The organism is Janibacter sp. FSL W8-0316, from assembly GCF_038004165.1.
GTDB lineage: Bacteria > Actinomycetota > Actinomycetes > Actinomycetales > Dermatophilaceae > Janibacter > Janibacter indicus.
In genome coordinates this window covers 3,153,693-3,266,929 of sequence record NZ_JBBOQX010000001.1, presented here as the reverse complement: position 1 = coordinate 3,266,929, position 113,237 = coordinate 3,153,693, and the positions used below count along the sequence as shown (strand labels likewise).

At 71.8% G+C, this 113,237-nt stretch carries 103 protein-coding genes and 2 tRNA genes (2 of these 105 cut by a window edge); 39 read left to right on the top strand and 66 right to left on the bottom strand.

What is annotated here, in order from left to right; translation table 11 throughout:
* The 4 genes from NYE39_RS15985 to NYE39_RS15970 form a co-directional block, all read right to left on the bottom strand.
* Positions 1-336 carry the 5' portion of a hemerythrin domain-containing protein gene (locus NYE39_RS15985; protein WP_072624105.1) on the bottom strand. 219 nt of this gene lie to the left of the window's left edge, so the window shows 336 of its 555 coding nt (coding positions 1-336); its start codon is at positions 334-336; its stop codon lies beyond the left edge, outside the window.
* 49 nt (positions 337-385) lie between these two features.
* The gene (gene rsmD / locus NYE39_RS15980) at positions 386-961 is read right to left on the bottom strand and encodes a 16S rRNA (guanine(966)-N(2))-methyltransferase RsmD (RefSeq protein ID WP_072624104.1); all 576 of its coding nucleotides are present in this window, start codon (positions 959-961) and stop codon (positions 386-388) included.
* Between the two features lie 64 nt (positions 962-1,025).
* Positions 1,026-3,242, bottom strand: coding sequence for an ATP-dependent DNA helicase RecG (locus tag NYE39_RS15975; RefSeq protein WP_072624103.1), 2,217 nt, complete (start codon positions 3,240-3,242; stop codon positions 1,026-1,028).
* The gene (locus tag NYE39_RS15970) at positions 3,242-4,906 is read right to left on the bottom strand and encodes a DAK2 domain-containing protein (protein WP_226283046.1); all 1,665 of its coding nucleotides are present in this window, start codon (positions 4,904-4,906) and stop codon (positions 3,242-3,244) included. The genes NYE39_RS15975 and NYE39_RS15970 overlap by 1 nt, the downstream gene beginning before the upstream one ends.
* A gap of 191 nt (positions 4,907-5,097) precedes the next feature.
* On the opposite strand from NYE39_RS15970, the gene rpmB reads away from it, so the two are divergent.
* The gene (gene rpmB / locus NYE39_RS15965; protein ID WP_007927862.1) at positions 5,098-5,292 is read left to right on the top strand and encodes a 50S ribosomal protein L28; all 195 of its coding nucleotides are present in this window, start codon (positions 5,098-5,100) and stop codon (positions 5,290-5,292) included.
* Positions 5,293-5,380: 88 nt separating this feature from the next.
* On the opposite strand, the gene thiL is transcribed toward rpmB, so the two are convergent.
* Positions 5,381-6,388, bottom strand: a complete 1,008-nt coding sequence (gene thiL / locus NYE39_RS15960) for a thiamine-phosphate kinase (protein ID WP_072624102.1) — start codon at positions 6,386-6,388, stop codon at positions 5,381-5,383.
* A 55-nt stretch (positions 6,389-6,443) separates the two neighbouring features.
* On the opposite strand from thiL, the gene NYE39_RS15955 reads away from it, so the two are divergent.
* The gene (locus tag NYE39_RS15955) at positions 6,444-6,902 is read left to right on the top strand and encodes a DUF3515 family protein (RefSeq protein WP_072624101.1); all 459 of its coding nucleotides are present in this window, start codon (positions 6,444-6,446) and stop codon (positions 6,900-6,902) included.
* 112 nt (positions 6,903-7,014) lie between these two features.
* Here the strand turns inward: NYE39_RS15955 and NYE39_RS15950 are convergent, their stop codons facing one another.
* A complete protein-coding gene (locus NYE39_RS15950; protein ID WP_072624100.1) occupies positions 7,015-8,142 on the bottom strand; it encodes a D-alanine--D-alanine ligase family protein in 1,128 nt (375 codons plus the stop codon).
* Positions 8,143-8,173: 31 nt separating this feature from the next.
* On the opposite strand from NYE39_RS15950, the gene NYE39_RS15945 reads away from it, so the two are divergent.
* Complete coding sequence (locus NYE39_RS15945; protein ID WP_072624099.1) at positions 8,174-9,271, top strand: trans-sulfuration enzyme family protein; 1,098 nt, start codon at positions 8,174-8,176, stop codon at positions 9,269-9,271.
* Positions 9,272-9,284: 13 nt separating this feature from the next.
* On the opposite strand, the gene NYE39_RS15940 is transcribed toward NYE39_RS15945, so the two are convergent.
* Positions 9,285-10,280 carry an NAD(P)H-dependent glycerol-3-phosphate dehydrogenase gene (locus tag NYE39_RS15940; RefSeq protein ID WP_341013278.1) on the bottom strand — a complete coding sequence of 332 codons (996 nt, stop codon included), beginning with the start codon at positions 10,278-10,280 and terminating at the stop codon, positions 9,285-9,287.
* Positions 10,277-11,032 carry a lysophospholipid acyltransferase family protein gene (locus NYE39_RS15935; RefSeq protein WP_341013277.1) on the bottom strand — a complete coding sequence of 252 codons (756 nt, stop codon included), beginning with the start codon at positions 11,030-11,032 and terminating at the stop codon, positions 10,277-10,279. Before NYE39_RS15935 ends, NYE39_RS15940 begins: the two co-directional genes overlap by 4 nt.
* Positions 11,033-11,110: 78 nt before the next feature.
* On the opposite strand from NYE39_RS15935, the gene NYE39_RS15930 reads away from it, so the two are divergent.
* On the top strand, positions 11,111-11,320 hold the full coding sequence (locus NYE39_RS15930) for a hypothetical protein (protein WP_072624097.1): 210 nt from the start codon (positions 11,111-11,113) through the stop codon (positions 11,318-11,320).
* A gap of 79 nt (positions 11,321-11,399) precedes the next feature.
* Here NYE39_RS15930 and NYE39_RS15925 read toward each other — a convergent pair whose 3' ends face one another.
* From NYE39_RS15925 to leuC, 3 genes are all read right to left on the bottom strand, one after another.
* On the bottom strand, positions 11,400-12,209 hold the full coding sequence (locus NYE39_RS15925; protein ID WP_341013276.1) for an HU family DNA-binding protein: 810 nt from the start codon (positions 12,207-12,209) through the stop codon (positions 11,400-11,402).
* A gap of 316 nt (positions 12,210-12,525) precedes the next feature.
* Positions 12,526-13,119, bottom strand: a complete 594-nt coding sequence (leuD, locus tag NYE39_RS15920) for a 3-isopropylmalate dehydratase small subunit (RefSeq protein ID WP_084449442.1) — start codon at positions 13,117-13,119, stop codon at positions 12,526-12,528.
* A gap of 3 nt (positions 13,120-13,122) precedes the next feature.
* Positions 13,123-14,553 (bottom strand): 3-isopropylmalate dehydratase large subunit, encoded by a 1,431-nt coding sequence (gene leuC, locus NYE39_RS15915; RefSeq protein WP_192911691.1) that lies wholly within the window; start codon positions 14,551-14,553, stop codon positions 13,123-13,125.
* A 120-nt stretch (positions 14,554-14,673) separates the two neighbouring features.
* Here leuC and NYE39_RS15910 point away from each other — a divergent pair, with 120 nt between their 5' ends.
* Positions 14,674-15,423, top strand: coding sequence for an IclR family transcriptional regulator (locus NYE39_RS15910; protein WP_072624094.1), 750 nt, complete (start codon positions 14,674-14,676; stop codon positions 15,421-15,423).
* Positions 15,424-15,482: 59 nt separating this feature from the next.
* Positions 15,483-15,791, top strand: a complete 309-nt coding sequence (locus NYE39_RS15905; RefSeq protein WP_341013275.1) for a hypothetical protein — start codon at positions 15,483-15,485, stop codon at positions 15,789-15,791.
* Between the two features lie 124 nt (positions 15,792-15,915).
* Here NYE39_RS15905 and NYE39_RS15900 read toward each other — a convergent pair.
* The 6 genes from NYE39_RS15900 to NYE39_RS15875 form a co-directional block, all read right to left on the bottom strand.
* Positions 15,916-15,988, bottom strand: a tRNA-Glu gene (locus NYE39_RS15900).
* Between the two features lie 99 nt (positions 15,989-16,087).
* Positions 16,088-16,159: transfer RNA gene (locus NYE39_RS15895), tRNA-Gln, on the bottom strand.
* Positions 16,160-16,253: 94 nt separating this feature from the next.
* A complete protein-coding gene (gene gltX / locus NYE39_RS15890) occupies positions 16,254-17,798 on the bottom strand; it encodes a glutamate--tRNA ligase (protein ID WP_341013274.1) in 1,545 nt (514 codons plus the stop codon).
* A 43-nt stretch (positions 17,799-17,841) separates the two neighbouring features.
* The gene (locus tag NYE39_RS15885; RefSeq protein WP_341013273.1) at positions 17,842-19,104 is read right to left on the bottom strand and encodes a hypothetical protein; all 1,263 of its coding nucleotides are present in this window, start codon (positions 19,102-19,104) and stop codon (positions 17,842-17,844) included.
* Positions 19,105-19,199: 95 nt separating this feature from the next.
* Positions 19,200-19,535 carry a YnfA family protein gene (locus tag NYE39_RS15880; protein ID WP_341013272.1) on the bottom strand — a complete coding sequence of 112 codons (336 nt, stop codon included), beginning with the start codon at positions 19,533-19,535 and terminating at the stop codon, positions 19,200-19,202.
* A 10-nt stretch (positions 19,536-19,545) separates the two neighbouring features.
* Positions 19,546-20,322, bottom strand: coding sequence for a fumarylacetoacetate hydrolase family protein (locus NYE39_RS15875; protein ID WP_341013271.1), 777 nt, complete (start codon positions 20,320-20,322; stop codon positions 19,546-19,548).
* A gap of 34 nt (positions 20,323-20,356) precedes the next feature.
* On the opposite strand from NYE39_RS15875, the gene NYE39_RS15870 reads away from it, so the two are divergent.
* Together NYE39_RS15870 and NYE39_RS15865 are read left to right on the top strand one after the other, a co-directional pair.
* Entirely contained in the window at positions 20,357-21,223 is an 867-nt protein-coding gene (locus NYE39_RS15870; protein ID WP_341013270.1) for a 3-methyladenine DNA glycosylase, read from the top strand.
* Positions 21,224-21,248: 25 nt separating this feature from the next.
* Positions 21,249-22,061, top strand: coding sequence for a DUF1353 domain-containing protein (locus NYE39_RS15865; protein WP_192911687.1), 813 nt, complete (start codon positions 21,249-21,251; stop codon positions 22,059-22,061).
* A 60-nt stretch (positions 22,062-22,121) separates the two neighbouring features.
* Here NYE39_RS15865 and NYE39_RS15860 read toward each other — a convergent pair whose 3' ends face one another.
* A complete protein-coding gene (locus NYE39_RS15860; protein ID WP_192911686.1) occupies positions 22,122-23,270 on the bottom strand; it encodes a PucR family transcriptional regulator in 1,149 nt (382 codons plus the stop codon).
* 86 nt (positions 23,271-23,356) lie between these two features.
* On the opposite strand from NYE39_RS15860, the gene NYE39_RS15855 reads away from it, so the two are divergent.
* From NYE39_RS15855 to NYE39_RS15820, 8 genes are read left to right on the top strand one after another with little or no spacing between them, the layout of a single operon-like run.
* Positions 23,357-23,896 carry a hypothetical protein gene (locus NYE39_RS15855; RefSeq protein WP_192911685.1) on the top strand — a complete coding sequence of 180 codons (540 nt, stop codon included), beginning with the start codon at positions 23,357-23,359 and terminating at the stop codon, positions 23,894-23,896.
* A complete protein-coding gene (locus tag NYE39_RS15850) occupies positions 23,893-24,951 on the top strand; it encodes an acyl-CoA dehydrogenase (protein ID WP_341013269.1) in 1,059 nt (352 codons plus the stop codon). Before NYE39_RS15855 ends, NYE39_RS15850 begins: the two co-directional genes overlap by 4 nt.
* Entirely contained in the window at positions 24,948-26,309 is a 1,362-nt protein-coding gene (locus tag NYE39_RS15845; protein ID WP_341013268.1) for a bifunctional PIG-L family deacetylase/class I SAM-dependent methyltransferase, read from the top strand. Before NYE39_RS15850 ends, NYE39_RS15845 begins: the two co-directional genes overlap by 4 nt.
* Positions 26,306-27,004, top strand: coding sequence for a glycosyltransferase (locus NYE39_RS15840; RefSeq protein ID WP_341013267.1), 699 nt, complete (start codon positions 26,306-26,308; stop codon positions 27,002-27,004). Before NYE39_RS15845 ends, NYE39_RS15840 begins: the two co-directional genes overlap by 4 nt.
* Positions 27,004-28,086 carry a glycosyltransferase gene (locus NYE39_RS15835; protein WP_341013266.1) on the top strand — a complete coding sequence of 361 codons (1,083 nt, stop codon included), beginning with the start codon at positions 27,004-27,006 and terminating at the stop codon, positions 28,084-28,086. Before NYE39_RS15840 ends, NYE39_RS15835 begins: the two co-directional genes overlap by 1 nt.
* A complete protein-coding gene (locus NYE39_RS15830) occupies positions 28,083-29,126 on the top strand; it encodes a glycosyltransferase (protein WP_341013265.1) in 1,044 nt (347 codons plus the stop codon). The genes NYE39_RS15835 and NYE39_RS15830 overlap by 4 nt, the downstream gene beginning before the upstream one ends.
* A complete protein-coding gene (locus NYE39_RS15825; protein ID WP_341013264.1) occupies positions 29,119-29,964 on the top strand; it encodes a glycosyltransferase family 2 protein in 846 nt (281 codons plus the stop codon). Before NYE39_RS15830 ends, NYE39_RS15825 begins: the two co-directional genes overlap by 8 nt.
* Before the next feature lie 31 nt (positions 29,965-29,995).
* A complete protein-coding gene (locus NYE39_RS15820) occupies positions 29,996-30,673 on the top strand; it encodes a helix-turn-helix transcriptional regulator (RefSeq protein ID WP_341013263.1) in 678 nt (225 codons plus the stop codon).
* 286 nt (positions 30,674-30,959) lie between these two features.
* On the opposite strand, the gene NYE39_RS15815 is transcribed toward NYE39_RS15820, so the two are convergent.
* Entirely contained in the window at positions 30,960-32,141 is a 1,182-nt protein-coding gene (locus NYE39_RS15815; RefSeq protein ID WP_341013262.1) for a zinc-dependent alcohol dehydrogenase, read from the bottom strand.
* A gap of 24 nt (positions 32,142-32,165) precedes the next feature.
* A complete protein-coding gene (locus NYE39_RS15810; protein ID WP_341013261.1) occupies positions 32,166-34,271 on the bottom strand; it encodes a catalase in 2,106 nt (701 codons plus the stop codon).
* Positions 34,272-34,502: 231 nt separating this feature from the next.
* Here NYE39_RS15810 and NYE39_RS15805 point away from each other — a divergent pair, with 231 nt between their 5' ends.
* Entirely contained in the window at positions 34,503-37,922 is a 3,420-nt protein-coding gene (locus NYE39_RS15805; protein WP_341013260.1) for a proline dehydrogenase family protein, read from the top strand.
* Between the two features lie 108 nt (positions 37,923-38,030).
* On the opposite strand, the gene cimA is transcribed toward NYE39_RS15805, so the two are convergent.
* The 5 genes from cimA to ilvD all read right to left on the bottom strand — a co-directional run bounded on the left by cimA (position 38,031) and on the right by ilvD (position 44,930).
* On the bottom strand, positions 38,031-39,611 hold the full coding sequence (gene cimA, locus NYE39_RS15800) for a citramalate synthase (protein ID WP_341013259.1): 1,581 nt from the start codon (positions 39,609-39,611) through the stop codon (positions 38,031-38,033).
* Between the two features lie 329 nt (positions 39,612-39,940).
* Positions 39,941-40,741, bottom strand: coding sequence for an HAD family hydrolase (locus tag NYE39_RS15795; RefSeq protein ID WP_341013258.1), 801 nt, complete (start codon positions 40,739-40,741; stop codon positions 39,941-39,943).
* A gap of 17 nt (positions 40,742-40,758) precedes the next feature.
* Positions 40,759-41,859 (bottom strand): branched-chain amino acid aminotransferase, encoded by a 1,101-nt coding sequence (locus NYE39_RS15790; RefSeq protein ID WP_341013257.1) that lies wholly within the window; start codon positions 41,857-41,859, stop codon positions 40,759-40,761.
* Between the two features lie 63 nt (positions 41,860-41,922).
* On the bottom strand, positions 41,923-42,975 hold the full coding sequence (locus tag NYE39_RS15785; protein WP_341013256.1) for a 3-isopropylmalate dehydrogenase: 1,053 nt from the start codon (positions 42,973-42,975) through the stop codon (positions 41,923-41,925).
* A 110-nt stretch (positions 42,976-43,085) separates the two neighbouring features.
* Positions 43,086-44,930: a dihydroxy-acid dehydratase gene (gene ilvD / locus NYE39_RS15780; protein ID WP_072624072.1), complete on the bottom strand. Its 1,845-nt coding sequence runs from the start codon at positions 44,928-44,930 to the stop codon at positions 43,086-43,088.
* A gap of 415 nt (positions 44,931-45,345) precedes the next feature.
* Here ilvD and NYE39_RS15775 point away from each other — a divergent pair, with 415 nt between their 5' ends.
* Positions 45,346-48,891, top strand: coding sequence for an ABC transporter ATP-binding protein (locus tag NYE39_RS15775; RefSeq protein ID WP_341013255.1), 3,546 nt, complete (start codon positions 45,346-45,348; stop codon positions 48,889-48,891).
* Positions 48,892-49,224: 333 nt separating this feature from the next.
* Here the strand turns inward: NYE39_RS15775 and ilvC are convergent, their stop codons facing one another.
* From ilvC to NYE39_RS15755, 4 genes are all read right to left on the bottom strand, one after another.
* A complete protein-coding gene (gene ilvC, locus NYE39_RS15770) occupies positions 49,225-50,253 on the bottom strand; it encodes a ketol-acid reductoisomerase (RefSeq protein ID WP_072624070.1) in 1,029 nt (342 codons plus the stop codon).
* An 85-nt stretch (positions 50,254-50,338) separates the two neighbouring features.
* Positions 50,339-50,848 (bottom strand): acetolactate synthase small subunit, encoded by a 510-nt coding sequence (gene ilvN / locus NYE39_RS15765; RefSeq protein ID WP_341013254.1) that lies wholly within the window; start codon positions 50,846-50,848, stop codon positions 50,339-50,341.
* 12 nt (positions 50,849-50,860) lie between these two features.
* Positions 50,861-52,759 carry an acetolactate synthase large subunit gene (locus NYE39_RS15760; protein ID WP_084449425.1) on the bottom strand — a complete coding sequence of 633 codons (1,899 nt, stop codon included), beginning with the start codon at positions 52,757-52,759 and terminating at the stop codon, positions 50,861-50,863.
* Positions 52,760-52,989: 230 nt separating this feature from the next.
* Positions 52,990-53,373, bottom strand: a complete 384-nt coding sequence (locus NYE39_RS15755; RefSeq protein WP_084449424.1) for a hypothetical protein — start codon at positions 53,371-53,373, stop codon at positions 52,990-52,992.
* Positions 53,374-53,684: 311 nt separating this feature from the next.
* Here NYE39_RS15755 and NYE39_RS15750 point away from each other — a divergent pair, with 311 nt between their 5' ends.
* On the top strand, positions 53,685-54,269 hold the full coding sequence (locus tag NYE39_RS15750; protein ID WP_341013253.1) for a carboxymuconolactone decarboxylase family protein: 585 nt from the start codon (positions 53,685-53,687) through the stop codon (positions 54,267-54,269).
* Between the two features lie 4 nt (positions 54,270-54,273).
* Positions 54,274-55,146 carry an RNA polymerase sigma-70 factor gene (locus NYE39_RS15745; RefSeq protein ID WP_072624066.1) on the top strand — a complete coding sequence of 291 codons (873 nt, stop codon included), beginning with the start codon at positions 54,274-54,276 and terminating at the stop codon, positions 55,144-55,146.
* A 64-nt stretch (positions 55,147-55,210) separates the two neighbouring features.
* Here the strand turns inward: NYE39_RS15745 and NYE39_RS15740 are convergent, their stop codons facing one another.
* Together NYE39_RS15740 and NYE39_RS15735 are read right to left on the bottom strand one after the other, a co-directional pair.
* The gene (locus tag NYE39_RS15740; protein ID WP_072624065.1) at positions 55,211-55,660 is read right to left on the bottom strand and encodes a DUF4189 domain-containing protein; all 450 of its coding nucleotides are present in this window, start codon (positions 55,658-55,660) and stop codon (positions 55,211-55,213) included.
* A 93-nt stretch (positions 55,661-55,753) separates the two neighbouring features.
* Positions 55,754-56,275 carry a SixA phosphatase family protein gene (locus NYE39_RS15735; protein ID WP_072624064.1) on the bottom strand — a complete coding sequence of 174 codons (522 nt, stop codon included), beginning with the start codon at positions 56,273-56,275 and terminating at the stop codon, positions 55,754-55,756.
* A gap of 172 nt (positions 56,276-56,447) precedes the next feature.
* Between NYE39_RS15735 and NYE39_RS15730 the strand changes: the two genes are divergently transcribed.
* On the top strand, positions 56,448-56,714 hold the full coding sequence (locus NYE39_RS15730) for a hypothetical protein (RefSeq protein ID WP_072624063.1): 267 nt from the start codon (positions 56,448-56,450) through the stop codon (positions 56,712-56,714).
* 34 nt (positions 56,715-56,748) lie between these two features.
* Here the strand turns inward: NYE39_RS15730 and NYE39_RS15725 are convergent, their stop codons facing one another.
* On the bottom strand, positions 56,749-57,666 hold the full coding sequence (locus NYE39_RS15725; RefSeq protein WP_335589210.1) for a 2-hydroxyacid dehydrogenase: 918 nt from the start codon (positions 57,664-57,666) through the stop codon (positions 56,749-56,751).
* Between the two features lie 126 nt (positions 57,667-57,792).
* Here NYE39_RS15725 and NYE39_RS15720 point away from each other — a divergent pair, with 126 nt between their 5' ends.
* Positions 57,793-58,380, top strand: a complete 588-nt coding sequence (locus NYE39_RS15720; protein WP_084449421.1) for a hypothetical protein — start codon at positions 57,793-57,795, stop codon at positions 58,378-58,380.
* Positions 58,381-58,762: 382 nt separating this feature from the next.
* The gene (locus NYE39_RS15715) at positions 58,763-59,860 is read left to right on the top strand and encodes an IS30 family transposase (protein ID WP_445667087.1); all 1,098 of its coding nucleotides are present in this window, start codon (positions 58,763-58,765) and stop codon (positions 59,858-59,860) included.
* A gap of 82 nt (positions 59,861-59,942) precedes the next feature.
* On the opposite strand, the gene gatB is transcribed toward NYE39_RS15715, so the two are convergent.
* The 5 genes from gatB to NYE39_RS15690 form a co-directional block, all read right to left on the bottom strand.
* The gene (gene gatB, locus NYE39_RS15710) at positions 59,943-61,511 is read right to left on the bottom strand and encodes an Asp-tRNA(Asn)/Glu-tRNA(Gln) amidotransferase subunit GatB (RefSeq protein ID WP_084449420.1); all 1,569 of its coding nucleotides are present in this window, start codon (positions 61,509-61,511) and stop codon (positions 59,943-59,945) included.
* Between the two features lie 3 nt (positions 61,512-61,514).
* Complete coding sequence (gene gatA, locus NYE39_RS15705) at positions 61,515-63,029, bottom strand: Asp-tRNA(Asn)/Glu-tRNA(Gln) amidotransferase subunit GatA (protein ID WP_341013252.1); 1,515 nt, start codon at positions 63,027-63,029, stop codon at positions 61,515-61,517.
* Positions 63,030-63,045: 16 nt separating this feature from the next.
* Complete coding sequence (gene gatC / locus NYE39_RS15700; RefSeq protein ID WP_072624058.1) at positions 63,046-63,342, bottom strand: Asp-tRNA(Asn)/Glu-tRNA(Gln) amidotransferase subunit GatC; 297 nt, start codon at positions 63,340-63,342, stop codon at positions 63,046-63,048.
* 69 nt (positions 63,343-63,411) lie between these two features.
* A complete protein-coding gene (locus NYE39_RS15695) occupies positions 63,412-64,251 on the bottom strand; it encodes a carbon-nitrogen hydrolase family protein (RefSeq protein ID WP_226283030.1) in 840 nt (279 codons plus the stop codon).
* Positions 64,248-64,781 (bottom strand): type II toxin-antitoxin system RatA family toxin, encoded by a 534-nt coding sequence (locus NYE39_RS15690; protein ID WP_192911665.1) that lies wholly within the window; start codon positions 64,779-64,781, stop codon positions 64,248-64,250. Before NYE39_RS15690 ends, NYE39_RS15695 begins: the two co-directional genes overlap by 4 nt.
* 84 nt (positions 64,782-64,865) lie before the next feature.
* On the opposite strand from NYE39_RS15690, the gene NYE39_RS15685 reads away from it, so the two are divergent.
* The 3 genes from NYE39_RS15685 to tpx all read left to right on the top strand — a co-directional run bounded on the left by NYE39_RS15685 (position 64,866) and on the right by tpx (position 66,645).
* Positions 64,866-65,309, top strand: a complete 444-nt coding sequence (locus NYE39_RS15685) for an HIT family protein (RefSeq protein ID WP_341013251.1) — start codon at positions 64,866-64,868, stop codon at positions 65,307-65,309.
* Between the two features lie 268 nt (positions 65,310-65,577).
* Positions 65,578-66,096 carry a hypothetical protein gene (locus NYE39_RS15680; RefSeq protein WP_341013250.1) on the top strand — a complete coding sequence of 173 codons (519 nt, stop codon included), beginning with the start codon at positions 65,578-65,580 and terminating at the stop codon, positions 66,094-66,096.
* Positions 66,097-66,150: 54 nt separating this feature from the next.
* Entirely contained in the window at positions 66,151-66,645 is a 495-nt protein-coding gene (gene tpx / locus NYE39_RS15675; protein WP_341013249.1) for a thiol peroxidase, read from the top strand.
* Between the two features lie 52 nt (positions 66,646-66,697).
* On the opposite strand, the gene NYE39_RS15670 is transcribed toward tpx, so the two are convergent.
* From NYE39_RS15670 to ligA, 4 genes are all read right to left on the bottom strand, one after another.
* Positions 66,698-67,720: a class I SAM-dependent methyltransferase gene (locus tag NYE39_RS15670; protein ID WP_341013248.1), complete on the bottom strand. Its 1,023-nt coding sequence runs from the start codon at positions 67,718-67,720 to the stop codon at positions 66,698-66,700.
* Positions 67,720-69,531 (bottom strand): DEAD/DEAH box helicase, encoded by a 1,812-nt coding sequence (locus tag NYE39_RS15665; RefSeq protein WP_341013247.1) that lies wholly within the window; start codon positions 69,529-69,531, stop codon positions 67,720-67,722. Before NYE39_RS15665 ends, NYE39_RS15670 begins: the two co-directional genes overlap by 1 nt.
* Before the next feature lie 170 nt (positions 69,532-69,701).
* The gene (locus NYE39_RS15660; protein WP_084449411.1) at positions 69,702-70,175 is read right to left on the bottom strand and encodes a mycothiol transferase; all 474 of its coding nucleotides are present in this window, start codon (positions 70,173-70,175) and stop codon (positions 69,702-69,704) included.
* The gene (gene ligA / locus NYE39_RS15655; RefSeq protein ID WP_341013246.1) at positions 70,172-72,382 is read right to left on the bottom strand and encodes an NAD-dependent DNA ligase LigA; all 2,211 of its coding nucleotides are present in this window, start codon (positions 72,380-72,382) and stop codon (positions 70,172-70,174) included. Before ligA ends, NYE39_RS15660 begins: the two co-directional genes overlap by 4 nt.
* Positions 72,383-72,477: 95 nt before the next feature.
* Here ligA and NYE39_RS15650 point away from each other — a divergent pair, with 95 nt between their 5' ends.
* Complete coding sequence (locus NYE39_RS15650; protein WP_341013245.1) at positions 72,478-73,977, top strand: long-chain-fatty-acid--CoA ligase; 1,500 nt, start codon at positions 72,478-72,480, stop codon at positions 73,975-73,977.
* A 130-nt stretch (positions 73,978-74,107) separates the two neighbouring features.
* Here the strand turns inward: NYE39_RS15650 and NYE39_RS15645 are convergent, their stop codons facing one another.
* From NYE39_RS15645 to NYE39_RS15630, 4 genes are all read right to left on the bottom strand, one after another.
* Positions 74,108-75,085: a methionine synthase gene (locus NYE39_RS15645; protein WP_072624049.1), complete on the bottom strand. Its 978-nt coding sequence runs from the start codon at positions 75,083-75,085 to the stop codon at positions 74,108-74,110.
* Positions 75,082-76,197: a tRNA 2-thiouridine(34) synthase MnmA gene (mnmA, locus tag NYE39_RS15640; protein ID WP_072624048.1), complete on the bottom strand. Its 1,116-nt coding sequence runs from the start codon at positions 76,195-76,197 to the stop codon at positions 75,082-75,084. Before mnmA ends, NYE39_RS15645 begins: the two co-directional genes overlap by 4 nt.
* Positions 76,197-77,381, bottom strand: coding sequence for a cysteine desulfurase family protein (locus NYE39_RS15635; protein WP_072624047.1), 1,185 nt, complete (start codon positions 77,379-77,381; stop codon positions 76,197-76,199). Before NYE39_RS15635 ends, mnmA begins: the two co-directional genes overlap by 1 nt.
* Before the next feature lie 158 nt (positions 77,382-77,539).
* Positions 77,540-78,559: a hypothetical protein gene (locus NYE39_RS15630; RefSeq protein ID WP_072624046.1), complete on the bottom strand. Its 1,020-nt coding sequence runs from the start codon at positions 78,557-78,559 to the stop codon at positions 77,540-77,542.
* Positions 78,560-78,662: 103 nt separating this feature from the next.
* Here NYE39_RS15630 and NYE39_RS15625 point away from each other — a divergent pair, with 103 nt between their 5' ends.
* Complete coding sequence (locus NYE39_RS15625) at positions 78,663-79,223, top strand: TetR/AcrR family transcriptional regulator (protein ID WP_072624045.1); 561 nt, start codon at positions 78,663-78,665, stop codon at positions 79,221-79,223.
* A 13-nt stretch (positions 79,224-79,236) separates the two neighbouring features.
* Here the strand turns inward: NYE39_RS15625 and NYE39_RS15620 are convergent, their stop codons facing one another.
* From NYE39_RS15620 to NYE39_RS15610, 3 genes are all read right to left on the bottom strand, one after another.
* Complete coding sequence (locus NYE39_RS15620; protein ID WP_164513567.1) at positions 79,237-79,395, bottom strand: hypothetical protein; 159 nt, start codon at positions 79,393-79,395, stop codon at positions 79,237-79,239.
* Positions 79,396-79,550: 155 nt separating this feature from the next.
* Complete coding sequence (locus NYE39_RS15615; protein ID WP_072624044.1) at positions 79,551-80,495, bottom strand: cation diffusion facilitator family transporter; 945 nt, start codon at positions 80,493-80,495, stop codon at positions 79,551-79,553.
* The gene (locus NYE39_RS15610; RefSeq protein ID WP_072626132.1) at positions 80,495-80,848 is read right to left on the bottom strand and encodes an ArsR/SmtB family transcription factor; all 354 of its coding nucleotides are present in this window, start codon (positions 80,846-80,848) and stop codon (positions 80,495-80,497) included. Before NYE39_RS15610 ends, NYE39_RS15615 begins: the two co-directional genes overlap by 1 nt.
* Before the next feature lie 69 nt (positions 80,849-80,917).
* Between NYE39_RS15610 and cmtR the strand changes: the two genes are divergently transcribed.
* The 4 genes from cmtR to NYE39_RS15590 are packed head-to-tail and all read left to right on the top strand — an operon-like array spanning position 80,918 to position 84,485.
* On the top strand, positions 80,918-81,289 hold the full coding sequence (gene cmtR / locus NYE39_RS15605) for a Cd(II)/Pb(II)-sensing metalloregulatory transcriptional regulator CmtR (protein ID WP_072624043.1): 372 nt from the start codon (positions 80,918-80,920) through the stop codon (positions 81,287-81,289).
* Positions 81,282-83,267 carry a heavy metal translocating P-type ATPase gene (locus NYE39_RS15600; protein WP_083546021.1) on the top strand — a complete coding sequence of 662 codons (1,986 nt, stop codon included), beginning with the start codon at positions 81,282-81,284 and terminating at the stop codon, positions 83,265-83,267. Before cmtR ends, NYE39_RS15600 begins: the two co-directional genes overlap by 8 nt.
* The gene (locus NYE39_RS15595) at positions 83,264-83,899 is read left to right on the top strand and encodes a DsbA family protein (protein WP_072624042.1); all 636 of its coding nucleotides are present in this window, start codon (positions 83,264-83,266) and stop codon (positions 83,897-83,899) included. Before NYE39_RS15600 ends, NYE39_RS15595 begins: the two co-directional genes overlap by 4 nt.
* Positions 83,880-84,485, top strand: a complete 606-nt coding sequence (locus NYE39_RS15590; protein ID WP_072624041.1) for a vitamin K epoxide reductase family protein — start codon at positions 83,880-83,882, stop codon at positions 84,483-84,485. Before NYE39_RS15595 ends, NYE39_RS15590 begins: the two co-directional genes overlap by 20 nt.
* A gap of 61 nt (positions 84,486-84,546) precedes the next feature.
* Here the strand turns inward: NYE39_RS15590 and NYE39_RS15585 are convergent, their stop codons facing one another.
* From NYE39_RS15585 to NYE39_RS15550, 8 genes are all read right to left on the bottom strand, one after another.
* Positions 84,547-85,440 (bottom strand): hypothetical protein, encoded by an 894-nt coding sequence (locus NYE39_RS15585; RefSeq protein WP_125932787.1) that lies wholly within the window; start codon positions 85,438-85,440, stop codon positions 84,547-84,549.
* A gap of 193 nt (positions 85,441-85,633) precedes the next feature.
* Positions 85,634-86,575 carry an electron transfer flavoprotein subunit alpha/FixB family protein gene (locus tag NYE39_RS15580; RefSeq protein WP_072624039.1) on the bottom strand — a complete coding sequence of 314 codons (942 nt, stop codon included), beginning with the start codon at positions 86,573-86,575 and terminating at the stop codon, positions 85,634-85,636.
* A 31-nt stretch (positions 86,576-86,606) separates the two neighbouring features.
* Positions 86,607-87,386, bottom strand: a complete 780-nt coding sequence (locus NYE39_RS15575; protein WP_072624038.1) for an electron transfer flavoprotein subunit beta/FixA family protein — start codon at positions 87,384-87,386, stop codon at positions 86,607-86,609.
* Between the two features lie 165 nt (positions 87,387-87,551).
* Positions 87,552-87,890, bottom strand: a complete 339-nt coding sequence (locus tag NYE39_RS15570) for a hypothetical protein (RefSeq protein WP_341013244.1) — start codon at positions 87,888-87,890, stop codon at positions 87,552-87,554.
* A gap of 1 nt (position 87,891) precedes the next feature.
* Positions 87,892-88,533: an acyltransferase gene (locus NYE39_RS15565; RefSeq protein WP_341013243.1), complete on the bottom strand. Its 642-nt coding sequence runs from the start codon at positions 88,531-88,533 to the stop codon at positions 87,892-87,894.
* 13 nt (positions 88,534-88,546) lie between these two features.
* Positions 88,547-89,509: a class I SAM-dependent methyltransferase gene (locus tag NYE39_RS15560; RefSeq protein WP_072624035.1), complete on the bottom strand. Its 963-nt coding sequence runs from the start codon at positions 89,507-89,509 to the stop codon at positions 88,547-88,549.
* Positions 89,509-90,288, bottom strand: coding sequence for an enoyl-CoA hydratase/isomerase family protein (locus NYE39_RS15555; protein WP_072624034.1), 780 nt, complete (start codon positions 90,286-90,288; stop codon positions 89,509-89,511). The genes NYE39_RS15560 and NYE39_RS15555 overlap by 1 nt, the downstream gene beginning before the upstream one ends.
* The gene (locus NYE39_RS15550) at positions 90,285-90,794 is read right to left on the bottom strand and encodes a T3SS (YopN, CesT) and YbjN peptide-binding chaperone 1 (RefSeq protein WP_072624033.1); all 510 of its coding nucleotides are present in this window, start codon (positions 90,792-90,794) and stop codon (positions 90,285-90,287) included. The genes NYE39_RS15555 and NYE39_RS15550 overlap by 4 nt, the downstream gene beginning before the upstream one ends.
* Before the next feature lie 34 nt (positions 90,795-90,828).
* On the opposite strand from NYE39_RS15550, the gene glgX reads away from it, so the two are divergent.
* Positions 90,829-92,892 carry a glycogen debranching protein GlgX gene (gene glgX, locus NYE39_RS15545; RefSeq protein ID WP_341013242.1) on the top strand — a complete coding sequence of 688 codons (2,064 nt, stop codon included), beginning with the start codon at positions 90,829-90,831 and terminating at the stop codon, positions 92,890-92,892.
* 123 nt (positions 92,893-93,015) lie between these two features.
* Here glgX and glgP read toward each other — a convergent pair whose 3' ends face one another.
* Complete coding sequence (glgP, locus tag NYE39_RS15540) at positions 93,016-95,643, bottom strand: alpha-glucan family phosphorylase (RefSeq protein WP_341013241.1); 2,628 nt, start codon at positions 95,641-95,643, stop codon at positions 93,016-93,018.
* Between the two features lie 72 nt (positions 95,644-95,715).
* Between glgP and NYE39_RS15535 the strand changes: the two genes are divergently transcribed.
* The 3 genes from NYE39_RS15535 to glgB are packed head-to-tail and all read left to right on the top strand — an operon-like array spanning position 95,716 to position 101,371.
* Positions 95,716-97,761 carry an alpha-1,4-glucan--maltose-1-phosphate maltosyltransferase gene (locus tag NYE39_RS15535; protein WP_341013240.1) on the top strand — a complete coding sequence of 682 codons (2,046 nt, stop codon included), beginning with the start codon at positions 95,716-95,718 and terminating at the stop codon, positions 97,759-97,761.
* A complete protein-coding gene (locus NYE39_RS15530; RefSeq protein WP_341013239.1) occupies positions 97,761-99,173 on the top strand; it encodes a maltokinase N-terminal cap-like domain-containing protein in 1,413 nt (470 codons plus the stop codon). The genes NYE39_RS15535 and NYE39_RS15530 overlap by 1 nt, the downstream gene beginning before the upstream one ends.
* The gene (glgB, locus tag NYE39_RS15525; protein WP_341013238.1) at positions 99,170-101,371 is read left to right on the top strand and encodes a 1,4-alpha-glucan branching protein GlgB; all 2,202 of its coding nucleotides are present in this window, start codon (positions 99,170-99,172) and stop codon (positions 101,369-101,371) included. The genes NYE39_RS15530 and glgB overlap by 4 nt, the downstream gene beginning before the upstream one ends.
* Positions 101,372-101,381: 10 nt before the next feature.
* Here glgB and NYE39_RS15520 read toward each other — a convergent pair whose 3' ends face one another.
* The 6 genes from NYE39_RS15520 to NYE39_RS15495 form a co-directional block, all read right to left on the bottom strand.
* On the bottom strand, positions 101,382-101,876 hold the full coding sequence (locus NYE39_RS15520; RefSeq protein ID WP_072626129.1) for a C40 family peptidase: 495 nt from the start codon (positions 101,874-101,876) through the stop codon (positions 101,382-101,384).
* Positions 101,877-102,025: 149 nt separating this feature from the next.
* Positions 102,026-103,030 (bottom strand): co-chaperone YbbN, encoded by a 1,005-nt coding sequence (locus tag NYE39_RS15515; protein WP_072624028.1) that lies wholly within the window; start codon positions 103,028-103,030, stop codon positions 102,026-102,028.
* Between the two features lie 43 nt (positions 103,031-103,073).
* Positions 103,074-104,051, bottom strand: a complete 978-nt coding sequence (locus NYE39_RS15510; protein ID WP_341013237.1) for a hypothetical protein — start codon at positions 104,049-104,051, stop codon at positions 103,074-103,076.
* Positions 104,048-104,689: a hypothetical protein gene (locus NYE39_RS15505; RefSeq protein ID WP_341013236.1), complete on the bottom strand. Its 642-nt coding sequence runs from the start codon at positions 104,687-104,689 to the stop codon at positions 104,048-104,050. Before NYE39_RS15505 ends, NYE39_RS15510 begins: the two co-directional genes overlap by 4 nt.
* A gap of 89 nt (positions 104,690-104,778) precedes the next feature.
* The gene (locus NYE39_RS15500) at positions 104,779-105,090 is read right to left on the bottom strand and encodes a thiamine-binding protein (RefSeq protein ID WP_341013235.1); all 312 of its coding nucleotides are present in this window, start codon (positions 105,088-105,090) and stop codon (positions 104,779-104,781) included.
* Between the two features lie 12 nt (positions 105,091-105,102).
* A complete protein-coding gene (locus NYE39_RS15495) occupies positions 105,103-106,581 on the bottom strand; it encodes a serine/threonine-protein kinase (RefSeq protein WP_341013234.1) in 1,479 nt (492 codons plus the stop codon).
* Positions 106,582-106,684: 103 nt separating this feature from the next.
* Here NYE39_RS15495 and NYE39_RS15490 point away from each other — a divergent pair, with 103 nt between their 5' ends.
* The gene (locus NYE39_RS15490; RefSeq protein ID WP_341013233.1) at positions 106,685-107,236 is read left to right on the top strand and encodes a hypothetical protein; all 552 of its coding nucleotides are present in this window, start codon (positions 106,685-106,687) and stop codon (positions 107,234-107,236) included.
* A gap of 207 nt (positions 107,237-107,443) precedes the next feature.
* Here NYE39_RS15490 and meaB read toward each other — a convergent pair whose 3' ends face one another.
* Both meaB and NYE39_RS15480 read right to left on the bottom strand, forming a co-directional pair.
* Positions 107,444-108,412 (bottom strand): methylmalonyl Co-A mutase-associated GTPase MeaB, encoded by a 969-nt coding sequence (gene meaB / locus NYE39_RS15485; RefSeq protein ID WP_341013232.1) that lies wholly within the window; start codon positions 108,410-108,412, stop codon positions 107,444-107,446.
* A gap of 2 nt (positions 108,413-108,414) precedes the next feature.
* Positions 108,415-109,614 (bottom strand): acetyl-CoA C-acetyltransferase, encoded by a 1,200-nt coding sequence (locus NYE39_RS15480; RefSeq protein ID WP_072624021.1) that lies wholly within the window; start codon positions 109,612-109,614, stop codon positions 108,415-108,417.
* 462 nt (positions 109,615-110,076) lie between these two features.
* Here NYE39_RS15480 and mce point away from each other — a divergent pair, with 462 nt between their 5' ends.
* On the top strand, positions 110,077-110,508 hold the full coding sequence (mce, locus tag NYE39_RS15475) for a methylmalonyl-CoA epimerase (protein ID WP_072624019.1): 432 nt from the start codon (positions 110,077-110,079) through the stop codon (positions 110,506-110,508).
* A 372-nt stretch (positions 110,509-110,880) separates the two neighbouring features.
* On the opposite strand, the gene NYE39_RS15470 is transcribed toward mce, so the two are convergent.
* On the bottom strand, positions 110,881-112,236 hold the full coding sequence (locus NYE39_RS15470) for an IS256 family transposase (protein WP_445667061.1): 1,356 nt from the start codon (positions 112,234-112,236) through the stop codon (positions 110,881-110,883).
* Positions 112,237-112,522: 286 nt separating this feature from the next.
* Here NYE39_RS15470 and ccrA point away from each other — a divergent pair, with 286 nt between their 5' ends.
* On the top strand, positions 112,523-113,237 hold the 5' portion of the coding sequence (gene ccrA, locus NYE39_RS15465; RefSeq protein WP_226283261.1) for a crotonyl-CoA carboxylase/reductase. It continues 626 nt past the right edge of the window; the window shows 715 of its 1,341 coding nt (coding positions 1-715); it begins with the start codon at positions 112,523-112,525; its stop codon lies off the right edge, out of view.

Genomic DNA, 113,237 nt, shown 5'->3' with positions numbered 1-113,237 from the left:
GGCGACCGCCTCCACGGCGTCGTCGAACTTCTGGGTGTCGGTGCCCTTGGCCTGCAGCAGGTGGAGCAGCGCCTCGTTGGTCGCAGCGTGCTCCTTCTCCCCGTGGTGCTCCTCCTCGCCCTCGATGACATCGCGTCGGACGAGCTTGGGATAGACGACCTCCTCCTCGGCCTCGCTGTGCGCGATGAGCACCGCGGCGAATGCGCTGCGGGCCCCGTCGCGGTCGGCGCTGACATCACGCATGTCGCGCATGAGGTCCTCGAAGAGCCGGTGGTCGTCGGCGATGAGGTCGGTGATGTCCCCAGCGGCCGGGCGCGGGATCGTGTAGTCGCTCATGCCCCCATTCCTACCGGATGCACCGGGCCCGCGGCGGGATGCGGGGCGCTCAGATCTGGTAGTCGGGCGCGACCCGGGTCGCGAACCACAAGGTCGTCTCGCCGTAGGACTTCGACCCCTCGGCGACGATCCCGTCGGGCCAGGTCGGCTCCGGCGAGCGCGACGAGCGCTCGATGACGATGACCGGCTCCTGCGCGAGCCACTGGTGGGCGAGGAGCATCTCGAGGACCGCGCCGAGCGACTCCTCGGTGACGTCGTAGGGCGGGTCGGCGAGAACGAGGTCGTACATCAGCGAGGCCGGCCGGTCGAGCGCCTGCTCGACGGAGCAGGACTGCAGCCGCGCCCCGGCGACGCCGAGGTCGGAGATGTTGGCGCGGATCGTCGCGGACGCCCCGCGGTCGGACTCGACGAGCAGCACGCTCGCCGCACCGCGGCTGGCCGCCTCGAGGCCGAGGGCCCCGGAGCCGGCGTAGAGGTCCATGACATGGGCGCCGTCGATGACGCCGCGCGCCTCGAGCGAGGAGAAGAGCGCCTCGCGCACACGGTCGGTGGTGGGCCGGGTGCCGTCGCCCGCGGGCGTGCGCAGTCGCCGCCCGCCGGCCTCGCCGCTGATGATCCGAGTCACGCCCCCATGATGCGCCATCGCCGGCCGTGGGGACCAACCACCCCGCAAGGACGAAGGGGGTGACTCACCCCTTTTCGAGGTAGGCGGCCTGCTCCTCGTCGGCCCAGTCGTCGACCCGGGCACGCAGCTGCGGGTGGGCCGCGAGCTCGGGGTCGTCGGCGAGGAGTGCCTGGGCGTCCTCACGGGCCAGCTCGATGATCGCCTCGTCGCGCAGCACGGACAGGTGCTGCAGGTGGTTGCGTGCGCCGTGCTGGGCCCGGCCGAGCACGTCACCCTCCCGCCGCAGCTCGAGGTCGAGCCGCGCCAGCTCGAAGCCGTCGGAGCTGCGGGCGACCGCTGCGAGACGCTCCCCGGCCACGTCGCTCTCGGTGGCCGTCATGAGCAGGCACACGCCGGGGTCGCCCCCGCGACCGACGCGGCCACGCAGCTGGTGCAGCTGCGAGACGCCGAAGCGATCGGCGTCGAGGATGACCATCGTCGAGGCATTGGGCACGTCGACGCCGACCTCGATGACCGTCGTCGAGACGAGCACGTCGATGCCGCCGGAGCTGAAGGCGGCCATGACGGCGTCCTTGTCGTCCGGTGCCATCCGCCCGTGGAGCGCGGCCAGGGTCAGACCCTCGAGGGCGGGGTGGGCACGCAGCGTCTCGATGACCTCCTCGACGGCCGCGAGCGGTCGTTGGGGCGCCTCCGGCTCCTCGACCCGCTCGCCGTCGGCCTCGTCGTCGGCCGGCCCGTGCTCGTCGACGAGGTCGATGCCGTCGAGGTCGTCGGGACCGTCGCCGCCGATGCGGGGGCAGACGACGTAGGCCTGCCGGCCGGCGGCGACCTCCTCGGCGACGCGCTGCCACGTCCGGTCGACCCACCCGGGCTTCTGCGTCGGGACGACGTGCGTCGTGATCGGCTGCCGGCCCCGTGGCAGCTCGCGCAGCGTCGAGGTCTCCATGTCGCCGAAGACGGTCATCGCGACGGTGCGCGGGATCGGGGTCGCGGTCATGACGAGCACGTGGGGAGGCGTCCTCCCCTTCGCCCGCAGCGCGTCGCGCTGCTCGACGCCGAAGCGGTGCTGCTCGTCGACGACGACGAGCGCGAGGTCGGCGAAGGTCACCTTCTCCTCGAGCAGGGCGTGGGTGCCGATGACGATGCCGGCGTCGCCGGAGGCGATGTCGAGCATCGCCTGCTTGCGCCGGGCGGCCGACATCGAGCCGGTGAGCAGCGTGACCCGGGTGGCCTGCTCGGCGCCGCCGAGCATCCCGGCCTCGGCGAGGTCGCCGAGCATGGCGCGGATCGAGCCGGCGTGCTGCGCCGCGAGCACCTCGGTGGGCGCGAGCAGGGCCGCCTGCCCGCCGGAGTCGACCGCGGCGAGCATGGCGCGCAGGGCGACGACGGTCTTGCCGGAACCGACCTCGCCCTGCAGCAGCCGCTGCATCGGGGTCGGCCGGGCCATCTCGCCGAGGATCTCGGCGCTCACCTGCTGCTGGCCGGCGGTCAGCTCGAAGGGCAGGCGCGCGTCGAACTCGGCGAGCAGTCCGCCGTCGCGCGCCGAGCGGCCCCGGGTCGCCACCGCCGCGGCGGCGATCCGACGCTGCCCGAGCAGGCTCTGCAGGACGAGGGCCTCCTCGTAGCGCAGGTGGCGACGGGCCGCGTCGACCTCACCGTGGTCGCGTGGGGCGTGCAGGGCGCGAAGGGCGCCGGCCCGGTCGAGCAGGTCGCGCTTGCTCCGCAGGATCTCGGGGATCGTGTCGACGACCCCATCGAGCTGGCCGAGGACGAGCCGCACGCAGCGGGTGATGGTCCACGGATGGACGCCGGGTACGTGCCGGTAGATCGGGATGAGCCCGGTGTGGTCGGCGTCGCCGAGCTCGCCGAGGGCGGCCGCCTCCTCGAGCGTGGCGTAGCCGGGGTGGGCCAGCTGCGTCTGCCCGCGGAACTGCGAGACCGTCCCCGCGAAGAGCAGCTCGCGGCCGGCAACGAGCTTGTGCTCGTGACCGCGCGCGTCGAAGAAGGTCACCCTCATGTGCGAACGACCGTCGGTGATCGTCGCCTCGAGCATGCGCCCGCGGCGCTTGGCCATCTGCCGCGTGCTCGCCGACTCGACCCTCGCGACCGCCACGAGGAAGTCGCCGACCGCGGGGTGGCCGAGGTCGGCCTCGGCGGTGCGGTAGCGACGCGGCGCGAAGGCGAGCAGGTCGCCGACGGTCTCGATGTCGCGGTGCTTGGCCAGCTTGCTCGCCGCCTGGCCGCCGAGCAGGCCCTTGAGCCTGGTCTCCTCGGTCGCCACTACTCGGCCCCGAGCAGGAGCAGGTAGTGCGGCTGCCCCCCGTCGACGACCTGGACCTCGATGCCGTCACGGCGCTCCTCGATCCACCGCTCGAGCCGGCCGACGAGACCGTCGGGCGCGTCGGCACCGACGACGAGCGTCACCAGCTCGGTGCCGGGGGCGAGGATGCCGTCGAGCACCTCGTGGGCGACCTCGTCGACGTCGGACCCGACGATCGTGATGTCGCCGCTCACGATGCCGAGGACGTCGCCGACGGCACACATGCCGCCGCTCGTCAGCCCGGCCTTGACGGCGATCGTCAGCGCGCCGTGCCGGGTCGCCGCGGCGGCATGGGTCATCGCGAGGACGTTGTGGTGCGTGGGCAGCGTGGGGTCGTGCACGGCGACGGCGGCCAGCCCCTGCACGGCAGTGCCCGAGCCGATGACGTGCACCCGGCGCCCCTCCTGCTCGGCGGCATGGGCCGCGGCATCGGCGGCCAGGCGGGTGTCGCGGTCGTTGGGCAGGAGGATGACCTCGTTTGTGCCTGCCTCGCGCACCGCGGCGACGATCTCCCCCGCCGAGGCCCGTCGCCCCGGGCCCGAGGGCACCGTGACGGCGCCCGCGGCCTCGAGCACCCGGGCGATGCCGGGCCCCGCGGCGCACGCGACGATCGACACGCCCGCCCGCGGCGCCCGGTCGACGGTCTCGAGGAGGGTCACCGCGACGCGCTGCGGCGCGGCGTGCAGCAGGCCGGCCTCGAGCGCGGCGCCGATGTCGTCGGTGTGGACGTGGACGTTGGTGAGGTCCCACGCGGTCGAGACGACGACGCTGTCGCCGATCTCGTCCAGGCGCTGCCGCAGCCGTGCCACGTCGTCGTCGGCGACGTCGTGCAGGAGGTACATCACCTCGTAGGCCGGTCCCTCGTGCCGCCCCGGCTCGGTGACCGCCCCGGCACCGGAGGAGGACCAGTCGGGCCGCCGCTCGAGCGAGGGGTTGAGGGTGAAGTCGTCGACGGCGTACTGCGTGGGCGCACCCTGCTCGTGGACGACCTGGTCGAGCGCCTCGACGAAGAGCAGGTAGCCCGCTCCCCCGGCGTCGACGACCCCGGCGTCGCGCAGCACCTGCAGCTGCTCGGGGGTGCGGGCCAGTGCGGCGCGGGCCGCCTCGACCGCAGCGCGGGTCACCTCGCCGAGGGTGGCGCCACCGACGAGGGCTGCCTCGACCGCGTCGGCGGTGGCGTCGGCGACGGTGAGGATCGTGCCCTCCTGCGGGCGCACGACGCTCTCGCGGGCCCGTCGTGCCCCCTGGCGCACGGCCCGGCCGACGGCAGCCGCGTCGACCTCGTCGAGGCTCTCGGAGGAGACGACCTCGCTCACGCCGCGCACGAGCTGGCTGAGGATCACGCCGGAGTTGCCCCGGGCCGACATCAGCGCGGAGCGCGACATCACCGCGACCTCCACCGCGAGCGGCGCCTCGCCGACGACCCCGAGGGCCTCCTGCTCGCGCATCGCACCCGCGAGGGCCTCGTCGAGGGTGAGGTACATGTTGGTGCCGGTGTCGCCGTCGGGCACCGGGTAGACGTTGAGCGCGTCGATCTCGGTGCGGCGCGCCGCGAGGGCCGCGCGGGTCATGACCACCCACCGGCGGACGGAGTCGACGTCGAGGACCTCCAGCACGTCGGTCACGTTAGTGGAGACGTGCGCCAGGGCGGGGCCTGCGGCACGATGTGGCACGGACCGAGACGGCCCGGTGACGCCGTTTTGTCTCTGCGGTCCCACCTCGGCTACTCTGTACCGGTTGCCCGGTGACGGGTCCCCCCTTCGTGGTGGACAGCCCGGGCGCACCACTCACTGACTGACGAACACAGGAGATACCCGTGGCTGCCAACTGCGACGTCTGCGGCAAGGGACCGTCCTTCGGACACTCCATCTCGCACTCGCACCGCCGCACCAAGCGTCGCTGGAACCCGAACATCCAGCGCGTTCGGGCCAAGGTGGGCGACGCCGGGGTGACCCCGAAGCGTCTCAACGTCTGCACCTCGTGCCTCAAGGCCGGCAAGGTCAAGCGCTGACCCGAGCCTGACGACATCGCCGCCGCTCCCCCTCACGGGGACGGCGGCTTTTTCGTGCCCGAGGCCGATGCCGTCGGGACGAAGGGGGTCACCCCCGGAAGTGGTCCCACCCGGTGACCACGGGCACCGCCCCGTCGACGAGGACCGCCGGCGCCCCGGCCGTGCACCGACCGAGCAGGTGCCAGCCCGTCGGCACCTCGCCCGGCGCGAAGGTCGCCACGAGCGAGTGCTCCTCTCCCCCGGACAGCACCTGGCGCATCGCCTCGTCGGCGCCGAGCGCCTCGGTGAGCGGCCCGGCCGCGTGCTCCCGCAGAGCCTCGCCGTCCAGCTCGACACCCACCCCGCTCGCCCGGGCGATGCGACCCAGGTCGCGCACGAGCCCGTCGGACAGGTCGATCATCGAGGTCGCGCCGGCGTCGGCGGCGACCGGGCCCTGCTCCCACGGCGGTCGACCGGCGGTCCGGTGGGCCAGGCACAGGTCGTGCACGACACGGTGGGCCGACATCGCGTCAGGGGCGTCGTGGGTGCGCCCCCGATCGGCGAGGAGCAGTTGCAGCCCACCGCCGGAGCGGCCGAGCGTGCCGCAGACCGCGACGACATCGCCGGGGCGGGCACCGTCGCGACGGACCGCGGCGCGACCGCCGAGGTCGCCGACCGCGGTGATCGCCACCATGACCGTGCCCGGGCCGGCAGAGGACAGGTCACCGCCGAGGACCGGCGCCGAGGCCTCGCGCGCGGCCGCGGCGATGCCCTCGGCCAGACCGAGCGCCCAGTCGACCTCGGTGGCCGGGTCGGCGGCGAGCGCGACGAGCAGCCCCGTGGGCGTGGCACCCATCGCCGCGATGTCGGCGACGTTTTGCACGACGGCCTTGTGGCCGACCTCGTGCGGCGACGACCAGTCGTCACGCCAGTCGCGGCCCCGCACCATCGTGTCGGTCGTGAGGACTACCGAACCACCCGGCGCGGCCAGCACCGCGGCGTCGTCCCCCGGCCCGATGACCACGTCGGCGGTGCCTCCCTTCGCCCCCGCGTAGACCGGGAAGAGGCGGGCGAGGAGGTCCGCCTCGGACAGGTCGGACAGGCGGGTGGCGGGCATCGGTCACGCTCCATCGAGGCGAAGGGGGTCAGCACCGCACGGTAGCCTCCCGGCCGTGCCCACCACCCGCCGACCTCGTGCCCTCCTCGCGCTGGGCTGCACCGTGCCCCTGCTGCTCGCCGGGTGCGGCGGCGCGGTCGGGGTGGCCGTGCCCGACGCCGCCGACAGCCCGCCGTGCGTCGCCGCGGCGAAGCACTGGCCGTCCACGCTCAACGACCTCGAGGTCCGCGAGACCGACCCGGCCGACCCCGGCGTGCGGGCGTGGGGCGACCCGGCGATCGTCGCGCGGTGCGGGATGCCCGCCCTGGGACCGACGCAGGAGCAGTGCGTCGTCGTCGACGAGATCGGGTGGGTGGCCGAGGAGCTCGGCGACGGGACCCGTCTGACGACCTACGGGCACGACCCGGCGATCGAGGTCATCGTGCCCGACGAGCACGGCCCGGGGCCGCTGCTGCTGCCGGCCTTCAGCGACGCCGTCGAGGAGCTGCCGACCAACGGCCGCGAGTGCGCCTGAGCCACCTCCTCGCTCCGCATTGCCCTACGGCAATGCGGTCTCCCCGCACATTGCCCTACGGCAATGCGGCCTCCCCGCGCATTGCCCTACGGCAATGCGGGCCAAGGGAGGGTCAGCGCAGGCCGACGGGCCGCTCGAGGGCGAGCTGGATGAGCTCGTCGACGAGCTGCGGGTAGGCCACGCCGCTGGCGTCCCACATGCGCGGGTACATCGAGTGCGGCGTGAAGCCGGGCATCGTGTTGATCTCGTTGATGACGACCTCGCCGCCCTCGGTGACGAAGCAGTCGACACGGGCCAGACCCTCGCAGGCGAGCGACTCGAAGGCGGACGCGGCCAGGCGACGGACCTCGTCGGCCGCACCAGCAGGCAGGTCGGCGGGGCAGGAGAGGACGACCGAGGCCTCGTCGAGGTACTTGGCCTCGAAGTCGTAGAAGTCGTGCCCGTGCCCGGCCTCGACGACGATCTCGCCCGGCAGCGAGGTGCGCGGCGCGTCGAGCCCCCGCCCCTGGAGGACGGCGCACTCGATCTCGCGCCCGACGATGCCGGACTCGACGATGACCTTGAGGTCGTGCTCGCGGGCGGCCTCGATGGCCGCCTCGAGCCCCTCGGGGCGATCGACCTTGGACACGCCCATGGACGAGCCGGCACGACAGGGCTTGACGAAGACGGGGAAGGTCAGCGCGTTGACCGCGTCCATCGCGGCCGCCTTGTCCCGGCGCCACTGGGCGTCGGTGATGACCGTGTAGGGACCGACCGGCAGGCCGGCACCGGCGAAGACGACCTTCATGTAGTGCTTGTCCATGCCGGCCGCCGAGGCCAGGACCCCGGACCCGACGTAGCGGATGTCGGCGAGCTCGAGCATGCCCTGAAGAGTGCCGTCCTCGCCGTAGGGGCCGTGCAGCAGCGGGAAGACGACGTCGACCTCACCGAGCGCCTCGAGTGCCTGACCGGTGCGGTGCACCGTGAGGGTCGAGTCGCCGACGCGGGTCGGGAGGATGACGGCGGCGCCGGTGTCGGTGACCTCGGGGGTGTGGCCAGGCGTGAGCGCCAGCGCCTCGGGGTCGTCGCTCGCCAGGACCCAGGCGCCCTCGCGGGTGATGCCGACGGGCACGACGTCGTAGGCGTCACGGTCGATCGCGCGCAGCACGCCCGCGGCCGTGGCGCACGAGACGGCGTGCTCGGAGGAGCGCCCGCCGAAGACGACGGCGACGCGGGGCTTGCGGCTGGACTGGCTGCTCATCGGGGAGAGACTAACGCCTAGCCTCGCCACCATGGAGCACCATGACGCCGCGCAGCCCCTCTCCCCCCGCACCCGGGTCGTCGCCCTCGGCCGGCCCGAGCGGGTGCCGGGCGCGCCGCTCAACCCGCCCGTGACCTTCACCTCGACGTACATCCAGGACGGGCCGGTCAACTACGCGCGGGTCGACAACCCGACGTGGACCCCCTTCGAGGAGGCCGTCGGCGAGCTCGAAGGGGGCGACGCGCTCCTCTACTCCTCCGGCATGGCCGCGGTGCAGGCGGCGCTCTCGCTCGTCCCCGTGGGGGGCGTCGTCGTCGCACCGGCGGCTGCCTACAACGGCGTCGTGGTCACGCTCACCGAGGCGCAGCGCGACGGTCGGCTCGACGTGCGGTGGGTCGACGTCACCGATGACGCCGCGACGACCGCGGCCCTGCCCGGCGCGGACCTGCTGTGGCTGGAGTCGCCGTCCAACCCGCTGCTCGAGGTCGCCGACATCGCCGGTCTGACCGCGGCCGCGCACGAGGCGGGTGCTCTCGTCGTCGTCGACAACACCTTCGCCACGCCGCTGCTGCAGCGGCCGCTGGAGGACGGTGCCGACGTGGTCGTGCACTCGGCGACGAAGTACCTCTCCGGTCACTCCGACGTCATCCTCGGCCTGACGGTCACCCCCGACACCGACGCGGGACGGGAGCTGCACGCCCGGCTGGCCCGCCACCGCACCCTGGGTGGGGCGATCGCCGGACCGATGGAGGCGTGGCTCGCCCTGCGCGGGCTGCGCACGCTCTCCCTTCGTCTGGAGCGGGCGTGCGCCAATGCGGCCGACCTCGCCGAGCGCCTGGCCACCCACCCGCGGGTCTCGCGCGTGCGCTACCCCGGCTGGGGAGCGATCGTCTCGGTCGAGGTCGCCGGTGACGGCGACGACGCCGCCGCGGCCGAGGCCCTCGCGGCCGGCACCCGCATCTGGTCGCCCTCGACGAGCCTGGGCGGCGTCGAGTCCCAGCTCGAGCGCCGCCGCCGCCAGCCCGGCGAGCCCGAGGCCGTGCCCGTCGGCCTGGTGCGCCTGTCGGTCGGCGTCGAGGACGTCGACGACCTCTGGGCCGACCTGAAGCAGGCCCTCGACCGGATCTGAGGGGACCGGGGGGCTACTCGGTCTCGTGCTTGCGGGCGCGGGCGAGCAGGACCTCGACCATGTCGGCGGGGGCGAAGTCCTCGTGGACAACGCGGTTGACCATCTCGGTGATGGGCACGTCGACGCCGTGGGCGCGGGCGAGGTCGAGGATCGAGGCGCAGGACTTCACACCCTCGGCGGTCTGCTTGGTGACCTCGGTGACCTGGGCGACGGACAGGCCCTCGCCGAGCTTGACGCCGAAGGAGTGGTTGCGCGAGAGCGGCGACATGCACGTCGCGATGAGGTCACCGACGCCGGCCAGCCCGGCCATCGTGCGGGGGTCGGCGCCGAGGGCCATCGCCAGGCGGGTGGTCTCGGCCAGGCCCCGGGTGATGAGCGTGGCCTTGGTGTTGTCGCCGAAGCCGAGGCCGGCGGCCATGCCGACGGCGAGGGCGATGACGTTCTTGACCGCTCCCCCGAGCTCGGCACCGACGACGTCCTGGCTCGTGTAGGGGCGGAAGTAGCTCGTCGAGCAGGCCGCGGCGACCCGGTCGGCGGCGGAGACGTCGGGGCAGGCGACGACCGTGGCGGCGGGCTGGCGCTGGACGATCTCGCGGGCGAGGTTGGGCCCGCTCACGACCCCGATCCGCTCGGCCGGGACCCCGGCGACCTCGTGGATGACCTCGCTCATCCGCTTCGTCGTGCCGAGCTCGATGCCCTTCATCAGCGAGACGACGATCTTGTCGCCGAGGAGCGGCGCCCACTCGGTGAGGTTGGTGCGCAGCGACTGCGACGGCACCGACAGGATGACGATCTCGGCGCCCTCGGTGACCTCGGCCGGGTCCGTCGACGCGCTGATGCCACCCGGGAGTTGCACGCCCGGCAGGTAGTCGTCGTTGACCCCGCGGTTGAGCTGCTCGACGAGCTCGGGGCGTCGACCCCAGACCCGCACGTCGTTGCCGCCGTCGGCGAGGATCGAGGCGAAGGCGGTGCCCCAGCTGCCGGCTCCGAAGACTGCGATGTGGCTCACGACTGCTCTCCTGATAGGTAGTCGCCCGTGACGCGCAGGCCGTGGGCTTTCGGGTCGAAGCGCTCGGCGGGCGCACGCTCACCGCGCAGCACCTCGAGCTCGGTGGTGATCGCCGCCATGATGCGCGCCGTGGCAGCGGTGACCGTCGGGGCGTTCAGCGGTTGGTCACGCAGGTCGCCCAGGTCGACGGGCGGCCCGAAGCGCACCTGCATGAGTCGGCGGTGACGCGACAGCCGAGGCCGCTTGGCGTAGCGCGGCAACAGTTCCTGCGGGCCCCACTGCGCGACCGGGATCACCGGCGCGCCGGACTGCAGCGCCAGGCGCGCGGCACCCGTCTTGCCGCGCATGGGCCACAGGTCGGGGTCGCGGGTGAGCGACCCCTCGGGGTAGACGACGACGCATTCCCCCTCGTCGAGGGCGCGGACGGCATGAACGAGGGCGGCGCCGGCGGTGGAGGTCTCGCGGTCGACGCGCACCTGCTTGGCGTGGCGCAGCACCCAGCCGACGACCGGGGTGTCGAAGAGCGTGCTCTTGGCCAGGTAGACCGGGCTGTAGCCGCGGTTGTAGAGCACGTGCGCCCACGGGAAGGGGTCGACGTGCGAGATGTGGTTGGGGGTGATGAGGAAGCCGCCCTGCTCGGGCACGTGCTCCAGACCGCTCACCTCGTAGCGGGCCACGACGCGCATCGCGCCACGCAGCAGCCCGGCGGCCACGCGGTACATCACGGGCGTGTGCGTGCGGTGGACGACCATGTCACCTCTTCTTGCTGTGCGGCCTCGGTGCGATGCTCTCGCGGCGTGATCACCCTAGGCCACGGATACGCTCGGCATGTGCAAGCGACGGTCTTCTCCCACAGCCCCGACGACGGCACCGTCGTCGTCACCGACGAGGGCGTGCGCCTCGCGGCCACGCCCGAGGTCTTCGCCGCCAGCTCGCTGCGCTTCGTGCGCCCGGGCCAGCGCGTGAGCATCACGGTGTCGGAGGGAGTCGTCACGCGGCTGTGGATCGTCGGCATCGGCGACGGCGAGACGATCGGCTGACGCTGACCGCTCGGCGCGAGCAGCGCCGGCACGACGAGGGCCGACGACCGTGGTGGTCGCCGGCCCTCGTCGCACGTGGTCAGCTGTTGCTGCCGGAGGAGCTCGCCGTCGTCTTGGCTGCCGTGGTCTTCTTGGTCGCAGCCGTCTTCTTGGCGGGGGTCGTCTTCTTCGCCGCCGACGTCTTCTTCGCCGTGGTCTTCTTGGCGGGGGTCGACTTCTTCGCCGTGGACTTCTTCGCGGTCGTCGTCGTGGCCGGCGTCGAGGTCTTCGCCGCCGACGTCTTCTTCGCCGTGGTGGACTTCTTGGCGGTGGACTTCTTCGCGGGTGTGGCCTTCTTCGCCGTGGTGGACTTCTTGGCGGTGGACTTCTTCGCGGGTGTGGCCTTCTTCGCCGTGCTCTTCTTGGCGGTCGAGGCCTTCTTGGCCGGAGCCGACTTCTTCGCCGGCGTGGACTTCTTCGCCGTGCTCTTGGTGGTCGAGGCCTTCTTCGGCTTGCGTCCGGCGGAGAGGGCTCCCTCGGCGATCGACATCGCCGTGCCGCTCGCAGCCGCGGCCGCGCTCGTCACGGTGCCGGCGGCAGCACGAGCCGCGGCCGGCGCCGCCTTGGGCAGCGAACGCGGGTCGGCCACATAGCCCTTGAAGCTCGTGCCGGCCTTGAAGCGCGGGACGGAGGTCTTCTTGATCTTGACGACCTCACCCGTGCGGGGGTTGCGGCCGGTACGGGCAGCGCGCGCCGCCTTCTCGAAGGTGCCGAATCCGGTGATGGCGACGCGGCCCCCCTTGGCGACCTCACGGACGATCGTGTCGAGCACGACCTCCAGCGCTTCCTGGGCGGCCTTCCGGCTGCCGAGCCTCTCCTCGAGAGCCTTGACGAGTTCTGCCTTGTTCACGGTCACTCCCGTAGCGGTACGGCGCCGGTCGTCCCCCGGCTGGGAAGGCCGAGCCGTACACCCGACCTGTTCCGACGGTATTGGCGTCGGAAGCCCCAGTGGGTCATTTCGACGTCGCCTTTTCTTGCCGCACAAGCGCTTTCGACGTCGGCCCACCGCGCCGGGTGCGTGACCCTCCCTTCGTCGTGCGATGGGTTGACCTGCAGCACAACGGGATTGGATCAAGGTGTGACGTCACGACCGCAGCCGCACGAGGACGGCACGACGAAGGGGGTGCCGCGGCACCCCCTTCGTCATCGCGGCACCGACACGCCGGTCAGACAGGCGTCGTCGTCGGCTTCCAGCTCGGCCGGGTCGACTCGAAATCGGTGATGTCCTGCTCGTGACGCAGGGTGAGGCCGATGTCGTCGAGACCCTCGAGCAGGCGCCAGCGCGTGTAGTCGTCGACGTGGAAGGCACAGACGATGTCGCCGGCGGTGACGGTCCGCGCGGTGAGGTCGACGGTGATCTCGGCACCGGGGGTGTTCTCGAGGTACTTCCACAGCAGCTCGACGTCGTCCTGGCTCACCTGGGCGGCGAGCAGACCCTGCTTGCTCGAGTTGCCGCGGAAGATGTCGGCGAAGCGCGAGGAGATGACGACGCGGAAGCCGTAGTCCTTGAGCGCCCACACGGCGTGCTCTCGCGAGGAGCCGGTGCCGAAGTCGGGGCCGGCGACGAGCACGGAGCCGTCGCGGTAGGCGGGCTGGTTGAGCACGAAGGTCTCATCACCGCGCCAGGCCGCGAAGAGCCCGTCCTCGAAGCCCGTGCGGGAGACGCGCTTGAGGTAGACCGCGGGGATGATCTGGTCGGTGTCGACATTGCTGCGACGCAGCGGGACACCGGTGCCGGTGTGCGTGGTGAATGCGTCCATGGCTCAGGCCCCTTCGGTGACGAGGTCGGTGGCGGGCAGGGCGTCGAGGTCGGCCGGGCTCGACAGCGTGCCGCGCACGGCAGTGGCCGCGGCGACGAGCGGGCTGACGAGATGGGTGCGCCCGCCCTTGCCCTGGCGGCCCTCGAAGTTGCGGTTGCTCGTCGAGGCGGAGCGCTCGCCGGGCGCGAGGGTGTCGGGGTTCATCCCCAGGCACATCGAGCAGCCGGGCAGGCGCCACTCGGCGCCGGCTTCGGTGAAGACCTTGTCCAGGCCCTCCCCCTCGGCCTGCAGTCGCACGCGGGCGGAGCCGGGCACGACGAGCATGCGGACGGACTCGGCGACGTGGCGGCCCTTGATGACCTCGGCCGCGGCGCGCAGGTCCTCGATGCGACCGTTGGTGCACGAGCCGACGAAGACGGTGTCGACGGCGACCTCGCGCAGCGGGGTGCCGGCGGTCAGCCCCATGTACTCGAGTGCCTTTGCCGCAGCGACGCGCTCGTTGTCGTCGCCCATGGCCTCCGGGTCGGGCACGGCCTCGCCGAGGGGCGAGCCCTGGCCGGGGTTGGTGCCCCACGTGACGAAGGGGGTGAGTGTCGAGGCGTCGATGTCGACCTCGGCGTCGAAGACCGCGTCGTCGTCGGTGCGCAGCTCGCGCCAGGCCTCGACGGCGGCGTCCCAGTCGGCGCCCGTCGGCGCGTGGTCACGGCCCTTGAGGTATTCGAAGGTCGTCTCGTCGGGCGCGATCATGCCGGCGCGGGCACCGGCCTCGATCGACATGTTGCACACGGTCATGCGAGCTTCCATCGACAGTGCCTCGATGGCCTCGCCGCGGTACTCGAGGACGTAGCCCTGCCCGCCGCCCGTGCCGATCTTGGCGATGACGGCGAGGATGATGTCCTTGGCCGTGACGCCCGGCTGCAGCTGACCGGTGACGTTGATCGCCATGGTCTTGAAGGGGTTGAGCGAGAGGGTCTGCGTGGCGAGCACGTGCTCGACCTCGCTCGTGCCGATGCCGAAGGCGAGCGCACCGAAGGCGCCGTGGGTGCTCGTGTGGCTGTCGCCGCAGACGACGGTGGTGCCCGGCTGGGTGAGCCCGAGCTGCGGGCCGACGACGTGGACGATGCCCTGCTCGGCGTCACCCATGGGATAGATCTGCACGCCGAACTCGGCGCAGTTGTCCCGCAGCGTCTCGACCTGGATCTTGCTCACCGGGTCGGTGATCGGGCCCGGCGTCGTCGGGACGTTGTGGTCCTCGGTCGCGAGCGTGAGGTCGGGGCGGCGGACCGGCCGGCCGGCGATGCGCAGTCCCTCGAAGGCCTGCGGGCTCGTCACCTCGTGCAGGAGGTGCAGGTCGATGTAGAGGAGGTCGGGCTCCCCGTCGTTGCGTCGGACGACGTGTGCGTCCCAGACCTTCTCGGCCAGCGTTCCAGCCATCTCTCTCTTCCCATCCCAGCGGTGGTGCCACGGTGTGTGGACGGTCTCTCACCTCGAGATTCGCACGTCCCGGGGGCCCCGGATCTTGCGTCTCACGACATGAGATGTCAGTATCACTCCATGGACAACGGTAGCGGAGTCGGCGTTCTGGACAAGGCCGCAGTCGTGCTGGGCGCTCTCGAGGCAGGTCCCTCGACCCTCGCCCAGCTCGTCGCGGCGACAGGTCTGGCACGCCCCACGGCGCATCGGCTCGCAGTCGCCCTCGAGCACCACCGACTCGTCGCGCGCGACATGCAGGGACGCTTCGTCCTCGGCCCGCGCCTGGGCGAGCTCGCCGCCTCTGCCGGCGAGGACAAGCTCCTCGTCGCCGCCGGGCCCGTGCTCGGCGCGCTGCGTGACCACACCAACGAGTCGGCGCAGCTCTTCCGCCGCCAAGGTGAGCACCGCGTGTGCGTCTCGGCCGCGGAGCGCCCCGTCGGCCTGCGCGACTCGATCCCCGTCGGCGCGACGCTGTCGATGCACGCCGGCTCCGCCGCCCAGGTGCTCCTCGCCTGGGAGGAGCCCGACCGCCTGCACCGCGGTCTGCAGGAGGCGGCCTTCACCGCGACCATGCTCTCGGCGGTGCGCCGTCGCGGGTGGGCGCAGAGCGTCGGCGAGCGCGAGGCCGGCGTCGCGTCGGTCTCCGCCCCCGTCCGCTCCCCCTCCGGCCGGGTCATCGCGGCCGTGTCGATCTCGGGCCCGATCGAGCGCCTGTCCCGCCAGCCCGGTCGCCTGCACGCCGCGACCGTCATCGCCGGCGCCAACAAGCTGACCGAGGTCCTGGAGAAGCACGCCCGCGCCGCGGAGGCAGCCGACCGCGACACGGAGTGAGGCGCACGCACCGAGGGCGAAGGGGGCGCTCCCCCTTCGCCCTCTGCTGCACTTAACGCATGACGGCGCACACTCGCTGGTGGCTCGCGGCGACGGTCCTGATCGCCCTCCGGTCCTTGGCCGGGCTCTGGCTCGAGGGGACGACACAGGTCGCGACCACGACGGCTCTGGCCCTGGCGGTCCTCGCCGCACTCACCCTGATCGGCGCGTTCCTCGTCTTCGCCGTGGTGTCCGCCGTCCTGCGGACGAGCTTCGCGGACGCGACGTGGTTCCGACCGGTCATGAGCCTGGTCATCGTCACCTTCTGGGGGCTGGTCGCAGCCCAGCAGGTCCGACGCTCCCGGTCGGGCGGCTCTGGCCCCGAGTGACTCGCGGGTCGGGTCTCGAGGCTCGGGCGCGGGGCGCCCTCGCACCTCGACCAGCGTTGGGGCGGCTCGCTCCCCGGGCACGACGAAGACCCCCGCTCGGATGAGCGGGGGCCTTCGACCGATGTAGCCCCGACGGGATTCGAACCCGCGCTACCGCCTTGAGAGGGCGGCGTGCTAGGCCACTACACAACGGGGCCATGTGTGCTTCCCGGGCCGGCGAACCGGCTGGGCAACGGAGAGAACCTTAACCCCGAAGGGCGCTCTTTCCGAAATCGAGCGGCGAACCGCTCTCAGCGCTGGGGTACCAGGACTCGAACCTAGAACAACTGAACCAGAATCAGCCGTGTTGCCAATTACACCATACCCCAAGGAGGTATCACCGACCCTTCGGACCGGAGTCCGCGCGGCCTGTGAACCGAGAGACGATGCTACCCGCCGATCGGCGACTCCCCAAATCGCGCCTCAGGCCAGCGAGGCACGCAGCGAGCGCAGCCGCTCGAGCGTCGACGCCTGCCCCAGGATCTCCATCGACTCGAAGAGCGGCGGGCTGATCCGCGCACCCGAGACGGCAGTGCGCAGCGGGCCGAAGGCGAAGCGCGGCTTGATGCCCAGACCGTCGACGATGACCTCGCGCAGCGTGGCCTCGATCCGCTCGGCGTGCCACTCGTTGCCGTCGCGGCTCTCCTGCGAGAGGACTCCGGCCGGCACCTGCAGCGACTCGAGGGCGGCGATCGCCGCGTCGAGGACCTCGGCAGCGTTGTCCTTCAGGCCTGCTCGCGCGTCCTCGTCGATCTGCAGGTCGGCGTCGGCCGTGTAGAAGGGCCGCACGAGGGCGCTCGCCTCGGTGAGCAGCGCGATGCGCGTCTGGATCAGCTCGGCGACGGACTTCAGCCGGGCCAGCTCCCCCAGAGAGGGGTTGTCGCCGAGGACGCCGTCGGCCTGCAGGTACGGAAGCAGGCGCGAGGTGAAGTCCTCGAGCTCGAGGTCGCGGATCCATGCGCCGTTGAGCCACTCGAGCTTCTTGAGGTCGAAGATCGGGCCGACGGTGTTGACCTTGCTCCAGGCGAAGTCGCGGCTGAACTCCTCGAAGGTGAACTTCTCGACGTCCTGGCCGTCCTCCCCCTTCGCCGGCGGGTAGGCCAGCAGGCCGAGGAAGTTGACGACGGCCTCGGGCAGGTAACCCTGCTCCTGGAACCACGTGAGGCGGGCCTCGGGGTTCTTGCGTTTGGAGATCTTCGACTTGTTGGTGTTGCGCAGCAGCGGCATGTGCGCGAACTTCGGCGGCGTCAGCCCGAGCCACTGGTAGAGCAGCACGTGCTTGGGGGTCGAGGAGATCCACTCCTCGCCGCGGACGACGTGGGTGATGCCCATCTCGTGGTCGTCGACGACGACGGCCATGTGATAGGTCGGGAAGCCGTCGGCCTTGAGGATCACCTGGTCGTCGGGACGCGGCGCGGAGACGGTGCCGCGGATGACGTCCTCGAAGGTCGTCGGCGCGTCGTCGGGCACGAGCATGCGCACGACCGGGGTCTCGTTGAAGCCCTCGAGCTCGGCCCGCTCCTCACGCGTCTTGCCGACGCACAGGCGGTCGTAGCCGGTGGGCAGCTTGAGCTTCTGCTGCTTCTCGCGCATCGCGGTCAGGCGCTCGGTGGAGCACCAGCAGTAGTAGGCGCGGCCGTCCTCGATGAGCTTGTCGACGTAGGGCCGGTAGGTCTCGAGGCGCTCGCTCTGCCGGTAGGGCGCGTAGGGACCGCCGACGTCGGGCCCCTCGTCCCACCGCAGCCCGAGCCAGCCGAGGGTGTCGTAGAGCTGCTGCTCGCTCGTCTCGTTGAACCGCGCCCGGTCGGTGTCCTCGATGCGCAGGACGAACTGGCCACCCTGCTGTCGCGCGAAGGCGAGGTTGAACAGGGCCATGTAGGCGGTGCCGACGTGCGGGTCGCCGGTGGGCGACGGCGCGACGCGCAGGCGAGGGGCGGTGGGCTCGGTCGGTGCAGAGGAGTCGCTCATGATGCGCCGATCGTATCGCCGCGACGAAGGGGGCACCCGTCACCTAGTCGGGGTAGCGCTCCTCCATGGCGTCGTCCATCGGCGACCAGCTGTGGCCCCAGACGCCCTCGCCGACCGCGACGCCGGTCCGGGCGCCGGCCTGGGCGCCCTCGGCGATGTCGTCACCGACGTCGAAGGGGTTGCCGTCGAACAGCCCGGTGACCCCGCCCACGGCGCCACCCACGAGGGCGCCGCCGGCGCCGGTCGCGCCCACCGTGATGTCGCGGCCGAGGCTCGGCGGGGTCTCGAGGGTGATCTGGGTGCCGGGGGCGTCGGGCAGGCCGGTCGCTTCCTGCACGTTGGTCAGCCCGTCGGTCTCCATCCGGTATGCACGCATCTGCCCCTGACTGGCTTCGGCCTGCACGCTGGCGGCGGTGGCCCCGTCGCCCCGCATCTCGGCGGCCGCGGCCGCGGTGTCGTCGTGGACGCCCGACGCGTCGAAGGTCACCGCCGGCTGGCCGGTCGCCATCGCTGCGGCTGCGGCGAACCCGCCGCCGAGGCTGTGCCCGGTGAAGGTGACGTTGCCGCCGGTCGCGTCGTTGACCTCCACGGCCAGCTCCATCGCCCGCTGGTACTGGGGGTCGTCGTGGCCGAGGGCCTGACGACCGTTGGTCACCCAGTCCTCGCCCTCGACCGACCCCTGGAAGGCGACGACGTAGCCACCGTCAGGCGTGCGGACGAGATAGGCCTGCGGTGACGAGTCCGGGCCGAAGTCGGCGGGGTCGAGTCCGAGCGCGGCGATCTCCTCGGCACTCGGCGCGGTGTAGCCCTCGGGCAGCGGCGGCTGGTCGTAGCCGAACACCGGCACGCCATGGAGGGGGTGCCGGGTGCCCTGCGCGTGGAAGGCGATCTCCCACAGGTCCCTGTCGACCGGCTGGCCCTCGGTGCCGCGCACGTCCTCGTCGAAGGTCGACCCCGTCGGCGGCTGCTCGGGCGGTGGCGACGGGGGTCCCGCGGGCCGCGGCGCAGCCGGCGCCGCGGTCAGGACGGCGCCCGCCCCGTCGCTCGCGTCGAGCTGCTCCTCGGCCTGCTCGATCATCAGGTCGGCCATCGTCGTGAGCATGGCCGCGCAGTCGTCGAGCGAGCGCTCGGCCACGCGCCAGTCCCGCACGAAGTCCTCGCGGTCGGGCCCCTCCCACACCCCCGAGATCACACTGGTGCGGGCGCCGCCCTCGGCGCCGATCCGGCTGGTCAGCTTGGCCTGACCGCGCAGCTGCGCGGCGATCTGGCGAAGGCGCGCGGCGTCGGCGCCGTGGGTGAGGGTCATGGGGTCTCCCGATCCGTTTGCCGTGACCCTAGCCACCCCGGCCGGTGCCGGACATGGGGAGGACTCCCCTCCCTTCGTTGCGTGACGAAGGGAGATCAGGCGGACCGGGGTGCGTACATGATCACGGCGACGCCGACCAGGCAGATCAGGGCGCCGACGACGTCCCAGCGGTCGGGGCGGAAGCCGTCGAGGGCCATGCCCCACAGCAGCGACCCGGCGACGAAGACGCCGCCGTAGGCGGCGAGGATGCGGCCGAAGTTCGCGTCCGGCTGCAGTGTCGCCACCGCGCCGTAGAGGCCGAGCGCGACGACGCCTGCGCCGACCCACAGCCAGCCGCGGTGCTCGCGCAGGCCCTGCCACACGAGCCAGGCCCCGCCGATCTCGAGGAGGGCGGCGAGGACGAAGAGCGGGACCGACCGGGCGACGTCCATCAGGCCCGCGTCACTCGGAGGCGACGAAGGGGTTGGCCAGGGTGCCGATCGCGTCGATGTCGATCTCGACCCGCTGCCCGGGGTCGACGAGGCCGACACCCGCAGGGGTGCCGGTGAGGATGACGTCGCCGGGCAGGAGGGTGAAGGACTTCGACGCGTGGCTGATCAGGGCCGCGACCCCGTGGACCATGTCGGAGCTGTGGCCGTCCTGGGCCACCTCGCCGTCGAGGCGGGTGACGATCGAGACGTCCTGCGGGTCGAGGTCGGTCTCGATCCACGGGCCGAGCGGGCAGAAGGTGTCCATGCCCTTGGCGCGGGCCCACTGGCCGTCGCCGCGCTGCAGGTCGCGAGCCGTGACGTCGTTGGCGATCGTGTAGCCGAAGATGACCTTCTTGGCCTCCTCGGGCTCGATGTCCTTGCACATCCGGCCGATGATCACCGCGAGCTCGCCCTCGAAGCTGACCTCGGAGGTCAGGTGCGTGGGGATGACGACCGGGTCGCCCGGGCCGACGACGGCCGTGTTGGGCACAAGGAACATCATCGGCTCGGCCGGCACCTCGTTGCCCATCTCGGCCGCGTGGTCGGCGTAGTTGCGCCCGATGCCGATGATCTTGCTCCGCGGGATGACCGGCGCGAGCAGTCGCACCTCGTCGACCGTCGTCGTGCGACCGGTCAGCTCGATCCGCTGGTAGAGCGGGTCGCCGGTCACCTCGGCGATCTTCTTGCCGTCTGCGTCGACGAGCCCGTAGACGGGGTCGTCACCTTCGGTGTATCTCGCGATGCGCACGGCACCACCCTAGTGACCATCTAGCCTTGCCCCGATGACGACCCTGATCCGTGACGAGTGGCGTGCTCGTGCGCGGGCCCACGAGGCGGCGGTCGACGAGCTGACGGCCGCCCACCGTGAGCGGCGGGCACGCGGCGAGCGCCACGCGGTCGAGGACTTCCTCTTCGAGTACTACGCCCACCGCCCGTCGCACCTGCGCCGCTGGCACCCTGGACCCGACGTGACCCTGCTCGACGCCGCCGACGTCTACACCGGGCGCTCCGGCTACACGGTGGACTCGGACGGCAGCGTCCGCCTCGACGTCGACGACTTCGTCGGGCGAAGGGGGCGGACGGTCACCTTCGTCAGGGACCTGCTCACGGCGACCCTGTCGCGCCCCGGCACCCACGACTGCTTCGGCCTGCACGAGTGGGCGATGGTCTACCGCCTCCAGCCCGGCGAGCAGCGGCACGAGCAGCTCCCCCTTCGCCTGGGGCAGGAGGCGACCGATGCGGTCGTCGAGGGTTACCGGATCCGGTGCAGCCACTTCGACGCCTACCGCTTCTTCACGCCGGATGCGGTGGGGCGCAACACCCTTCGCCCGACGCGTGAGGACCAGGCCGACCACGAGCAGCCGGCCTGCCTGCACGCGGGCATGGACACCTACAAGTGGGCCTTCAAGCTCGCGCCGGCGGTGCCGTCGGAGGTGACGCTCGACGCCTTCCGGCACGCGCTGCGGGTGCGGCGCCTCGACATGCAGGCCTCGCCCTACGACGTGTCGGGGCTCGGGCTGCACCCGGTCGCCATCGAGACGCCGGAGGGCAAGGCCGAGTACGTCGCCCGCCAGCGCGAGCTCATGGTGACGTCCAACTCCCTTCGTCGTCGGATCGTCGAGGTCTGCGACCGACTGCTCCCCCGCTGACACCGCGCGCTGTCACGCTGGGGTCATGGACCGGCCGCTGGAGACCCAGGCGAGACGCTTCTACGACGGTGGGCCGCCCGACGGGCAGCCCGACCCCACGTCGCCGCCGCTCATCGTCCTCGAGCGCACGCTCGACATGTCGGTCGAGGAGTTCCGCATGGGGCGACGGCTGGGCTACCGCGACCGCGAGCTGGGCCAGCTGCTCGTGCCCGTCGACCCGACGACCTTCACGACCGACCTGACCTCGGTGCCGTCGGTCTTCCTCTGGCTCGTGCCGCGCACCGGCCGACACCTGCCCGCGGCCTTGCTGCACGACGGACTGGTGCGCGGTTCCTTTGCGGCGGCGCCGGGCGTGCGGATCGACCGCGAGCGCGCCGACCTCGTCTTCCGGGCGGCCATGGCGGACACCGGGACCGGGCTGATCCGGCGGTGGCTGATGTGGACCGCGGTGACCCTCGGGACGATCTTCCAGGACCGCAGCGGGACGCGGTCGGCGGGCGAGCGGCTGCGCCGGCAGGTCACGGCCATGGTGACCCTGGGGCTCGTCGCCGTGCTGGGGGTGCTGGCCACGCTCGACCTCTTCGACGTCGCGGTGCCGCTCGTCGGCGGCGTGCCGTGGATGGGCGAGCGGGCCTGGTGGGTCGAGCTGCTCACCGGTGCCGCCGGCGCCGTCGTCGTCCCCGTGCTGCTCGGCCTCACGTGGGGGCGGCTACGGGCCGCGGGCATCATCGCCGGCGTCGCCCTGGCCCTGCTGCTCCACGTGACGGCGGCCGTCGCCCTGCTGACCGGCGTCTACCAGGTCGCCGAACGCCTCGGCACCCGCGCGAGGACCCCCTGAGGCTGCATTGCCGTAGGGCAATGCAGCCTCAGGTGCGCATTGCCGTAGGGCAATGCAGCGTCAGGGGCGCAGGACGAGCAGCCCGAGGTGGAGCTCGAGGCGGTCGCGGCCGCGGGAGAGGTCGAGGCCGGTGAGCGACTCGATGCGCCGCAGCCGCGCGTAGACGCTCTGGCGGTGCAGGCCGAGGCGAGCCGAGGTGGCCCCGACCGAGCACCCCTCCTCGAGGTGCACCCAGGCGGTCTCGACGAGCTCCGGTGCGGCAGAGAGCAGCTCGGCCACCGCCGGCGTCCGCACGGCCTCCACCAGCTCGTCACCGGCGCTGCCGCCGAGGAGCCGCTCGATGCCCAGCGTGGCCCACGGGTGGACCCGGGAGGCCGCGGGCGGGCGCGGCAGGTCGGGGGTCGCCGGACGCACGACACGAAGGGCGGCGCGCGCCTCCCGCAGCGACGTCGCCGTGCTGGTGAGCGGCACGAGGGCCCCGACCCCGGCGACGACGTGCTCCTCCACGACCCGACCGAGGGTGCGCAGGGCCGACTCGGCAGCGTCATGGACCTCCACGTCCGTCGCCGCCGGAACGACGAGCACGAGGTCGCCCGAGCGCTCGGCGACGCCGATACGACGCGGCAGGCCTCCAGGCCCGTGCACCTCGTCGACCCGCAGCCGGACACCGGGCGCTGCGCCCAGGACGACGACCGCGGCCCGGGCGCCGGGGTCCACGGCCAGCTCGTCGGCCAGCTCGCGGGCGGGGCCGCTGCGCGAGCCCGCTTCCGCGTCGAGCAGATCGAAGACGAGGCGCTCGGTCTCGCGGCGACGGGAGGTGAGCCGGGCCAGGTGCTCCCCCGCCTGGTCGGCGAGCACCGTTGCGGCCTGGACCCGCTCGGTCGTCAGCCCCTCGGGGGGCTCGACCGCCCACAGGTAGCCCTGGGTGACCCCTCTCCACCGTGCAGGCAGACACAGCCGCGCCTGCGTGCCACGCTCCGGGTCGCCGGGCACGTGGACCGGGGCGCTCGCCCGCGCGATGCCGAAGCTCTCGAACCACTCACGGGTGCGCGGGCGCGCTCCGCGGGAGAGCACCGTCTCGGCCCGCACGCTGTCGACGTCACCGGCGTGCGCGGCGAAGGCAAGCAGCCGGAAACGACGGTCCTCGAGGGTCACCGGGGCGAGGAGGATCGCGGATGCCTCGTCGACGAGGTCCTGCACATCGACCATCGGACAAATGTAGGCGGCGCGGCCCACTGCACCAGGCCACCCCTAGGGGTGTTGCAGCCCGAGTCCGCCCTTCCTACTGTCGAGACATGACGATCTACAGCACCACGGTCCGGGCAGTGCACCTTGTCACCAACGCCGCCTGGTTCGGCGGTTCGCTCATGGGCGCCGTCGCTCTCAACCCCGCATCACGAGTGGGCGACAGCGCTCAGGAGCGCTCCCGCATCGCCGACGAAGGGTGGACCTCGTGGGGACCTGTGCAGGCCGGCGCGATCGGCGTGCACCTCCTGAGCGGGCTGGCGATCGTCGCCGACAACAAGCGGCGCGTCGCGGTCCACCCACCGACCACAGCTGCAGTCGTCGTGAAGACGGCTCTCACCGGCGTCGCGCTGGTCGCGAGCGCCGCCGCGTATCGCGAGGGGGCCCAGCTCGGTCGTGCCCAAGAGGCCGGCGATCGCGACCCGGAGGCGGCCCAGCGCGTTCGCGACCTCTCTGCCCGTATGCGCTGGCTCCAGTGGGCCACCCCGATGGCGACGGGCGGCCTGCTCGTCCTGGACGCCGCCCTCGGTGAGCAGCAGCGTGGTCCGGCCGGTCTCCTCGATCGCGCGTCGTCGCTGCGACGTTCATGACGACCAGCACTGCCGCCCCGCGGCCCTTCAGCTTCTTGGCTTGGGCGGACCAGGACCTCGTCCTTGCCGCCCGCGACGTGGCGGCAGACATCCCAGCGGCTCTGTCGCTGGCGATCGATCTGAGCCCGCTCTCCTCCCACCTGGGGACGAGCACGTGGTCCTACCTGCAATCCTTGGGCTCCCTCGGCGCCGGCGATCTCACCGTCGCCCGGGTCGTCGAGCCGCACCTCGATGCGCTGAGCATCCTCGCGCAGGCGGCCGACGCACACCCTGGCGCCGACGGTGGCGACGTGACCGTCAGCGCACCGCCGGGCAGCACCTGGGGCGTCTACGCGGCCCACTCCCCGGACACCCATCTGGACGCCACCCGCTCGGATGCGGGCTGGCGTCTGTCGGGGAGCAAACCGTGGTGCTCGCTCGCGGCCCACGTCAGCCACGCAATCATCACCGCGCACGTGTCCGACGAGCGGCGGCAGGCCTTCGCCGTCGACCTGTCGCACCCCGGCATCCGACGGGACGACGCGTCCTGGGCCTCGCGCGGGCTCGTGGACGTGCGCAGCACCGGCCTGGACCTGCACGACGTCCCCGCGACCCCCGTCGGCCCGGCCGGGTGGTACCTGACCCGACCGGGATTTGCGTGGGGTGGGGTCGCCGTGGCGGCCGTGTGGTTCGGAGCTGCGGCAGCCCTCGCGCAGCGCGTGCTCGACGCTGCATGTCGCCGGGAGCCCGACCAGATCGCGACCTGGCACCTCAGTCGCCTCGACCGGGCTCTGCGGGCCGCCGATCTCGAGCTGCGGGCGGCAGCCGCCGCGATCGACGGGGGGACGGCCACGGGTACGGCGGGCGCCTTCATGGCCGCCCGCGCCCGCGACGCGGCGGCGTCCGCCGCCCACGTCTGCCTGACCGAGGTGGCTCGCGCGCTGGGGCCGGCTCCACTGACCTTCGACGAGGAGCACGCCCGTCGGGTCGCGGACCTCACCGTCTACGTCCGGCAGCACCATGGCGACCGCGACCTGGCCCGCACCGGAGCGCTGCTCGTCGAAGCCGCACGATGACCACCCGGACACGCCTGGACCACCCCGACGGCGAGCTGCGGTGGGTGGGCGACCCTCGATGGTCATCGGTGACGACACCCACGACGCGTGCCGTCATCGGCGACCACCACCACCTGCTCGTCGTGGCAGCCCACCCGGACGACGAGTGCTTGGGCGCCGGAGCCTTCATCGCCGATGCCGCCGCGCTCGGCGTGGACGTGACGCTGCTGATCCTGACCAGCGGGGAGGCGTCGCACCCTCGCTCCTCCACGGTGAGCCGTAAGGACCTGGGCGCTCGTCGGCGCGCCGAGGGCGAGCGAGCCGCCGCTGAACTCGCGCCTGCCGCACACGTCGTGCACATCGGGCTCCCCGACGGCGGCCTCGCCGAGCGCCAGGAGGAGATCTCGGCTGCCGTCGCCTCCTTCTGCTCCGCGGGCACCCTCGTCCTGGCCCCGTGGACGTCGGACGGACACCCCGATCATGACGCTGCTGGTCGCGCAACCCGCACCGCGGTCCTCTCCCGGACGTCCGCCGGAGAGGCGCGGGTCAACCTGGCCCACTACCTGGTGTGGTTCTGGCACTGGGGCGAACCCGACCTGCTGCCGTGGTCGGACCTCGTCGCCGTCGACGCGACTCTGGACGCCCAGTCCCGTCGCACGCGGGCGGTCCGGCGGCATCACAGCCAGGTCCAGCCGCTCTCGACGGCCGCGGGTGACGAGGCGTTGCTGACGGACGCAGTGCTGGCGCCGACCGTGCGTGGCTTCACCACCCTGGTCCTGTCCGACCGCGGCAACCTGCGCCCCGATGTGCCGAGTTCGCAGCGACCCGCCACGTTCGACGCGATGTTCGACTGCAGCGAGGACCCCTGGTCGAGCGACACCTGGTACGAGCGGCGCAAACGTGCCCTGACCACGGCCGTCCTACGACGCGAGCGGTACGAACGGGTGCTCGACCTCGGATGCTCCACCGGTGCGCTCACGCGCGACCTCGCGTCGCGGTCCGGTGACGTCGTGGCGATTGACGTCAGTCAGCGCGCACTCGAGATCGCTGCTCGCGACGCACCGAGCGGCCTGACCTGGATCAGGGGCGAGGCCCCCTCCATCATCACCGAGCTGAGCGGACCCTTCGACCTCGTGGTGATGTCCGAGGTCGGCTACTTCCTCACGCCCTTCGAGCTGTGGCTCACCCTCGGCGGTCTCATCGAGCGGCTCGCTCCCGGCGGTGAGCTCGTCCTGGTGAGCTGGCGGCACGCGACCCGCGAGATCCCCTTGGACGGCCCCCGCGTGCACGCTCAGGTCCGCGCCGTGTGCGACCGCTGGTCGGTGGTCACCCTCGTCGAGGAGGACGTCCTCATCGACGTCTACGAGGCGTCCCGATGATCCGCGCCCTGCACGTCGTCGTCCCCGCACGCAACGAGGAGGTGCTGCTCCCCGAGGCACTGGCCAGCATCGACGCCGCTCGGCGCCGGGCGAGCATCGTCCATCCCGAGGTGATGATCGACGTCACGGTCGTGCTCGACCGCTCCGTCGACGGCTCCGCGTCGGTCGTCCGCCGAGCGGGTGTCCGCAGCCTCAGCGTCGACCACGGCAACGTCGGCGCCGCCCGACGCAGTGGGGCCACCGCTGCCCTGAGAACCGCCGAAGCCCTTCAGATCGGTGTCGATGACCTCTGGCTCGCCTCGACCGATGCCGACACCGTCGTCCCCCCGCACTGGCTGGTCGGCCACATCGACCTCTCGCGGACTCATGACGCGGTCATCGGCACCGTCGAGCCGCGCGGTCTGACCGACTCCCGCGTGCTGATGGAATGGCGCGCCCGGCACCACCTGGTCGAAGGGCACCCTCACGTGCACGGCGCCAATCTGGGCCTGCGTGCGAGCACCTACCTCGCCATCGGAGGGTTCCGCGCGATGGCGAGCGACGAGGACGTCGACCTCGTGCGGCGCATCCGCGCTCACACGCCGTCATGGGTGGCGACGGACACGGTGCGAGTGTCCTCCTCGGCCCGTCGGACCGGTCGGTGCCACGGTGGTTTTGCGGAGTACCTCACCGACCTCGAGGACGAGGTGGGCTAGTGCGCATCGCCGTGCTCGCCACCTCGCGTCACCCCGTCGCCGAGCCCTATGCCGGTGGCCAGGAGTCGCACACTGCGCTGCTGGCGCGCGGACTGCGGGAGCTCGGACACCACGTGCGGATGTACGCGCCCGCGGGCAGCGACCCCGGCGTCGCCGACGAGCTCGTCCCCTATCGCGGTCTGCCCGACCTCAGTGCCGTGGCCGCGCTCGACCCCCAGTTGCCCGAGCCCGACTTCCTGCGCGACCACGCGGCCTTCACCGCGGCTGTCGTCGACCTCCTCGCCAGGCCCGTCGACGTGGTCCACAACCAGAGCCTGAACTTCCTCCCGCTGGCTTTCAGCCCAGCGGTGGCCGCACCACTGGTGACGACGCTGCACACTCCCCCCTTCCCCTGGATGGAGCTCGGAGTCGCCCTGGCGAGCCCGCGCGTCGAGTACGTCTGCGTCAGCCGCACCAACGCGGCAGACTGGAGCACGCTGCCCACCCGCCCGAGGGTCATCCACAACGGGGTCGACGACGACGGCGGCGGCTCGGGCGCAGGGGGCGACGACCTGGTGTGGGTCGGCCGCCTGACGCACACCAAGGGATGCGACCTCGCCATCTCCGCCGCGCGACGAGCCGGGCGGCGCCTGACCATCGTCGGCCCGGTGAGCGAGCGGGCGTGGTTCGACGACGTCATCGCGCCCCAGCTCGACGATCGTGTGAGGTACGCCGGACATCTGCCGCACTCCGAGTTGGCCGCGCTCGTGCGCGCCAGCGCGGCGACCTTGGTCACCCCGCGGTGGGAAGAACCCTTCGGCCTCGTCGCGGCGGAGTCTGCCACGTGGGGAACCCCGGTCATCGCCCTCGATCGGGGTGGTCTCGCAGAGTTCGTCACCCCAGAGATCGGCGTTCTCGTGAGTGCCCGGGGGGACGCCGACAGCATCGTCCGGGGACTGAGCGACGGCGTGGACGCAGCGGCTTCGCTCCCCCGCGAGGGCGTGCGCCGCGCCGCCCTGAGGGACTTGGGCTCGGAGCGGATGGTGCACGAGTACGCGAGCCTGTACCGCGAGCTCGTCGGCTCGGGACGGCGCCGAGCGTGAAGGTCGGCTGGTACGTGCACCACCACGGCTCCGGGCACCGCACCCGAGCGATGGTCGTGGGCCGTCGGCTGGCCACGCACGGGGTCGATGTGACCCTCCTCGGCTCAGAGCTGGACCAGGCCGCCACGCGCGCCGCCGGACTCGAGTCCGTGCTGCTGGCCCACGACGCTCCTCTCGCCGACGGCGCATCGGCCAGCGACGCCGACGTGACGATGCGCGGCCTCATGCACTGGGCACCGTTGGGCCACCGTGGATTCAGCGAGCGCATGACGACCATCGCACGGTGGATCCAGGTGCACCAGCCCGACGTCGTCGTCGTGGACGTCTCGTGCGAGGTGACCGTGCTCGTCCGGCTCCTCGGTGTCCCGGTCATCGTCGTGGCACAGCCGGGACTGCGGCACGACGCGCCGCACCACAGCGCTCTGGCCGCAGCCACCGCCGTTCTCGCCCCATGGCCGGAGTGGGCCCACACTCAGCTGTGGTCGACCGGGACGTCCGCCGCCCGCGTCGTGGCCGTGGGAGGACTCGCCCGCAGCCCGCGAGCAGCCATCGCCTCGGCAGACCGGCACCGGACGAACGCCTGGGACGGCGTGCGTCGCGCCAGGGGTCTCATCCTCTCGGGCTCCGAGGGATTCGACCGGGGAGACCTGCCGATGACCATCGTCCGCTCGGCCCCACACCTCGACTGGCAGGTCGCGGGCGGAGACGTCTGGGTCCCGGACGTGCGCAGCCTGATCGCTCGCGCGGACGTCGTGGTCACACACGGCGGGCAGAACGCCGTGGCTGACGTCGCCGCTGCCGGTGTGGCGGCATTGGTCGTGCCACAGCGCCGGCCCCACGAGGAGCAGGACCACATGGCCGCGACCCTCGACGCCGCCGGTCTTGCGACCGCGGTCCGGCCCGAGGACCTCGACACGATCGACTGGGCCTGCGCGCTCGACACGGCCTTGGCGCGAGGCGGCCGGGGGTGGGTGCGGTGGGAGTGCGCAGGTGCCGTCGAGCGGGCGGCCGCACTGGTCGAGGCGGTGGCCGGTGGCTGAGCACATCGTGATCGTGACCGTCGTCCGCGGTCGGCACGCGCACCTGCGCGAGCAGCGCAGGATCCTGCGCGACGTCTCCCCCGGGACGCCGCACATCATCGTGGCCATGGACGACCAGGCCATCGACGACGTCGTCGCTGGCCAGCCGAGCGTGACCGTCATCCACGTCGAGCGCGATCCTCGCGGTCTCCCCCTCGCGCGGGCACGCAACATCGGGGTGCGGGCAGCGCTGCGCTCCGGCGCGGACCTGGTGGTCCTGCTCGACGTGGACTGTGTGCCCGGACCACGTCTGGTGAGCTTCTACGAGATCGCTGCCGAGAGAGTCCCTCAGGCCCTGCTCTGCGGACCGGTGACCTACCTCGACGAAGGCGTCCGGGTCCCGGACGACGCCCGCCGGCTCGACGACCTGACCGACCCCCACCCCGCCCGGCCGGCACCATCGCCCGGCACGATCCAGCGCGACGGCTCGCACGAGCTCTTCTGGTCATTGAGCTTCGCGGTGAAAGCGTCCACCTGGGACCTGTTGGGAGGCTTTGCCGAGGAGTACGTCGGCTACGGGGCCGAGGACACCGACCTCGGTCGGGTCGCCCGCGAGCGAGGTGTCGAGCTGGTCTGGGTCGGAGGCGCCCATGCCTACCACCAGCATCACCCGGTGTCACGGCCCCCGGTCGAGCACCTCGTCGACATCGTGCGCAATGCATCGATCTACTGGCGACGTTGGCACGAGTGGCCCATGTCGGGGTGGCTCGACGAGTTCGAGAGGCAGGGCCGCATCATCCGTCGTCCCGGCGAGATCGTGCTCGTCGCGACGGCGGACGGTCACGAGACCCGAGCCTGACGCAGTCGGTGACCGCGGCTATGGTCAGGGCATGAGCGCCCCTGCACGTGGCCCCTTGAGGGTCGCCGTGATCAACGATCACGAGCTGATCATCCAAGGAGTCGCCGCCATGCTCGAGCCCTACGCCGACGTCGTCAGGGTCGTCGAGCTGGATGCAGGGACCACGGTCGCTCAACCGGTCGACATCGCGCTGTACGACACCTACGCCCGCACCGGGTTCGACGGTGACGACCTCGACGTCTTGTGCGCCGCCCCCCACATCGGGCAGGTGGTCCTCTTCACCTGGCATCTCTCCGAGGAGCTCATCGAGTCAGCTCGGGCCCGGGGGGTCACCTCCGCGATCTCCAAGTCGGTCGGCGCGGAGGATCTCGTCATGGAGCTGACCAGGGCTCACGAAGGGCATCTGCGGGTCATCCCCTTCGAGCCGGACCCCTCGCTCCCCACCAACTCCTGGCCCGGCCGCGCGGCGGGCCTGACGCCTCGTGAGTCAGAGATCATCGCTCTCGTGACCGCCGGGCTGAGCAACAACGCCATCGCGGAGCGGACGTACCTGAGCATCAACTCGGTCAAGTCCTACATCCGCTCCGCGTACCGGACGATGGGCGTGGACAGCCGGAGCCAAGCCGTCCTCTGGGGGATCGACAACGGCATGGCCCCGACACGCAAGCGGATCGTCCTCGAGGCGCCGCCCACGCCCGTCGACTACTGACCCGACGCGCTGCGCGCTGCGGGCCCTTCGCCCGGATCGATCGGGTTGAGCCGGCGCGCGGCGCGAGACCGTGTACCCGCCTGTCCACCCACGACAGGGGTGTGAGCTCGATCGGCGAGCGACCGGCCAGCACCGCGTCGACGAGTCGTCGAGCGGCCCTCTGCGCCGGGATCGAGAGGAGCAGGACGGACAGGCACAGGTGGATCGGCCCGCCCAGCATCATGTCGATCGCGGCCACAGCCACGAGTGGCCGAGGCCCGTGAGGCCCCGCCCACTCGTGCTGCGGTCACGGCTTCAGCACGACCTTGATGCAGCCGTCCTGCTTCTTCTGGAACATCGAGTAGGCGTCAGGGGCCTGCGTCAGCGGCAGGCGGTGGGTCGCATACGCCTCGAGACCGAGGGGGTCGCCGTCCTCGAGCACGAGCGGCATGATGTCGTCGATCCACCGCTTGACGTGGCACTGGCCCATGCGCAGAGCCAGACCCTTGTCGAAGATCTCCATCATCGGCAGGGGGTCGGCCATCCCGCCGTAGACCCCGCTCACCGAGACCGTGCCCGAACGTCGGACGGCGCCGATCGCCGTGCGCAGTGCGGCGAGGCGGTCGATGCCGACCGTCTTCATCATCGGCTTGGCCAGGACATCCGGGACCAGGCCGACGGCCTTGATGGCGGTCTCGGCCACGGGTGCGCCATGGGCCTCCATCCCGACCGCGTCCAGGGAGCCGTCGACCCCGCGGCCGTCGGTGAGCTCGCGGATCGCTCCCGGCACGTCATCGGTCTCGTCGGTGTTGATGACTGTCGCGCCGTACTGGCGCGCCCGTGCCAGCCGTTCCGGCACGTTGTCCACGCCTATGACCTGCAGGCCACGGTGGGTCGCGATGGCGACCGCCATCAGGCCGACTGGTCCCAGCCCGATGACGGCGAGGCTGCCCCCGCTGGGCACGTCGGCGTACTCCACCCCCTGCCAGGCGGTCGGGAGGATGTCGGAGAGGTACAGGAACCGCTCGTCGGCCACGCCCTCGGGGACGAGGATCGGGCCGAACTGTGCCTGCGGGACGCGCAGGTACTCCGCCTGGCCCCCCGGGACGGAGCCGTAGAGCTCGGTGAAGCCGAAGAGCGAGGCCCCCATGCCCTGATCGCGCACCTGCGTGGTCTCGCACTGGGCCATGAATCCGCGTTGGCACATCCAGCAGTGCCCGCACGAGATGTTGAAGGGGACGACGACCCGGTCGCCCACCGAGATGTGGGTGACCTCCGACCCCACCTCCTCGACGATGCCCATGGTCTCGTGGCCGAGGATGTCTCCCTTCGACAGGAAGGGACCGAGTGGGTCGTAGAGATGGAGGTCGGATCCGCAGATCGCGGTCGAGGTGACACGGATGACCGCGTCGGTCGGGCGCTCGATCCGAGGGTCGGGGACGTCGTCGATGCGGACGTTGCTTCGGCCTTGCCAGGTGAGTGCCTTCATGTGGTGCCTCTCTGTCGTGGTGTCTCAGGCGTCGAGGTCGCGGTCCCACTGGCGTGGTCCGGCGATCCTCGACAGGAATGTCGTGTTGTCCTTGGCCGTGTCCAGGCCCAGGCAGGCCGCGTCGAGCTTGTCGCTGAGACCGGCCGCCGCGACGAGAGCATCGGTGGCGCCGCCGAGCCCGATGACCTTGTAGTGGTTGAAGGCGTCGGTGAGGAAGTCACGCGCTGCTGGCTCGTCGGCCAGGACGGCTCCACCCTCGGGCCCTGTCAGGACGGCGATCGCGTCGTACAGCACCGAGGGGGCACCGGCGACGGCCTGCGTCGCCTCGAGCAGCGAGTCGTCGGACAGCGTGGCGCCCCCGACGGCCTTGGCGACGACCTCGCAGATGCCGCCTGCCTTCGTCACGGCCTTGCGCAGACGCTTGACCGCGGCCGCGTCCGCGCCGTCGCCGACCAGCAGCCCCAGCTTGCGGCCGGCGAAGGTCTCCTTGGCGTTGGCGAGGATGCTCAGAGCGGGGCTCGGCGGCAGATCCCTGATGGGCTCCGCGGCCGGGACGGAGGCCTCCGGAAGGGGCATCCGCAGGCCCGCGGCCACGCCAGCGGCGAGGTCCTCGTCGACATTGCGCAGGTTGGCGATCATCCGTGACCTGATGGCCGGGATCTCGCACTTGCCCAGCTCGAAGGTGTACGCGAGGACGATGTGCTCCTGCTCGACCGGAGTCTGGCTGACGTAGAACTGCCGGGCCTGGCTGTAGTGATCGGCGAAGGACGCGCTGCGCACACGCCGGGTCTGGCCCTCGACCTCGTCGGGGAAGGGTCGCTGCCCCTGCGCACCCACCTCGCGCGGCCCTCGGTCCTCGCCGCTGAAGGAGTTCGGCTCGTAGGCCGCCCGACCAGGCTGAGGTGACATCTGCATGTGACCGTCGCGCTGGAAGTGAGCGACGGGGCACCGGGGCGCGTTGACCGGCAGCTGGCTGAAGTTGGTGCTGCCGAGCCTCTTCAGCTGGGTGTCGAGGTAGGAGAAGTTGCGGCCCTGGAGCAGGGGGTCGTTGCTGAAGTCGATGCCCGGCGGCACGTTCTGCGTCATGAAGGCGACCTGCTCGACCTCGGCGAAGACGTTGTCGACGAGCCGGTTCAGGGTCATCGTGCCGACAGCCCGGACCGGGATGAGCTCCTCGGGGATGAGCTTGGTCGCGTCGAGGACGTCGAAGTCGAACTCGTCGGCGAAGGCGTCGTCGAAGACCTGCACACCCAGCTCCCACTGCGGGAAGTCGCCGGCGGTGATGGCGTCGAAGAGGTCGCGGCGGTGGAAGTCGGGGTCGGCGCCGTTGATCTTGACCGCCTCGTTCCAGACCACGGACTGCATGCCCAGCACGGGCTTCCAGTGGAACTTCACGAAGGAGCTGTCGCCGGCGTCGTTGATGAAGCGGAAGGTGTGGACACCGAAGCCCTCCATCATGCGGAAAGAGCGCGGGATGGCTCGGTCCGACATCTGCCACAGCGTCATGTGGGTCGACTCGGGCATGAGCGAGGCGAAGTCCCAGAAGGTGTCGTGGGCGCTCTGCGCCTGCGGGAAACCGCGGTCCGGCTCCTCCTTGACTGCGTGGACCAGGTCGGGGAACTTCACGGCGTCCTGGATGAAGAAGACCGGGATGTTGTTGCCGACGAGGTCCCAGTTGCCCTCGTCGGTGTAGAACTTCGTGGCGAACCCGCGCACGTCCCGCGCGAGGTCGAAGGAGCCGAGGTTGCCAGCCACGGTGGAGAAACGGACGAAGGTCTCGGTCTTCTTGCCGGCCGAGGCGAAGATGCTGGCACGCGTGATGTCGGCGAGCGACTCGTGGCACTCGAAGACCCCGTGAGCTCCGTAGCCACGCGCGTGGACCACTCGCTCGGGGATGCGCTCGTGGTCGAAGTGGAAGAGCTTCTCGCGGAACGCGTGGTCGGAGATGAGGGTCGGACCACGCTCACCCGCTCGCAGTGAGTTGTTGTCGTCCTCGACCGGGACGCCGTGCGCCGACGTCATGACCGGGCTATCTCCGCCTGCTCGCTGGTGGGTCTCGCCGCCGGCCCCGACGCGGTCGTGGGCAGGTGCATCCGCGTCGTGGGAGGTGGTGCGCTTCGTCGTGGGCATCGAGATGAGCTCCTCAGGCTGGCGACGTTGAGCAGACCCGTGGCCGGGTCGACGTCTCCCTTCGACGCTAGGCAGGGGGTACCCGAGGCACTACCTCCCAAGGGGTGGAGACAGGGCGCGTCTCACACAGGCCCGCCGACCGTGCCAATCAGACAGATGTATGTCGATGGACGGCTTGGGGCAAACATCTGGCTGTGGTCATCGCCACGTCGCGCGCCTACCGTCGAGAGCATGACGACGACTCCCTCCCTGACGGACCCGGCCACTGCCGCCTTCGCCCCCTTCGTCGAGGACGCGGTGCGGCTCGCGGACCGCTGGGCCGCCGCTGCCCACGCCGGGGAGACGAAGCGTGAGGCGCAGTCGACCGGCCAGCTCGCCGCCCTGCTGTCCGACCACGCCGGCCTCGACATGGCCGTCTTCTTCGTCGACCGGGTCGCCCGGCCGGAGGACGACCGGGTCGCGGCCAACGCGCTCAGCCGGATCACCGCCTCCGACTCGGCCTCCTTCCTCGGCCCGGTCGACCGTGCCCTGCTCGGGCTCGGCGCCCGCGCCGCCCGCATCGCGCCCAAGGTCGTCGTGCCCGCCGCCCGCGCTCGGATGAAGCAGATGGTCGGCCACCTGCTCGTCGACGCCCGCGAGCCGCGCCTGGGCAAGCACCTGGCGAAGGCCCGCGAGGACGGGTTCCGCCTCAACATCAACCTCCTCGGCGAGGCCGTGCTCGGCGAGGGCGAGGCCGCCAGCCGCACCGAGCGCACCCGCGAGCTGCTCGAGCGACCCGACGTCGACTACGTCTCGATCAAGGTCTCCTCGCTCGTCAGCCAGATCAGCACGTGGGACACCGAGGGCACCGTCGAGCGCTGCTTGACCCGGCTGCGCCCGCTCTACGAGACCGCCAAGGCGTCGACCCCGCACTCCTTCGTCAACCTCGACATGGAGGAGTACCGCGACCTCGAGATGACCATCGAGGTCTTCACCCGGATGCTCTCCGAGCCGCAGTTCCACGACCTCGAGGCCGGCATCGTCCTGCAGGCCTACCTGCCCGACGCCCTGCCCGCCCTCGAGCGGCTCATCGACTTCGCCGTCGCCCGTCGCGCCGCCGGCGGCGCCCCGATCAAGGTGCGCCTCGTCAAGGGCGCCAACCTCGCGATGGAAAAGGTCGAGGCCATCATGCACGGCTGGGAGCAGGCCCCCTACACGGCCAAGGCCGACGTCGACGCCAACTACCTGCGCTGCGTCGAGCGGGCGCTGCGCCCCGACGCCGTCGGCGCGCTGCGCATCGGTGTCGCCTCGCACAACCTCTACGACGTCGCCGCGGCGCACCTGCTCGCGACCGACCGCGGGGCGCAGGAGAGCCTCGACATCGAGATGCTCCAGGGCATGTCGCCCGCACAGGCGCGCGCCGTGCGCGACGAGGTCGGCACGGTCATCCTCTACACGCCGGTCGTCGCCCCCGAGGACTTCGACGCCGCCGTCTCCTACCTCGTGCGTCGCCTCGAGGAGAGCGCCTCCCCCGAGAACTACATCCACGCCTTCTTCTCCGAGGACGCCGCCGCGATCCCCGACCAGGAGGCCCGCTTCCGGGCGAGCGTCGAGGCCATCGGCAGCACCCCAGTCGGCCCGCGCCGCTCCGCCGAGCGCCCGCCGATCGGTGACACCTTCGACAACACCCCCGACTCCGACGCCGCCCTGCCCGGGCACCGTGCGTGGGCCGCTCGCGCCGTCGTCGCGCCTCGGCCGGAGCCGACCTCCCCGCACCTGACGAGCACCGCCGAGGTCGACGAGGTCGTCGCCACGGCGCGCACGGCGCACGAGGGCTGGGCGGCCCGCCCCGTCGCCGAGCGGGCAGACCTGCTGCGCAAGGCTGCTCGCGAGATCGACTCCCGCCGCGAGCAGATCCTCGCGGTCATGGCCGCCGAGGCCGGCAAGACCGTCGCCGAAGCCGACCCCGAGATCTCCGAGGCGGTCGACTTCGCCCGCTACTACGCCGACCGGGCCCTCGAGCTCGAGGACGGGGCGATGGTCGACGGGGCGAGCTTCACCCCCTTCGCCCTGACGCTCGTGACGCCGCCATGGAACTTCCCCGTCGCCATCCCGATCGGTGGCGTCCTCGCGGCCTTGGCGGCCGGGTCCTCGGTCGTCATCAAGCCCGCGCCGCAGACGCCCGTGTGCGTCGAGGTCACCGTCGCCGCGCTGCGCGACGCCGGCATCCCGCGCGAGGTGCTGCACGTCGTGCGCACCGACGAGGACGAGGTGGGTCAGCACCTCGTCGCGCACGCGGACGTCGACGCCGTCGTGCTCACCGGCGCGAGCGAGACCGCGCGACTCTTCGCCGGCTGGCGTGTTGGGCGCGAGCACGGCGCCCGCGTCCTCGGCGAGACCTCCGGCAAGAACGCCCTGGTCATCACCCCCTCCGCCGACATCGACCTCGCGGTCGCCGACCTCGTCAGCTCGGCCTTCGGCCACGCCGGCCAGAAGTGCTCGGCCGCCTCCCTCGGCATCCTCGTCGGCTCGATCGGCACGTCGGAGCGCTTCCGCCGCCAGCTCGTGGACGCCGTCGAGTCGATCGCCGTCGGCTGGCCCGCCGACCTCGGCACCCGCATGGGTCCGGTCATCGAGGAGCCGACCGGCAAGCTGCGTCGCGCCCTCACCACCCTCGAGCCGGGCGAGTCCTGGCTCGTCGAGCCGCGCCAGCTCGACGACACCGGCCGGCTCTGGTCGCCGGGCGTCAAGGACGGCGTGCGCCCCGGGTCCTTCTTCCACCTCACCGAGGTCTTCGGGCCGGTGCTCGGCCTAATGCGGGCCGACTCGCTCGACGAGGCAATCGAGCTGCAGAACGCCACCGACTTCGGTCTCACCGGAGGCCTGCACAGCCTCGACGAGGGCGAGATCGCCCACTGGACCGAGACGGTCGCCGTCGGCAACGCCTACGTCAACCGGCACATCACCGGCGCGATCGTGCGCCGCCAGTCCTTCGGCGGGTGGAAGGCCAGCTCGATCGGTCCCGGCGCCAAGGCCGGTGGCCCCAACTACGTCGCGCAGCTCGGCACGTGGTCGGCAGCCGGCCTGCCGACGAAGGGGGCGCCCGTCGCCTCCGCGGTCCGCGCCACCGTCGACGCCCAGCTGGCCACCATCGGCTCGTCCGTCGGCGACGACGAGCGGGCGTGGCTCGAGGCGGCCCTCGCCAGCGACGCGGCCGCCTGGGCCGACGAGCTCGGCGTCGAGCACGACGAGAGCGCCCTCGTCGTGGAGTCCAATGTCTTCCGCTACCGCCCGCACCCGCGGGTGCTCGTGCGCGCCGGCGACGGCACGCGCGTCGTCGAGCTGCTGCGCCTCGTCGCTGCGGCCACGCTCACCGGCGCCCACGTCGTCGTCTCGGCGGCGACGGGCCTCGACCTCCCGTCGAGCATCGGCCACGTGCAGGTCGTGCGCGAGGACGACGCGGTCTTCGTCGCCCGCGCCGGGCGCAGTGCCGACGTGCGCGTCCGCGCGATCGGTGCCGTCGCCCCGTCGCTCGTCGACGAGCTCGTCACCGCGGGTGTCGACGTCATCACCGGCGAGGTCCTGGCCACGGGACGACGTGAGGTCCTCCCCTTCGTCCGCGAGCAGGCGGTGAGCACCACCCGTCACCGCTTCGGCCACGTGGCCGGCTGACCCCACCTCATGAGTCCCACGATTCTCGGGTGACCCGCGAAACTGCCCCTTCGCAAGAGTTTGAAACTCTTGCGAAGGGGCAGTTTCCCTTGCTCAGTGACCCCGGGGTCAGCGCACGGGCACGCCGGCGCGCATCAGGCCGTAGGTGATGCCGTCGACGAGCGCCTGCCACGAGGCCTCGACGATGTTGGGCGCGACCCCGACGGTCGTCCACGACGTGTGCTCGTCGCTGTGCTCGATGAGCACCCGGGTCGTCGCGTCGGTGCCGTGGGCGGCGTCGAGGATGCGCACCTTGTAGTCGATGAGCTCGATCTGCTCGACCTCGGGATAGACGGTGACGAGGGCCTGCCGCAGACCCTGGTCGAGCGCGTTGACCGGGCCATTGCCCTCCCCCGTCGCGACGAGCCGCTGCCCACCGGCGACCGCCTTGACCGTCGCCTCCGAGAGGGCGTCGTCACCGCCGCGGGCGTCGATCATGATCCGCCAGGACTCGACCTGCGCGTACTCGAGCGCCTCCTCCTGCAGCTCGCGCCGCAGCAGTAGCTCGAAGCTCGCGTCGGCTGCGTCGAAGGTGTAGCCCCGCTGCTCGAGCTCTTTGACCTTCGCCAGCACGCGGGTCAGGGCCGCGTCGTCGCCGGCGAGGTCGACGCCGAACTCGCGGCTCTTCAGCTCCACCGTGGCCCGCCCGGCCATGTCGGAGACGAGCATGCGCATGTCGTTGCCGACGTCCTTGGGCTCGATGTGCTGGTAGAGGTCGGGGTCGACCTTGATCGCGCTCGCGTGCAGACCGGCCTTGTGCGCGAAGGCCCCCGAGCCGACATAGGGCTGCCGGGAGAAGTGCGGGAAGTTGGTCACCTCGCTCACCGCGTGCGCGATGCGGGTGGCGTCCTGCAGCCGGTAGGGCTCGACGAGGTCCATGCCGAGCTTGAGCTGGAGGTTGGCGACGACGGTGATGAGGTCGGCATTGCCGGTGCGCTCGCCGTAGGCGTTGACCGTGCCCTGCACGTGGTCGGCGCCGGCCTCGACGGCCGCCATCGTGTTGGCGACGGCGCACCCGGTGTCGTTGTGGCAGTGGATGCCCAGCCGCGCGCCGGTCGCCTCGATGACGTCGGCGACAGCGTCGCGCACCTGCCCGGGCAGCATGCCGCCGTTGGTGTCGCACAGCGCGATGACCTCGGCGCCGGCCTCGTGGGCGGCGCGCACGCAGGCGAGGGCGTAGTCGCGGTCGAGCTGGTAGCCGTCGAAGAAGTGCTCGCCGTCGACCATGACCGTGCGCCCCTGTGACCGCAGGTGGGCGACGGTGTCGGTGATCATCGCAAGGTTTTCCTCGCGAGTCGTGCGCAGCGCGCGCTCGACGTGGCCGGGGTGCATCTTCGCCACGAGGGTGATGACCTCGGCGCCGGAGTCGAGCAGCGCCTGCACCTGCGGGTCATTGGCGGCGGAGCCGCCGGCCTTGCGCGTCGCGCCGAAGGCGGCGAGCGTCGCGCAGCGCAGCTCCAACTCGGTGCGGGCCCGGCGGAAGAACTCGGTGTCGTTGGGGTTGGCCCCGGGCCAGCCCCCTTCGATGTGGGTCACGCCCAGCTCGTCGAGGTGACGGGCGATGGTCAGCTTGTCCCCGACGGAGAGGTTGATCCCCTCCTGCTGGGCGCCGTCGCGCATCGTCGTGTCGTAGACGTGGAAGCCGTGCATGTGGATCTCTCGCTTCGGACGAAGGGAGGCGAGCTCGCCTCCTCGAGGGAGTGTGACACCTGCTCGTCGCGCCCGTCCGTGGCGGGGGTGATGCTCCGGACCCGTCCGCTTGTCTCGTCCCCTGCCCGAGAAAAGCGAAAGACCCCCCGGGTGTGGGAGGTCCGCGCGACGAGCAGGTGGCTCGTCGCGCCTAGATAATGAGCTCGGCTGCGGTGGCAGCGAGGGTCGTCATCTGGGGCATCACCCGACCACCATGGCACCTGCGCACCCCCACCGCCTCCCACGTCCGCATCATGGGACCGGCGCGAAGGGGGCCACCCCCGACCCCGTCAGGCGAGGTGGGAGAGAAGCCCTTCGAGCACCTGCGCGACGCCGTCGTCGTCGTTGGCCGGGGCGCGGTCGGTGGCGGCCGCCAGGACCTCGGCGTGCGCATTGGCCACGGCGAAGGAACGCCCCGCCCAGGTGAGCATCGGCAGGTCGTTGGGCATGTCGCCGAAGGCCCACACCTCCCCCGCGTCGATCCCGAGCTCGGCGCACCAGCCGGCGAGCGCGGCGGCCTTGGTGACCCCCTTCGCCGAGACCTCGGCCAGCCCGCCGGCACCGCTGAAGGCGACGACCGCCCGGTCGCCGACGATCTCGGTCACCGCGACGATGAACTCCTCGTCGGTCAGGTGCGGGTTGCGGGCCAGCAGCTTGCCCACGGAGGCATCGGTGAGCTCCTCGATGGCCGGTGTCGTCACGAGGTCCTCGGGGTGGTCGTGGATCGCGGCGAACATGCTCTCCGCGGCCAGCCCGCTGTGCCGCTCGGCGGCGAAGCCGGTGCCCGGCAGCTGCTCCCGCAGGTCGCGCACGACCTCGGTCACGACCTCGCGGGGGATCGAGCGCACCCCGAAGACCCGCCGCTCGGCGACGTCGTAGCGGAAGGCGCCGTTGCCGCACAGCGCGACCCCGCGGGCGCCGACGACATGGGCGAGGTCGTCGATCCAGCGGGGCGGCCGGGCGGTGACCAGCACCGTCTCGAGACCCGCGTCGGCGACGGCGCGAAGGACGTCGACCGAGCGTGCGGAGACGGTCCCGTCACTGCGCAGGAGGGTGCCGTCGAGGTCGGTGGCGATGAGCCGAGGAGTCACTCCGGTGCGAAGGGAGGTCAGACGAGGCGGGTCATCCAGCCACGGGTGTCCTCGGCGACGCCGTACTGGATGTCGAGCAGGCTCTGGCGGATGGTGCGGGTCATCTCGCCACCACCCTCGCCGCCGGTGGACGGGGCCGAGCCGCCCGCCCAGCGCAGCTCGCCGACCGGGGTGACGACGGCGGCGGTGCCGCAGGCGAAGACCTCGGTGATCTCGCCGGAGGCGACGCCCTCCTTCCACCAGTCGATCTCGATGCGCGACTCCTCGGGGGTCAGGCCGAGGTCGGGCGCGATGGCGAGGATCGAGTCTCGGGTGACGCCCTCGAGGATCGAGCCGGTGAGCGCCGGGGTGCGCAGGCGGCCGTCCTTGGTGACGAAGAAGAGGTTCATCCCGCCGAGCTCTTCGATGTAGGTGTGCGTCGAGGAGTCGAGGAAGACGGCCTGGTCGCAGCCCTGGGCCTGACCCTCGAGCTGGCCGGCGAGCGAGGAGGCGTAGTTGCCACCGCACTTGGCGTCGCCGGTGCCGCCCTCGCCGGCGCGGGCGTAGTCCTGGCTGACCCAGAGGTTGACCGGCGTGAGTCCGCCGGAGAAGTAGGCACCGGCCGGGCTGGCGATGACCGAGAAGGTCACCTCGTTGGCCGGGCGCACCCCGAGGAAGGCCTCGGAGGCGAACATGAAGGGCCGCAGGTAGAGGCTGGTCTCACCGGTGCCGTAGGCCGGCACCCAAGGCTCGTCGGCCTGGACGAGCGCGCGGATCGCCCCGACGAAGTCCTCCTCCGGCAGCACCGGCAGCGCGAGCCGCTCGCAGCTGCGGGCCATGCGCGCCGCATTGCGGTCGGGGCGGAAGGTCCACACCGAGCCGTCCTCGTGGCGGTAGGCCTTCATCCCTTCGAAGACCTCCTGCGCGTAGTGCAGGACGGCCGCGGCCGGGCTGAGCTGCAGCGGCCCGAAGGCGCGCACCTGCCCGTCGTGCCAGCCCTCCCCCTTCGTCCACGTGGCGAGGGCCATGTGGTCGGTGAAGGTCGACCCGAAGCCCGGGTTGGCCAGGACGGCCTCGCGGTCGGCGTCAGGAAGGGGGGCGTCGCTGCGGGTGGTGGTGAAGGTCAGCTCGGCGGTCATCTGGGGTACGTCTCCTCGGGGGTGCGGGTCTGCTCGCAGGGTAGTCCCACCATGTGGGACACGTCATACGCGGGCAGCGATCGCATCCCCGATCTGGCTCGTGGAGCGCTCCCCCGCGCGCTCGGCGAGGTCGGCGGCGACGGCCGCCTCGACCCGGGTCGCCTGCTCGGCGAGGCCGAGGTGGTCGAGCAGCATCGCCGCGGAGAGGATCGCGGCGGTCGGGTCGGCCTTGCCCTGACCGGCGATGTCGGGCGCGGAGCCGTGGACCGGCTCGAACATGCTCGGGGCCTCGCGGGTGGGGTTGATGTTGCCGCTCGCGGCCAGGCCGATGCCGCCGGCGACGGCCGCGGCGATGTCGGTGATGATGTCGCCGAAGAGGTTGTCGGTGACGATGACGTCGAAGCGCGCCGGGTCGGTCGCGAGGAAGATCGTCGCCGCGTCGACGTGCTGGTAGGCGGTCTCGACGTCGGGGAACTCCGCGCCGACCTCCTCGACGGTCCGGCGCCACAGGTGGCCGGCGTGGGTGAGCACGTTGTGCTTGTGGACCAGCGTCAGGTGCTTGCGCGGGCGGGCCTGGGCGCGGGCGAAGGCGTCACGCACGACGCGCTCGATGCCGAAGCGCGTGTTGACGCTCACCTCGGTCGCGACCTCGTGCGGGGTGCCGACGCGCAGCGCGCCGCCGTTGCCGACGTAGGGGCCCTCGGTCCCCTCGCGGACGACGACGAAGTCGAGGCCCTTGCTCGTCACGTGCTCCGCGAGCGGGCTGGTGACTCCGGGGAAGAGCTTGGCCGGGCGCAGGTTGACGTAGTGGTCGAGCGCAAAGCGAAGGGGGAGCAGCACGCCCCGCTCGAGGACGCCGGAGGGCACGGTCGGGTCGCCGATGGCGCCGAGGAGGATGCCGTCGTGGCCGCGCAGCTCCTCGACGACCGAGTCCGGCAGCGTCTCGCCCGTGCGGTGCCAGCGGGCCGCGCCGAGGTCGTACTCGGTGGTCGTGACGGAGATGTCGGAGCCGAGCGCCCCGAGGACCTTGAGCCCCTCGGCCACCACCTCGGGGCCGATCCCGTCGCCGCCGATGACGGCGATGTCGAAGCTGGTCTGCGCTGCGTCGGTGCTCATGGCCTCAGGCTAGGCGCGCGTCCCGACATGTGAAATCTGCGTCCCGACATATGGGCGTCCTCGGCGACCACTCCCTGCCTGTGTGGCGCCTCCGGACGGAAGGGGCGAGGTCAGTCGACCTTGCGGGCGGCGCCCTTGTCGGCGGACTGGGCGAACTTCGCGAAGATCTTCAGGGCCGGCGAGACGTGGCGCTCACGGGGGGCGGCGGGGGCCCACCCCTTCGCGTCCTGCTCGGCCCGGCGACGGGCCAGCTCCTCGTCGTCGACGAGCAGGTTGACCCGACGGCCCGGGATGTCGAACTCGATGACGTCACCGTCGCGGACCAGGCCGATCGCGCCACCGGAAGCGGCCTCCGGCGAGACGTGCCCGATCGACAGGCCGGACGAACCACCGGAGAAGCGGCCATCGGTGATCAGGGCGCACTTCGGGCCCAGACCCGTGCCCTTGAGGTAGGAGGTCGGGTAGAGCATCTCCTGCATGCCGGGACCGCCCTTGGGGCCCTCGTAGCGGATGACGACGACCTCGCCCTCCTGCACCTGCTTGGACAGGATCATCTCGACCGCGGCCTCCTGCGACTCGGCGACGCGGGCCGGGCCGGAGAAGTTCCACTGGTGCTCGGGCACGCCGGCGGTCTTGACGATGCAGCCGTCCGGGGCGAGGTTGCCGTGGAGGACCGCCAGGCCCCCTTCGCTCGTGTAGGCGTGCTCGACGGAGCGGATGCACCCGTCGGCACTGTCGGTGTCAAGACTCGCCCATCGGTTGGTCGAGGAGAAGGCCTGCGTCGTCCGCACGCCACCGGGCGCGGCGTGGAAGAGCTCGGTGGCCTTGCTCGTGGTGGCGCCGGAGCGGATGTCCCAGTCGGACAGCCAGGTCTCGAGGTCGGGGCTGTGCACGGATCGGACGCTGGCGTCGAGCATGCCGCCGCGGTGCAGCTCGCCGAGGATCGCGGGGATGCCGCCGGCACGGTGGACGTCCTCCATGTAGTAGTCGCCGCTGTTGGGCGCCACCTTGACCAGGCAGGGCGTGACCCGCGAGAGGGCGTCGATGTCGCTCTGGTCGAAGTCGACGCCGGCCTCCTGGGCCGCGGCGAGCAGGTGGAGGATCGTGTTGGTCGAGCCGCCCATGGCGATGTCGAGTCGCATGGCATTGGCGAAGGCGGGCTTGGTCGCGATCGAGCGCGGCAGCACCGACTCGTCGTCGCCGTCGTAGTAGTCGCGGCACAGGTCGACGACCAGCTTGCCGGCGTCGAGGAAGAGGTCGCGGCGGGCCGAGGCGGTCGCGAGCGTCGAGCCGTTGCCGGGGAGGGAGAGGCCGAGCGCCTCGGTGAGGCAGTTCATCGAGTTGGCGGTGAACATGCCCGAGCAGGACCCGCACGTCGGGCAGGCGGACTGCTCGATCGCGGTGATCTCGTCGTCGCTGACGTTGTCGTCGACGGCCTTGACCATCGCGTCGACGAGGTCGAGCCGCGTGTAGGTCTCGCCGTCGTCACCGATGATCGCCTTGCCGGCCTCCATCGGGCCACCGGAGACGAAGACGGTCGGGATGTTCAGGCGCAGCGCGGCCAGGAGCATGCCGGGCGTGATCTTGTCGCAGTTGGAGATGCACACGAGGGCGTCGGCGCAGTGCGCGTTGACCATGTACTCGATGGAGTCGGCGATGACCTCGCGGCTCGGCAGCGAGTAGAGCATGCCGTCGTGGCCCATCGCGATGCCGTCGTCGACGGCGATGGTGTTGAACTCCTTGCCCACTCCCCCGGCCTCCTCGACGGCGCCGGCGACGAGCTGACCCATGTCCTTGAGGTGCACGTGCCCGGGGACGAACTGGGTGAAGGAGTTGGCGATCGCGACGATCGGCTTGCCGAAGTCCCCTTCGCCCATGCCGGTGGCGCGCCAGAGGGCACGGGCACCGGCCATGTTGCGTCCGTGGGTGGTCGTGCGGGATCGAAGCTGCGGCATGGGATCCACGGTATGCCGCCGGTCCGGAGGTTGATACCGCGTCTCACATGCAGACCGCCCCACGTTCGTCGAGGTGCGAGCTTGCGAGCCTCGAGACGCAGGGCGGTCGGTCGTGATGGGTGGTGGCTGCGCTCACTCACCGCTGTCGCGGCGGTCCAGGCTCTCCTGGAGGGCGCGGCGTGCCTCGGCGGCCTCGTCGCTCATGACGGCTCCTCGTGATCGTGCGGTGACTCGGGTGGGCACGACGTGGGTGGGGGTGCCGGTGGTGCGAAGGGGGCGCGGCCGGGTGTGGCTGCCGATCGACCGACGGTACGCCGCTCCCCTCCCGCCACGGAATGCCCCGTCCGCTCCGTGGACCACCGTCTCGAAAAATCGGAGGCGCGGTGTCGGTGAGCGGACATAGCCTTGAGCGGCCATGACGCAGACCCTCGAGCGGACCGCCCCGCCGCACCCCACCACCACCGCGCCGACCCCGCCGGAGCGCACCGTCGACTGGCGTCGGATGCGCTCGCCCGCGGCCGCGGCGGCCCTGGTGTGCTCGGCCCTGGCCGCGGTCTCGCTCACCCTCGGCACGGTCGTCGTCGGCCGGCTCGCCGAGACCCCGACGACCGCTCTCGTCCAGGTCCTCGCCGTCCTCGTCATCGGGGGCGCCCTCGTCGACAACCTCGGCAAGGTCGTGTGGGTCGGGCTGTCCGACCGGGCCGAGGGCGTGCTGCGCGACGACCTGCTCGACGCGGCGCTCGCCCAGCCCGTCGCGACGCTCTCCGAGCAGGCGGCCGGCGAGATCCTCGACCGCGTCGACGACGACACCCACGAGGTCGGCAACCTCATGCGGTGGCAGGTGTGGATGTTCGCCCGCACCGCCTTCTCCGTGATCCCGATGTGGGTCGTCGCCGGCGTGACGTGGTGGCCGGCGTGGCTGCTCTTCCCGCTGCTCGCGCTCGTCACCGGGCTCGCCGTGCGCCCGCTGCTCGGCGAGATCTCCCGCCGCAAGGTCATCGAGGAGATGGCCTGGACCGACCACGCGAGCGCGCTCGAGGAGGGCATCGCCGGGCGTGACGACCTGCGCACCAGCCTGGGTCAGGCCCACATGGTCCAGCGCCTGGCGACGATCACCGCGCGGGTGCATGCCCGCTTCGCCGACGTGCTCGTGCTCGAGAGTCGGCTCGCGCGTCGGGCCGGGCTCCTGCTCCACACGCTCCTGGCGGGCATCGGCGTCACGGGCATCGCCCTCGCCGTCGACGGCTCGCTCTCGGTGGGCTCGCTCGTCACCCTCTTCATCGTCACCTCGACCTTCGTCGGCCTGATCAACCAGCTCTCGCACCAGCTGCCCGACCTGCAGGCCGGGCTCGGTGCCGTGATCCGCCTGCGCCAGATGCTGGCCGTCGAGCCGGAGCCGAAGGGGGGCGCCCCCGTCCCCGCGGGCGCCCAGCTGGCCGTCGAGGTGCGCGGGCTCGACTTCTCCTACGCCGAGGGCAGCTTTGCGCTGCGCGACGTGACCTTCAGCGTGCCCGCCGGCGAGACGGTCGCCCTCGTCGGGCGCACCGGGTCCGGCAAGTCGACGCTCGCCTCCTTCATCTCGCGCGCCGTCGAGCCCCCGCGCGGCAGCGTCTTCGTCGGCGGGGTCGACGTGCGCGAGATCGACCTGCAGCTGCTGCGCACCGATGTCGGCGTCGTCACCCAGCGCACCGAGATCATCGCCGGCACTCTGGCCGACAACATCGCCCTCTTCGACGACACCCCGCGCGACGACGTCGAGTCCGCCGTGCGCGAGCTCGGGCTCGGCGAGTGGGTCGAGGGGCTGCCCGACGGGCTCGACACCCTCCTCGGCCCCGGCGGCACGACGCTGTCCTCGGGCGAGGAGCAGCTCGTCGCCTTCGCCCGGCTGCTCGTGCGCGACGTGCGCGTCGTCGTCCTCGACGAGGCGACCGCCCGCATGGACCCGCTCACCGAGCGCCGGGTCGTCTCGGCCGCCGACCGTCTGCTCGTCGGCCGCACCGGGGTCCTCATCGCCCACCGGCTCAACACCATCGAGCGGGCCCCGCACGTCGTCGTGCTCGACCACGGTCAGGTCATCCAGCAGGGCCGCCGGACCGTGCTCGCTCAGGAGCCCGGCCCCTTCCGCAGCCTCCTGCTCGACAGCCGGGCCGAGGCCGACCTGGCGTCGGCGGCACCGGGCGAGCAGCCCCCTTCGTCCGTCGAGGTCGACCACGCCGACCTCGACCCGGTCGGCGGTCGACGCCGCACGACCACTCCCCCCGAGGCGGTCGAGATCGGCAGCGGACCCTCGCTGGCCCGCGGCATCGCCCACGCCCTGTCGGTCAAGCCGACGTGGGGCATCGCCGGCGCCCTGTGCTTCCTCTTCATGTCGGTGCTCGGCGCGCAGGGCGCGATCACCGGTCTCGTGTGGGGCACCGTCGTCGAGGACCTCCAGGCGGGTCGCACCCCGACCCTGCTCGGCGCGGTCCTCGTGGTCTGCCTGCTCGTCGTGCCCTTCCTCAGCGCCTCGGCCTTCTACCGCTACCCGCGCTGGTGGATCGAGGTCATGCTGCGCACCCGCATGGCCGTGCTCGTCGGGCAGACCCGCGCCGAGCGACTGCCGCGCACGCCTCCCGGTGAGGTCGTCGCCCGGTCGATGGACGCCGACCGCTACGCGCGCTACGCCGACCGGTGGGTCGACTTCATCAACGGCCTGATCATCGCCGCGCTCACCGCGGTGCTCGCCGGCACCTGGGTCGCCGGCGCCGTCCTGCTCACGGTGATGGCGACCTCGGCCGGCGCGGCGACCTTCGGTCGACCGATCGCCGGGCGCTCGGCCGCGGCGGCGTCGGCTGCTCGGGCACGTTTCGGTCGGGCGGTCGTCTCCGCCCTCGAGTCGGTGCGCACGATCAAGCTCGCGGCGGCGACCCCCTTCGTCCGCCGGCGCCTGCGTGAGGTCGACGGCGGCCGCGTCGAGGCAGCCGTGCGCGAGCACCGCGTCCAGGCCGTGCTCGACGCCGTCCCGCTCGTCATGGTCCAGTGCGGCGTCGTCGTCACGTGGTGGATCCACGTCGCGGGCGGATGGGGCCTGGGCACCGCCATCCTCGTCTCGGGGGCGGTCATGGGCTTCGACTGGTTCGGCCGCGTCGCGAGCATGGTCGTCACCGAGGCACCCGGCACCCGGGCGTGGCAGGCAGAGACCGCGCGCTTCGCCGGCGGGGTCGACCTGATGGACCTGCCCGAGGGGGTCGACCTCGTCGACGGCAGCGCTCCCGCTCCCGTCGAGGGCGGGCGCGAGCCCCTCCAGCGACTCGACCTGCGCGATGTCAGCGTCGTCCATGACGACGGCACCGTCGGTGCGAGCGACATCAACCTGAGCGTCGAGCGCGGCGAGCTCGTCCTGCTCGTCGGGCAGGTCGGGTCCGGCAAGTCGAGCCTGCTCGCGGCCCTCGCCGGGCTCGTCGACCACCGCGGTGCCCTGCTGTGGAACGGCTCCCCCGTCACCGACGCGCAGCGCACCCTGCGCCCCGGCCGAGTCGCCCACGTCGCCCAGGTACCGCGGGTGCTCTCGGGGACCTTCACCGACAACGTCCGGCTCGGGCACGAGCGGCCCTTCGACGAGCCGGTCGCGCTGGCGCGGCTGAGCGAGGACGTCGCCGCCGCCGGCGGTCCCGACTCGCTCGTCGGTCACCGCGGTGTGCGCCTGTCGGGCGGCCAGGTCCAGCGTCTCGCCCTGGCCCGGGCGCTGGCCACCGAGGCCGAGCTGCTCCTCGCCGACGACGTCTCCTCGGCGCTCGACGCGACGACCGAGATCGCCCTGTGGCGCGGTCTGCGCGACCGCGGCGCCACGGTCATCGGCGCGACGTCCAAGCGCGCCGCGCTCGAGCAGGCCGACCGGGTCGTCGTCCTCGTCGGCGGTCGGGCCGCCGCCGTCGGGCCATGGGCCGAGCTCTCCCCCACGTGGGGCCACCTGGCGGGCTGACCGACCTCGCGAAGCCCGGTCCACGCACGGCGGTCCTGCTCCACCACACGGGTCAGCACCGCCGGGGCCGCCGACGGCGGGGCCTCCCGCGCACTACGGCCCTGCTCCACCACGCGGGTCACGGTGACCCGCCTCGTGGAGCAGGGGCGTAGTCACCACCATCGCCCCCTGCGGTCATCGCGCTGCCGGACCTGACCCACCACGTGGGCCCGGTGACCCGCCTCCTGGAGCAGGGCAGGAGCACGACGAAGGGGGCGCCCCGGCTGGTGAGCCGGTGGGCGCCCCCGTCGGGGACCGTCCGCGGGGTGACCGCGTCGGGGGTCAGGTGGTGGATCAGCGAGCGGCTGAGCCCTCGGTGTAGTCGTCGTCCCCGGACTGCCACGCGAAGTGCGCCCGCAGCGCCTTGCCCGTCGCCTCGATCGGGTGACCGGCCTCCTGCTCGCGCAGCTGCTGGAACTCGGTGGCGCCCTTGTCCTGGTCCTCGATGAAGCGCTTGGCGAAGGAGCCGTCCTGGATGTCGGCGAGGATGCCCTTCATCGACTCCTTGACCTTGGCGTCGACGACCCGCGGGCCGGAGACGTAGTCGCCGTACTCGGCGGTGTCGGAGATCGACCAGCGCTGCTTGGCGATGCCGCCCTCCCACATGAGGTCGACGATGAGCTTGAGCTCGTGGAGCACCTCGAAGTAGGCGATCTCCGGCTGGTAGCCCGCCTCGGTCAGCGTCTCGAAGCCCGCCTGGACGAGGTGCGACATGCCACCGCACAGGACGGCCTGCTCGCCGAAGAGGTCGGTCTCGGTCTCCTCGGTGAAGGTCGTCTTGATGACGCCGGCGCGGGTACCACCGATGCCCTTGGCGTAGGAGGCAGCGATGTCCCAGGCCTTGCCCGAGGCGTCCTGCTCGACGGCGATGATGTCCGGGATGCCGCGGCCGTCGACGAACTCGCGACGCACGGTGTGGCCCGGAGCCTTGGGCGCGACGAGGATGACGTCGACGCCGTCGGGCGCCTGGATGTAGCCGAAGCGGACGTTGAAGCCGTGACCGAAGACGAGGACGTCGCCGTCCTTCAGCTCCGGCGCGATGTCGTCGGCGTAGAGGTGACGCTGGACCTGGTCGGGGGCGAGGATGACGATGACGTCGGCCTCGGCGGCGGCCTCGCGCGGCGTGAGGACCTTCAGCCCCTCGGCCTCGGCCTTGGCCCGGCTCTTGCTGCCCTCCTTGAGGCCGACGCGCACGTCGACGCCGCTGTCGCGCAGGTTGAGCGCGTGCGCGTGGCCCTGCGAGCCGTAGCCGATGACGGCAACCTTGCGGCCCTGGATGATGGACAGGTCGGCGTCGTCGTCGTAGATCAGTTCGGCGGCCATGGGGCACTTCTCCTTGTGTCGTGGTGGTGCAGTCGGGGGTGGTCGTCATCGTCTCCCGTCACCTCGGACGGGGACGAAGGGGGGGTCAGTGTCGGGAGCGGTCGGTGATGGAGCGGGGGCCGCGGCCGATGGCCACGACGCCGGACTGGACGAGCTCCTTGATGCCGTAGGGCTCGAGGATCTCGAGCATCGCGGCGATCTTGTCGGAGTTGCCGTAGACCTGCAGGGTCATCGCGTCGGTCGTCGTGTCGACGATCTTGGCCTTGAACATCTGCGCGGTCTCGAGGATGCCGCTGCGGTTGCTCGCCTCGGCGCGGACCTTGACCAGGACGATCTGGCTGGTCACCGACGCGAGCGGGTCGAGCTCGACGACCTTGAGCACCTCGACGAGCTTGTTGAGCTGCTTGGTCACCTGCTCCAGCGGCAGGTCCTCGACGTCGACGACGACGGTCATCCGCGAGATCTCGTCGTGCTCGGTCGGGCCGACGGCCAGCGAGTCGATGTTGAACCCGCGCCGGGAGAAGAGCGTCGAGATCCGGGCGAGGACGCCGGGCTTGTTCTCGACGAGGACGGACAGAGTGTGCTTGGTGCTCACGGTGGCGCTACCTCACTTGCCGTCGTGGTCGGCGTCGGTGGACTGCTCGATCGCCTCGGACTCCTCGCGGTCCCACTCGGGGGCGGCGTCGCGGGCGATCTGGATGGCGTCGTTGCTCACGCCGGCGGGGACCATCGGCCACACCATGGCGTCGCGCTCGACGACGAAGTCGATGATCACGGGGCGGTCGTTGATCGCCATCGCCTGCTCGATCGTCGCGTCGAGGTCCTCGGGACGCTCGCAGCGCAGCCCGACGCACCCGTAGGCGTCGGCGAGCTTGACGAAGTCGGGGATCCGGCTGCCGACCGAGGTGTGCAGGTCGGTGTTGGAGTAGCGCTCGTTGTAGAAGAGCGACTGCCACTGCCGGACCATGCCCAGGCTGGAGTTGTTGATGACCGCGACCTTGATCGGGATGTCGTTGATGACGCAGGTCGCGAGCTCCTGGTTGGTCATCTGGAAGCACCCGTCGCCGTCGATGGCCCACACGACCCTGTCGGGCTCGCCGACCTTGGCTCCCATGGCGGCCGGCACGGAGTAGCCCATCGTGCCGGCGCCGCCGGAGTTGAGCCAGGCATTGGGGCGCTCGTAGCCGATGAACTGCGCCGCCCACATCTGGTGCTGGCCGACGCCGGCGGCGTAGATCGCCTCGGGGCCGGCGATCGCGCCGAGCCGCTCGATGACCTGCTGGGGCATGAGGGCACCCTCGCCGTGCGAGGTGTACCCGACCGGGTAGTCCTGCGACCACCGCGTCGTCGTCGCCGACCAGTCGCGGTAGAGGTCGGGGCCGATGCTGGCGGCCTCCCCTTCGCCCGCCTCGATCGCGGCGATGAGCTCGCCGATGATCGCCTTGGCGTCACCGACGATCGGCACGTCGGCCACGCGGTTCTTGGAGATCTCGGCCGGGTCGATGTCGGCGTGGATGACCTTGGCCCCGGGGGCGAAGGACGACAGCTGGCCGGTGACGCGATCGTCGAAGCGGGCGCCGAGGGCGATGAGCAGGTCGCTGCGCTGCAGACCGGTGACCGCGGCGACGGAGCCGTGCATGCCGGGCATGCCCAGGTGCAGCGGGTGCCCGTCGGGGAAGGCACCGCGGGCCATGAGCGTCGTGACGACCGGGATGCCGGTCAGCTCGGCAAGCCGTCGCAGCTCCTCCGCGGCGCCGGCGCGGATGACGCCGCCGCCGACGTAGAGGACCGGCTGACGGCTGCCGGCCATGAGGCGCACGGCCTCACGGATCTGCTTTGCGTGCGGACGCGTCACCGGGTGGTAGCCCGGCAGGGCGATCTGCGGCGGCCACGCGAAGGTGGTGGTGGCCTGCAGCGCGTCCTTGGAGATGTCGACGAGGACGGGGCCGGGTCGGCCGGTGCTCGCGATGTGGAAGGCCTCGGCGATGACCCGCGGGATCTCCGCGGCGTCGGTCACGAGGTAGTTGTGCTTGGTGATCGGCATGGTGATGCCGCGGATGTCCGCCTCCTGGAAGGCGTCGGTCCCGATCGAGCTCGAGGCGACCTGCCCGGTGATCGCGACGATCGGGACCGAGTCCATGTGGGCGTCGGCGATGGCCGTGACGAGGTTGGTGGCGCCCGGCCCGGAGGTCGCCATGCACACGCCGACCTTGCCGGTCGCGGAGGCATAGCCCTCGGCGGCGTGACCGGCGCCCTGCTCGTGCCGCACGAGGATGTGACGCACCTTGACCGAGTCCATCAGCGGGTCGTAGGCGGGCAGGATCGCGCCACCGGGGATCCCGAAGACGACCTCGGCACCGACGCTCTCGAGCGAGAGGACGAGGCTCTGCGCTCCGGTCACTTGCTCTGGGGTCGGTCGGGCCTCCGCCCGGCGCGCCAGCGCTGCCGGGGTCGGGGCGCTGCTGGTCGTGTCAGTCACCGTGTGTCCTTCGGTTTGCCGTGCCATCCGTCCTGCTCCTCACATCTTCTCCCGGCATGAAAAAGCCCTTCAGTCCTGGTCCGGACGTGAAGGGCGCGCGCTGCGTCGACGAACGGGTCGTCGCTCAGGCAGCGCGCCGGGGAAGTACGAGGAGGAGGGCCATGCGGACAACTCTCTCCCGCGGCAGCGAGCGTGTCAATGAATGAGACAACCGCGCCCACGATGTGGGACGCGGCCGTCGGGAGCCGGGCGGCGGCTCAGCAGGGACCGCCGAGCATCCCCAGCCCCCGGAGCACGTGGACGACCGCGAAGACGAGGAGCACCGCGCTGGCGCCGAAGAGCAGACCGCGCGTCGGGCGGGCAATCTTCGACCACGGGTTGTGTCGCGCGAAGGCCGTCTTGGCGACGGCCACCGCGCACGCGGCGACGGCCACGGCCGCGAGGAGCGCGAAGTAGTCCATGTAGGAACACTCGACGACGACGCCATTGACCCTGCTCGTGCGCGTGGACGACAGGTGGACCACGAATGCGGCGAGCGCGAAGGCCAGTCCGACCCAGAAGGGCTTCGGCAGCGCCTTGGGGTGGTTCGTCGTGGGCTGGGTGGGCGTCCCACCGTCGGTCGTGCTGGTCTGCTGGCTCACGGTTCCCCTTGTGTACGTGGCGGTTTCCGGTCTGATCCGATCCTGCCGCTGCGTCGCCGGACGCGCCATGGGGAGCGGTACCCACGACAACTCGGGTGACGACACGAGGGCGAAGGGAAGACGCTGGCTCGCATGAGCACCGGCGCACTGGGTCTCTACGAGCACCTGGGGATGGAGGTCGTCTCGACCTTCCGTCATCTGACGCTGCCCCTGTGACTGGGCGCTCACCGACCGCCTGTCACACCCGCAGAGCGAGCGGTGTCTCCATGGTGAGCGGCCCGACCCGGGGCCGACGGACCCAGGAGACCACCGTGCCCAGCACCTTCCGCATCCCTCGCAACGACATGTCCTCCCCCTTCGGCCGTCTCGTCGTCGCGATCTGCCGACGCCTCTACGGCGAGGTGCCCGACAACGCCTACGTCCTGGCCCACGACCGCAAGGTGGCGTGGAGCGTCTTCGGCTTCGAGCGCAAGGTCGCCGGCTGGGACGCCCTCGACCCGCACCTGAAGTCCTACGCCGTCATGGCCTCCGCCGCGGTCATCGGCTGCTCGTGGTGCCTGGACTTCGGCTACTACGTCGCCCACGAGGACGGTCTCAACCTCGACAAGGTCCGGGAGGTGCCGCGCTGGCGCCAGTCCGACGTCTTCTCACCCCTGGAGCGCGAGGTCATGGGCTACGCCGAGGCGATGACCGCCACCCCGCCGACGGTCACCGACGAGATGCCGACGAGCCTGCGCGAGCAGCTCGGCACCCCTGCGCTCGTCGAGCTGACGATGATCATCGCGGTGGAGAACGAACGCTCCCGCTTCAACTGCGCCGCCGGCCTGGCCAGCCAGGGCTACTCCGACGTGTGCGAGCTGCCCCTCGCCGGCACGGGCACGGACATGGGACGGTGACCGGGTGAGCCTCCACCCCGGCACCGACGCGTGGGTGACCCACCGCAACCTGCTCTTCACCGTCGCCTACGAGATGCTCGGGTCAGCCGCCGACGCCGAGGACGTGCTTCAGGAGGTCTGGCTGCGCTGGTCCCGCGTGACCGACACGGTGCACGACCCCCGCGCCTACCTCGTGCGGATCACCACGCGCCTGTCGCTCAACGCCCTGCGGGCGCACAGCCGACGTCGCGAGGACTACGTCGGCCCGTGGCTGCCCGAGCCGCTGCTCACCACCCCCGACGTCGCCGAAGACGTCGAGCTGGCCGAGAGCGTCTCGACGGCGATGCTCCTCGTCCTCGAGACCCTCGGCCCGACGGAGCGGGCGGTCTTCGTCCTGCGCGAGGTCTTCGAGCTGCCCTACGACGAGATCGCCGAGGCGACCGCTCGCAGCCCTGCGGCCGTGCGGCAGATCGCGCACCGGGCGCGCGAGCACGTCGCGGCCCGTCGACCGCGCCGGGAGGTCACGGTCGCCGAGCAGCAGGCAGTGGTCGAGCGCTTCCTCGCGGCGGTCGCCGGCGACGACCTGCAACTGCTCGTCGACGTGCTCGACCCCGAGGTCGTGCTGCTCACCGACGGCGGCGGCGTCAAGCAGGCCGCCCTGCGCCCCATCGTCGGCGTGGACAAGGTCCTGCGCTTCCTCACCGGCGTCTATGTGGCGGCCACACGGGGTGCGCCGGTCCTCGTCAACGGCGCCCCCGCCCTTCGCCTGGAGCTCGACGGCGCGCTCGAGGCGATCGTCACCTTTGCCGTGACGCAGGGTCGGGTCACCGCGGCCTACATTGTGCGCAACCCGCACAAGCTGCTCGCCGTGGATCAGGAGACCGTGCTCACCAGGTGACCCGGGTACGGCGCGGGGCCGCCCCGACGGTGTCGGGACGGCCCTGCGTGCGGAGCGCGGTCTGTCAGTAGTAGCGCGTGGTGCAGACGTAGGCGCGGGTCTTGACCGTGCCGGCGGTCGAGCTGCCCATGGCGCGCTTCTTGGCCAGGCGGACCGTGGGCCACTTGTACTTGCCGTAGGCGCTGGCGTAGCGGACCGGGCGGCCCTTGCTGTCGTACTTGACGGCGACGGCGGCGCAGCCATTGCTCACCCACACGACGTTGCGGCAGTAGGACGAGTAGCTGTACTTCTTGCAGCGGGTCAGCGCCGCGCTCTTGGCGCTGGTGGCGGTCTTGGCATTGACCGAGGTGCCGACGGCGAGCGTGCGGCTGTTGAGGGCGATCGCACCGTAGTAGGTGCGGGCCGAGGCCGAGCTGTCAGCGGTCGGCGCTGCCTGGGCGGCAGGCACGGCAAGCGTGGCCGCGGTCATCGTCGTGGCGCCGATGACTGCAGCGCGACGGAGCACTGTCTTCATGTGTCTTCTCCCCTGGTGAGGTGGCGTCCCCTGTGGTCGCCGAGGGCAGTCTTGCGCATCGGCCCCCACCTGGGAAGGGGGAGCTCTCCCCGTTCAGGGGGAGCGGAAGTCATCGAGCGCCGCGGCCCCGAAGTCGAGGTCGTCCCAGTGCCCCGAGAAGCGCAGCACGGCCGCAGCGGCCGGCGGGAACCCGCCGCTCAGTCGCTCGTGCGCCTCCTCGCTGCCCTCACCGTCGGCGAGCAGACTGGCCGCCGCCGGCAGCCCCGGCGCATGACCGACGACGAGCAGGATGCTCGCATCGTTGGTCGAGCCCCGGATCACCGAGAGCACGTCGTCGGCGTCGGCGTTGTAGAGCCGGTGCTCGATCTGCACCTCCGCCTCCGGGCACCCGGCCGCGGCGAGCTCCTGCATCGTCTCGCGGGTGCGTAGCGAGGGCGAGCACATGACCTCGTCGCAGCCGAGCCCCTGCTCGCGCAGCCACCGACCGACGTCGGCGGCCTGGTTGCGCCCGTGCTCCGACAGGGGTCGCTCGCGGTCGTCCTGACCGGCACGGCCCGGCTCCGGGTCGGCGTGCCGCAGCAGGATCAGGGTCCGGTCCTCTGCTGACGTCGTCATAGAGCGAGTGTGGCCCGGAGCACACCGACGCGCCACCCCTGACGGGTCGGCGCGGCGACCTCTCACGGGAGCCGGATCGTCAGGAAATGGTCAGATCTGAAGTGCGGCGCAACCGGACTCGACGACGGCGGGCGGCTACAACGACTGGGCCACCTCGAGCCAGAGCGTCGCGGTGGGCAAGGCCGAGGGCTTCGCCGGCAACCGACACCAGGTGGTGCTCGACACCGTCAACGGCTACGTGACCAAGGGCAGCTACATCCGCTCCTACTACTGCCCGCCCGTGCTCGCCAAGAGCCGGACCTCGACCGCATCGCGGGTCGTGGCCCTCAACCTCAGCATCTACCGGATGTCCGAGGGTGGTCAGCCCTTCTGGGTCAAAGGCCACGTCAACGGCGCCCCGCTGCAGCCCGACCGCGACGATAGCTTCGGCCGCCTCTGACGGATTCGCGTCAGCGTCGCCGCCGAGCCGCCGGTCAACCCTCGTGCACGAGGTTGATCGGCGGCTCGCCCGCTGCGAGAGCGGTGAGCTGGCGACGCAGCAGCGCCACCGCGCGGGGGCGGAAGGCGTGGGTCATCCCACCGACGTGCGGGCTGATGATGACACCGGGTGCCGACCACAGGGAGTGCCCGGTCGGCAGCGGCTCGGGGTCGGTGACGTCGAGGGCGAAGCGCAGGCGGCCCGCGTGCCGCAGGGCGGCCTCGGTGTCGAGCGCCGGCCCACGGCCGACGTTGACCACGAGCGTGCCATCGGGCAGCGAGCTCAGCAGCTCCTCGCCCAAGACGTGGTGGGTGGCGTCGGAGCCCGGCAGCACCGAGACGATGATGTCGTGCTGCGGTGCCAGAGAGGCCAGCTCGTCGACCCCGTGCACCGTGTCGACGAGATCGTCGCCGGCGCGCGCCCGCGAGGCCACGGCCGTGACCGACACCTCGAAGGGCACGAGCCGCTCCACGATCGCCCGGCCCACGGAGCCGTAGCCGAGGAGCAGTACCCGCTTGTCGGCGAGGCCCGGGCGCACGTGGCGGGAGGTCCACTCCCCCTGCGCCTGGGCGCGCGCGAAGTCGTCGAACCCACGCTGCGAGGCGAGGACGAGGGTCAGGGCCAGCTCTGCGGTGGCCGCGTCGTGGACCCCCTTCGCGTTGGCGAGGGAGACCCCCTCCGGCAGGACCGGGAGCATGTTGTCGAAGCCGGCCGACAGCAGCTGCACGAGGCGCACCGACGGCTGCTCCGCGACGACGGCCACGCCCGTGGGCTTGGTCATGTACGGCGCGATGTAGACGTCGACCGACTCCTGCGGCGGAGCCTCCTGCGGGTCCCACACGACGGCCGTCACGCCGTCGATCGGGCCGACCTCGTCGCGCCAGGTGATGTCGGGGAAGGAGACGGTGACCATGCGCGTCATCGTAGGTGGACCGGATCCGGTGAGTACGGGTACCCATGGACGGCCCCCTCTCACGGTGGGTCCATGGAGGCAGGCGTGCGTCATCGGGGAAGCACGCCACCACGAGAGGACACCGCCATGCAGCGGACGCTCAGCGCCATCGCCACCACCGGACTCATGACCGCGGGGCTGGCCCTCGCCGGACCGGCGCAGGCCGCGCCGGCCGAGTACCCACCGACGAGCCACCACAAGGCCGCCCTGTCAGAGGTCGTCCTCGGCGGGGCCTGGACCGTGGAGTTCGGCTCGCCCATCAAGGGCAACCGCCACCAGGTGCGGCTGCGCACCGACAACGGCAAGGTCAGCGGATTCATCCGATCCTTCTACTGCCCGAGCGGCGCCACCGTCTCGCCGCGATGGGCCTCGTCCCGGTGCACGCACCGGCAGACGATCTACCTCAAGAACCAGGGCGGCAACAAGGTCGGCTGGGTCAGCTCGAGCGGCAACTCGGCCACCCAGAGGGGCTACCTCATGGGCACGAGCGGGTCGAGGTCGTGGCCCTTCGACGCCAGCTTCACGCTCTACGCCACCGAGCCACCGACCGACGACGGCGACGGGACCTTCTACTCCTGGTGGCGCGCCGCGCGGCCGCAGGGCAGCTTCGCCGGCAAGCCGATCCTCGCCGGGACGACCCGGTACGGCCAGATCTCCGGGTACGGCCCGGTCTGACCAGCACCATGACGAAGGGGGCGGTGCCGGATCGACCTTCGGTTCACATGGTCCTCGCAACACCTCGATCTGAGGAGTTGCGAGGACCATGGTCATTTCGAGCGAAAAGCGGCGTCGTGTTGAGGTCTCTGCGGAGGTAGTTGCTGTGATGGTGGCTGCCTTCGAACGGGAAAGATCGATTGGTGCCGCAGCCAGGGCGGCTGGATGTGCTCACTCCACAGCTCGTCGGCATCTGGTTCGGGCGGGGTTGGTGCAGGCCGAGCCGATGCCGTTGGGCAAGCCGCGTCAGCGGGCCGAGTTTGACGAGCTGATCGCTTCCGGGGTCCACAACGCCGTGGCCGCTCGTCGGGTTGGGGTCACGCTCGACACGGGCCGGTATTGGATGCGGGGCGTGCGTAAGAGTCATGGCCGCACGATCTATCCCGATGGGCGCGTCACGGGCCCGCCGGCCAAGCGAGCGGCTAGGAACAGGCCCATGATCGAGGTCGTGGGTACGGGCAGGTTGCTGTCATTGCAGGATCGTCTGGTGATCGCCGACGGGCTGATCAACCGGGAGTCGATGCGTTCGATCGCTGCCCGGCTGGGCCGGCCGACCTCGACGGTCACACGTGAGGTCGCCGCCCACCGCGATGAGCAGGGCCGGTACGCGCCCCACCGGGCGCATCGTGACGCCGCGGATACCCGGGCCCGGCCGAAGGCATCAAAGCTGGCGCGGCCGGGAGCGCTACGCGAGTACGTCGTGGACGGGTTGTCACGGAAGTTGTCACCGGAGCAGATCAGCAACAGGCTCAAGGTCGACCACCCCGACGACGAGAGCATGCGCGTGAGCCACGAAACGATCTACCAGGCCCTGTACTTCCAGGCCCGCGGCGGCCTCAAACGCGAGGTCCAGACCGCTCTGCGCACCGGCCGCACCCGCCGCAAACCCCAAGCCCACGGGGTGCGGCGGCCGCGGTTCGTCGACGAGATGATCATGATCAGCGACCGGCCCGCCGCGGTCGAGGACCGCGCCGTCCCGGGCCACTGGGAAGGCGATCTGATCACCGGCAAGAACAACGGCTCAGCGATCGGGACGCTCGTGGAGCGCTCGACCCGGTACGTGATGCTGCTGCACCTGCCCGATACCCACGACGCGATCACCGTGCGTGACCGGCTCGTCGCCGCGATGCATCGCCTGCCGCAGCACCTGCGCGGGTCGCTGACCTGGGACCAAGGATCCGAGATGGCCGCGCACGCCTCGTTCACCACCGCGACCGACATGCCGGTCTACTTCTGCGACCCGGCATCGCCCTGGCAGCGCGGCTCGAACGAGAACACCAACGGGCTGCTGCGCCAGTACTTCCCCAAAGGCACCGACCTGAGCGTCCACGGCCACGCAGAGCTGGAGTACGTCGCCCAAGAACTCAACGCCAGACCACGAAAGACGCTCGACTGGGCAACCCCAGCCGAGCGTCTTCGTGATCTACTCCAGGAGGCCTAACCACCCAGGCCGAAATCCACACGGTGTTGCGAACACCCCATGAATCCGCCGACCCGGCACCGTCCCCTTCGTGCTGCCTGCGTCAGGCGCCGAGCTTGGCGAGGATGAGCTCGCGGGCCTTGCCGGCGTCGGCCTGGCCCTTCATCTCCTTCATCACCTGGCCGATGAGCGCGCCGGCGGCCTGCACCTTGCCGCCGCGGATCTTGTCGGCGACGTCGGGGTTGGCCTCGATGACCTTGTCGACGGCGGCCTCGAGCGCGCCGTCGTCCTGGACGAGCTCGAGCCCGCGGGCGTCGGCGACGGCCGTCGGGGTGCCCTCGCCGTCGAGGACACCCTCGAGGACCTGACGGGCCATCTTGTCGTTGAGCCGGCCGGAGCCGACGAGCGACTCGAGCTCGGCGACGTGCTCGGGCGTGACGCCGGTCTGCTCGGCGTAGGTCGCGAGGTCGACGCCCTCGGTGTTGGCGCGGCGGGACGGCTCGCCGAGCCACCACTTGCGCGCGGCCTGCGGCTTGGCGCCGGCGGTGACGGTGGCCTCGATGAGCTCGGTCGCGCCGGCGTTGAGCACGTCACGCATCTCGAGGTCGGAGTAACCCCACTCCCCCTGCAGCCGCTTGCGGCGCTGAGCCGGCGGCTCGGGCAGGGTGGCCCGCAGCTGCTCGACGTAGTCGCGGCTCGGCGCGACCGGCACGAGGTCGGGCTCGGGGAAGTAGCGGTAGTCCTCGGCGTCGGACTTCTCGCGGCCGCTCGTCGTGACGCCGGTGTCCTCGTGCCAGTGGCGGGTCTCCTGCAGGATCGACCCGCCGTTGGTGAGGACCGCTGCGTGGCGGCAGACCTCGTAGCGCACCGCCCGCTCCACGGAGCGAAGGGAGTTGACGTTCTTGGTCTCGGTGCGGGTGCCGAGCGGGACGTCGAGCTGGGCCTGCGCCGCCGGGTCGTCGCCGACCTTGGGGCGAAGGGAGAGGTTGACGTCGCAGCGCATCGAGCCCTGCTCCATCTTGACGTCGGAGACGTCGAGGGCGCGCAGCAGGTCGCGCAGCGCGGCGACATAGGCCTTGGCGACCTCGGGGGCGCGCTCGCCCGCGCCGACGATGGGGCGGGTGACGATCTCGATGAGCGGGATGCCGGCTCGGTTGAAGTCGACGAGGGAGTACTCGGCGCCCTGGATGCGTCCGGTGGAACCACCGATGTGCATGCTCTTGCCGGTGTCCTCCTCCATGTGGGCGCGCTCGATCTCGACTCTGAAAATCTCTGAGGTCTCGCCATCTTGTCCCGGGATCTCGACGTCGAGATAGCCGTCGAAGGCGATCGGCTCGTCGTACTGCGAGGTCTGGAAGTTCTTCGGCATGTCCGGGTAGAAGTAGTTCTTCCGGGCGAAGCGGCACCAGTCGGCGATCTGGCAGTTGAGCGCCAGGCCGATGCGGATCGCGGACTCGACACCGGTCGCGTTGACGACCGGCAGCGCGCCGGGCAGGCCGAGGCAGACCGGGCAGGTCTGGGTGTTGGGCTCGGCGCCGAAGCCGGTGGCACAGCCGCAGAACATCTTCGTCGCCGTGCCGAGCTCGACGTGGACCTCGAGGCCCATGACGGGGTCGAAGGTGGCGAGGGCCTCGTCGTACCCGAGGACCGCGTCGGTGGTGGTGCTCGCCATGTCTCAGGCTCCCTTCGTGATGGCCAGCTCGGGGGCCTGCTCGAGCAGGTGCCCACCCCAGGCGGAGACGAGGCGCTGCTCGAGGGCGGCGCCGACGGTGTAGAGACGGTCGTCGGCCATCGCCGGCGCGAGGATCTGGAAGCCGGCCGGGAGACCGTCCTCGGCGAGGCCGCTCGGCAGGGACATGCCGGGCACGCCCGCGAGGTTGGCGGGGATCGTCGCGATGTCGCCGCGGTACATGGCCATCGGGTCGTCGGACTTCTCGCCGAAGCGGAAGGCCGTCGTCGGGGCCGTCGGCGACACGAGGACGTCGGCGGTCTCGAAGGCCCGCGCGAAGTCGTCGGCGATGAGGCGACGGACCTTCTGCGCGCTGCCGTAGTAGGCGTCGTAGTAGCCGGAGGAGAGCGCGTAGGTACCGAGGATGATGCGGCGCTTGACCTCGTCGCCGAAGCCGGCGTCGCGGCTGGCCGCCATGACCTGCTCCGCGCTCGGGGCGTCGACGCCCTCGGGCCCGACCCGCAGGCCGTAGCGCATCGCGTCGAAGCGGGCGAGGTTGCTGCTCGCCTCGCTCGGCATGATCAGGTAGTAGGCGCCGAGCGCGTGGACGACGTTGGGCATCGAGACCTCGACGACCTCGGCACCGGCGTCGACGAGGTGCTGGACCGACTCGTCGAAGCGCGCCTGGACGAGCGGAGAGAAGCCCTCACCGGTGAGCTCGCGGACGATGCCGACCTTCATCCCGGCGACGTCGGCCCGCTGCGCGGCACCGACGATGTCCGGCACGGGCTGGTCGATCGACGTCGAGTCCAGCGGGTCGTGCCCGGCCATGACCTCGTGCAGCAGCGCGGTGTCGAGCACGGTGCGCGCGCACGGCCCGGCCTGGTCGAGCGAGGAGGCCATGGCGATGAGGCCGTAGCGGGAGACCCCGCCGTACGTCGGCTTGACCCCGACCGAGCCGGTGACGGCCGCGGGCTGACGGATCGAACCACCGGTGTCGGTGCCGGTCGCCAGGGGCGCCTGCCACGACGCGACGACGGCGCTCGAGCCACCACCGGAACCGCCGGGGATGCGCTCGAGGTCCCAGGGGTTGCGGGTCAGTCCGTAGGCCGAGTGCTCCGTCGAGGAGCCCATGGCGAACTCGTCCATGTTGGTCTTGCCGAGGATCGGCAGACCGGCCGCCTTGAGCCGGCTGACGACGGTCGCGTCGTAGGGCGGGATCCAGCCCTCGAGGATCTTCGAGCCGGCGGTCGTCGGGATGCCGGTCGTCGTCATGACGTCCTTGACGGCGATCGGGACGCCGGCGAGGCGGTGGAGGCTCTCCCCCTTCGCCCGGCGCTCGTCGACGGCGCGGGCCTCGGCGAGCGCGGACTCGCCCGCGACGTGGAGGTAGGCGCCGACCTGCTCGTCGACGCCCTCGATGCGGTCGAGGTGCGCGCGGGTGATCTGCTCGGAGGAGAGGTCGCCGCTGGCCAGCGCGTCGGCGAGCGCGGCAGCGGTCATACGGGTGGGGTCGCTCACGTGGGGTCCTTCGGGCTCAGTCTTCGGTCAGGATGCGCGGCACGGCGAAGCGCCCGACCTCGGAGGCCGGCGCCATCGCCAGGGCCTGCTCGGGGGTGAGCGAGGGACGCACGACATCGGGCCGGGTGACGTTGACGATCGGCATCGGGTGGCTCATCGGCTCGACGCCCTCGATCGGAGCCTGCTGCACGGCCTCGACGGAGGAGATGATGGTCCCGAGCTCGCCGACCATGCGGTCGAGCTCGGCGTCGGAGAGGTCGATACGGGCCAACGAGGCCAGATGCGCCACGTCGTCGCGAGAGAGGTCAGCCATGCGGGACAGTCTAGGTTCCGGCGAAGGGGGCGGCGTCCTCGGTGCTCGCGTGGCGCCACCACTGCGCGGCTAGAGGATCGGGATGGTCCCGCGGGTGCGGGCCACCGTCTCGCGGTCGATCTCGGCGACGAGCACGTCCTCTCCCCCGCCGAGGCGGGCGCGCACCTCGCCGGTCGGGTCGGCGAGGACCGAGCGGCCGATGCCATAGGGACCGTCGACCGAGTCCGGGGTCCACGCCTGATCGACGGCGAGCAGCCAGGTCTGGGCGTCGTGCGCACGGGCCCGGGTGAGCAGGTCCCACTGGCTCGCCTTGCCCGGCCCGTCGCCCCACGAGGCCGGCAGCACGACGAGCTCGGCGCCGCGCCGGCCCAGCTGCGTGAACTGATCGGCGAAGCGCACGTCGTAGCAGGTGGCGAGCCCGACGGACCAGCCGTCGACGTCGACCGTGCGCACCTGCTCGCCGGGCGCGACGGTGTCGGACTCGCGGCTGCCGAAGGCGTCGTAGAGATGGATCTTGCGGTAGGTCGTCTCCTCGACCCCGCCACCGGTGACGAGCAGCGTGTTGTGGACCCGCGCGCGATCCTTGCCCTCGGCGGTCGTGATCTCGTCGGCGGGGGTGAACATCCCGACGACGAGGGTCACCCCGTGCCGCGCAGCCACCTCACGCACCCCGTCGGCGAAGCGCCCGTCGAGCGGCTCGGCGGCGGTGTCGAGCCGCCCCGCGAAGGAGGCCATCGCCGCCTCCGGGTGGACGACGAGGCGGGCACCGGCGTCCGCGGCCCGGGCGGTCCACTCCCCGAGCGTGACGAGGTTGGCGGCCGGGTCACCGGTCGCGGTCCACTGGCATCCGGCCAGGCGAAGGCGCTGTCCTGAGGTGCGAGGGACGAGCCTCGAAGGGGGGGTGCTCACGCCGACCTCCCCCCTTCGTCCTGCATCGCCTCGGCACGACGGACCATGTCCGCCCGGGCCGCCGCGAGCACCACCTCGTCACGGCACCCGGCGGCGAAGCCCTCGATGCGCCGGGTGATCTCCCGGCCGAGGAGCCACTGCCCGATCGGGTGCGCGAGCGGCTGCAGCCACGACGGGCGGACGTCGTAGGTGTACTTCCACACCGCGAGGGTGCCGTCACCATCGGGCTGGAAGCGCCACCCGCCGCCGAAGCGCCCGAAGAACCACGGGCCGCGGACCATCGTCATCCCCGCCGAGGTCGGCGGCCGCCACGAGGCGTACTCGCTGACCATGCTCGGCGAGAGCGGTCCGGCGAAGGAGGACCGGGTGAAGGTGCGCACCCCCACCCCCGGCTCGCTCGCCCCGTCGAGGAAGCGCTGCTCGCGGATGAAGGGGTCCCACCGGCGACGGACCGCCCCCGTCGTCTGGGACACGGCGAAGGCGAGGTCCGGCGGGACCGGCACGTGCACATCTGCGCTGACCTGCGGCATGACTCCACTGTAGGTGCCAAGGGGCGTCGAGGCTCCTCGCTGCGCTCGTCACACCTGAGCCACCGGACTCATAGGGTGGGCGGCATGGCGACACTCTTCACGAAGATCATCGAGGGTGAGATCCCCGGACGGTTCGTGTGGTCCGACGAGACCTGCGTGGCCTTCCTGACGATCGAGCCCCTGACCGACGGGCACACCATGGTCGTGCCGCGCGCCGAGATCGAGCAGTGGACCGACGCCGACGAGCAGACGTGGGCGCACCTGCAGCGGGTGGCCGGCATCATCGGCCGGGCCCAGCAGGCCGAGTGGGAGGCGCCGCGGGTCGGCATGCTCCTCGAGGGCTTCCTCGTGCCCCACCTGCACATCCACACCTGGCCGGCCTTCTCCCCCGACGACTTCGACCCGCACACCCCGATGCGCGACGTCACCGACGAGCGCTTCGACGAGTCGGCCGAGCGACTGCGCTCGCGGCTGCGCGCCGACGGCCACGGCGACCACGTCCCGGGCCCGGGGCCGCTGCCCGCATGACGAGCCGCCTGCGCAAGCTCGTCACCTTCGTCGCGGCACTCGTCGCCTTCAGCTTCGCCCTGGCCGGCGGGGTCTGGCTCTTCCTCTCCGACGGGCAGACCTGGCCCGCGCTCGGCTGGGGCGTCGTCTGGGGCATCGCCGTCGTCGTCACCCTCGTCGCCTTCATCGGCTTCCTCCGCGAGATCGACCCCGACGCCACGGCCGACGAGCACGTCGTCGTCACGCCGCCCACCACACCCCTGCCCCCGGCGACCGACAAGAGCGCCCCGTGGCCCTACGAGTGGCTGGCACCGGCCTTGGCCACCGCCTTGAGGACACGCCCTACGTCGTGCGCTCCAACGGCCACTCCGTGCTCGTGCACGCCGACCTCGCCGACGCGCGCTGGCAGCACCTCGCGACCCGCCGGCACCTCGAGCACGCCTTCGTCGCCCGCTTCACCCCCACGGACAAGCCCGGGGTCGTCAAGCGCACCGACGAGTCGCGGCAGGTCGAGTCGCACGCCGGGGTCACCGGCCTCGGCGCCCAGATCGCGGTGAGCTCCGGCCGGGAGTTCACCTACACCCGGCGCAAGGAGTGGTCCCTCGGGCTCGAGGGCTTCCGGAAGCAGGTCGACTACGAGTTCTCCACCGCCGAGATCAACGTGCCGGTCAAGGAGATCCTGGGGCGCGCTGGCTGGCGTGAGGCGCTCGACTCCGAGACCAAGGGTGCGCTCGTCATGGGCGCGATGGGCCTGTCCGCACTCGTCCTCGTCCCCCTCGCGCTCGGGGTCAAGGCCCTCGTGGGCTGACCGCTCCGCAGACCGCAGGTGGCCTCGACCCCCTTCGGGGTGTAGGCATGGGGCATGGCTACCACCGCATTCAAGGGCAACCCCGTCAACACCGTCGGCGAGCTGCCGGCCGTCGGCGCGCAGGCGCCGAGCTTCGACCTCGTCGGCGAGGGTCTCTCCGCGCTGACCTCCGCCGACGTGCCGGGCCGCGTCGTGCTCAACATCTTTCCCAGCATCGACACCGGTGTCTGCGCCGCGAGCGTGCGCAAGTTCAACGAGCTCGCCGCGAGCCTCGACAACACGACCGTCGTCAACGTCAGCCAGGACCTCCCCTTCGCCCAGGCCCGCTTCTGCGGCGCGGAGGGCATCGACAAGGTCAAGGTCGGCTCGGCCTTCCGCTCCACCTTCGGCAAGGACTACGGCGTCACGATGGCCGACGGGCCGATGGCCGGCCTGCTCGCCCGTTCGGTCGTCGTCCTCGACGCCGACGGCAAGGTCCTGTACACCGAGCTCGTCCCGGAGATCACCCAGGAGCCGGACTACGACGCCGCCGTCAAGGCGCTCGGCTGACCCGACTGCACGAGCGCGAAGGGGGGTGCACCGGTCGGCGCACCCCCCTTCGTCATGCCCGCACGGTGCGGGTGACCAGATAGCTGCGGTCGCGGGCGAGGATCTCGGTCAGCCCGACCTCGCGCAGCCGCGGCAGATACGGCAGGTGCGAGTTGTAGACGAGCACGAGCTCGCCGCCGGGGACGAGGACGCGCGCGGCGTCGGCGATCATCGCCAGCGTCGGCGTCGAGTCCTTCGCGGTGCCGACGTGGAAGGGGGGATTGCTCACGATCGTGGCCACGGACGCGTCGGCCAGGCCCGTGAGCCCGTCACCTCGGCGCACGTCGACCGCACCGGCGGTCGTCAGGCGGGCCGATGCCACGGCCGCTGCGGAGACGTCGATCGCGACCACGTCGTCGAAGCGTCGGGCCAGCACGGACGCGAGCACCCCTGTGCCGCACCCGAGGTCGACGACGGTGCCGTCGGTGTCGGCAAGCCCGTCGAGCTGCCCCAGGAGCAGTCGCGTGCCCGCGTCGATGCGTGTCCCGGCGAAGGCCGCGCCGAACGCGTGGACCGTGAGGTCGAGGTCGGCGTGGTGCCGATGCTTCGGCCAGACCTGCTCGACGGCGCGTGGACCGGCGGCGTGCAGCACGCGCGACTTCTGCCGGCCGAGGCTGGCGTGCACCCGCTCGAAGCTCGCGCCCAGCACGTCGTTCATCGACGGGGTCATGTGCTTGACGCGACCACCGGCCACGACGCGCACATCGGCCGTGCCGAGCAGCGTTGCGGTGCGGGCGATCTCGTCGAGGGCGTCGAGCGACTTCGGCAGGCGGAGCACGACGAGTGCGGCATCGGTGAGCGCCTCGGCGAGGGTCGGCACCGCCTCTCCCCCAACCGCGGCTGCGGCCAGCGCCCGGGCCACCCGACGCTCCGCGACGAGCGAGTCGCAGTGCGCGACGACCCGCTCGCCCGCGTGCTCCACGAGCGCGGTCGCGAGCGCGCCGGTGTCGTCGCCGAGCACGGCGACCCGCCCCGCGGGGACCTCACCCAGCTCGTCGAGGAGCAGCCGGTCCACCGGGTCGAGCTCGGCCGGCATCAGTCCCGACGGCCCTTGCGGTGCGGCTTCTTGTCGTAGGACTTCTTCTCGTAGGGCTTCTTGCCGTAGGGCTTGTCACGGCGCGGCCCGCCACGAGCGCCACCGCGCTCCTGCCACTCGCGCAGCTCGATGAGCTGCCCCGAGATCCGGGTGCTCTGCAGCCGATCGGCCGTGCCCTCGGGCAGGGTCGCGGGCAGCTCGACGATCGAGTGGTCGCCGCGGATGTCGATGTGGCCGAAGTCCTCGCGACGCAGGCCCCCTTCGTTGGCCAGGGCGCCGACGATCTGCCGCGGCTCGACCTTGTGCCGGCGACCGACCGCGATCCGGTACGAGGCCATGGGGCCCGAGGAGCCGCGCGGCCCCCGGTCACCGCGGCGTCCCCCTTCGCCCCGGTCACGACGTGGTCCGCGCTCGTCCCGCTCCCGACGCGGCGGACGCACCGGGTCGGGGTCGAGGAGCATCGGCTCGTCCCCCTGGAGGACGATCGCCAGCGCGGCCGCGACGTCACTCTCCGGCACGTCGTGCTCGCGCACGTAGTGCCCGACGACGTCACGGAAGGTCGACAGGTCGGGCGAGGCGAGGGCCGCGGTGATCCGGTCGTCAAAGCGCCCCAGCCGGCTGGCGTTGATGTCCTCCGCGCTCGGCATCGACATCTCGGTGAGCGTGGTGCGGGTGGCCTTCTCGATCGCCTTGAGCAGGTGCCGCTCGCGGGGCGTGACGAAGGAGATCGCGTCACCAGAGCGCCCGGCGCGGCCGGTGCGCCCGATCCGGTGGACGTAGGACTCGGTGTCGGTCGGGATGTCGTAGTTGACGACGTGGCTGATCCGCTCGACGTCGAGGCCGCGGGCGGCGACGTCGGTCGCGACGAGGATGTCGAGCTTGCCGGACTTGAGCTGGCTGACCGTCCGCTCGCGCTGGGCCTGGGCGACGTCGCCGTTGATCGCGGCGGCGGAGAACCCGCGCGCCCGCAACTTCTCGGCGAGGGTCTCGGTCTCGTTCTTGGTGCGGACGAAGACGATCATCGCCTCGAAGTTCTCCACCTCGAGGATCCGGGTGAGCGCCTCGACCTTCTGCGGGTAGGAGACGAAGAGGTGCCGCTGGGTGATGTTGGGTGCGGTCGTCGTCTTGCGCTCGACGGTGATCTCGAGGGCATCGGTGAGGTACTTCTGGGAGATGCGGCGGATCTGCGCGGGCATCGTCGCGCTGAAGAGGGCGACGTGCTTGTCCTCGGGCGTCGCCGCGAGGATCGTCTCGACGTCCTCGGCGAAGCCCATCTTGAGCATCTCGTCGGCCTCGTCGAGGACGAGGAAGCGCAGCTGCGACAGGTCGAGCGTGCCCTTGTCGAGGTGGTCCATGATGCGTCCGGGCGTGCCGACGACGATGTGCACGCCGCGGCGCAGCGCGCTCAGCTGCACCCCGTAGCCCTGCCCTCCGTAGACCGGCAGGACGCGCACGCCGGGCATGCGGGCCGAGTACTTCTCGATCGCCTCGCAGACCTGCAGCGCGAGTTCGCGGGTCGGGGCGAGGATGAGCGCCTGCGGGGCCTTCTGCTTGGGGTCGAGCCGGCTGAGGACCGGCAGCGCGAAGGCCGCCGTCTTGCCGGTGCCGGTCTGCGCGAGGCCCACGACGTGTCGCCCCTCGAGCAGCGCCGGGATGGTCGCGGCCTGGATCGGCGAGGGCCGCTCGTAGCCGATGTCCCGCAGGGACCGCACGACCCGGTCGTCAAGGCCGAGGTCGGCGAAGGTCGGGCCCTCCGGCTCGGTCGTCTCGGAGGTCTCGGGCGCGTCAGGGGTCGTGCTCTCGGTGCTCACCCCCCGACCGTAGTGAGGTCGGGCCCCTGTGCGCCAACGACAGGCGCGACCCCGGTGTACGGCGTGCCGTGCACAAGCGGTCGTCCTGGTGCATCTCATGCCGTTGGCAGGGCCCCTTTCGCCTCTGGACTACCCCTGGTGCACGGGCCTCGCGGCCGTGTCGGCCGGGTTCAGCGATCGTGCACGAGGTCGACGGTCAGGTCGACGTGGCCGAGGTGCTGGTAGAGCTCCTCGATGACGTGCAGGACGATGAAGCCCTGCGTCGTCGGCTCGGGGTCACCCTCCTCCCAACCGTCGGGACCGCGCGGCGCTGCGCCGGCGTCGTAGTCGGCGAGGTCCTCGACCCAGCGCCGCCGCTGGGCGGCGACGAGCGCCTCGAGCTGGTCGATGGTGCCCGTCGCGGTGAACTCCGCGGCCCGGTCGCGATGGATCTGCCGCCCGGCGATCGTCTCACCGCCCCAGCGCTCCATGACGCCGCAGCAGTGGACGACGAGCGCGTAGACGCTGTTGGCCCCCTCGACGTCCGGACGGCGGGAGAGCAGCTCGTCACCCCCGGCGTCGGCGAGCTCGTCGGCCCGGGCGAGCAGCTTGGCCAGGGCGGTGTCGACGTACCACTGGGCGGTGGCCCGGTCGATGCCGCTCATCCGTCGGCGCCGTCCGTGTCACCGGCGCTGTCGCCCCCTTCGCCATCACCCTCGGCGAAGCGCGCCACGGCACCCGTCTCGAGCAGCTCGGTGAACTCCTCCTCGGTGAGGATCGGGCGGCCGAGCTCGCGGGCCTTGGCCTCCTTGGAGCCGGCGTTGTCGCCGACGACGACCCAGTCGGTCTTCTTGCTCACCGAGCCCGAGGCCTTGCCGCCGCGCTCGAGGATCGCCTCCTTGGCGGAGTCGCGGGAGTAGCGCTCGAGCGAGCCGGTGACGACGACCGTGACGCCCTCGAGGGTCTGCCGGATCGACTCGTCGCGCTCGTCCTCCATGCGCACGCCGTCGGCGGCCCACTGGTCGACGATGCCGCGGTGCCAGTCGTTGCCCTCGCCGTCGAACCACTCGCGCACCGAGGCGGCGATCGTCGGCCCGACGCCCTCGACGTCGGCGAGGGCCTCCTCGTCGGCCTCGCGGATCGCGGCCATCGAGCCGAAGTGCTGCGCCAGGGCCCGTGCGGCCGTCGGCCCGACGTGCCGGATCGACAGCGCGACGAGCACCCGCCACAGCGGCTGCTGCTTGGCCTGCTGGAGGTTGTCGACGAGCTTGGCGCCGTTGGCCGACAGGACCCGACCGTCGTGGACGGCCTCCTCCGGGTCGGTCTTCTTCGCCGCCCGCGTGAAGAGCGGTACGCGTGCGACGTCCTGCGCCGTCAGGCCGAAGAGCCCACCCTCGTCGGTGAGCACGCCGGAGTCGAGCAGCCCGACCGCGCCCTCCCAGCCGAGCGCCTCGATGTCGAAGGCGCCCCGCCCGGCGAGCGACGACAGCCGCTCGCGCAGCTGGCTGGGGCAGGTGCGCGAGTTGGGGCAGCGGATGTCCTTGTCGCCCTCCTTCTGCGGGGCGAGCTTCGTGCCGCAGGACGGGCAGTGCGTCGGCATGACGAACTCGCGCTCGCTCCCGTCGCGCAGCTCGACGACCGGACCGAGGATCTCGGGGATGACGTCGCCCGCCTTGCGCAGCACGACGGTGTCGCCGATGAGCACACCCTTGCGCTTGACCTCGTGGCCGTTGTGCAGCGTGGCCATCGAGACGGTCGACCCGGCGACGGTCACCGGCTCCATGACCCCGAAGGGGGTCACCCGCCCCGTGCGCCCGACGTTGACCTGGATGTCCAGGAGCGTGGTGTTGACCTCCTCCGGCGGGTACTTCCACGCGATGGCCCAGCGCGGGGCCCGCGAGGTCGACCCGAGGCGGCGCTGCACGGCGATCTCGTCGACCTTGACGACGACACCGTCGATCTCGTGGTCGTAGTCGTGACGCTGCCGTTCGACGTCGGCGATGAAGTCGCGCACCTGCGTGATCGAGTCGAGCACGCGGTAGTGCGGCGAGGTCGGCAGCCCCCACGCGGCCATGAGCTCGTAGGCATGGCTCTGGCTGTCGATGTCGAAGCCCTCGCGCCGCCCCATACCGTGGACGAGCATGTGCAGCGAGCGGCGAGCCGTGACGCGGGGGTCCTTCTGCCGCAACGATCCCGCGGCGGAGTTGCGCGGGTTGGCGAAGGGAGCCTTGCCCGCCTCGACGAGGCCGGCGTTGAGCTCGGCGAAGTCCTCGAGGCGGAAGAAGACCTCCCCGCGGATCTCGACGAGGTCGGGCACGGGGTGCACGCTGTCGTCGAGCTGGGTCGGGATCCCCTCGATGGTGCGCACGTTGAGCGTGACGTCCTCGCCGGTGCGCCCGTCGCCGCGGGTCAGGGCCCGGGTGAGCTTGCCACCCTCGTAGAGCAGGTTGATCGCGACGCCGTCGATCTTCAGCTCGCACAGGTAGTGGAACCCGCTGACCTCGGTCTCGACGCGCTGCGCCCACGCGATCAGGTCGTCGTCCTCGAAGGCGTTGTCGAGGCTGAGCATGCGCTCGAGGTGGTCGACCGCGGTGAAGTCGGTGGAGAAGATCGCCCCGCCCACCTGCTGCGTCGGCGACTCGGGAGTGCGCAGGGAGGGATGCGCCTCCTCGATCTCCTGCAGCCGACGGATGAGCCGGTCGTACTCGGCATCACTGATCGTGGGGGCGTCCTTGACGTGGTAGGCGAACTGCGCGGCCGTCGCCTGCTCGGCGAGGTCGGTCCACTCCTGGCGCAGCTCGTCGGGCACGTCGGCAGGGGTCTCCGGCTGGACCTGCTCCGCGGACTCGTCCGTCTCGGGGATCTCGCTCACCCGACCATCCTGCCGCACACCCCTGACACCCCCTTCCCTCCACGCGGGAGACCGTGTTGGATGGGGCCACCCGAATCAGCCTTCAGGAGTTGACGATGACGAATCTGGCGAGCAACCTCGTCACCACCGCCCAGGCCCACCCGGACAAGGTGGCCATCAAGCTCGACGATGCCGAGCTGACGTGGTCACAGCTGCACGGCCTCGCCGCCCAGGCGGCCGGCTCCCTTCGCGCGGCCGGCCTCGAGCCCGGCGACCGGGTCTCGCTGATCCTGCCCAACATCCCGGCCTTCCCCGTGCTCTTCTACGGCACCCTGCTCGCCGGTGGCGTCGTCGTGCCGATGAACCCCCTGCTCAAGGCCAACGAGATCGAGTACTTCTACACCGACTCCGGCGCGAAGTTCTCCTTCGTCTGGGGCGACTTCGCCGCGGAGGCGCAGGCCGGTGCCGAGGGCACCGACACCCAGGTCATCGTCTCGGGCCCCGTCGGCCCGGCCGCCGACGCGCTGCCGGCCGGCGAGCCGATCGCCGCGCCCACCGAGCGTGCCGGCGACGACGACGCCGTCATCCTCTACACCTCCGGCACCACCGGCCGGCCGAAGGGAGCGCAGCTCACCCACGACAACCTCAACCTCAACGCGCAGCGCTGCGCCGAGGACATCATCGGGATCCAGACCGACGACGTCATCATGGGCTGCCTGCCGCTCTTCCACGTCTTCGGCCTGACCTGCGGGCTCAACGCCGCGGTCCGCCAGGGCGCGACGCTCACCCTCATCCCCCGCTTCGACCCGGGCAAGGCGCTCGAGGTCATCGCCCGCGACCAGGTGACGATCTTCGAGGGCGTGCCGACGATGTACGGCGCGATGCTCCACCACCCGGCCGTCTCCGAGACCGACACCTCCTCCCTGCGCACCTGCGTCTCCGGCGGCTCGTCGCTACCCGGCGAGACCCTGCGCGAGTTCGAGGAGACCTTCAAGGTCAGCCTGCTCGAGGGCTACGGCCTGTCCGAGACCTCGCCGGTCGCCTCCTTCAACATGCTCGACCGGCCGACCAAGCCCGGCACGATCGGCCGCGCGATCCCCGGCTGCGAGATGAAGCTCATCGGCGAGGACGGCCAGGCGGTCGGCCCGGGTGAGGGCGTCGGCGAGATCGCAATCCGCGGTGACAACGTCATGAAGGGCTACTGGAACAAGCCCGAGGCGACCGAGGCCGCGATCCCGGATGGGTGGTTCCGCACCGGCGACATCGCGAGCGTCGACGAGGACGGCTACTACACGATCGTCGACCGCAAGAAGGACCTCATCATCCGCGGCGGCATGAACATCTACCCGCGCGAGATCGAGGAGGTGCTCTACACCCACCCCGACGTCCTCGAGTGCGCGGTCGTCTCCGTGCCGCACCCCGAGCTCGGCGAGGACGTCGGCGCCGCGGTCTCGCTGCGCGAGGGTGCCTCCGGTGACCTCGAGGAGATCAAGCAGTACGTCAAGGACCGGGTCGCGGCCTACAAGTACCCGCGCACCATCTGGGTCCTCGACGAGCTGCCCAAGGGCCCGACGGGCAAGATCCTCAAGCGGGAGATCCACGCCCCGCAGGCCTGACGCCTCTAGCCCGCGAGCCTCTGGCCGGGAAATCCAGAGCGGGCCGGGAAACCCGGAGATGACCGTGCAATAGCGCGGTCATCTCCGGTTTTCCAGGCCATTCGCGGTTTTCCCGGCCGGGGCGGGTGGCTCAGCCGGCGGCGAGGTCGGTGAGGGCCGAGGCAAGATCCGTCGTGGTCCGCACCGCTGCCACGGCGGACGAAGGGGGAGCCTCCGCCAGTCCGCACGCCGGTGTGACGACGACGTCCGCGAGCGACGGGAGTGGCAGCCCGATCCGCTGCCACGCACCGACGAGCCGCTCCCGTGCCGTGCGCCAGTCACCGCCGGTCGTCGGCACCGCGCCGGCCCACAGGGTCAGGCCCGCCTCGACGGCCTCGGCGACCTGCTCCCAGCGGGCGCCGTCGAGCAGCGAGGTGTCGAGCGAGATGCCACGAGCACCGCTCTCCCGCACCAGCTGTACCGGCACCTCGCCGGCGCAGCAGTGCACGAGCGTCGTCCGCTCCCCGGCCGCGTCGAGCACCGCGCGCAGCCCGTCACGGACCTCCGAGCGGTCGACCGCGCGCAGCGTGCCGTAGCCCGAGGCGGTCGGCAGCCGCCCCTCGAGCACCGCCGGCAGCCCCGGCTCGTCGACCTGCACGATGACCTCGGCACCGGGCACGAGGCGCTCGACGTCGGCGATGTGCGCACGCAGCCCCTCGGCGAGCGACCCGACGAGGTCGCGCCGCGCACCGTGGTCGGCGACCGCCCGCTCACCGCGCGGCAGCTCGATGGTCCCACCGAGCGTCCACGGCCCGGTCACCTGGACCTTGAGCGGGCCGGACCAGCCGTCGTAGGCCTCGGCGAGCTCGTCGAGGTCCTCGCGCAGGAGGGCACGGGCCCTCCCTTCGTCGTGGCCGGGACGACCCGCGAAGCGCCACCCGTAGGGCTGGGTCTCGACGTGCAGCCCCTCGAGCAGGGCCGCGGCCCGGCCGACCATGTCGGCGCCGACGCCCCGCGCGGGCAGCTCGGGCAGGTGCGGGATGCCGTCGCCGAGCAGGTCGCGGACGGCGACGACGGCCTCGCGCGATCGCGTGCCGGGCCACGACCCGACACCGGACGCCCGGGTCACGCGCTCGTCCTCGCGGCGCGCCCGGCGCGGGCGATGGTGCCCGAGCCGACGACGCGGGTGCCGTCGTAGAGGACGATCGACTGGCCGGGGGCGGCGCCGCGCACGGCCTCGTCGAGACGGACCACGAGACGCAGACCCCCTTCGGCAGCAGCGTCGGGCACGACCTCGGCAGTGGCGGGGATCTCCTCGCCGTGGGCCCGGATCTGCGCACCGAGCCGGTGCCGCCCCGAGGCCGCCGGGCCGCACCAGCGCACGTGGTCGGCCTCGATCTCGTCGGTGCCGAGCAGGTCCGATGTGCCGATGAAGACCCGGTTGGACGCCGCCTCGACCCGCGTGACGTAGCGCGGCTGCCCGTCGAGGTCGGACCGGTCCAGGCCGAGCCCGCGGCGCTGGCCGACGGTGAACCCGTAGGCCCCGCGATGCTCACCGACGACCTCGCCGGAGCCTTCGTCGACGATCTCGCCCGGCTGCTCGCCGAGCCGCTGGGTCAGCCAGCCGCGGGTGTCGCCGTCGGAGATGAAGCAGATGTCGTGGCTGTCGGGCTTCTTGGCCACGGCGAAGCCGCGCGCGGCGGCCTCCTCGCGGATCTGCGGCTTCGTCGTGTCGCCGAGGGGGAAGAAGGCGCGCGCCAGCTGCTCCTCGTCGAGCACCCCGAGGACGTAGGACTGGTCCTTGGCGGAGTCGACGGCGCGGTGCAGCTCGCGGCCGTGGGGCCCGTCGACGATCTGTGCGTAGTGCCCCGTCGCCACGGCGTCGAAGCCCAGCGCCAGCGCCTTGTCGAGGAGCGCGGCGAACTTGATCTTCTCGTTGCAGCGCAGGCAGGGGTTGGGGGTGCGGCCGGCCTCGTACTCCGCGACGAAGTCGTCGACGACGTCCCGGGCGAAGGGGGTGGCCATGTCCCAGACGTAGAAGGGGATGCCGAGCCGGTCGGCGACCCGGCGCGCGTCACCGGCGTCCTCGATGGTGCAGCAGCCGCGGGCGCCCTCGCGCAGGGTCTTGGCGTTCTTGGCCAGGGCGAGGTGGACCCCGACGACGTCGTGGCCGGCCTCGATCATCCGGGAGGCGGCGACCGCCGAGTCGACGCCCCCGCTCATCGCGGCGACGACGCGCATCACGCGGCCCCGCTGGCCCGCCGCGCGCGGGCGATGGCCTCGGGCAGGGCGGCGAGCACGGCGTCGACATCGGCCTCGGTCGAGGTCCAGCCGAAGGACACGCGCAGCGAGCCGCGTGCCTCCTCCTCGGAGCGACCCATCGCGAGGACGACGTGCGAGGGCTGCGGGATGCCGGCCTGGCAGGCCGAGCCCGTCGACACCGCAACGCCGGCGGCGTCGAGCAGGTAGAGCATGGAGTCGCCCTCGCACCCCGGGATGGTGATGTGCGCATTGCCCGGCAGGCGGGTCGTCACGTCGCCGGTCTCCCAGCAGCCGGTGACCCGGATGCCGAGGTCGAGCGCCTGGGTGCCGGCGAGGAAGCGGTCGCGCAGCGCGCCGATGCGGGCGGCCTCGGCCTCGCGGTGCTCGACGGCCTCGGTGAGGGCGACCGCGAAGCCCCGGATGGCCGGCACGTCGAGCGTGCCCGAGCGCACGCCGCGCTCCTGGCCGCCGCCGTGGCTCAGGGCGACGAGCCGCGCGTCGCGCTTGGCGACGAGCGCCCCGATGCCGAGCGGCCCGCCGAACTTGTGCGCGCTGACGCTCATGAGGTCGATGCCGCTCGCGGCGAAGTCGACGGGAAGGTGGCCCGCCGCCTGGACCGCATCGCTGTGGAAGGCCAGCCCGTGCTCGTGGGCGATGGCCGCCATCGTCGTGACGTCCTGGACGGTGCCGACCTCGTTGTTGGCCCACATGACGGAGACGAGCCCGACGCTCGCGGGGTCCTCCTCGATCGCGGCACGCACGGCATCGGGCTGGACGGTGCCGCACTCCCCCGGCGCCACGAAGGTCGCCTGCGCGCCCTCGTGCTCGACCGCGTGGTCGACGACGTCGAGGACCGCGTGGTGCTCGACACCGCTCACGACGACCCGATGACGAAGGGGGTCCGCCGCCCGTGCCGCGCGGAGCGAGCCGGTGATGGCGAGGTTGTCGGCCTCGGTCCCGCCGGAGGTGAAGACGATCTCGCTCGGCCGCGCCCCGAGGGCGGCGGCGATCCGCTCGCGCGACTCCTCGACGACCCGGCGTGCGTCGCGGCCGGGGCCGTGGAGGCTGGAGGCGTTGCCGGTGAGCGCCAACTGCTCGACCATCGCCTCCCGGGCAGCGGGAGTCATCGGCGTGGTCGCCGCGTGGTCGAGGTAGGTGGTCATCGGATGAAGTCTACGAGCCGACCGTCGGATCGGACCGCCCGCCGTCACTGCGCCGACGGATGGTTGTGTGTTGAACCGGTAGTCCTGGGCGCCGGCGACGCCCCTCAGCGCGCGCCGGCCCGCAGGGCTACCAGTTGCACACACAACCTTGGGCTCGCTCAGGCCGAGGCCTGCGCGCCCTCGCGTTCGGCGGCCGCGATGTGCGCGCCACGCCCCTGCCGGGCGACCCCGAGACCCGCGAGCGCGACCCCGCCGACGATCCAGCAGGCGAGGACGACGAGGTGGGAGGTCGCGCCGCCCCCGTCGAAGAAGGCGACCGAGCGCACGAGGGAGCCGGCGGCACCGACGGGCAGCAGCTGACCGATCGGGCCCCAGACACCGGGCAGCCAGTCGGGCCCGTTGGCCAGGCCGGAGAGCGGGTTGGCGACGAAGAGCATGGTGAGCGCGCCGATGCCGATGCCCGGGGTGCCGAGGAGCGTGCCGAGGCCGAGGACGGTGGCCGAGATCGCGAGGATGCCCGCGGAGATCGACAGCGACGTCAGCCAGTAGCTGCCGTCGAGCGCGTCGAAACCGAGCTGGAGGATCGCGGCGGAGACGAAGCCCGCGAGCAGGGCGAGGGTGGTCGCGCCGACGAAGCGCATGAGGGTCGAGCCCTTGTAAACGAGCAGGAGCAGCGCAGCCGTGGCCATCCCGCCGAAGACGAGCGGCAGGCCGAGGGTCGAGACGCCGACCGCCTGCGGGTCGTCGGTCGTCGTCGGGGCGAGCTCGACGTAGGTGACCTTCTGGCCGGACTTCTCGAGGCCGGCGCCGACGCCCTTGAGCAGCTGGACGTAGGCGGCGCCGGCACCGCTCGCGGTCTGGACGGTCACCCCCTTCGGTCCGACGGCGATGCCACCGATGGCCTCGCGGTCGGTGATGGCCTCCGCGGCCTCCTGCTCGGTGGCGTAGGTGGTCACGTCGAAGGCGCCGGGCACCTGCTCGTCCAGGGCGGCGGTGACCTGCGAGGTCGCCGGCTCGGGACCGCTCACGGCGAGCGGCAGGTCCTCGGGGCCGGAGTGCAGCGCCGGCGCGGCGAAGGCGAGCAGCATCAGCGCGACCATGGCGGTCAGGCCGAGGACGATCGCGACGAGCTTCGACGGGGAGTCCGCCGTCGTCGGCGGGTGTGCGGTGGTGGCCATGGCCTGCTCCTGAGTCAAGTGGAGGATTTCGCTCCGTTTACAAGTGGAGAGTATTCCTCCGGTAAGGTCGGGCGCAAGTCCGCCACCGACGAAGGGAGCGCCCGTGCGCGCCGACGCCCGCGCCAACCGCGCCGCGATCCTCGCGGCGACCCGAGAGCTCTACGCCACCCGCGGTCCCGACGTCCCCCTCTCCGCGATCGCCGAGCAGGCGGGGGTCGGGGCCGGCACGCTCTACCGCCACTTCCCCACCCAGCAGGACCTGGTCGTCGGGGTCGTCGAGTGGCTGAGCACGACGATCCACGACCTCTGCGGGCGCTGGCTGGAGCCGATGCGCTCCGACCCCGCCACGGCGTGGCCGGGTTTCGCCGCCGACATGGTCGAGCTCAAGGTCGCGGCCTTCATGCCCCGCGTCGTCGAGGGCGTCGACATCGACGACCTCCTCCCCCAGATCGTCGAGCGCCGCGATGCCGCCCTGGCCGCGGTGGGCGAGGTCGTCGAGCTGGCGAAGGGGGCCGGCCTGGTCCGCGAGGACGTCACCGCCGTGCAGTTCCAGATGGGCCTGGCCGTCACCACCCGCCCCCTGCCGGCGGCCGCCCACGCCCTCGTGCCCGATGTCGGCGGCTGGCTCGTCGAGGTCTACCTGCGCGGTCTGCGCCCGGACTGACATCGCGGAATGCCTACGCCGGCAGCTCGGGCGCGTTCATGCAGACCGGGCAGCGCATCGCCACCTCGGTCGGCATCGCCGTCATCACGTCGGCGACCTTCGCCGTCGTCGGCGTCACCGGCAGCGGGCCCGCCGCCCTGAGCACCGGCTTCGGCCTCATCGGCGTGGTCATGCTCGTCACTCGTCGTCGCCGTCCGCGACCGGCGCGAGGTCGAGGTCACCCCACCGGCCTGAGTCACTCGGACGCTTGGCGGCCTTGCTGTCACCTGGTTGCCCGGAGAAGGGGGACCAGGTGACACCAACGCCGCCGGGCCGGAGATCCCAGCGTCAGTGCGCCTGGTGCTCCATCGAGTCACAGGTCCGCTCGCGCAGGCCCGCGGTCTCGAGCTGGATCGTCGCGTGGTCGAAGGAGACGGGGAAGTGCTCGCGCAGGCACTGCCGGATCTCCTCGAGGATCCTCGGCGCGTGCCCCGACTCGAAGCACCCGTCGTCGATGACGACGTGTGCGGAGATCACCGGCAGGCCGGTGCCGATCATCGAGGCGTGCAGGTCGTGGACCTCCTGGACGTGCTCGAGCTCGAGGACGTGCGCACGCACGGCGTCGACGTCGACCCCCTTCGGGGTGAACTCCATGAGCACGCTCGTCGTCTCCCGGAGCAACCGCACGGCCCGCGGCACGATGAGCGCGGCGATGAAGAGACCCGCGATGGTGTCCGCCCGGGTGAAGCCGGTCGTCGAGATGACGATCGCCGCGACGATGACACCGAGCGACCCCAACGCGTCGTTGACGACCTCGAGGAAGGCGGCGCGCATGTTGAGGTTCGCCCCACGGCCCGCGGACAGGACGAGCATGGCGACGATGTTGGCGGTCAGGCCGATGATGCCGAAGACCAGGAGCTCACCTGCCGGGATCTCGGCAGGCTCGAAGAGCCGGCGGACCCCCTCGACCGCCGCGTAGCCGCCGACGACGATGAGCAGGACGGACTGACCGAGCGCAGCGAGGACCTCGATCCGGGCGAAGCCCCAGGTCCGCCCGCTGCTCGGCGGGCGGAGCATCATCGTCGCGGCGATGAGCGCGACGAGCAGCCCCGTGGAGTCCGCGAGGGCATGGGCGGTGTCGGTGAGCAGCGCCAGGCTGCCGGTGATGACGGCGCCGATCGCCTGCGCGGCCACGATGCCGACGGTGATCGCGAAGGCGAGCGCCAACCGGTTGCGCAGTCCTCGGTCAGGTCGGTCGCCCGCGCCGTGGGAGTGGTCGTGCCCGGCACCCATCAGCTCTCCCCCATCTCGTCGTGGTCGTGGTCGCGAAGGGAGAGCGACGCACCCGATGCAGCGAGCAGGTCCTCGGCGTCGGCGAAGAGCGTCGCCAGACGCGTCGCGTCCGCGAGGGCGAACCACGAGGCACGCCCCTCGGTCCGGACCGTCACGAGGCCGCAGTCGCGCAGGCAGGCCAGGTGCTTGCTCACCGTCGACTGCGCCAGGTGCATGTGGTCGACGAGGTCGCGCACCCGGTGCTCACCGCTCTCGAGGTGCTCGAGCAGGGCCAGTCTGGTGGGTTCGGCCAGTGCGTGGAAGAACGCGGCCTGGGCCCCGCGATCCTCGATCCCGACGCCCTCACGTATCATCGTCACGTGGCGATGATAGCGCTCAACAGCGATACCGCAAGAGGTCAGCGCCTGCTGTATGGTCAGCGCGTGCTGACCATTGCTGAGCGCCTCGACGCGCTGAACCGACTCGGCCGTGCCCTCGCCGACCCGACCCGGGCGCGCATCCTCGTCTCCCTGCTCGAGCGCCCCGGACACCCCGCAGAGCTGGCCGACGAGCTCGACCTCACGCGTACCAACGTCTCCAACCACCTCTCCTGCCTGCGCGGGTGCGGCATCGTCGTCGCGACGCCGGAGGGCCGACGCACGCGCTACGAGATTGCCGACCCGCACCTCTCCCGCGCCCTGGAGAGCCTGCTCGGCGTCGTGCTCGCCGTCGAGGACGGTGTCGTGTGCACCGACGAGGACTGCGACCTGCCCCTGTGCTGCGGCACCACGACGCAGGTGGCCACCCGTGGCTGACGCCTGCTGCGGCCCCGCCCTCGCCCCGGCCGACGAGCCCCAGGACGAGATCCTCGCGCACGAGGAGCTGATCCCGTGGTGGCGCGACCGCGCCCTGCTGCTGCCCATCGCCGCGGGCCTCCTGTGGGCCCTCGGCATGGTCCTGGAGTGGACCGGCAACGCGAGCCTCGCGTCCGCCCCCTTCGTCCTCGGTCTCGCGGCTGGTGCGTGGACCTTTGTCCCCGGCACGCTGCGCCGGCTCGTGCAGGGCCGCGGCCGCGGCCGTCTCGGGGTCGGCCTGCTCATGACCATCGCAGCGATCGGCGCGGTGCTCCTCGGGCACCTCGGCGAGGCCGCCGCCCTGGCCTTCCTCTTCTCCATTGCCGAGGCCCTCGAGGACCGCGCGATGGACCGCGCGACACACGGCCTGCGCGCCCTGCTCTCCCTCATCCCCGAGACCGCGCTCGTGGCCCGGGCCGACGGCGAGACCCGCGTCCCCGCCACCGAGGTGCGGCGCGGGGACGTCCTCCTCGTCGGTGCCGGCGAGCGGGTGAGCACCGACGGCGAGATCGTCTCCGGCACCTCCTGGCTCGACACCTCGGCGATCACCGGTGAGTCGATCCCCGTCGAGGTCGCCCCCGGGGACGCCGTCGCGGCCGGCTCGGTCAACACCTCCGGCGCGCTGCGGGTCAGCGCGACGGCCGACGGTCGCGACAACTCGCTCACCCAGCTCGTGCGCCTCGTCGAGCAGGCTCACGCCGACAAGGGCGAGCGTGCGCGGCTCGCCGACCGGATCGCCGGGCCCCTCGTCCCCCTCGTGCTGGCCGCCGCGGCCCTCGTCGTCATCTACGGCTTCATCGTCGGCGACCCCGCCAACTGGACCGAGCGCGCGCTCGTCGTCCTCGTCGCCGCCTCCCCCTGCGCCCTGGCCATCGCGGTCCCCGTCACGGTCATCTCGGCCATCGGGTCCGCGAGCACCCTCGGCACGATCATCAAGTCGGGGGCGGCCTTCGAGCAGCTCGGCACGATCCGCACGGTCGCCTTCGACAAGACCGGCACCCTCACCCGCAACGAGCCCCGGGTCGTCGAGACCGTGGCCGCGCCCGGCCGGACCGAGGAGGAGGTCCTCGCCGTCGCCGCCGCGCTCGAGGCGACGAGCCGGCACCCGCTCGCCACGGCCGTGGCCGCCGCCTCGCCCGAGCACCCCCAGGCGAGCGATGTCACCGAGCTGGCCGGCCACGGCCTGACCGGCCGGATCGGTGCGCACGAGGTCCGCGTCGGCAGCCCGCGCTGGATCGTGCCGGCGGGACTGGAGCAGGCCGCCGATGACATGGCCGACGCCGGCATGAGCGTCGTCGTCGTCGAGATCGGCGGTGCCCCGAGCGGAGTCATCGGCATCCGCGACGAGCTGCGCCCCGAGGCAGCCGAGGCGATCGCCACCCTCCACGCGGACGGCGTCTCGACGCTCATGCTCACGGGTGACAACTCCCGCACCGCGCACGCCCTCGCCGCCGAGGCGGGCATCGACCGGGTGCACGCCCAGGCCCTCCCGGAGGACAAGGCCCGCCATGTCCGGGAGTCGATGGACACCACCCCCACCGCCATGGTGGGCGACGGCATCAACGACGCCCCCGCCCTGGCGTCGGCCACCGTCGGGATCGCCATGGGCGCCACCGGATCGGCCGCCGCGGTCGAGTCGGCGGACGTGGCCTTCACGGGGCACGACCTGCGCCTGCTGCCCGAGGCCCTGCGGCATGCCCGCCGTGGACGGGCGATCATGACGCAGAATGTCGTCCTGTCCGTCCTGCTCATCGCCGCCCTCTTCCCGCTCGCCCTCTTCGGCGTGCTCGGCCTGGCGGCCGTCGTCCTCGTCCACGAGGTCGCAGAGGTCCTCGTCATCGCTAACGGGTTGCGCGCCATCCGGCGCCGCCGACCGGCCCCCGACCCCACCACCTCGACCACCCGCACGTCCCTCCCTTCGTCGATCGGAACCGCATGAGCACGCCCGTCAAGATCTCCATCGCCATGGTGGTCGTCGTCGCCCTCGGCCTCGGCACCCTCCTCTTCCTGGGCCGCGGCGACGACGCCCCGGCCGGAGGGGACGGCGCGTCGGCGCCGTACGTGCGCGAGGACTCCCCCCGCCTGACGAAGGGGGACAAGGCGACCTTCGTCGAGTTCCTCGACTTCGAGTGCGAGGCCTGCCTCGCCGCCCACCCCACGATCAAGGAGCTGCGCTCGACCTACGGCGAGGACGTGACCTTCGTCGTGCGGTACCTGCCGCTCCACGGCAACTCGATGAACGCGGCCGTGGCCGCCGACGCCGCCCGGATGCAGGGGAAGTTCGAGGAGATGCACGACAAGCTCTTCGAGTCGGCCACCGAGTGGGGGCACCAGCAGACCTCCCAGGCGAAGGTCTTCGAGGGCTATGCCGAGGAGATCGGCCTCGACATGGAGCAGTACCGCAAGGACATCGCGGACCCGAAGACCACGGCACGCGTGGAGCAGAGCGCCGAAGACGCCAAGACCCTCGGCGTCCAGGGCACGCCGACCTTCTTCCTCGACGGCGAGAAGCTCGAGGCGGGGACCCCCGACGACTTCAGGAAGGCCCTGGATGACGCCGTCAAGGACTGACGACGCGCGCCGGCTGACCATCCCTCGCGGGCTGGCGCTGCTCCACCTCGTCGGTGGCCTCGTCGGACTCCTCGCCGCGGCCGCCCTGCTCGTCGAGAAGATCAACTCCCTCAAGGACCCCGACTACGTCCCGACGTGCAGCATCAACCCGGTCCTCTCCTGCGGATCGGTGATGAACACCCCCCAGGCCGAGGCTCTGGGCATCCCGAACCCGATCATCGGGGTGGCGGGCTTCGCGGCCCTGGCGATGCTGGGCGCGCTCCTCCTGACGGGCGCGCGCGTGCCGCGCTGGGTGCTGTGGGCGGCCCAGGCCGGCGTGACCTTCGGCATCGCGATGGTCACGTGGCTGATCTGGCAGAGCCTGTACGCCATCGGGGCGCTGTGCCCCTACTGCATGGTCGTGTGGGTCGTGATGATCGCCGTCTTCGTCATGACGACCGTGCACACCCTCGTCACGGTCGCGCCGAGGAGCGGCCTCGCTCGGCGCCTGCACGAGTATCGCGGCGTCGTCCTCACGGCGTGGTATCTCGTCGTGGTCGTCCTCGTTGCCGAGCGCTTCTGGGACTACTGGTCCACCCTCGTGTGAGCGTCACGGACACGCCAGAGCCCCGCCGGGATCATCCCGGCGGGGCTCTGCTGCGTCAGTCTCAGTTGACCGAGACGTGCACGTGGTCGAAGTGGTTCTGCGTCGGGTCGCCCCGGTCCTCCATCATCTTGGAGGTCCCGTTGGGGAACCAGATCTGCTGCTGGTAGATGACGTACTTGACGTTGAGGCTGCCGGCGTTGGCACGCACCCAGGCGGCGACCTGCTCCCCGCGCGCCCCGGAGACCATGATGTCGACGGCGCTGCCGGTGCCGTGGTCGCCCGGGTCGCCGGCCCGGTAGCCACCGATGTTGGTCATGTCGGGGAACTGCGTGCGCACGGCCGAGTAGACCTTCTGCGCATTGGCACCCAGACCCAGGGCGGCAGCCTGCGACGCGTAGTTGTCGGTCGCAGGGGCGGCGGCGGTCGTCGAGCTGGTCGTCGACTCGGCCTGCGGGGCCTCGGCGGTCTGCTCCTGCCCGTCGGCCTGCTCCTGCCGCGCCGGGGCCTCGGTCTCCTCCTCCGTCTGCTCGACGGGCTCGGGCTTCGGCGTTGGCTTGGGCTTGGGCTTGGGCTTCGGCTTGACGACCGGCTCGACGGCGAGGGCACCCGCGCCGTCGTGGACGTCCGCGGCCTGCTTGCCATCGGGCGCGGTGATCGCCGCCGCGACCCGGGCGGACGAGCGCGAGGCGCTGCCGTCACCGGTGCGGTCGGAGAAGAGGTCCTCGACGCTCGTCTGGGCCGTGGCCACGCTGTCGGCGACCGGCGCGGGGTTGCCCCCGGCCTGGCTCGGGGCGATGACGAAGGCGCCGGACCCGAGGACGATGCCGACGCCGGCGACGGACTTGGCGACGGTGCGGGCGCCGTGGGAGCCGACCGACGACGGCAGGCTGCCCAAGCGGGACAGGGGGCTGGGACGGCGGCTGCCATGGCGACCGACGTAACGGGGGGAGCTCACGCGAGACCTCGTGGGTGGAAAACAGGGGAACGGGCCTCACGGCCGCGGCCCACCATAGCCACAACCTCGGCCGAAAGTCACGTTTTGGTAAAGGGGATGTGAAGAGGCTCTCCCCCCAAGACTGCTCGGCACGACGAAGGGCGGCACGCACCGAGTCGGTGCGTGCCGCCCCTTCGTCAGGGATGACCGGAGGTCACTTGCCCTTGACGGCCTCCGTGGCCTGGGGCAGGACGGTGAAGAGGTCACCGACGACTCCGAAGTCGACGAGCTCGAAGATCGGGGCCTCCTCGTCCTTGTTGATCGCGACGATCGTCTTGGAGGTCTGCATGCCGGCGCGGTGCTGGATCGCACCCGAGATGCCCGCCGCGACGTAGAGCTGCGGCGAGACCTGCTTGCCGGTCTGGCCGACCTGCGAGGAGTGCGGGTACCAACCGGCGTCGACCGCGGCGCGCGAGGCACCGACGGCGGCACCGAGGGCGTCCGCGAAGGTCTCGACCGGGGAGAAGTCGCCACCGGTACCGCGACCACCGGAGACGACGATCGCCGCCTCGGTGAGCTCGGGACGACCGGAGGCCTTCTTCGGCTCGGACGCGGTGACCTTGGCGGCCTTGGCGCCGTCGGAGATGCTCACGGAGAGCTCCTCGAAGGCACCCGCGCCGTTGGCCTGCTCCGGCGCAGCGGAGTTGGGCTTGACGCAGATGATCGGCGTGCCCTTGGTGACCTTGGCCTGGACCGTGTAGCTGCCGGCGAAGACGGACTGGGTCGTGACCGGCCCCTCCTGCACGTCGACGGCGTCGGTGATCAGACCGGAGTCGGTCTTGACCGCGAGGCGGGCACCGATCTCCTTGCCGGCGGCATTGCTCGGGATGAGCACGGCGGCCGGGGACGTCGACTGCACCAGCTGCGCGAGGACCTCGGCCTGGGGGGCGACGAGGTGCTCGAGGGCGGCCGGGTCGGAGACGGCGTAGATCTTCTCGGCGCCGTAGCGCGCGAGGAGGTCCTTGGCCGTCTCGGCGCCGGGGCCGATGAAGACGGCAGAGGGCTCACCCAGGCGGCGGGCGATGGTCAGCATCTCCGCGGCGGGCTTCTTCACCTCACCGTTTGCGTGGTCGACGAGGACGAGGACTTCAGCCATGTCTGTTGCTCCTTGGTGTCCGGGTCGTCGCTCAGACGAACTTGTTGGTGGTCAGGAACTCGGCGAGCTTGGTGCCGCCGTCACCCTCGTCGGTGACGATCGTGCCCTGCTCGCGCGGCGGACGCTTGGTCGTCGACTCGACGGCCGTCGCGGCGTTGGCCAGACCGACCTGGCCGGCGTCGATGCCGAGGTCGGAGAGGCTCCACTCCTCGACCGGCTTCTTCTTCGCGGCCATGATCCCCTTGAAGGAGGGGTAGCGCGGCTCGTTGATCTGGTCGGTGACCGAGATGAGCGCGGGGAGGGAGGCCTCGACGGTCTCGCTCGCGGTGTCGCCGTCACGACGCATCTTGGCGACGCCGCCGTCGACGCTCAGCTCGGAGGCGTAGGTGACCTGCGGCAGCCCGAGGCGCTCGGCGAGCATCGCGGGGACGACACCCATGGTGCCGTCGGTCGAGACCATGCCGGTGAGCACGATGTCGGGGGTGCCGATCTTCTTGATCGCCTCGGCGAGGACGAGCGAGGTGGCGAGGGCGTCCGAGCCGGCGATCGCGTCGTCGGAGACGTGCACGCCCTTGTCGGCACCCATCTGGAGCGACTTCTTGACGGCCTCGGCGGCGTCGGCGGGACCGATGGTCAGCACGGTGACCTCGCCCTCACCGGCCTCGACGATCTGGAGGGCCTGCTCGACGGCGTACTCGTCGAGCTCGGACAGCAGGCCGTCCACGCCTTCGCGGTCGGTCGTGTTGTCCTCGTTGAATCCGCGGTCGGACTGTGCGTCCGGAACGTACTTCACGCAGACGACGATGTTCATCGGCGAATCGTCCTCTTCCTGGGTGAGGGGGCTGGGTACCGGGCGATCCTCTCAGCAGTCGCGCCGATTGGGCCCGAACTGTGGGAAGGCTCCCAGTCCGCTCACGCTATCCAGCGCGACCCCAGACCTCCAATGCGGGTGAGGGTGCCCTTCACCACACCCGGCTCAGGGCGTCTCGTCCGCGACATTGGCGAGCACGTGGAAGGAAGGCTCCTCGTAGGGGTGGGCGGCGCGAAGCGCCGCGCCCACCACTGCTCTGCGCGATCGCGGGAGGGCGACCTCGACCCGGTCCTCGACGACCCGCTCCGGCCGACCGACCTCGCCGATCGTCGGGTTGGCCGATCCCACGGGACGGAACCTCCCTTCGCCACGCTGGACGAAGGCGCACTCGCGGTAGTCCCCCACCGCCCCCGCGCCGGCGGCGAAGAGCGCCGCCAGCACCTCGTCGGTGTGGGTAGCCGGGATGTGCGCCACGAGGACGTCGAGCGGCTCGCGGGTGCTCACGTCACCACCCCGCCGGCAGGTCGAGGTCGTCGTCGGTCAGGGGCACGGGCTGGCGGTGCTTGAGGACGCGGGCCGGCACCCCACCGATGACGGCGAAGGGGGGATGGCTGCCTCGGACGACGGCACCTGCCCCGACGACCGTGTGGGCGCCGATGTCGGTGCCGCGGGTGATGACGCACTTGGTCGCAACCCACACGTCGTCGCCGATGCGCACCGGGGACTTGATGATCCCCTGGTCCTTGATCGGGGTCTCGAGGTCCTCGGTGCGGTGGTCGAAGTCGCACACGTAGACGTCGTCGGCGAAGAGACAGGCCTCGCCGATCTCGATGTCGAGCCAGGTGTTGAAGGTGTTGCGGATCCCGATGACCGTCTTGGCGCCGATGCGCAGGGTGCCCTCGTGCGCCCGCAGCGCCGAGCCGCCACCGATGTGCGTGTAGGCGCCCACGACGAGCCGCCCGGTGCCCGGGGTCACCTGGAACTGGACGCCGGGACCGATGAAGCAGGGCCCCTCGAAGACCAGCCCGGGCGTGCGGGCCCGGGCCCGCACCATGCGCAGGTAGCCGAGCACGTGGTGGTGGCTCCAGGCGCGGTGGGCGACGACCCACCGGGCCCAGTGCCACCACGTGAGGCGCTGCGCCGACATCAGGCGGCCCCCGTCACCGCAGGGGCTTGGTGCCGGTCACGCCGACGTTGTAGAAGAAGCGCTGCGGCACGACGCGGCCGAGCACCGCGTCGACCTTCATGAGGTTCTTCCACGTGCCGTAGGCGAACTTCGCCCACCCGAAGCCGAGGGCGTCCTCGGCCACGGCGTACTCGAAGGTGCGGATCGGCCACCCGGCGAGCGCGGAGGTCAGCTCCTCCGTGGCCGTGCCGACGTGCTCGGCCCCGGCGTGGCGGGCCATCGCGGCCAACGCAGCAGGGTCGAAGGTGTGCAGGTCGACGACGGCCTCGAGGGCGGCCGCCCGCGAGGACTCGTCGAGCTCGGCCTGCGCACGGGCCCACTTGCCCCGCAGGGGCGGCAGCTTGGTCACCCGCGTCGCCGTCTCCCACGTCGCCCGCGAGATGTGCCGCGCGTACCAGTGCCCGATCGTCGTCGGCTCACCGGCGATGACGAAGCGCCCGCCCGGCTTGAGGACGCGCACCACTTCGCGCAGCGCACCCTCGACGTCAGGGATGTGGTGGATCACGGCATGGCCGACGACGAGGTCGAAGGTGTCGTCGTCGTAGGGCAGCGACTCCGCGTCGGCGACCTGCCCCTCGATCTCGAAGCCGAGCCGCCGGGCATTGGCCTTGGCCGCCTCGACCATGCCCGGCGACAGGTCGGAGACGTGGACCTCCTCGACGAGGCCGGCGAGCTTGAGGTTGAGGGAGAAGAAGCCGGTGCCGGCGCCGAGCTCGAGCGTGCGCCCGTAGGGCAGCGACTCCCCCGGCTGGCGGGTCGACTCGAGCACGTGGAGGAAGCGGTCGCGCACGACGGAGGTGCAGCGGTCGTCGAAGCTGATCGACCACTTCTCGTCGTAGGTCTGCGCCTCCCAGTCGTGGTAGAGCACCTGGGCGAGCTTGTTGTCCTCCCAGGCGGCCTCGACCTGCTCCGCGCTCGCGGCGCCGGCACCGGTCATCAGATGCCCTCGAAGGTGGCCTTGCCGGGGCCGTTGTCGACGAAGCTGCGCATGCCGGTCTTCTGGTCGTTGGTCGCGAAGAGCGCGGAGAAGAGCTGCGCCTCGATCTCCAGACCGGTGTCGAGGCTGGTCTCCAGCCCCTTGTCGACGGCCTCCTTGGCGGCACGCAGGGCCTGCGTCGGCCCGGTGACGAAGGGGGTGACGAGCGCCTGCGCCGCGTCGAGGACCTCCGCAGCCGGCACGACACGGTCGGCGAGACCGATCTCGAGGGCCTCGGCGGCGTCGACCATCCGGCCGCTGAAGATCAGCTCCTTGGCCTTGGCCGGGCCGACGAGTCGCGGCAGCCGCTGGGTGCCACCGGCGCCGGGGATGATGCCCAGGGTGATCTCGGGCAGGCCGAGCTTGGCGTTGTCGGCGACGACCCGGAAGTCGCAGCACAGCGCCGTCTCGAGGCCGCCACCGAGTGCGAAGCCGGTGATCGCGGCAACGGTCGGCTTCGGGATCGAGGCCAGGGCGCGGGAGAAGCGCTGGAGCAATCGCACGTGGGCGGCCATGTCCGTGTAGGACATCTCCGCCATCTCCTTGACGTCGGCGCCGGCGGCGAAGACCCGCTCGCCGCCCCAGACGATGACCGCCTTGACGTCGTCGCGGGTCGCGGCCTCGTCGGCGACGGCGACGAGCTGACGCTGCATCTCGGCGTCGAGCGCGTTCATCTTCGGGCGGTCGAGGACGATCGTGCCGATGCCGTCCGCGACCTCGAGTCGGACGAGCTGGCTCATGCCTGCGGCTCCTGGCCCGGCTGGTCACCCTCGACGGCGTCCTCGAGCTCCTGGCCGGTGGCGCGCTGGTGCCACAGCTGCACGCCCTGCAGGACGAGCGGCAGGGCCAGGCCGAGCAGACCGCGCACGTCGGCGCCGCGCGGCAGGATGTGCTCGCTGGTCACGAGCAGGGTGTCGCCGGCGACGGCCGCCTTGACGAGGTTGAAGGCGACGTTGAGGTCGTTGCTGACCTGCAGGCGCTCCATCGGGTCGGTCGGCACCGGGTCCTCGAGGGCCCACTGGCCGAAGACGCGCAGCACGTTGGACTCGTCGTCCGCGGCGCGCACGAACATCTGCTGCTCGGAGAAGGTGAAGGCGACATCGCCCTCGTCGTCGATGCGCGGCTCGAGGCCGAGCTCGCGCAGGGCTTCCTCGATGCGGTCACGCAGCGGGGCCTCCTGCTCGGGCTGGTCGCCAGCGGGGGTCGGGGAGGTGCCGAAGTTGGGAAGGGCGGTGGGATCGCTCATGACCTCAACGTACCCACTGCTTACCCTGTGAGCCATGTCGACCACCACAACCCAGCCGCTCCCCGACCGGCCCGCACCCGGCGTGCGTCCCGTCGACGGCGGCGTCACGGTCGCCGTGCCGGCGGCCTCCGCGAGCGCCGTCTGGCTGTGCCTCTTCGACGACGAAGGAGAGGAATCTCGCGTCTCCCTGCCCGCCGCCGGCGAGGGCTGGTGGGGCGGCTTCGTCCCCGACGTGCACCCCGGCGCCCGCTACGGGCTGCGGGCCGACGGCCCGTGGGACCCGGCCGCCGGCCACCGTCACAACCCCGCGAAGCTGCTCCTCGACCCGTGGGGCCTGGCCGTCGAGGGCCGCGTGGCCTACGAGCCGGCCGTCTACGGGCATGCCGTCGACGAGTCCGGCGAGGGTGACGTGACCGTCCGCTCGGAGCTGGACTCGGCCCCCTTCGTCCCGCGCAACGTCGTGCTCGACACGACCTTCGACTGGGGCGACGACGCTCCCCCGGCCCACCCACGAGACTCCCGAGTCGTCTACGAGGCGCACGTGCGCGAGGTGACCCGGCTGCTCGACGGCGTGCCCGAGTACCTGCGCGGCACCTACGCCGGGATGGCGCACCCGGTGACCATCGAGCACCTGCAGCGGCTCGGCGTGACGACCGTGGAGCTGCTCCCGGTGCACGCCTTCGCCGACGAGCCGCACCTCGTCGAGCTCGGCCTGACCAACCACTGGGGCTACAACACGCTGGGCTTCTTCGCCCCGCACGCGCCCTACGCGAGCGACGCCGACCCGCAGGAGGTGCTGCGCGAGCTCAAGGGCATGGTCAAGCTGCTGCACGCCGCCGGCATCGAGGTGCTGCTCGACGTCGTCTACAACCACACCGCCGAGCAGAGCACCGGGGGCGCGACGCTGTCGTGGCGCGGGCTCGACGCGGCGACCTGGTACCGGCTCGACGAGCAGGGCCACGACGTCGACGTCACCGGCTGCGGCAACACCCTCGACCTCACCGAGCCGCTCGTGCTCGAGATGGTGCTCGACTCGCTGCGCTACTGGGTCGAGGAGGTCCACGTCGACGGCTTCCGCTACGACCTGGCCGTCGCGCTCGGCCGCGGTGAGGACCTCGGCTACGACCCGGACCACCCCTTCCTCGTCGCGCTGCGCGAGGACCCGGTGCTCTCCCGGGTGCTGCACGTCGCCGAGCCCTGGGACCTCGGACCCGACGGGTGGCGCACCGGGCAGTTCCCCGGCGCGTGGGCGGAGTGGAACGACCGCTTCCGCGACGCCACCCGCGACTTCTGGCTCGCCGACGCCGGTGCGCTCTCGCGCGGCGAGGTGAGCGGGCCGGGAGTGCGCGAGATCGCGACCCGGCTCGTCGGCAGCCGCGACCTCTTCGGCGAGCGCACCCCCCTGTCCTCGGTGGGCTTCGTCACCGCCCACGACGGCTTCACCATGGCCGACCTCGTCGCCTACGACACGAAGCACAACGAGGCCAACGGCGAGGACAACCGCGACGGCAACGACCACAACCGCTCGTGGAACCACGGCGCCGAGGGCCCCACCGACGACGCCGTCATCGCGCTCGCCCGCCGCCGATCGGTCCGCAACCTGCTCGGCACGCTGCTGCTGTCGGCCGGGGTGCCGATGATCGCCTCCGGCGACGAGATCGGTCGCACCCACGACGGCAACAACAACCCCTACTGCCAGGACAACGAGATGACCTGGCTCGACTGGGACCTCGACGACGCGCGTCGCGACCTGCTCGCGAGCGCCGGGGCGCTCACCGCGCTGCGGCGCGAGGTGCCGGTGCTGCGCGACCACGACGAGTCGGTCATCGGCTGGTACGACGAGACCGGCGCCCCGATGACCGACGAGACCTGGGCCCAGGACGAGCGGCGCACCCTGCAGCTGCACCTCGCCGGCGAGCCCGCGGCCCTGATCGTGGTGCACGGGGGCCTGGCCGAGGCTGCCGTCACGCTGCCGGACGTCGGCCCCCTTCGCCTGCGGTGGGACAGCGCCTGGGAGCGCCCGCAGGCCGCCGACTCGGGCCCCGCCGACCGCGAGCAGACCCTCACCCCCCTCAGCCTGCGCCTCTACACGACCTGACCGCGTGAGAGGGCGGGTCGAGGTACCAGCGACCGCATAACCGGTCGCTGGTACCTCCACCCGCTGCACGACAGGAGCGGGCGACGGGAGAGGCGACCACGCGGGTGGCGCAGGACCAAGAACTCAGGCGTTGGCGACGAGCCCCAGGCTCGCGGGGAAGGCCATGAGCTCGTGCCGGGGCAGCACCCGCACGGTCCAGCCGAACTGGCCGGTGCGCTCGATGGGGACCTGACCGGAGAACTTCGCCTTGCCGTCCTCGTAGACCTCGACGGCCTCGAGCGAGGTGGCGTCCCAGTCGACGAGGTCGTCGGTGCCGAGCTCGACCCGACCGGCGACGACCTGGACGTCGACCTCGTGCGGCGCCAGGCCGTCGAGCGCGACGTAGGCGTCGACGGCCAGGGACTCCCCGACGAGCGGGCTGTCGGAGATGCCGGACCCCTCGACGTGGTCGACCCGCACCGCGGCCCAGCCGGCGCGGGCCCGGGCCTTGTAGTCGGCCAGCGCCCGCGCGCCGGCGTGGTCGTCGGCGTTGACCCGGGCGTTGTGCGCGGCGGCCGGGGCGTAGAGCCGCTCGGTGTAGTCGCGGACCATGCGGGTCGCGAGGACCTTGGGGCCGAGGGTCGTCAGGGTGTGCCGCAGCATCGACAGCCAGCGCTGCGGCAGGCCCTGCTCGTCGACGTCGTAGAAGCGCGGTGCGACCTGGGTCTCGATGAGGTCGTAGAGCGCGGCGGCCTCGATGTCGTCACGACGCGCCTCGTCGGCGACGCCGTCGGCGGTGGGGATCGCCCAGCCGTTGTCGCCGTCGTACCACTCGTCCCACCAGCCGTCGAGGATCGACAGGTTGAGCCCGCCGTTGAGGGCGGCCTTCATGCCCGAGGTGCCGCACGCCTCGAAGGGGCGCAGCGGGTTGTTGAGCCACACGTCGCAGCCCGGGTAGAGCGTGCGGGCCATCGCGATGTCGTAGTTGGGCAGGAAGACGATGCGGTGGCGCACGTCGTGCTGGTCGGCGAAGCGCACCATCTGCTGGATCAGCTGCTTGCCGGTCTCGTCGGCGGGGTGCGACTTGCCGGCGATGACCAGCTGCACCGGCCGCTCGGGGTGGAGCAGCAGTGCCTTGAGGCGCTCGGGGTCGCGCAGCATGAGCGTCAGGCGCTTGTAGGTCGGCACCCGCCGGGCGAAGCCGATCGTCAGCACCTCGGGGTCGAGCACGGAGTCGGTCCAGCCGAGCTCGGCGTCGGTCGCGCCGCGCTTGGCCCAGCTGGAGCGCAGCCGGGCCCGGGCGTCCTCGGCGAGCCGGGCGCGCATCTGCGCCTTGGCCGCCCAGATCGCCTCGCCGGGCACGTCCCCGATCTGCAACCATTGGTCACCGGCCTCGACGTCTCGGCCCCCGAGGTGCTCGGCGGCGACGTCGAAGACCGCGTCGTCGACCCAGGTGGGCGCGTGCACGCCGTTGGTGATCGAGGTGATCGGCACCTCGGCGTCGTCGAAGCCCGGCCACAGCCCGTCGAACATCTCGCGGGAGACGTGGCCGTGCAGCTGGGAGACGCCATTGGCCCGCTCGGCCAGCCGCAGGCCCATCACGGCCATGTTGAAGATGCCCTCGGAGCCGCCCTCGTAGGTCTCGGCGCCGAGCGCGCGCAGCTTGTCGAGCGGCACGCCCGGCAGCTCCTGGGCGCCGCCGAAGTAGCGCTCGAGGAGCGCGACGTCGAAGCGGTCGATGCCGGCGGGCACCGGAGTGTGCGTGGTGAAGATGGTGCCGGCGCGGGCGGCCTCCATCGCCTCCTCGAAGCTCAGCCCGGCGCCCTGGGTGAACTCGCTGATCCGCTCGATGCCGAGGAAGCCGGCGTGGCCCTCGTTGGTGTGGAAGACCTCGGGCGCGGGCGCACCGGTGAGCCGGGACCACAGGCGCAGCGCGCGCACGCCCCCGATGCCGAGGAGCATCTCCTGCTGCAGGCGCTGCTCGCCTCCGCCGCCGTAGAGCCGCTCGGTCACCGCGCGCATCGCGTCGTCGTTGCCGGGCACGTCGGAGTCGAGCAGCAGCAGCGGCACCCGGCCGACCTGGGCACGCCAGACATGAGCGCGAAGGGAGGCGCCCCCGGGCATCGCGACGGTCACCACGCAGGGGGTGCCGTCGTCCTCGCGCAGCAGGTGCAGCGGCAGACCCTGGGGGTCGAGGACCGGGTAGGTCTCCTGCTGCCAGCCCGAGGCGTCGAGGCGCTGCTTGAAGTAGCCGGTCTTGTAGAACAGGCCCACGCCGACGATCGGCACGCCGAGGTCGGAGGCGGCCTTGAGGTGGTCGCCGGCGAGGATGCCGAGCCCGCCGGAGTACTGCGGCAGCACCTCGGTGATGCCGTACTCGGGACTGAAGTAGGCGATCGAGGCGGGCAGGCCCTGCGAGGCTCCCTTCGAGGCTCCCTTCGAGGCTCCTTCGTCGCTCCTCAGGGACCGGGGGGCTTCCTCTTGGAACCACCGCGGGGCGGACAGGTAGGCGTCGAGGTCGGCCTTGGCGGCGTCGACCCGGGCGACGAAGTCGCCGTCGCCAGCAAGCTCATCGAGCTCGCTGGCGGAGAAGGCCGAGAGCAGTCGGACCGGGTCGTGGCGCACGTCCGCCCAGCGCTGGGGGTCGATGTCGGCGAAGAGCTCGCGCGTCGGCGTGTGCCAGCTCCAGCGCAGGTTCATCGCGAGGTCGCCGAGGGCGGCGATGGGCTCGGGGAGGGCGGTGCGGACACTGAAACGTCGGATGGCCTTCACCTCCCCCATCTTGGGGGATCCGACCCCGGCGCGCCAACCTCCGCCGGGCGGACCGCGGGTAACGTTGCGGGAGTGAGCACCGACTTCACCGTCGCCCCTGCCCCCGCGAGCACGGCCCCCGTGTCCGTGGCGCCGCAGCAACCGCTCGGCCGCATCCCCGTCACGGGTGTGCGTCCGGTGGTCGACCACGGCGCCCGTCCCGCGAAGTCCGTCGTCGGCGAGCCCTTCACCGTGAGCGCCGAGGTCTTCCGCGAGGGCCACGACGCGGTCGGCGCGACCGTCGTGCTCACCGACCCCGACGGCGCCGAGCGCCACCTGTCGATGACCTGCACCAACCCCGGTCTGAGCCTGTGGGAGGCCGAGGTCGTCGCCGACCGCGAGGGCCTGTGGCACTACCGCGTCGAGGGCTGGTCGCACCCGTGGGGCACGTGGGTGCACGACGCCGGCATCAAGATCCCGGCGGACATCGACGCCGACCTCATGCGGGAGGAGGGGGCGATCATCCTCGACCGGGCGGCGGCCGAGCCCTTCCGTGACGAAGGGGGACGGACCTCCCTTCGTCAGGCGGCGGCGGTCCTGCGCGACCTCACGGGTCACCAGGCGACCGCGGCGCTGCACCTCGTGACGACCGGGCCCGCTGCCGCGGAGCTCGAGGCCCGCCCGCTGCGCGAGCTGGTCACCCCGAGCACGGACCTGCCGCTGCTCGTCGAGCGCGAGCTGGCGCTCTTCGGGTCCTGGTACGAGATCTTCCCCCGCAGCGAGGGGGCACGCTTCGACGAAGCGACCGGGCGGTGGGTCACGGGCACCCTGCGTACCGCGGCGCAGCGGCTGCCGGCGATCGCGGCGATGGGCTTCGACGTCGTCTACCTCACCCCGATCCATCCCATCGGCACGACCGCGCGCAAGGGGCCCAACAACACCCTTGACGCCGGTCCCGACGACCCCGGCTCGCCCTATGCCATCGGCTCCCCCGACGGCGGCCACGACGCGATCCACCCCGAGCTGGGCACCTTCGAGGACTTCGACGCCTTCGTGGCCGACGCGACCCGTCTGGGCCTCGAGGTGGCGCTCGACCTGGCGCTGCAGTGCTCCCCCGACCACCCGTGGGTCAACGAGCACCCCGAGTGGTTCACCACCCGCGCCGACGGGACCATCGCCTACGCGGAGAACCCGCCGAAGAAGTACCAGGACATCTACCCGCTCAACTTCGACAACGACCCCGCCGGCATCTACGCCGAGGTGCGCCGGGTCGTGCAGGTGTGGATCGACCACGGGGTGAAGATCTTCCGCGTCGACAACCCGCACACCAAGCCGGTGGAGTTCTGGCAGTGGCTCATCGCCGATGTCGCGGTCGACCACCCCGACGTCATCTGGCTGTCCGAGGCCTTCACCAAGCCGGCGATGATGCACACCCTCGCCAAGGTGGGCTTCCAGCAGAGCTACACGTACTTCGCCTGGCGCAACACCGTGGCCGAGCTCGTCGAGTACGGCACCGAGGTGAGCGGCGAGGCGGCGGCCTACATGCGGCCGAGCTTCTGGCCGACGACCCACGACATCCTCACCCCCTACCTGCAGTTCGGGGGCCGGGCCGCGTGGCAGGTTCGCGCCGCCCTCGCCGCGACGATGGTGCCGACATGGGGCGTCTACGCCGGCTACGAGCTCATGGAGCACGTCGCCCGCCCCGGCGCCGAGGAGCAGATCGACAACGAGAAGTACGAGCTCAAGGACCGCCGCTGGGCCGAGGTCGCCGAGCGCGGCGACTCGCTCATCGGCTGGCTGACGATGCTCAACCGCGTCCGCCGGCAGCACCCGAGCCTGCAGCTGCTGCGCAACCTGACCTTCCACCACGTCGACGACGAGAACCTCATCGCCTACGCGAAGTCGCGCACCCTCGACGACGGTACCGTCGACACCGTCATCGTCGTCGCCAACGTCGACCCGCACACCACGCGTGAATCGACCCTGCGTCTCGACATGGGCGCCCTCGGCTTCGCGCCCGACGCGCGCTTCGAGGTCGAGGACCACGTGACCGGCGCCCGCTGGGAGTGGGGTCAGGCCACCTATGTGCGCCTCGGCCCCGACGCGGAGCCGGTCCACATCGTCTCGGTGCGCCGCTGATGGCGACCATCTACGACGCCACCCTCGTCCCGACGAAGCTCGAGCTGCTCGCCGGCTGGGTCGGTGAGCAGCGGTGGTTCCCCGGCCAGGGCCGCCCGAGGCTTCGCCGTCTCGACTCGTGGCGCCTCGACGACCCGGCCGGCGAGGTCGGCATCGAGGTGATCGTCGTCCTCGACGAGTCCGGGCCGAGCCCGACCGTCCACCAGGTGCCGCTCACCTACCGCGGCGCCCCCCTGCCCGGCGGCGAGGCCGCGCTCGTCGGCGAGATGGAGCACTCCGTCCTCGGCCACCGATGGGTCTACGACGCCCCGCACGACCTGGTCTTCGTCACCCAGCTCATGGCGCTGCTGCGGGGGCGCGTCGCGGCGCAGGCCGGCTCCGTGTCCGACACCGTCGAGCCCGACGTCGTCGGCGCACCACACCCGGCGTGGCCCGACGACCCGGTGGTCGCCTCGAGCCGGGTGCTCACCGGCGAGCAGTCCAACACCTCCGTCGTCGTGCAGCCGGCCCCCGGCACGGGCGCTCCGGTGATCCTCAAGGTCTTCCGCACCCTCTCCCCGGGCGACAACCCCGACATCACCCTCCAGGGTGCACTCGCCGCGTCCCGCTCCCCCTTCGTCCCCGCGAGCGTCGGTCACGTGGCCGGTGCCTGGCAGCGGCCCGACGGCGAAGGGAGGGACGTCGGCCAGCTGGCCTTCGCCCAGGAGTACCTCGAGGGCACGACGGACGCCTGGCGCGAGTGCCTGCGGATGGCTGCCGACGGCACCGACTTCACGGCCCGGGCCCGCGAGCTCGGCCGGGCCACCGCCGAGGTCCACGCGACCCTGGCCCGCGCCCTGCCCACGGTGGCGCCCGGCGCCGAGGAGGTCTCCCGTCAGGTCGCGGCCATGCGCCGCCGGGCCGCGATGGCGACGAGCGAGGTGCCCGGGCTCGCCGCGCACGCCGCCGCCCTCGAGGCCGTGTGGGCGGCCGCCGAGGCGGCGAGCTGGCCTGCGCTGCAACGCATCCACGGCGACCTGCACCTCGGTCAGGTGCTCGACGCGCCCGACCGCGGCTGGGTGCTCATCGACTTCGAGGGCGAGCCCCTGCGCCCCCTCGCCGAGCGCAACGCACCGGACTGCACCCTGCGCGACGTCGCCGGCGTGCTGCGCTCCCTCGACTACGTCGCCGGCACTGTCGCCCGCGCCGAACCGACCACCGACGTGCGCCGCTGGTGCACCGACGCCCAGACCGCCTTCCTCGACGGCTACGCCGACGTCGGTGTCGACCCGCGCTCGCACGGGCCGCTGCTCACCGCCTTCGTCCTCGACAAGGCGCTCTACGAGGTGGTCTACGAGGCCCGCAACCGGCCGACCTGGCTGGGCCTGCCGACCGACGCGATCGACCGACTGCTCCAGGAGGCACGCTCGTGACACCCGTCCCCGACTCCGCCCTGCCCGGCGCCCTGTGGGCCGTGACCCACGGGCGCAGCAGCCAACCCCACGACGTCCTGGGCCAGCACCTCGAGCCGAGCGGGCTGCGCGTGCGGGTGCGTCGCCCGCTGGCCACCCGGGTGCGGGTGCGCTTCGAGGACGACGTCGTCATCGACCTCGCGCACGAGAGCGACGGCATCTTCTCCGGCGTGCGGCCGGACGCCACGCGCACCATGGACTACCGGGTCCTCACGACCTGGCAGGACGGCATCGAGCACGTCGGCGACGACGCCTACCGCTTCGTCCCCACCCTCGGGGAGGTCGACCTGCACCTCATCGGCGAGGGCCGCCACGAGCAGCTGTGGACCGTGCTCGGGGCGCGGCCGCGCCGATACGACGGCCCGATGGGTGAGGTCACCGGCGTGGCCTTCGCGGTGTGGGCGCCCCGGGCCAAGGCCGTTCACGTCATCGGCGACTTCAACGGCTGGGACGAGCGCACCCACCCGATGCGGCTGCTCGGCGAGTCGGGCGTGTGGGAGCTCTTCGTCCCCGACGTCCCCGTCGGCAGCATCTACAAGTTCGCCGTGCGCGGCGCCGACGACGTGCTGCGCCACAAGGCCGACCCCATGGCACGCCTGGCCGAGACGGCTCCCGCGACCGGCTCGGTCGTCACCGACAGCACCTACGCGTGGCGTGACGACGCCTGGCTGGAGCAGCGGGCCACGACCGACCCGCACACCGGCCGGATGAGCATCTACGAGGTGCACCTCGGCTCGTGGCGCCAGGGCCTGACCTATCGCGAGCTCGCCCGCGAGCTCGTCGCCCACGTGCGCGACCACGGCTTCTCGCACGTCGAGCTCATGCCGGTCATGGACCACCCCTATCCCCCGTCGTGGGGCTACCACGTGACGAGCTACTTCGCGCCCAACTCGCGCTTCGGCACGCCCGACGACTTCCGCCACCTCGTCGACGAGCTGCACCGCGCCGGCATCGGGGTCATCCTCGACTGGGTGCCCGGGCACTTCGCGACCGACGAGTGGGCGCTCGTGCGCTTCGACGGCCTGCCCCTCTACGAGCACCCCGACCCGCGCCGCGGGTGGCAGCCCGACTGGGGTAGCTATGTCTTCGACTTCGGGCGCCCCGAGGTGCGCAACTTCCTCGTCGCCAATGCCCTCTACTGGCTCGAGGAGTTCCACATCGACGGCCTGCGGGTCGACGGCGTCGCCTCGATGCTCTACCTCGACTACTCCCGCAGCGAGGGCGAGTGGGTCCCCAATGCCCACGGCGGCCGCGAAAATCTCGAGGCCGTCGCGCTCCTGCAGGAAGTCAATGCCACCGCCTACCGGCGCTCGCCGGGCATCGTCACCGTCGCCGAGGAGTCGACCGCGTGGCCGGGCGTCACCCGGCCGACGAGCGAGGGCGGGCTGGGCTTCGGCCTGAAGTGGAACATGGGCTGGATGAACGACGTCCTGCGCTACCTCGCGGAGGACCCGATCAACCGCGTGCACCACCACCGGCTGCTCACCTTCGCGATGATGTACGCCTACGCCGAGCACTACCTGCTGCCGATCAGCCACGACGAGGTCGTCCACGGCAAGGGGTCGATGCCCTACAAGATCCCGGGCGGTGACCCGGAGCGCTTCGCGACGCTGCGCGCCTTCTACGCCTACCAGTGGGCCTTCCCGGGCAAGCAGCTGGTCTTCATGGGCACCGAGTTCGCCCAGACGAGCGAGTGGTCGGAGAGCCGCTCCCTCGACTGGCACCTGCTCGACCACGCCGACCACCGGCGGGTCGCCGAGCTCGTCGCCGACCTCAACTCCTTCGCCACGTCGCACCCGGCCCTGTGGGCGCTCGACGAGCAGCCGGCAGGCTTCCAGTGGCTCGACGCCGACGACGAGCAGGGCAACACCGTCTCCTTCCTCCGCTTCGGCGACACGCAGCGCCAGGACGACGTCGTCGCGGTCGTCGTCAACTTCGGCGGGGTAGCGCGGACCCCCCTTCGCATCGGTGTGCCGAAGGGGGGTCGCTGGGAGGTGGCGCTCGACACCTCGGGCTACGACGGGGCGGGCTCACCAAGCCAGGCCGGAGTCGTGCTCACCGCCGACGAGCAGCCCTGGCAGGGCCAGCCGTGGTCGGTCGAGGTGTCGGTGGCCGCGCTCGGCGCGCTCTACCTCACGCCGGTCGCGCCGGCGCGCTGACGAGCTCGGGTCAGGCCGGGCGCAGCGTGCCGTAGGTCCGCGAGCCGGACCACATCTTGCGCTTGCTGACCATGCGGCCGGAGGACGGGGCGTCGACGATGTAGCCGTTGCCGACGTAGACGCCGACGTGGTAGCTGCCGTAGAAGACCAGGTCCCCGGCGCGCAGCCACGTGCGGTGGATCTTGCGCACGGCCGACTTCTGCTGGGCCGCGGTGCGCGGCAGGCTGACGCCCTGATTCTTGAAGACGGTCTGGACGAAGCCGGAGCAGTCGGCGCCGGTCCGCAGCGAGGTGCCGCCATAGCGGTAGGGCGTCTTGTTGACGCGCGAGGAGGCGAGCTTGGTCGCCTGCCAGCGGTCGCTGGAGTTGGCGGTGACGCGGGCGGTGGTGCCGGTCGAGGTCGCCTCGGCCGTCTGCGGGGCCGCGGTCTCGGCGGCGATGCCGCCGGTGGCGGCGACCGCGACGGCGGCCAGGGCGGTGGTGGTCTTGGGCAGGATGTGGCGCACGATCAGGACTTCCGGTCGGAGCAGGGGCGCACCGATGGTCACAGATGGATCACGGAGAGGTCAAGTCGAGATCACGGGCAGCGTGTCACCATGCGTCGAGGGCCGCACTCCCTTGCGGGGAGCGCGGCCCTCGGTCCGGCTGATGTCGCCTAGAAGAGCGCGCTCATCAGCGTCGTGCGGCCCTTGCGCACGCGCTCGTCGTGGTTGCCGACGACGGCGAAGAGATCGAGCAGGTGGGTCTTGACCCGGTCGCGCTCCTCGCCCGCGGTGACCCGGACGAGGTCGATGAGCCGGGTGAAGGCGTCCTCGACGTGACCGCCGAGGACGTCGAGGTCGGCGACGAGGAGCGCGGCGTCGACGTCGCGCGGGTCGTCCGCCGCAGCCGCCCGGGCGGCCTGGAGGTCGACTCCCTGGGTGCGCTTCATCAGGCCGACCTGGGCCAGCCCGAGCTGGGCGTCGGTGTCCTTGGGGTCGGCGGCGATCGCCTTGTCGTAGGCCGCGGCCGCGGCGTCGAGGTCACCACGCTCGATGGCGTCGTAGGCCTCCTGGTGCAGCGGCGGCAGCTCCTCCTCGGCCCCCTCGGGTGCCTGGTCGGCGCTGACCCGCCCGGTGATGCCGTGCTGGACGGCGACCTGCAGCAGCTGGTCGAGGACCTGACGGAACTGCTCGCGGTCGACGAGCCCGCTGAAGAGCGGGACCGGCTGGCCGCCGACGAGCCCGAGGGCGAGCGGCACCTCGGGCGGCTGGATCGCCTGGGCGATCTGCGGGTTGGTCGCGATGTCGATGCTCACGACCTGCAGGCGCCCCTCGAGGCCGGTGGCGATGTCGAAGGCATCGCGCAGCAGCGCCTGGCTCTCGGGGTGCTCCGAGGACCAGACGACGGCCACGGACGGGACGACACCGGAGCGGCTGACCACCTGGTTGAAGGTCGCATCGGTCGCCTCGACGAGCAGCGCGTCGAGCGACCCACCGGCCGCAGGTGCGGGCGCACCACCGGGCGTCTCGCCGGGCGCACCAGGGGCTGCCGGAGCGGCGGGGCCGGCAGCGCCGGTCTGCGTCGGAGCGGGCGCACCCGCGGGGGTCGAGGGGCGGGCGGGGCCGCCGAGGCCGGAGAGATCGACGGCGCCGCGGAGGGCTCGGGTCGGGTCGTTCATGACCTCATTGTCCCCCACCCGCGGGGCCGCCGGTCACCCGGGATCAGCTGCCCGCAGCCGACTCCACGACCTCGCTCGCGCCGACGACGCGGGCCTTGCCCTCGGCGGGCGTGACCAGCGCAAGCGTCTCGGCGTGCTTGACCGACAGCGCCCGCTTGACCGTGGAGGCGTCGAGCACGTGCTTGAGCGCCTGCTGCTCGATCTTCAGCTCCTTGAGCTTGTCGGTCGCCCGGATCGTGTCCGTCCGGGTCATCGGCACGAAGGTGATCGCCCCGCCGTCGGCGAGCTCGAAGCTCACCGTCTCGCCGTCGGCGATCGCCTGGCGCTGGGTGTAGTCGGCGAGGTCGCCGAGGTCCTTGTTGGTCGTCCTCGCGTTCTTCTTCAGCGCGGTGGAGAAGCCGTCGGCGACCGACACGTCCTGCGGCGCCTTCTTCGGTGCGGGGAAGGCCACGGCCTTGCCCCACGACGTGGCCGCGGTCGCCACGTCCTGGCTGGGCGCGGAGGAGAGCTTGACGGGAGCGCCCTCGTCGACGGCCGGCAGTGCCGGCACGCTGGCCCCGGCCGCCATGGGCACGTCGGCGAAGAGGGTGTACGGCCGGTCGGCCTTCTCGGCCACGAGCACGTGCAGGTGCTGGACGTCGCCGGTGCGCGAGGTCGCCAGGACGGCGCGGGGCCAGTCGGTGCCACGGCTCACGGCGAGCACCTCGAGGCCTTCGGTCTCGGCCGAGGTGCGGCCCGCCGAGTCCTTGCTCACCGCGGCCGCCTCGATCTCGCGCAGGGCCGGGCCGGAGAGGACCTTGCGGCGCGCGGCGGAGTCGGCCTTGGCCCGGCTGACCTCGGCGGCATCACCGACGACGCGCTCGGCGACCTTGGTCGCGGTGCCGGAGGTGACCGACGCGCCACCCGACTGCTCGGCGGGAGCGTCGTGGATGCCGGCGATCGAGGAGCCGAGGCCGCAGCCCCCGAGGGCGAGCGGCAGGACCACCACGGTCATGACGAAGGGAGTACGACGGCGGCTCATGCGGAGCCCTCCTCGGTGGTCGGGCGGGCGGACCGGCGCAGCCCCCGCAGGCGCCCGGTGGAGCGAAGGAGCAGCGCCAGGCCGGCGAGCAGCAGCAGGATCCCGACGACGAGGGTGACGAGGGCGGTCGTGCCCCACGAGCCGTCGACGACGGTCAGCTCGACGGACTCGATCTCGGCGCCCTCGGGCGCGGCGACCACGAGGGTCTGCGGCGCGTCCGCCTGCTCGATGGTGCGGCTGACCTCGTCGGTGCCGGTCGCGCTCTCCTGCCACACGTCGAGGCTGCCGGGGTCGACGGACTGGCCCTTGCCCTCGTCGGTGGACTTCAGGGCCCAGTCGGAGACGTCGACGCCGGCGACGTGCGCGCGGGCGCCGTCACCGACGAGTGCCTCGACGTCGGAGGGGCGGGCGGTGCCCGACCACAGCTCTCCGGAGCCGGTCGCGGTGACCTCGACGGGGTGGTCGACGCGGTTGAGCACGTCGGGCTCGAGGACGACGACGCGCTGGCCGGGCTCGGCGGTGAAGGTGGCGGTGCCGGAGGTGCCGAGGTTGGCGAGGAACCAACCGCCGACGACCGCGGCGACGAGGCCGAGGAGGGCCAGGAGGGCGCCGGCCACGCGCGGGATGAGCGTGCTCACATCGGGGACTTTCCGTGGGACATCAGTGGGTGCCCGCCGACGCGGCGGACGGTCCACCATCCCAAAGACCCCCGAAGGTCACAAAATCGTCACGAAGTGGCGGGGTCGTCGAGCAGGCCCCGGACCCGCTCGACCTTGGCGCTCATCTGCCCGGTGCGACCGGCCCGGATGTCGGCCTTCATGACGAGTCCGACGCGGTCGCCGTAGGGCTCCATGGCGTCGACGCACTGCTTGACGACGGCCATCACCTCGTCCCACTCCCCTTCGACCGTCGTGAACATCGACCCGAGGTCGTGGGGCAGGCCGCTGTCGCGGACGATGCGCAGTGCCGCGGCCACGGCCTCGGCGTAGGAGCCGCTGTCGTCAGGCGACGACGGGGCGATGCTGAAGGCGAGCAGCACGGGGTCCTCCGATCACTTGGTCATCCTGATCCGGCCGTCGATCCGGGTCAGCTCGTAGGTGTGGGTCTCGACGCTCTTGGGCCGACCCTTGGGGTTGTAGGTGAGCTTGACGCTCACCGTAGAGGCCTCCTCGTCGACGGTGATGTCCTCGGTCTGCACCGAGGCGATGCCCTCCCAGAACTCGTCGTAGCCCGCCCGGTCGGTCTGGCGAGCCGGCGCGAGCATGTCCCAGGCGGCGTCTCGGTCGGAGGTGACGGTCGCGAAGTACTCCTCGACGAAGCTGCGCCCCTCCTCCTCGGTGATCGGCGCGTCGTCGGAGGACTCCTGCGAGGTCTCGTCGGACGACTCCGAGGACTCCTCGGTCGTGGGCTCCTGCGTCGGCTCGGCGGTCTCGGTCTCGGTCGTGGTCTCGGTGAGCGTCTCGGGCTCGCTGGAGGTCGGGGTCGTCGTGCTCGTCCCGCCAGCTCCGGGGTCGTCGTCGCCGCGGGTTGCGGCGAAGGCGATCGCGGCGACCGCGAGCGCGATGATCCCGGCGACGAGCAGCGCCCAGAGCAGGCCGTTGCCCTTGCGCGGCGGGGGCGCGCTCGCCTGCCGGTCGAAGGGGGCACCCGCACCTCCCGCAGCGCCGGCCGCGGGTGCCACGGTCGTGCGGGCGGCCGCTGGTGAGGCGCCGGCGGTGCCGCCGGCCGCGATGCTCTCGAGCCGGCGCAGGACCTGCGCCATCGTGCCGCGGCGGCCCGGGTCGCGCGAGAGCATGTCGGCGAGCACCGGTTCGAGTGGACCGGCCCGCTCGGGGCGGCGCGGCGGGTGCGCGGAGATGCTGCGCAGAGTGGCCAGGGCATTGCCCTGCGAGGGGTAGGCGTCCTGGCCCTCGACGGCGAAGTAGATCGTCGCGCCGAGCGCCCAGACGTCGGCGGCCTCGCCACCCTCGTCGCCCATGGCGACCTCGGGGGCCATGTAGCTCGGGGTGCCGGTCACCAGGCCGGTCTGGGTCAGCTGGTCGTCGGTGCCGGCGCGGGCGATGCCGAAGTCGCCCAGCTTGGGTCGCCCGCCGCCGATGAGGACATTGGCCGGCTTGACGTCGCGGTGCACGATGCCGGCCCGGTGGGCGGCGGCGAGCGCGCCGGCGAGCTGCGCGCCGAGGTCCGCGGCCCCCTTCGGCGTCATCGGTCCGCGCTCGCGGATCGCGGAGGAGAGCGTCGGGCCGGCGACGTACTCCATGACGAGCCAGGGTGTGCCCGCGTGCTCGGTGACGTCGTAGACGGCGACGACGTTCGGGTGGTTGAGGGCCGCCGCGGCCCTCGCCTCGCGCATCGCGCGACGGGTCTCCCCTTCGCTCTCGCCGGGGAAGTCACCGATCTGCTTCAGGGCGACCTGACGGCCGAGGACCGTGTCGCGGGCCAACCACACGGTGCCCATGCCCCCGCGGCCGATCGGGCGCAGGCGCTCGTAGCGGCCACCGATCAGCTCGGGCGTCGTGTCGTCAGTCATGTCCGGGCCAGCGTAGATGCTCGCGCTGGGCTACCGGGACGTAGACTGGCGCGCACGGGCGCTCGCCCGGTCCAGACGCCACGTTGTGCAGGGGGATCCACCCATGTCGTACCCAGCCCCGCCGCCGCCCGGTGGCGCCGGTCCCAACCCCTACCAGGCCCCGGCAGGTGCTGCCGGCTTCGGTGCCGCCCCGCAGAAGAAGGACAACACCCTGTGGTGGATCCTCGGCATCATCGCCGCGGTGATCATCCTGTGCTGCTGCTCCGTCGGCGGGTTCTTCGTCTTCGTGGTCAACGAGGCCGATGACCAGATCTCGAGCTACACCTCCTCGGCCAACTCGTCGAAGAACTCCGACGCGGCCGGCGCGACGACGATCAGCGAGGGCGGCACGGCCAATGTCAGCGGCGCCGCGATCCAGTCCGGCTGGAGCGTCATCGGCGACGACATCTCGGGCCTGTCCGTGCGCAACGACAGCGGGTCCAGCGACTCCTTCTACCTGACCTTCTACTTCATGGAGGACGGTGACGTCATCGACGACGTCACCTGCAACACCAGCTACCTCGACGCCGGCAGCACCGACTACGACCCCACCTGCATCGGCGCCATCTCCGACATCGGCGACTTCGACGAGATCCGGGTCTCCGAGGGCCTCTGACCCACGCCCCCCGGCATGACCGAGGCCGACCGCACGATCCCGTGCGGTCGGCCTTCGTCGTGCAGCCGGCCTGCCCCCACTGCGCCGTCACTCCACCCACCCCTGACTCCGCATTGCCGTAGGGCAATGCAGCAACCCGGTGGCCGAACTCTGCATTGCCCTACGGCAATGCCTCCTGACTCTGCATTGCCGTAGGGCAATGCAGAGTCAGGAGGACAGGTCGAGCGTCTCGAGCAGCTCGTCCACCGCGGCGAAGGGGTCGCGGCCACCGTCGACGACCTGCTCGGCGAGCCGCTCGAGCAGACCGCCGGAGCCGAGGTCACCCATGCGGGCCCGCAGCCGGGCGACGGCCAGGGCGGTGATCTCGTCGCGTGCGCGGGCGGTCCGGCGACGCCGCAGGGTGCCGCTGGCGACGAGGTGCTGCAGGTGGTCGGTCACGGCGGCGGCGATGTCGTCGACCCCCTCGCCGTTCATCGCCGAGGCGCGCACGACCCGACGGCGCCAGCCGCCCGGGGCGGTGCCCTCGCCGAGCTGGATCATGTGCCGCAGGTCGCGCACGGTCGAGTCGGCGCCCTCGCGGTCGGCCTTGTTGACGACGAAGACGTCGCCGATCTCGAGGATCCCGGCCTTGGCCGCCTGGATCCCGTCACCCATGCCCGGCGCGAGGAGCACGAGGGTGGTGTCGGCGGCGCCGGCGATCTCGACCTCCGACTGGCCGACCCCCACGGTCTCGACGAGCACCGTGTCGAAGCCGGCCGCGTCGAGCACGCGCACGGCCTGAGGCGTCGAGACGGACAGCCCGCCGAGGTGGCCGCGGCTGGCGAGCGAGCGGATCCACACGTCGGGGTCGCCGGCCGAATCGGTCATCCGGATCCGGTCACCGAGCAGCGCCCCGCCGCTGAAGGGCGACGAGGGGTCGACGGCCAGGACCGCGACCCGCTGCCCACGGGCCCGCAGCTGGCGGACCAGGGCATTGGTCGTCGTCGACTTGCCGACGCCGGGGGCCCCGGTGATGCCGACGACGTGCGCCCGACCGGTGTGCGGCGCGAGCAGACGCATGACCTCCGGCAGGGCGGGGTGCTGGTCGTCGACGAGCGAGATGAGTCGCCCGACGGCGCGCGACGTCCCCGCCCTGGCCTCCTCGACCAGGACGGGGACGTCGACCGTGCGGCTCAAGCTCAGGCGCTCGGCACGCGGATGATCAGCGCGTCACCCTGACCGCCACCACCGCACAGGGCGGCGGCGCCGACGCCGCCACCGCGGCGCTTCAGCTCGTGTGCGAGGGCGAGGGTGATGCGGGCGCCGGACATGCCGAGCGGGTGCCCCATGGCGATGGCGCCACCGTTGGGGTTGACCTGCTCGTCGGCCAGACCCAGCTGCTTGGCCGAGGCCAGGCCGACGGCCGCGAAGGCCTCGTTGATCTCGACGACGTCGAGGTCGGAGACGGCGATGCCCTCCTTGGCCACGGCGGCCTCGATGGCATTGGCCGGCTGTGCCTGCAGGGTCGAGTCCGGGCCGGCGACGACGCCGTGGGCGCCGATCTCGGCGAGCCAGGTCAGCCCGAGCTCCTCGGCCTTGGCCTTGCTCATGACGACGACCGCGGCCGCACCGTCGGAGATCTGCGAGGCGGAGCCGGCGGTGATGGTGCCGTCCTTGGCGAAGGCCGGACGCAGCTTGCCCAGGGACTCGGCGGTGGTGTCGCCACGCACGCCCTCGTCGGTGTCGAAGACGACCGGGTCGCCCTTGCGTTGCGGGATCTCGACCGGGACGACCTCGTCGGCGAACTTGCCGTCGGCCCAGGCCTGGGCGGCCTTCTGGTGGCTCGCGGCGGCGAAGGCGTCCTGCTCCTCGCGGGAGAAGGCGGAGTCCTCGGCGTTCTTGCCCTCGGTGAGCGCGCCCATCGCCTGGTCGGTGATGACGTCGTGCAGGCCGTCGTAGGCCATCGAGTCCTTGAGCTTGGTGTCGCCGTACTTGATGCCCTCGCGGCTCTTCGGCAGGAGGTGCGGGGCGTTGGTCATCGACTCCTGGCCACCCGCGACGACGATGTCGAACTCACCGGCGCGGATGAGCTGGTCGGCGAGCGCGATCGCGTCGATGCCCGAGAGGCAGACCTTGTTGACGGTGAGGGCCGGGACGTTCTTGGGGATGCCGCCCTTGATCGCGGCCTGGCGGGCCGGGATCTGGCCCTCGCCCGCGGTGAGCACCTGGCCCATGATCACGTAGTCGACGTCCTCGCCCTTGACGCCGGCCTTGTCGAGCGCGCCCTTGATGGCGAAGCCACCGAGGTCGCTGCCGGAGAAGCCCTTGAGGGAGCCGCTCAGGCGGCCCATCGGGGTGCGGGCCCCGGCGACGATGACGGACACGGGACGATCGGACATCTGGATGCCTCCAACAACGGTGTGTGGTCACGCGGCACCGGTCCCGGCGCCACGGCTTGCGCTCACCCTAGCGACGAGGACGAAGGGAGGGCAGCCCTGCCCGGGTGGGGCACGACACATGACCGGTCATTCGACGAAGCCCGCCGCACCGCCTCGTCCTTCATACCGCGGGCGAGGAGGGCGACGACCTATCGGACGCGCTCGGTGCAGACGTCGCGGCCGGCGTCGACGGCCGTGTGGTGGGCACCGGTGGCCCAGTGCTGCTCGAAGAGCGCGACGACCGGGGGGTGAGGGCGCGCCCTTTGAGGACATAGGCGCCGAAGGGCGCCCGCCGCGAGCTGGAAGATCCGGCTGAGCACGAGCGACGAGGAGCGCGTCCGCTTCCTGACCGGCCCGCGCGGGTGGGACAGGCCACAGCCGAAGGGGGCGCGCCGCCCCCCTTCGGCTCTCTAGGCTGCCGACATGACCGATCTCTTCACCGCCATCGACCACGTGGGCGTCGCCGTCCCCGACCTCGACGAGGCCATCGCCTTCTACCGCGACTCCTACGGCATGGAGCTCGCCCACGAGGAGGTCAACGAGGAGCAGGGCGTGCGCGAGGCGATGATGCGCGTCGGTGCCTCGGGCTCGTGCATCCAGCTGCTGGCACCGCTCTCCCCCGAGTCGACGATCGCGAAGTTCCTCGACCGCAACGGCCAGGGGATCCAGCAGCTCGCCTACCGCGTCGAGGACATCGACGCCGTGTGTGCGACCCTGCGCGAGCGCGGCCTGCGCCTGCTCTACGACACCCCCAAGCGCGGCACGAGCAACTCCCGGGTCAACTTCATCCACCCCAAGGACGCGGGCGGCATCCTCGTCGAGCTCGTCGAGCCGGCCGCCGACACCGCCCACTGACGTCGACGCCGCGACGAGACACCACGACGAAGGGGGCGGGGCACCGGACGAACCGGTGCCACGCCCCCTTCGTCGTGCCGACGTTGCCGAAGGTCCACTGGTGGGCGTAGCGCGTCGTGCCGTTGGAGTTGGTGTAGTTGTGGAAGCTCCAGTTGCGACCGTGGCCTGGGTCCCCGAGGTCCCGGCCGTCGCCGTGCTGGTGTTCCCCTTGTGTCCGGTCACCGGCCCTGCGCCGGCAACTGCCTCATTCCTAGTGCGCGACAGGGCTCGTCGGCAGGGGTCGACGCCGGTCTGGGAGTGCCATGGCACGGCCGGGCCACCGCCCGTGCGAGCTTGTCAAGTTGTCTGTGTAAGTGACTGGGTCTCGGTGGGTTACAGGTAGGTGTTGATGCGGTCGGGATAGATCAGGGCGAGTTCGCCGAGGGCTGCTTTCCAGCCTTGGATGACGGAGCCTTCGACGAGCTTGCCGGGTGCCTTGCGGGGAGTGCCTCTGGGGGTGCCGGCTTCTTTGGCGCGCTCACGGGCTCGCTTGTCCTCGATGGTGCGGATGGCCAGCCACAGCAGCTTGATCGCGGCGGTGTCGCTGGGGAAGTGGCCGCGGTTCTTGATGATCTTGCGTAGCTGGTAGTTCAGCGACTCGATCGAGTTGGTCGTGTAGATGACCTTCCTCAAGGCGGGACCGAAGGCCAGGAATGGCGTGAACCGCTCCCACGCGTTCTCCCAGGAGGCCACGGCGGCGGGGTACTTCTTACCCAGGTTCGAGTCGGCGAACGTGGTCAGCGCCATCAACGCCGCGTCCTCGTTCGCGGCGGTATAGATCGGGCGCAGCATCGCCGCGACGGCCTTACGGTCGGTGTAGGACACGAACCGCATCGAGGCGCGGATCAGGTGGACCACGCACGTTTGGACCATCGCCTGGGTCCAGGTCGCCTCGATGGCCTCGGGGAAGCCGGTCAGCCCGTCGCAGCAGACGATCAGCACGTCCTTGACGCCGCGGTTGGCCAGTTCCGCGCACACCGACGCCCAGAACTTCGCGCCCTCGGCGGCTTGGACCCAGATGCCCAGGACGTGCTTGACGCCATCCATGTCCACGCCGACAGCGATGTGCGCGGCGCGGTTGCTCACGTGAGCGCCGTCGCGGATCTTCACCACCAGAGCGTCGAGGTAGATCACCGGGTAGAACGCCTCCAGCGGGCGGGTCTGCCAGGCGGTGACCTCCTCGGCGACGGCGTCGGTGACATTGCTGATCGTCTCGTGGGACAGCTCGGTGCCCAACGTCGCGGCCAGGTGGTGCTGGATGTCGCGGATCGTCATCCCGCCCGCGTACAGCGAGATGATCATGTCTTCCAGCCCACCCAAACGCCGAGCGCCCTTGGGCACCAACGCCGACGCGAACGTGGAGTTGCGATCCCGCGGCTGGTCCAGACCGATGTCACCGACCTCGGTGCCCAAATTCTTGGGGGTGCTGCCGTTGCGTGAGTTCCCCGAGCCGTGCCCTCCCGGGTCGCCCTTCTCGTAGCCCAGGTGGTCGGTCAGCTCAGCCTGCATCCCACGCTCGAGGACAGCCTTGATCATCTCGGGCAAGAAACCGCCCTCACCCGTCAGCGACAGGCCACGCTCATCCGTCGCGGCCATCAACTTGTCGAGCATCTCGTCATCGAACAGCTCACGACGCAACCGACGAGCCTCCGGCTCCTCACGCTGCGCGTCATCCTTCGGCTTGGTCATAGCCATAGTCAATCTCCTTCAGATAGGAGACCCCACTTACACAGACCATCTGACACGCCCGCCCGTGCCGAGGCTGTGAGAGCGAGGTCACGGCCGCACGTCCGTCGCCAGCGCGGTGGACGGGACACGATGGGCACCGATGCTGGCCGCCAGGTGGGCAGGCACCACACCCTGCCGTGTGAACTCAGTCATGAGTCCGTCCCCCTCGGCTCCGTGACGACCTAGGTTGCACGCAGACGCATCACCCCGACATCCCCGACGAGGCCGAGGAGCCCCTTCAATGGCAATCGACCAGATCCGCGACGCGATCCTCTCCGGTGACCGCAGCGAAGAGACCTACGCCAACCTCCCCCTGCCGGACACCTACCGCGCGACGACCGTCCACAAGGACGAGGTCGAGATGTTCAAGGGTCTGCAGAGCCGCGACAAGGACCCGCGCAAGTCGCTGCACATCGACGACGTGCCGATCCCCGAGCTCGCCCCCGACGAGGCGCTCGTCGCCGTCATGGCCAGCGCGATCAACTTCAACACCGTGTGGACCTCGATCTTCGAGCCGGTCTCGACCTTCGGCTTCCTCGAGCGCTACGGCCGGCTCAACAAGTACTCCAAGCGTCACGACCTGCCGTACCACATCGTCGGCTCCGACCTCTCCGGCGTCGTCCTGCGCACCGGCGGTCACGTCTCGAAGTGGAAGCCCGGCCAGGAGGTCGTCGCCCATTGCCTGTCCGTCGAGCTCGAGGACGCCGACGGTCACGACGACACGATGATGGACCCGCAGCAGCGCATCTGGGGCTTCGAGACCAACTTCGGTGGCCTCGCCGAGCTGGCCATCGTCAAGGCCAACCAGCTCATGCCCAAGCCGGAGCACCTCACCTGGGAGGAGTCCGCCTCCCCCGGTCTGGTCAACTCCACCGCCTACCGGCAGCTGATCTCCAAGAACGGCGCCTCGCTCAAGCTCGGCGACCGCGTGCTCATCTGGGGCGCCTCGGGTGGCCTCGGTT

Excerpts from the sequence above, each read along its gene's own strand:
- thiL (WP_072624102.1), bottom strand. The coding sequence starts at position 6,388 with ATGCCCGCCACCCGCCTGTCCGACCTGTCCGAGGCGGACCTCCTCGCC.
- NYE39_RS15950 (WP_072624100.1), bottom strand. The coding sequence starts at position 8,142 with ATGAGCAGCCAGTCCAGCCGCAAGCCCCGCGTCGCCGTCGTCTTCGGC.
- NYE39_RS15945 (WP_072624099.1), top strand. The coding sequence starts at position 8,174 with ATGGAGCACCATGACGCCGCGCAGCCCCTCTCCCCCCGCACCCGGGTC.
- NYE39_RS15935 (WP_341013277.1), bottom strand. The coding sequence starts at position 11,032 with ATGGTCGTCCACCGCACGCACACGCCCGTGATGTACCGCGTGGCCGCC.
- leuD (WP_084449442.1), bottom strand. The coding sequence starts at position 13,119 with ATGGACGCATTCACCACGCACACCGGCACCGGTGTCCCGCTGCGTCGC.
- leuC (WP_192911691.1), bottom strand. The coding sequence starts at position 14,553 with ATGGCTGGAACGCTGGCCGAGAAGGTCTGGGACGCACACGTCGTCCGA.
- NYE39_RS15910 (WP_072624094.1), top strand. The coding sequence starts at position 14,674 with ATGGACAACGGTAGCGGAGTCGGCGTTCTGGACAAGGCCGCAGTCGTG.
- NYE39_RS15905 (WP_341013275.1), top strand. The coding sequence starts at position 15,483 with ATGACGGCGCACACTCGCTGGTGGCTCGCGGCGACGGTCCTGATCGCC.
- gltX (WP_341013274.1), bottom strand. The coding sequence starts at position 17,798 with ATGAGCGACTCCTCTGCACCGACCGAGCCCACCGCCCCTCGCCTGCGC.
- NYE39_RS15885 (WP_341013273.1), bottom strand. The coding sequence starts at position 19,104 with ATGACCCTCACCCACGGCGCCGACGCCGCGCGCCTTCGCCAGATCGCC.
- NYE39_RS15880 (WP_341013272.1), bottom strand. The coding sequence starts at position 19,535 with ATGGACGTCGCCCGGTCGGTCCCGCTCTTCGTCCTCGCCGCCCTCCTC.
- NYE39_RS15870 (WP_341013270.1), top strand. The coding sequence starts at position 20,357 with ATGACGACCCTGATCCGTGACGAGTGGCGTGCTCGTGCGCGGGCCCAC.
- NYE39_RS15865 (WP_192911687.1), top strand. The coding sequence starts at position 21,249 with ATGGACCGGCCGCTGGAGACCCAGGCGAGACGCTTCTACGACGGTGGG.
- NYE39_RS15860 (WP_192911686.1), bottom strand. The coding sequence starts at position 23,270 with ATGGTCGATGTGCAGGACCTCGTCGACGAGGCATCCGCGATCCTCCTC.
- NYE39_RS15855 (WP_192911685.1), top strand. The coding sequence starts at position 23,357 with ATGACGATCTACAGCACCACGGTCCGGGCAGTGCACCTTGTCACCAAC.
- NYE39_RS15850 (WP_341013269.1), top strand. The coding sequence starts at position 23,893 with ATGACGACCAGCACTGCCGCCCCGCGGCCCTTCAGCTTCTTGGCTTGG.
- NYE39_RS15845 (WP_341013268.1), top strand. The coding sequence starts at position 24,948 with ATGACCACCCGGACACGCCTGGACCACCCCGACGGCGAGCTGCGGTGG.
- NYE39_RS15840 (WP_341013267.1), top strand. The coding sequence starts at position 26,306 with ATGATCCGCGCCCTGCACGTCGTCGTCCCCGCACGCAACGAGGAGGTG.
- NYE39_RS15820 (WP_341013263.1), top strand. The coding sequence starts at position 29,996 with ATGAGCGCCCCTGCACGTGGCCCCTTGAGGGTCGCCGTGATCAACGAT.
- NYE39_RS15815 (WP_341013262.1), bottom strand. The coding sequence starts at position 32,141 with ATGAAGGCACTCACCTGGCAAGGCCGAAGCAACGTCCGCATCGACGAC.
- NYE39_RS15810 (WP_341013261.1), bottom strand. The coding sequence starts at position 34,271 with ATGCCCACGACGAAGCGCACCACCTCCCACGACGCGGATGCACCTGCC.
- NYE39_RS15805 (WP_341013260.1), top strand. The coding sequence starts at position 34,503 with ATGACGACGACTCCCTCCCTGACGGACCCGGCCACTGCCGCCTTCGCC.
- cimA (WP_341013259.1), bottom strand. The coding sequence starts at position 39,611 with ATGCACGGCTTCCACGTCTACGACACGACGATGCGCGACGGCGCCCAG.
- NYE39_RS15790 (WP_341013257.1), bottom strand. The coding sequence starts at position 41,859 with ATGACCGCCGAGCTGACCTTCACCACCACCCGCAGCGACGCCCCCCTT.
- NYE39_RS15785 (WP_341013256.1), bottom strand. The coding sequence starts at position 42,975 with ATGAGCACCGACGCAGCGCAGACCAGCTTCGACATCGCCGTCATCGGC.
- ilvD (WP_072624072.1), bottom strand. The coding sequence starts at position 44,930 with ATGCCGCAGCTTCGATCCCGCACGACCACCCACGGACGCAACATGGCC.
- NYE39_RS15775 (WP_341013255.1), top strand. The coding sequence starts at position 45,346 with ATGACGCAGACCCTCGAGCGGACCGCCCCGCCGCACCCCACCACCACC.
- ilvC (WP_072624070.1), bottom strand. The coding sequence starts at position 50,253 with ATGGCCGCCGAACTGATCTACGACGACGACGCCGACCTGTCCATCATC.
- NYE39_RS15760 (WP_084449425.1), bottom strand. The coding sequence starts at position 52,759 with ATGGCACGGCAAACCGAAGGACACACGGTGACTGACACGACCAGCAGC.
- NYE39_RS15740 (WP_072624065.1), bottom strand. The coding sequence starts at position 55,660 with ATGAAGACAGTGCTCCGTCGCGCTGCAGTCATCGGCGCCACGACGATG.
- NYE39_RS15735 (WP_072624064.1), bottom strand. The coding sequence starts at position 56,275 with ATGACGACGTCAGCAGAGGACCGGACCCTGATCCTGCTGCGGCACGCC.
- NYE39_RS15725 (WP_335589210.1), bottom strand. The coding sequence starts at position 57,666 with ATGGTCACCGTCTCCTTCCCCGACATCACCTGGCGCGACGAGGTCGGC.
- NYE39_RS15720 (WP_084449421.1), top strand. The coding sequence starts at position 57,793 with ATGCAGCGGACGCTCAGCGCCATCGCCACCACCGGACTCATGACCGCG.
- NYE39_RS15715 (WP_445667087.1), top strand. The coding sequence starts at position 58,763 with ATGCGGGGCGTGCGTAAGAGTCATGGCCGCACGATCTATCCCGATGGG.
- gatB (WP_084449420.1), bottom strand. The coding sequence starts at position 61,511 with ATGGCGAGCACCACCACCGACGCGGTCCTCGGGTACGACGAGGCCCTC.
- gatC (WP_072624058.1), bottom strand. The coding sequence starts at position 63,342 with ATGGCTGACCTCTCTCGCGACGACGTGGCGCATCTGGCCTCGTTGGCC.
- NYE39_RS15690 (WP_192911665.1), bottom strand. The coding sequence starts at position 64,781 with ATGCCGCAGGTCAGCGCAGATGTGCACGTGCCGGTCCCGCCGGACCTC.
- NYE39_RS15685 (WP_341013251.1), top strand. The coding sequence starts at position 64,866 with ATGGCGACACTCTTCACGAAGATCATCGAGGGTGAGATCCCCGGACGG.
- tpx (WP_341013249.1), top strand. The coding sequence starts at position 66,151 with ATGGCTACCACCGCATTCAAGGGCAACCCCGTCAACACCGTCGGCGAG.
- NYE39_RS15670 (WP_341013248.1), bottom strand. The coding sequence starts at position 67,720 with ATGCCGGCCGAGCTCGACCCGGTGGACCGGCTGCTCCTCGACGAGCTG.
- NYE39_RS15660 (WP_084449411.1), bottom strand. The coding sequence starts at position 70,175 with ATGAGCGGCATCGACCGGGCCACCGCCCAGTGGTACGTCGACACCGCC.
- NYE39_RS15650 (WP_341013245.1), top strand. The coding sequence starts at position 72,478 with ATGACGAATCTGGCGAGCAACCTCGTCACCACCGCCCAGGCCCACCCG.
- mnmA (WP_072624048.1), bottom strand. The coding sequence starts at position 76,197 with ATGCGCGTCGTCGCCGCGATGAGCGGGGGCGTCGACTCGGCGGTCGCC.
- NYE39_RS15635 (WP_072624047.1), bottom strand. The coding sequence starts at position 77,381 with ATGACCACCTACCTCGACCACGCGGCGACCACGCCGATGACTCCCGCT.
- NYE39_RS15630 (WP_072624046.1), bottom strand. The coding sequence starts at position 78,559 with ATGGCCACCACCGCACACCCGCCGACGACGGCGGACTCCCCGTCGAAG.
- NYE39_RS15620 (WP_164513567.1), bottom strand. The coding sequence starts at position 79,395 with ATGACCACGCCGATGAGGCCGAAGCCGGTGCTCAGGGCGGCGGGCCCG.
- NYE39_RS15615 (WP_072624044.1), bottom strand. The coding sequence starts at position 80,495 with ATGGGTGCCGGGCACGACCACTCCCACGGCGCGGGCGACCGACCTGAC.
- NYE39_RS15610 (WP_072626132.1), bottom strand. The coding sequence starts at position 80,848 with ATGATACGTGAGGGCGTCGGGATCGAGGATCGCGGGGCCCAGGCCGCG.
- NYE39_RS15595 (WP_072624042.1), top strand. The coding sequence starts at position 83,264 with ATGAGCACGCCCGTCAAGATCTCCATCGCCATGGTGGTCGTCGTCGCC.
- NYE39_RS15590 (WP_072624041.1), top strand. The coding sequence starts at position 83,880 with ATGACGCCGTCAAGGACTGACGACGCGCGCCGGCTGACCATCCCTCGC.
- NYE39_RS15580 (WP_072624039.1), bottom strand. The coding sequence starts at position 86,575 with ATGGCTGAAGTCCTCGTCCTCGTCGACCACGCAAACGGTGAGGTGAAG.
- NYE39_RS15575 (WP_072624038.1), bottom strand. The coding sequence starts at position 87,386 with ATGAACATCGTCGTCTGCGTGAAGTACGTTCCGGACGCACAGTCCGAC.
- NYE39_RS15565 (WP_341013243.1), bottom strand. The coding sequence starts at position 88,533 with ATGTCGGCGCAGCGCCTCACGTGGTGGCACTGGGCCCGGTGGGTCGTC.
- NYE39_RS15560 (WP_072624035.1), bottom strand. The coding sequence starts at position 89,509 with ATGACCGGTGCCGGCGCCGCGAGCGCGGAGCAGGTCGAGGCCGCCTGG.
- NYE39_RS15555 (WP_072624034.1), bottom strand. The coding sequence starts at position 90,288 with ATGAGCCAGCTCGTCCGACTCGAGGTCGCGGACGGCATCGGCACGATC.
- NYE39_RS15550 (WP_072624033.1), bottom strand. The coding sequence starts at position 90,794 with ATGAGCGATCCCACCGCCCTTCCCAACTTCGGCACCTCCCCGACCCCC.
- glgX (WP_341013242.1), top strand. The coding sequence starts at position 90,829 with ATGTCGACCACCACAACCCAGCCGCTCCCCGACCGGCCCGCACCCGGC.
- NYE39_RS15530 (WP_341013239.1), top strand. The coding sequence starts at position 97,761 with ATGGCGACCATCTACGACGCCACCCTCGTCCCGACGAAGCTCGAGCTG.
- NYE39_RS15515 (WP_072624028.1), bottom strand. The coding sequence starts at position 103,030 with ATGAACGACCCGACCCGAGCCCTCCGCGGCGCCGTCGATCTCTCCGGC.
- NYE39_RS15510 (WP_341013237.1), bottom strand. The coding sequence starts at position 104,051 with ATGAGCCGCCGTCGTACTCCCTTCGTCATGACCGTGGTGGTCCTGCCG.
- NYE39_RS15495 (WP_341013234.1), bottom strand. The coding sequence starts at position 106,581 with ATGACTGACGACACGACGCCCGAGCTGATCGGTGGCCGCTACGAGCGC.
- NYE39_RS15490 (WP_341013233.1), top strand. The coding sequence starts at position 106,685 with ATGTCGTACCCAGCCCCGCCGCCGCCCGGTGGCGCCGGTCCCAACCCC.
- NYE39_RS15480 (WP_072624021.1), bottom strand. The coding sequence starts at position 109,614 with ATGTCCGATCGTCCCGTGTCCGTCATCGTCGCCGGGGCCCGCACCCCG.
- mce (WP_072624019.1), top strand. The coding sequence starts at position 110,077 with ATGACCGATCTCTTCACCGCCATCGACCACGTGGGCGTCGCCGTCCCC.
- NYE39_RS15470 (WP_445667061.1), bottom strand. The coding sequence starts at position 112,236 with ATGACCAAGCCGAAGGATGACGCGCAGCGTGAGGAGCCGGAGGCTCGT.